The organism is Paenibacillus sp. YIM B09110 (assembly GCF_037167145.1).
Taxonomy (GTDB): Bacteria; Bacillota; Bacilli; order Paenibacillales; family Paenibacillaceae; genus Pristimantibacillus.
The window spans coordinates 173,014-288,356 of the sequence record NZ_JBANSP010000006.1; the positions used below are offsets into that span (position 1 = coordinate 173,014).

Consider the following 115,343-nt stretch of genomic DNA (forward strand, 5'->3'; position numbering starts at 1 on the left):
ACTTCAAGAAATTAGCATAGCCTTCATCCGCGTCTGCTTGCTGCATAAATCGATGTACTCGGTTATCTTCATCACGAAAGGAACTCGAGTGGATCAAGAGCCGGAGCTCGCCATCAACAAAATCCGCCTTGAATTATTTAATCAATTCGGGCATACGCTGCAACAATGCTTGCAACTGCAAATCAACGATGAACGTTTGCTAGCCTATAACCGCATCTTTTTCTATATGCTGCAAGGCATCGTCACCACTTACTCGCAGACCGATGAACCTCTCGACGACATCATGGCGCGCCTTCACTCCACTTTCGAGGAAGCCTTCGACTCTCTGTTAATCGGATTTAAATCCAAATTAGCTATTGGAGGATGATAACAATGAAAGCAACGCAAATTTCGAAGCAAGTGTGGAGTCTAAGAACGTGGGTAATCATTCCTATAACGGTGTGGGTTGTCGTCGAGGAGGATGGAGTCACTTTAATAGACACCGGCATCCCGACAATGGCGAAAGGCATTATGAAATTCATCGAGCAGCTCCAAGCCGGTCCTCTCAAACGGATTCTTCTGACACACGGGCATTCGGACCATGTAGGTTCGCTTAAGGCAATTCTAAGCAAGCATAATGTACCGGTCTTCGCGCATCGCAAAGAAATTCCGTTCATCGAGGGCGAGCTCCCCTACTCGGGCAAGAAGCTAATGACGACTTTGCCGAAAGGAGCGACGCAGGCGCTGCAGGAAAACGGGCAAGGCCAGCTGCAGCCGATCGGCGGCTTAGCGCCTTACTTCACGCCCGGACACTCCCCCGGTCATGCGGTCTACTATCACGAAGCGGATCAAGTGCTGCTTGCAGGCGACTTGTTCTCGTCCAAGAACGGAAAGCTGCGCAAGCCCCTCTTTACTCCGGATATGAGCGAAGTGCTGAATAGCAGCACGATCGTAAGCAAGCTGCGCCCTGCCAGATTGGAAGTTTGCCACGGCAGCTCGGTGTTTAAGCCCGCCGAGCAATTGGATGAGTATGTAGCAGGTATCCGCAAGACCCATCCAAGCGTTACTGCGAATTAGTTGATCGATGATTAAACCTTATATAACTAGAAGCCCACGCCATTCTAAGGATGACGAGGGCTTCTTTTCCTTTATTTATTGATGAATTGCAAGTAAGCGAGCATCCGAGTAATCATAACGGCGCTTTGAGCCCGGGTGGCATTCGCTTGCGGAACGAATGTCGTATCGGTAACGCCATGGATAATGCCCAAGCCTGCCAATTGTCCCATCGCCTCAACCGCCCATCTTGAAATCTCGGCGGCATCGCTGAAGGTCGGTATCGTGCTCTCCATCTGCGGCGATTGCCCGGCGAAGATCAGCGCTTTGGCGATCATGACGGCCATTTGCTCCCGGGTGATGTTCGCTTCCGGCCGGAATGAGCCATCCTCATAACCGCCGATTAAGCCGGCTTGCTTCGCGGCCCCCACCGCCCCGGCGAACCAATCTGCCGACTCCACATCCATGAATGGCTCGCCTGGTCTCGTCTCGGGCAAACCAAGCGCTCGAACAAGCAGAGCAGCGAACTCCGCCCGCGTAATGGTAGCGTTCGGATCAAACGAGCCATCCGGTCTTCCATCCACAATCAGCTTATTTGCAAGCCGTTCGATATCGGCTTGAGCCCAGTGTCCCTGCAGATCAGTAAACTTTCGGTCCAATCGGATGACCGTATACATGCCTCCATGCGGTGACCGAATGGTTACGGTTCCGTCGCTCGCGAATGTCGCTGGCGCAAAATGAAGCATCTTATCGTCACCTATCCAAACGACTGTCGCTTTGTCAGGGTTGACTGCGGCCGCCAGCTTTATCGTCTTATGAGCGTTAATGCTTTGCCAATCATCCACGATTCGGCCGTCCGCCTCCAAGGCGAATACAAGCGGGCGATCTAAGAGGGCGGTGGCTCCCCGCTTATCGACCACTGCTTGTAAACCATCGTTTGCCGCATTGGAAGCTTCCGTTACGCTCAGGGAAAAGGTAGTTGTCGCCGAAAGCTGTTCGATCGCGGCAAGCGGAATATCCAAACTATTTCCGTTCACGATCACTTGAACGCGGGCATCGGGCCGTTCTTTCAGCAGTCGCAACAGCGTTGGCGCAGGCAGGTTCACCTGTACGGACGAGCCGATGCCATTGACTGTAATGACCATATTCGTTCGGCCAGATTCGAAAGATTTGGCCAACTGCTCCGGTGTCAGCGAAAGCTTGATAACGGACTGCTTTTCGGAGGTTATTTCGGTCGTAACGCCTACTTCCGTCTGGATGCCGTCCACGAGAATGATTGCCGTTGCCGGAATTTCAATATCAGGATTTCCGGAACCGGGGGACGGTGTCTGGATTCCTGTAACGGAAATCCCTTTCACCGCTTCATTGCCTGCGGCATCCTTCGCATAGACCGTATAGATGCCATTCGCCGAAACTTGGAATTGTCCGGCCGTCAAAATATCCGCCCCCGCGCCGCCGGCAAAATCGGCTATGCCATGGCTTCCTTTCATCCAAGCCAGCTTGGACAACGTGTTTCCTGTCATAGTCCCTTGTACATCGGCTGTTACCGTAACGTCAACCTTATTACCGGCAATCCCGCCACTGACGAGCGTAATCGTCGGCGCAATCGATACAACGCGGATTCCGCTCACGTCCACGCTTGCATATGCAAGAGAGGCTGCAACGCCGCCCGCCCGCGTAATACCCGCTCCGCCTGGAACATTTATTTGCGCGGCAATAGCAATACCGTCTTCATCCAAGAAACCTTCAGGCACTTCGTATTCAAAGGTTAGCTCTGTCAATGCAGTATCGCGCGTTCCCGTATAAGCAGCCTGAACGACCACTGTCGTACCGTGATTGCCGATGGTTACCGGAATGGTCGGCGTACCCGTCACGGTTACTTCATATCCATAGCTGACCGTAAAGCGAAGGCTGTCATTAGTGCCGTATAGTCCGGCAGTCGGAGCCTCCAGCACTAATTCAACCCAAGCGGCTTCAAATATCGCGATGGCGTCATTCAAATCGGCAACCGCCGTATCCAATTGAAGCTGGGTATAGTTCTCGGCATCGTCGGCGATTAGTTGCGCCGCTTCAATAGCTGCTTGGAAAGCGTCCCTTGCCGCCACTGTCGTCTCGCCTACGTTCGCGCCTACGGGATGATCGGTTAGCATTTGCGCCGCAACCGCCAACAACGATACTAAGTCTGCGGCATCCCCCGCCTCAACGATTGCTCCATTAAATAACTGAATGACCGCGTTCAGTTCGGCAGCGGCAGCAGCCAAATCAGAGGCTACTGATGCATTGGTAATCGCATCGATAAACTGCTCGGCATCGCTGAGAGCGACCGCTAGATCATCATAGATGCCCGAAGGCACTTCTCCTATCGCCGTACCCGGAGCATAGTCTTCCAATAACTGCTTGGCCGTTGCCAGAGCGCTGAACAAAGAAGATCCGTCTACAAAGGTAAAGCCTTTGCCAATCGCGTAGGTTTGTACGGGCGAACCTGCGTAACCGAATATTTTCAAGTTTGCCGGCACGGCCTGATTGTTATTAAACGATAATGGATCAATTGCGGTGGAACGATTCAGCACGACTACGCTCGACAGGCTGTTATAACGGAAGGAATAGCCGCCAATCGACGTTACGCTCGCCGGTATAACGATGTTAGTTAGAAGATTGCCTCTGAAAGCAAAGTCGCTAATGCTTGTCAAACCTTTCGATAGAACAACGCTGGTAAGCTGATTATCCCTAAAAGCCTCCTGCTCCATTGTCGTTACGCTGTCTGGAATGACAACGCTGGTCAACTGGTTATTCGCGAATGCTCTCATGCCGATATAGGTTAATCCATTCGGGAGCTCTACGCTTGTGAGAAAGTTATAGCCGAACGCAGCATCGCCGATGCTCGTCAAGCTATCCGGGAAAGCGACGCTTGTGAGATCGGTAATATAAAACGCTGTTTCACCTATTCCACTGACGGGCACCCCTCCCAGCGCGTCTGGAATGATAACGTCCACCGGAGCACCTCTAGGGTAATCCGTAATCGTCGCAGCCCCGCCGTCAACCGTGTACGTATAATAACCATCCTCGTCCGCATAAGCATATTGTGCCTGAAATATAGTTGTCCAACCGACTGCCAAAGCGATGATTAAACATAAAGCTGATTTCCTCATCATTAATCTCCCTTCTACCCGCTTAGAACATAGATTCAGGTAACGATGTACCTTTCTCTATCATGGTAGCAAGGGCCAATAAAAGAATTGTGAAAGAATTGGCGCAGGACGAGTCGATGTCATACGAAAAAAGGGAGCGCGGACAGACGCCCGCACTCCCTTGTTTTTGCACAATTCCCCTATAACGAGATGAACCGCCACTACTTTCTAGCCGGCGTTTCCCAAATCGCTTGAAGCCAGGAATCAAACTCCGCGCCTTTGTCGCCCTCGTACGTATCGTAAATATCCGAACGCGTCTTTTGCAGCTTTTCCTTAAATTCCTCGAACGTATGTCCCTCTGGCAGGCTCTTCTTGATGCGCAGCAAAATTTTGTTAAGTCCCTTAAACAGCTCGCCCTTGCTCTTAGCAGGCATTTGCACATTTTCACCCAATTGCTTTAGCTTGCGGTATGCCGCCTCGCGCACTTGGAATACGGAATCGCCATTCATAACATGCTGCAATAGTTTAATGGTAGGCGCTGTGTCCCATTGGCCGAGTTCATTCACGGCATTCAGACGGTCTCTCCAGCTCGCTGTCCGATTGACCGCTTTCTTAAGCTCTTCGAAGTTTTCTGGCAGTTCGGTTACAGCATCAATATGATTGTTGTTCAACGTTTAATCTCCTTAATCATCGCCATTGGCAAATGATGAATATCATACTAGCGGATTCTATTATAGCATGAACCTAACTAACCTACTCGTATACCTCACCCTTCTGCACAACATTTATTTTAAAAACACAAAAGCCTGCCATTATCGCTTCCGTTGCCGGTTCACGTAATCGCAGGCTCTGCATTAATATTTTATGCTATTTGGATGTATGGACGCTAGACTTTAAGAAGCTTGCGGCAAGAGATTCGCAGTCGCGCCTGCATTAGCTAGAGCGGTTACGATCTGATCCGTCGGCTGTGTCAGCAAGGCGTATAGAATAGCCGCCAACTCCTGGTTCTTCAGGACGTTCTTGGATCCGAAATCGGCTGTTCCGTCCACATTAAGCTTAACCTCCGGTCCATGAATACCGAGCGCGACCATCATCTTAACGGCTGGTATTGCCCAAGCGTCGGTCTTCCCGGCAAGCTTCACGCTCTCGAACAGCTGCGGCGGATATTGAAGGCTATACAAGCTCCATAACACAGCCGCTGCTTCTTGGCGCGTAATGACACGGTTCGGCTCGAACTTGCCATTCCCTGTTCCCTTCACCATCCCAAGCTCATAAGCCGTCTGAACGAAGGCTGCCGAAGGATGGCCGGTCAAGTCGCTGAACGCTAGCTCGGTTGTTTCGCTACCCTTTAGATTGCTTGATTCCAAAATAAATTGCACGTATTCCCCTCTTGTCACCTGCCGCTCAGGCTGGAAGGCACTGCTTGCATCGTTTGCATAGTAACCAAGTGACTGAAGAGCAAATATTTGCTCTGCGTAGGCATGCTCGGCTGTCACATCCGTAAAGCCAGCAGCCTTTGCACCTCTGCTTGCATATCCAAGCGGGTTCAAATATGGCTCTTTCATATAGAGAACGTTTCCGTTCTCATCCAGCTTGAAGGCGGTGAATTGATTCGTCAGTCCGTCCACGAACAAGTTGCTGTCTACTTGCTTCAGCTGGCGAGGTCCGATGAATGCGTCGGCAATGGTCAGACCTGCCTCACCCGACTTCAGATTCGAAATAATGCTTTTGATCCGAAGATCCGCATAGTAGCCGGTGAACTTGTTCAACTCGTCTGCCGAAGCAGGCAAGTACTGCGGCAGCTGTGCAGGTGCAGCATATTGCGGGAAAAATGTTTGAATGAATTGCGGGTAGAACAGGTTGCGCAGAACGCCTTGTTGGTTGTACGTCAGGAACACGCCGGTATTCTGCTCGGGAATAAGGAATAAATAAGAGCTGAAATCAGTCAGATCGCCGGCTTTCGTAATAATCTTGGAGCTGCTTCCCGCACCAGGAATCTGGAACGGCGCTTCGAATCCATAAGTCGTATCCGGCAGAAGCGGATGAATGGATGAGCGGTACACTTCCATCTGACCTACCGTGTTCTCCGCGAGGATGCGGCTGGATTCCGTTGCTCCGCCATTCAGGAAGGCAATCATGAATTTGCCTACGTCCTCGGCAGTCGAAAGCATGCCGCCATGCGGCATAATCGTTGGCGTAACGGCGTACGGTTCAACCTTTTGGCCTGCCGCGCTGTATCCGGCAGCCAGCTGTTCCTTCAGTTTGCCTTCAAGCTTGAAGCCGCTGTTGTTCATGTCCAGCGGTTTGAAAACATTTTGCTCCATATACTTTTCGAATGGTAAACCGCTTGCTTTCTCCACAACTAGTCCTAGCACAAGAGAAGCGAAATTATCATACATATAAGAGCTGCCAGGCTTGCGAACAACCGGCGGCACGTTGGCTTGTACATATTCTTCAATAGAGACGGTCTTGTTGAAATCGAAATGAAGATCTTCCGGTTTTGGATCGCGAATCTCGAATCCCGTTGTGTGCGTCAACAAATGCTCGATCGTGACAGGCGTGTTGAACGGATTAACAAGCTTTAAATTCGGCAAAACCTTCAGAATATCATCCGATAAGCTAAGCTTCCCTTGTTCAATAAGCTGCATGGCCGCAACAGCCGTAAACGTCTTCGATACCGAAGCAATGCGGAAAACAGTGGAAGCCGGATCAACAGCCTTGCCTGATTCCTTGTCCGATACGCCATAGCCCTTCTGTGCAATAACCTTTCCGTCCTTCACCACAACGACCGATGCTCCTGTGTAATGAGGTTTGGCCGCTTCGGAAGCGAAGAACGTATCTAGGAAAGCAGCTGCGCTCTCCGCGTTTAGTTCCTTCGTTTGACCGCTGCCTTCTGTCCCCGATGCCGCGCCATAGACGGTTGAGGTCATCAGACATGCGATCAACAATGCTGCCGCAAACGATTTGATCCATAGCGCGGTACCAGACATGTACTTGAATTTGTTCATTACTTCTTGATCCCTCCCAAGTTTTAGGTGCCAAACCTTTAATACGCACCCAATTATTAGGAAGTTTCACTTTTTGGAGGAGCCGTTCCTACAAGCCCTTGCCGCCGATTGGTCGCACAGGAACCGCGCAGGCAGTAACGCCTTCTGCTCTCCCGGATCTGTTTTTTCAGTCCGTTCAAAAAATTGCGGTGAAAATGATAGTGAGCTAAAATGATCCTTAGCTAGTCATAAGGGCGGTGAGCTTTCTTGCTTGATATAGATCATAACATTAAGCGTAAAGAATATATTTCGCTGGAGCACATGTGCTTCAAACTTCGAGAAATCGAACATATTCAGTCTCAATCGATTGAATGGAAGTTGAGGCTGCAGTTCATCGAGGCCCACCTGATTCTTGTTGCAGCGAGCGGTCAAGGCTGGCTCACGATCGATGGACAATTCAATGAGCTCAGACAGGGCTGCGTATACCTATGTACGCCTGGCCAGCTTATTGAAGCGGCAGCTCATTCGTTGGATGAACGAGGTTTATTTCTCTTGCGGTTCGATGTGATCGGAGATGTCGGATCGTCCTCCAATGAGAAACAAATCATACAACGGATCAACACGTTTCCGGTCAACGGAGAAGTATCCGTCGCGTCGCCCGTTTCCGTTAACGCCCTGTGCGAAACGATAGGCCAGTGTTTGTATGACGAGGATCAATTGCAACGCTTCCGCGGTCAAATTCAATTTCAAGAACTGTTGCACACGATTCTGCGAGATGCTCTTCATGTGCAAGAAAATGATTCGGAAGCGACATTAGAATACGTAAAGGGATACATCGAGCAGCATTATCGGCAAGATCTGACGATTGAGCATTTGGCCAAGGTGGCGGGAATCAGTTCCCGTCATTTCATGCGTCTATTCAAAAAAAGGTACGGCTTCAGCGCGATCGATTACTTAGCTGCCTTCCGGATAAAGCAGGCCCAGCAGCTTATGAGATCGGGCAGTCAAAATCGTTTGCGGGATATCGCAAGGCATGTAGGCTACCAAGACGATCTTTATTTCCGTCGTAAGTTCAAGCAGATAACTGGCATGCCTCCCGCTACGTTCATGAAGAACGGCAAGCAAAAAATCGTCGCCTGCCATTCCTTCAACATCGGACAGCTGATTGCGCTTCAAGTTACTCCGTCTGCAGCGCCGTCCGATCACCCCTGGACGGATTACTACAAACGGAAATACCAGCTTGAATCCGTGCTGCCGCTTAGCTCCGATGATGCGTTAATGAGAGAAGAAATCCGGGTTTTGCGTCCCGATTTCATTATCGGCATCGATATGCAGGCGACTGCCCATGAGCAGGCCAATCTTGCGGAAATCGCACCTGCTTTTTTTGTCCCTTGGGAGGAAAATGATTGGCGCACGCATCTCCGTTTAATCGCTCGGTTTCTAGATAAATCGGCGGTGGCGGAAGCTTGGCTTCATGCATACGATCGCAAAGCGCTTTTTATCAAAGAGCAATTAAAGGACGCATTCAACGGGGATAGCCTTCTCATCCTTAGAATTACGGGGAACCGCTTTAGCGTTCTAGGCAATAGATGCTTAGGCACGGTTTTTTACGACGATCTGCAAATCGTTCCCGCTCACGGCGTCGATCGAAGCAATCCGGATCAGCAGACTACGCCGGAACAACTGTCCGATTTTGATGCGGATCGCGTATTGCTCATCGTGGACGAGGACGCACATTCCCAATCAAGTTGGCGAACCCTCATGAACAGCGTCAAATGGCGCGAGTTGAAGGCGGTTAGGAACAGCAGCGTCGACATCCTCCCCTCCAGTCCCTGGATCGAGTATACAGCCTTCACCCATGACCTTATGCTCGATGAAGCGTTGAAGCTTTGGCGCAATCGTACATAAAATAATGTCATTATCGTCAATATGACGAACATGCAAATTCATCTATACTCCTTATTATGATAATGATTATCAGTTTTAACTACTCGGGGGGTCACGTAGAATGAATCGCCATAGACGTTGGTTTGGGAGATTAGTTATCGTCATGTTAATTGCGATATGCGCAGCATGCGGTAATAACAATACCGGAAATGGTAACAATGGCAATGCGGCCGGCAATGCCGGCGAAACGAAAGAAGGCACAACTGCAACAGTTAAGGAGCGCGTAATTTCCACTTCCAAAGGAGACATCACGATTCCGGAAGATCCCCAGAAGGTCATCGGACTTTCTGTCGTTTACCCGGAGTTTCTGTATGCCCTTGGCGTAACTCCCATTGCCGTACAAAACTATCATCCGGACTTCCCCTCCTATCTGAAGGAACCGTTCAAAGATACGCTGAAGATGGGTATCGCGCAGACACCTAATTTCGAGGCGATCCTTGCATCCGAGCCGGATTTAATTATTGCACCGGAATGGTGGTCTGACAAAGACTATGATCAGCTTGCCAAGATCGCGCCAACCGTTCTTTTGCCGCAGCGCGATAATTGGAGAGACGAACTTAGAGATATCGGCGACGTTCTTGGCAAAAAAGATCAGGCCGAAAAGATCATTCAAGATTTGGAAACCAAACAAGCCGACGCCAAGGTTAAGCTCGACTCCCTTGTTGGCGACGAAACCGTCATGTATATGATGATCATGGCAAAGGAAATCGTGATCTACGGAGAAAATATCGATCGGGGCAGCTTTATCCATAAGCAGCTTGGCCTTACTCCGGTCAAAGAATTCCCGCAAACCGAGCTTAGTCTCTCGATCTCCTTAGAGAAGCTGCCGGAATACAATCCGGATCATATCATTGTTCAGATGGACGATGAGACCAGCGAAGAAGTCAAAAGCAGATACGATCAAATGACCAGCAGCACGCTGTGGAAGAAGATGACGGCGGTCGAGAATAACCACGTTTACCTTATGGGCGGCAAGGAATGGTTCAGCCTCGGCATGTCCCCTCTTGCGGATATGAATGCCATTGACGATGTTGTTCGCGCTTTTGAAAATAACAACAAATAAAACATGCCATAGCACCTTTCTGCTTGCTCGGACGACATATGGTCTTCTGAGCAAGCTTTTATTTCATTTCAATATTCCTTGACAGGAATATTCTTTATAAGGTATATTATGTCCATGAAAATCTCAGCCTTACATCTGGAGGAATGAAAATGACTGAAGGCCAAGCAGCAAACGTCAATCAATCAAACACGGAAGATGGAAAACTCGTCATCTCCCGCACGGTTAACGCGCCTCGCGAATTAGTATTTAAAGTATGGACGGAATCGGAGCATTTGAAGCATTGGTGGGGGCCAATCGGCATGAAGCTTGAAGTAAAGACGTTTGATCTGCGCCCGGGCGGCATATTCCACTTTAGCATGACCTCTCCCGAAGGCGATCAAATGTGGGCCAAGTTCATCTATCAAGAGATCGATGCGCCGCACAAACTCGTCTACATCAGCACCTTCGCAGATGCAGAGGGCAACACCATACGTCCTCCATTCAGCTCGGAGTTTCCGCTTGAAATATTGTATATCGTCAATTTCGAAGAACAGGATGGAAGAACAACCCTTACCGTTCAAGGTGGACCTCAGAACGCGGCTCCAGCAGAGCATGCCTTCTATAAAGGCATGTTCGGATCGATGGAGCAGGGCTTCGGCAGCACATTCGACCAACTGGACGTCTATTTGGCAAAAATATAGAGGATCAGCTTCCTTTTTCACAGAAGCCTTGGCATCTCACCGATAAACGTAGTTTGGATAAATATGTTTCCACCTCGCGATTAGAACGTATCACTGATGGAAGCAGTTCTAACAAGGTGAGGTGCAGGCATTGGTAGTAAAGAAATCGGAGATCCATACTTCAAAAGGGAAACTGCAATATCAGATTAGCGGCAGCGGCAAACCTAATATTGTTCTCATTAATGGCGGCTCTGGCCCGATTGAAGGTTGGATGAAAGTACTTCCGGGTATTTCGGAGTCCTCCACTGTATTTGCTTATAATCGATTAGGTGTCGCCGGCAGCGATAAACCGCAGCAACCTCAAGATGGAAGAACGATAGTCGAACACTTGCGCGAAGCTCTGCAGCTCGTAGGCTTTGAGCCCCCTTACTTGCTCGTTGGTCATTCATTAGGGGGACTGTATGCCAACTTGTATGCCCGGCTATATCCCGACGAGACGGCCGGCGTCGTCTTTCTCGAATCCAGCACTCCTGGAGACATAAGCCTCAATCAGCACCAAAGTACGACTGTCAAAACCATGAACAAGCTGCTCTCGATGTTCGACTTCCTGTCTCCCCATAAGAAATATGATGAAGTACATTATGTTACACAAACGGTCGAACAAATTCATGCAATCGACCACTTTCATGCCGTTCCGGTGTATGTTATAACTGGCGGCAAAGGCAATCCCATGATGCCCGAGGCCCTTCGTAAGCAAAGGTTGGACAATCAATTGGAGCTGCTGGCACTGTCTCCTACCAGCATACATATTCCGGCGGACAAAAGCGGCCACTTCCCTCAATTCTCAGAGCCAACGCTCGTTGTTGATGCGATCAAAGCGTGCATAGAGAAGGTTCATCATCGAGCGTAAGCATTTTCCTTAAAATGAAAAACAGAGCGACAGCTTAATCGCTGCGCTCTATTTTCAATTTACCTCCCGTTTCTCCCCCGTTCGGCGTAACTTGCTGCCGTTACTTTTGTCTGTATTTCATATGATTGTATGAAATCCAGTCAAATAACAAGTACACCATTATAAACCCAACTCCGTTCTAATCAATGCGACAAGCTTCCTCTCTTGCTCATCCGATAGCGCGCCCGATGAGAGTTGACGAGCGGCTACGGGAACATGCCAAGGCCGTATTTCCGCAGCTGATATGCCAGACAGATTGCAATATTCATCTACGAATATTCGACAGGCCGTCTCCCTCGAAGTCTCGAAGAACGCGTTCACGTCCGGAGGCGTTTCCGGCGGCAGCACCGCATACAGAATCGTCACGCACACCTCTGCGACGTCTGCAGCCGGATTGCCGATCGCGGCATGCATCCAATCGATCATAACCGGCGCGGTATCCCGCAATATGAAATTATTGACGTTTGTATCGCCATGACATAGCCGTCTTTTATCGGGCAATTGATCGATATAGTTATGTAGAGCGACTAATTCTTCATCCGTTAGCAAGGAGGGTCTGCCGATGATTGCCTTTAAGTGCCCCTTCTGCTCAGTAGCGATGCCGCTGACGTCTCCGCTGTGAATGTCATGCAGCACCCTTGCGAACTTCCTTAGATCGCTGTCCGCATACTCGTAATCCATGGCTTGGAAGGCATACAACTGTTCGAAGAAACGATTCACGAACGTTGGCCCGACAACTTTCTCGAATACGATACCGTATCGATTATCCCATTCGAGCTGCTCGAATGGACGAGCGGCAGGAAGCCCGTTCCCCCATGCTGCAGCGCTATTCCGATATTCGAGCTCAACTTCTTCACGAGACGTATTGGTATGAAACAGCTTAACGGCCTTCTCTTCGCCGTCCCATTCATACACCTCGCAACTGGAGCCGACGCCTATACATTTCCCTAGCATAATCGATAGATCCCCCTTTGATTCAACTTGTAAAATAATGATATTTTATCCCGACATTTGTTAGAGTACCATGCTATGTTACGAAAAGGGAAACAAAAAAAGCAAAGAATCGCCTTTTGACGGATCCTTGCTTCTTATATATAAGACTGCATCAATTGTTTTCCGTTCAGGAATACTCTCCTCTAAATTTGTAAATGGTCGCATGCCTGTATAATTGACCCGGGACCAGCACGGTGGAAGGAAACTGAGGCTGATTCGGCGAGTCGGGATAATGCTGCGTCTCCAAGGCCAATCCGGCATATTGCTCATAAGCGGGGCCATTCCCTCCTATATCGCTGCCGCCCAGCCGGTTACCCGTGTAAAATTGAATGGCTGGCTGTGTCGTATACACCTCCATCAAACGGCCGGAAATCGGATCATAGACGCTGGCAGCGAAGCCCCCCGATTGCGCGTCATGATTAATGATGTAATTGAAATCGTACCCCCCCGCCAGCTGCATTTGCGGATCACTCGAATGAATTCGAGATCCAACCGGCGTCGGCACTCGAAAGTCGAGCGGCGTTCCGGCGACGCTTTGCACCCCTCCCGTAGGGATGAGTCCTTGCTTTACCGGAGTGAATCGATCAGAGTGGAGTTTGACGATATGACCGAGAATATTCCCTTTCCCTGCGCCCGACAAATTATAGTAGTTATGCTGAGTAAGGTTCACAACCGTTACTTGGTCGGTCGTTGCGGCATAATCGATTCTGAGCTCATTGCCGTCCGTTAGCGTGTAGACGACGGTTGCTTCTACGTTTCCAGGAAAACCCTCCTCCCCGTCTTTGCTTAGATAGCGCAGGGAAAGCCCGACGCCGCCGTTGCTCCATACTTCCTCGGCATGCCAGATTCGTTTATCGAACCCTCTACTGCCGCCGTGCAGCGTATTGGGATTGTCGTTAACGGACAACTGATAGCGGACGCCTTCCAGCGTGAACCGTCCATCCGCGATCCGATTCGCATAGCGCCCGATTAACGCTCCGAAATAGTTAGGATTGCCGATTCTCCAATAGTCCTCCAATGACGAATAACCGAGAAGGACGTTCTCCAGCTTGCCGTTTCGATCCGGCACCGCAAGGCTTGTCATTATCCCTCCATACGTCATAATGGCCGCCTGCATGCCGTTCTTGTTGGTCAAGACGTATTGATAAACGTCTTGTCCTTCGGGGGTTTGACCGACATACCGCTTGGTAATGCCGCCGCGCGGCGCTGTATTAGGCCAGCTTCCGCCCGCTTCATCCCGGATGATCGGCTCGAGCGGCGCCGTATTGCCGTACACCGGCTCCGCCCCGTGAGGACTCGCAGCCCATCGCACCGCATTGGCTATAACCCGCAATACATTCTTGTTATAGTAAGTGGGATATTCTTGGTCTCCCGGTCGAAAATAAAAGATTTTACCGAGTCCTCTTGAATAGGCGCATCCGCTGCGGAATACTTCCCCGCCCTGGAACCAGCTTATAAATACCAGCTCTTCGGGCGCGGGGATATCAAAAAATTCGCCGTACATTTCCTCGATCGGCAGCTCGAAGTATTCGCCCAGCCCCTCCGTAATCGGATGGGAAGGATCAACCACCCATAACCGCTCCCGTTCGGCATCCGATCTCCACTTCAAATCGCATGTCGTTCCCATTAGTTTCTTGAATATTTTCGAACGATGACCGGAATGAAGAACGATAAGTCCCATACCGGAAAGCACTCTATTATAAATGCGCTCGACGACCTCATCGGATACTTGCTCGTGAGCGAGATGCCCCCACCAAATCAGAACATCGGTAGCTTGCAGCGTTTCATGCGGCAAACCGTGGTCAGGCTGTCCGAAAGTCGCGGTATGGATCACAAAACCGCTATTTTTTCCGATTCCCGCAGCAATCGCCGAGTGGATTCCATGCGGATAAATGGCCGCGACCTTCGCTTCCGTTCTTTCTTGAATAAACTCGTTCCATATCGTCACTCTGATCGTTCTCGCCAATTCCGATCCCCCCTCCTTTCTCGATGTATATGTCTCGCCCGCCATAAACAATCGCGTTATTTGCACAAATCCAAAGCATATATTTTATAAAAGAAAGGAAGGGATACCATTGAAACTTTACGTTGCAGGTTCGGGAGATACGCTTCTAAAAATCTCCAATCGATTTCAGATTGAACTGGATCTATTGATGTCCGTCAATCCCAACATCGCAAATCCTTATATGGATATCGCGGGCATGAGCGTGAATATAGACACGTTATTCACCCCGGCAAGGGGCTCAAGGCTCGTTGCTCCTTTTTGTCCTCCAGTACCGCAATCCGATTTCCTTCATACTTGGATACCTACAACCACTGCCGAGCAGATGGCCAATACCGAATACGATGTGCTGATCATAGGCTCGGGCGCGGGGGGTGGAGCAGCGCTTTGGCGTCTATGCGAGCAATGGGGGAATAACGGCAAACGGATTGGAATCGTTGAGAAAGGTCCTGCATTTCTGCCTACCCACGCCGCAAATATTGCAACTATTGACGGGGACAGCTTCAGATTGTACGCGCCTCCGGAAATAACCGATATGATCGGAAAAAGGCTTCCGGAGTATCCCGGTATGAAACTCGTCTATGCTTTGGGCGGACGAACGTTATTATGGGGGGCGGTCTCACCCCGCATTCCGGAATTCGCTCGGAGAGGCTGGCCTGTCTCTAATGAAGAGATGGAGCTTTATTATAATATCGCCGAAGAGGTTATGAACGTAACTGCTGCCTATACGAAAGATTCGTCCATTACACGCGTTCTCCTCGAACGGCTTCGGGAAAACGGTTACTACAATGCGGACGATATTCCCGTAGCGACCGATATGGATCAAACCCGTTACGGGAGGCTGAATTCCAACGTCTTCTTCAGTACGATTTCTCTGCTCGCGAGAGCGTTAAGCCGGCGTCCCTTCGACCTTGCCGTCAATACCTATGCCGCGCAGGTTGTTACGGAAGGCGGGAAGGCTGCGGGAGTTCGGGTTATGACCCCCGATAAGCAATCTTTTATCATCCGAGCGAAAAATGTAATCCTGTCGGCCAGCGCCCTGCAAACCCCGCGAATACTGCTTAACTCCGGCATTCCCGGAAATGCCGTCGGCCGTTATCTGACGAACCATTCCTACTTGATCGCCACGGCAAGCGTAAACACCGCAGGCTTTCCAGAGCCGCTGGGCGCTCTCGGGATTGTCGTTCCGGAGCTTGAGAATCGTCCTTATCGGCTGCAGCTTCAAGGGCCGGAAAAGTTTTTCAACTACAGCTACGATAAAAAACCGATTAAGGACGAGTGGAAAATCAGCTTTTACGGCGCGTCCGGCTATGTGGAATCTCGTTACGAGAATAGGGTGTATGTTGATCCAAGCAGGGTCGATGCCTATGGAATGCCGGAATTGCAGATCGACTTCTCCTTCAGCGAGAAAGACGAAGCCATTATTCAAGAAATGTATACTTTTATTCAACAGGCCTCCAAGGCGATGCAATTAAACTTGGAATTGATGGACGGTGTACCGGCCATTTGCTTGATGCCGCCAGGGGCGGACAACCACGACTTCGGCACATGCCGGATGGGCGATAATCCGCTTACATCGGCAACGAACCGATATGGACAAATTCATGGCGTAGAAGGCCTCTTCGTTGCCGATAACAGCGTGCTCCCTTCGACCGGCGCCTCGAATCCTACATTATCAACTGCAGCCTTGGCGATCCGGACAGCGGATTATATCGTGTATGGCCAACCGGACTAAAGACACTACATCTCGTGCAATTAGAAAAAATTGCATAACTATGGATAAAACGCCGCATAATAATGCCAAATCGAACCAGACTGGGGGTGACATTCCATGTGTCCGGATACTTTAAGCGGTACGACTCCAAGCAGCAAATCAACCCAAGCAGCAGCCCAGCCGAATTTAAGCGGAGACCAGTCGGGCGGCCAACCAAAACGGCCGATATCCGATCAACTGGAGGATAATCTCAGCCAGCTTGAAGAGATCTTTGCCAAAAACGCAGACATCGTATTCCGGCACTGGAGTTACGGCCCCGAACTGCAGCATACGGCTTGCTCCGTCTACTATGAAACGCTAATGCAGGGCGAAATTATCAATTACATGAAGTCTTCCCTGCAGGACCTCGTCGCTCACGAGGTCGGTCCAGGTACGACGGTTACTCCGGAGGATGTAATATCCTTCTTCGAGCATGACGGGGTTTCTGAGAAGAAAGCCGATGTGCTGGAAGATTTGAATCAAGCGGTGGATCAAATTACGGCAGGCAATATCGTCATTTTTTTCAATCAATGGAATAAGGCGTTGATCTATCAATCGCTAACCATGGAATCGCGGCCGATTACAGAGCCTGTCAACGAATCGGTTGTCCTGGGACCTCGGGAAAGCACCGTTGAAAACCTGCAAAAAAATATCGGGCTTCTTCGCGTGCGCCTGAATACGCCAAAATTCAAAACGGTATCATTATCCGGGGGCGGTGAAACCAGAACGCGTGTCATTTACGGCTATGTAGAAGGCGCCGCAGACCCCGAGATGCTGAAAGAATTCGAAAATAGAATCAGCCATATCAGCCAGGTGGAAATATTGGAGACCTCCTATATCGAACAAATGATCGAAGAATCAACTTGGTCGCCTTTTCCTCAGCATCGGTATACGGAACGCCCGGACACTGCGGTTGCCGCCCTGCTGGACGGGAAGATTGCGGTTCTTGTACAGGGTACGGGAAGCATTCTGTTATGCCCGGGGTTGTTTACGGAGTTTTTCCAATCCAGCGAGGATTACTATCAAAGAACCGTTTACTCAACCATGATCCGTTTCCTGCGAATGATCGCTTTTGTATTGGCATTGACGCTGCCCAGCGTCTATATTGCCTTATCGACTTTCCATCCCGAACTGATCCCGACCGTATTGCTGCTTGCGGTCATCGATACGAGGGAAGGCATACCGCTGCCCGCTTTCTTTGAAGCTCTAATTATGGAGTTTTTCTTTGAACTGCTGCGGGAAGCTGGCTTGCGGCTGCCAAAGCCTATCGGATCTACCGTCAGCATCGTCGGAGCGCTCGTCGTCGGCGATGCGGCGATCAGTGCCGGCATCGCATCGCCGATTATGGTTATTATCGTAGCATTGACAGGTATCGCATCCTTTACGATTCCTCAATACAACATTGCTATCGCGCTGAGGATACTAAGATTTCCGCTCATGGTTTCCGCTTCGCTAATGGGGGGATTCGGCATTTTGATCGCTTTTCTGCTCATTTTGCTTCATCTTTGCAAACTTCGCTCACTTGGACAACCTTATTTGACCCCTGTCGCTCCGTTTCGGATCAGTGAGTTGCGTGATGTCATCATAAGGGCTCCTTTGAAAACGTTGCTTCAAAACCCCCGCAAGCATATACCTAAAGGATAGTAGAACTTGCAACCATTACGAACCAAGAAAGAATGAGCTTATGATGATGAGAAAACCTCGGAAATTTATAAATTCTTATGTGGCGAAAAAAAGCTTCGTATTTACGATATTATGTGCCTATCTGATCATCCTTCCCGGTTGCTGGAACAAAAGAGAGCTGGATCAATCCGGGTTTGTGATGGCCATTGCGATTGACCAAGGAAAAAACAAACAGCTCAAATTGACTACGCAAATGTATCGTCCGGTCGCTGGAAAAAAAGGCGGCGGCGGCGGTACCGGCTCAGCGAACGAAACCGCGAACCTGCTAATTAAGACAGAGGACGATTCTGTATTCGAAGCGATCCGCGATATCCCCATTCATCTGGGAAGAAAGGCCAGCTGGAGCCATATGCGCATTATTTTGATCGGAGAGAAGCTGGCAAAGTCGACGGATGTTGGCAAGCTGATCGATTTTTTTTACCGCGATCATGAGCCGAGGCACACGATATCCATTATGATTGCCAAAGGACAAGCGGCTAAAATATTGGAAGTAAAGCCGGCTATCGAGCAGACGATAGGCCAGCAGCTCTTGTTAACCAAACAAGTTGCCTACAAAAATGCCGCCAAATCGCTCGATACCACCCTGCTCAAATTTGCGCTGCAGATGAACGCCCCCGATAGCGATGCGGCAATCACCTATGTGTATAAGAACAAAGGAGATAAGAATGAATTAAATGCGGCCGGTCTTGCCCTCCTTAAGAAAGGCAAGATGGTAGGCATCCTGCCTTCCAAAAAAGTAGAGGGGCTTGTCATGCTGCGTAACGAGTTTAGATCCGGAATTATCGAAATCCCTTGCCCGGGGAAAGCGCTGGAGACGGAATCGTTCGAAGTGCTTGGCTTGAGAACTAGGATGAAGCCCCAGCTGGCCGGGGACAAGGTGCACGTACTCGTTAAATCCTTCGTGGAAGGGGCAATTGGAGAATTAAAATGTACGGAGATCAAAACAAGAAAGGATGAAGAAACGTTCATCCGCAAAGTGGAAGAACAGATAAAGAAACAAATGCTCTCGACCATCCGTGTCCTTCAAGCGAATAAAACGGATATTACTGATATCGGTAATTTAATTGCTAGATGGCATCCCAAGCAGTGGAACAAAATGAAGGAGAACTGGGATAGCCAATTCGCCGAAATCCCCTTTGATATCCAAGTTAAATTAAAGCTTTTAACGACCGGCACAACGATCGGACAACCGGCTGTATCGGGAGAAAACAAATAGAGAGTTTCAGGAGGGAAACATGTGGTAGAACGTATCATTGTACTGCTGCTTGCATACGGCTCTGTTTCCCTTTACGACAGGTCTCATTTGAAAAGCGTGACGAACAAGGCGGAAAAGGCCGTTTATATTATTCTCATGCTCGCCTCGCTGTATTTCGCTATCGACTATGCCCTGGAATGGCCATTCGACTTCCCCGGGCTTTACGAGTTGATCGATCTCATATTCACAGACTTAGCCAAGTTGATCGATAAAATGCTAACTGTGCCCAAAGAATGAATTTCAGCAGCGGAGGTATTGCGAATGGACAAACTTGAAACGATTAGCGCCAAGCAAATGGGCGTTCTATTCTTCACCTTTATGACCGGATCCTCGATCATAAACATTCCTGCCCCGCTAATCGGTAAAGCGCAGAACGGCGCTTTGCTGTCCCTTCTTATCTCCGGGGCCATAGGCATGTTACTGCTGGGCTGCATGCTCTATCTGCACGCGCGTTTTCCCAATCTGAGCTTCGTGGAATACAGCCGCAAACTGATCGGGCTATGGCCGACCATCATCATTTCCGTGCTTCCCCTTTCTTTCATGCTGCATATGCTTACGGCGATCGTCCTGGATATAGGCCTGTTCATGAAAAGCTCTATGCTCAGGGAAACGCCGACCTACGCTTTCACCTTATTAGTCTACTTGGTTTCTGCTTTGACCGTTCGCGCGGGGCTTGAGGTCATGGCCAGGATGTTTACGATTATAATGATCCTGGTTGTATTATTTGTCTCCGCCGTTCTGCTGTTGGCCATGGAAAACTATAATCCCGGATTTCTTTTTCCGGTCATGCCTCAAGGAATAAAGCCGGTTCTGAACGGCGCTTTCTTCTCGTTCGGCTTTCCTTACGCCGAAGTCTTTCTGTTCGCGATGCTCCTTCATTTCGTTAATAAACAATCACAAGCAAAAGGCGAGCTGAATCGCAATATGTTCCTATCGCTCTCTTTGAATATATTCACCCTATGCATCTCCACTGCTTGCACACTCATGCTATTCGGACCGCTTGCCGGGATTAAGAAGTATTCGTTATTCGAGCTTGCCCGTACAGTCGATGTTCAGGAAATCATAACAAGAATCGAGTCCGTTATCGGCATGTCGCTAATAAGCGGCTCCTATATGAAAACGACAATTACGCTGTACGTCCTGTGCCTGTATGTGACCCATCTGTTTAAGCTGAAGGATTATAGAACGATCGTAATGCCGATCACGCTAATCGCTTTTCTGAATACGCTAGTCGGCTTTAAATCCGATATGCAGTGGGTTGAGATCGTTTCGATCGTACATCCATTATGGGTTTCATTCGCGTATGTCGCCCCTCTTCTATTGATAACGGCCATCGCTGCATTTCGGAACCAGTCAAACTAGTGACATATCCCTGATCTGGGTAGCATAAAATATCCACTTCCAGCATTGATGTAATCATATGAATGTAAATGTGACTGGAGTGGTTGTATTGAAAATATGGGTTGCTAACAGGAATGAAACGCTTAAATCCATCGCAGTAGTAATCCAAGTGCCCGTTGAGGACCTTATTTTACTCAATCCGGATGTCGAGCACCCCGATCAGGACATTACCGGCAGACCGATATATCTTCCTTCCATAGCCGAATTGAGTAGCGAAGACCAATCGAGGGCCGAGTCAGAAAGCGGACTTCCGACTTGCCCGGTCGTACCGGGCCCGACTCTTAGCAATTGGATTCCTCTCACACCGCTTGAACAGATGGCCGAGCAGGAATATGATGTTCTGATTATCGGCACCGGAGCCGGCGGAGGAGCTGTCCTTTGGAGATTGTGCGAGCAATGGAAAAAGGAAGGGAAACGGATTGGGATCATTGATCGGGGAGATCAGGTTATTCCGACGCATGCACGTAATCTAGCCACGATGAATCAGGAGCGCCTCGTGGCTTATTTTAATTACTTATCCAAGCCCTTGCCGGGTTCTATTCCCGAATATCCGGGTGCCAGGCAGCTATTTGCATTAGGAGGCAGGACGTTATTTTGGTATGCCTTTTCACCTCGATTGAGCGAGTGGGATTTAGCTAGATGGCCCGTGCCGGTTTCTGAAATGGAAAGCTATTATGGCGTGGCGGAACAGGTTATGAATGTGACCAAAGCTTTTGCCGAAGGCTCTTCGTTCACGGAAATTTTGCTGGAACGGTTGTGGATGCGCGGTTATTCCAAAGCAGCGCCCCTTCCGGTCGCTGCCGATATCGTACCTCAATCGTTCGGACAGTTGCATACCGATACGTTCACCAGTTCGATATCCCTGCTTGCCAGAGCGCTGCATCACAGACCCTTTGATTTGGCCATCAACGCACGCGCCGTACAAATTCTCCATGAAGACGGAAATGTCAACGGTGTCAAGGTCGTTTCCCCCGATAAAACCGCTTATACCCTGAAAGCCAAAACCGTTGTGTTGTCCGCGAGTACCTTTGAAACGCCGCGCTTGTTGCTATATTCGGGATTTGGGCAACCGGCGCTGGGACATTATCTGACGAATCAATCCTTCGTGCAAGCGACGGGAAGTATAAGCACGGCCGATTTTCCACTCCCTTGGGGACCCCTGAACATCATGATACCGCAAAAACCGGAATCTCCGTACTCCGTGCTAATGACCGGCCCGGAAGCTTTCTATTGGTATCCTGTATCGTTAGAAAGACCGTTAACCGGCGAAACGACGGTCAACTTCTATGGTTACGGCAAAGTCGAACCTAGATACGAGAATCGGATCACCTTGAATCCTTACAAAATAGACGAGTACGGCATCCCTGAAATTCAGGTGCATTTCTCCTTGAGCGAATCCGATTGGGACGTCGTTCGCCAAATGACGGCTGGGATCAGGAGCATTGCCAGGGATACAGGTGTACGTCTGGTTTCCCAAAATGGCAGGCCGCCCATCTGCCTGACCCCTCTTGGAGATTTGCATCATGATTCAGGCACATGCCGGATCGGAGATGACCCTTCTACTTCGGTTGCTGACCCCTACGGGCAAATTCGCGGCGCTTCCGGCCTCTATGTGGCCGATAACAGCGCTTTGCCTTATATCGGAGCCGAAAACCAGACTTTAACAACGGTTGCACTCGCCATTCGAACGGCAGATCACATCATTCGGCGGCATGGTCAGCTTAAATAAACGAATGCAGCTCCTTGTTCCTTCCGAACTTGTATGCGGCGGTTAGACACAGGACGAGCGCGAAGGCAGCTAGAATAGCGAGATTCAGTACTACGCCGGATACCGTTTCACCCTGCTGAAGCTTGCTGACCGTATCTAACAGCCAGTATTGGGGCAAGAACTGGGCGATCTGCTGCATGAATGAAGGCATGGTTGCGAGCGGGAATAAGCAGCCGGCAAGCAGGCTAGTCGGTATAATCACCATCGTCTGAATACCGCTCGCCGCCATCGAGCTTGTGGAGAAGGCCACAATGGTCAAAGACAATCCTACTGCTACTATAGCGAACAGTCCCAGCAGCAGGTAGAGCTGCACAATCGGGATGCCGGACTCCATATGGAATAGCCGGGTCATCACCGTCAGCGTCACAAGGATCTGGATCAGCAAGACAATGACGTTCACAATGACATTGGCCCCTACATAAGATCGGCCCGTGATCGGAGCAGCGAACAGTCGGAACAACGTCCGGTTCTCCTTCTCCTTCAGAATCATCGCCGACAGATTGACTGCCGAGAACAGCATTAGCATGATTAAATAACCTACCGTTTGCGAAGACTTGCGATGCTCCAAGGAGCGATCCTCTACTTTCTCGACGGAGAGTTCAAAATTCGCTTGAACAAAGCTTTTATACAACTCATCAAATTTCGATTGATCGCCACCCGATGCCAGCCCGATTGATGCCAGATTTCCGATGTAGGCATTCACATACGACTTGATGTAAGGGGCAACCTGCGAACCCTTGACGGAAGCCAGCGAGACGTTCGCCGGTTCGCCTGTCGGCAAACTGACCGCGAAGCCATCCGGCAGCGTCAATGCCGTATCGATATCTCCGTTCCGCAGCAGGTCTTCTGCCTCATCTGCCTGAATGTCCACCACTTCTACCTGATCGAGCTCGCTCATATAGGCAACCAGATCCGCGGACGCCGCCTGACCGTTATCGAGATTGACTACCCCGAGTGTTAACGGCTTTTGATCGGAACTGCCATAGATCGATGAGGATAACAGGATGCCGAAGATCGGCAGACATAAATATAACAGCATGACTTTGTAGTTTTTGACCGTGCTTAGCGCCATGCGGCGAACGAGCCATGTCGTCTCTTTCATTACAGACCCTCCCTTTTTCTCATCAACACGATAGCCAGTGCAAGCAATAGGACCGAGCAGCCTATATTTAGCAGCATAGCTGGAAGCGAAGCCTCAAGCTCACCCGCATAAATGACTTGCAGTATAGCCTCATTGGACCAGTGCAGCGGCGAATACGCGGCGAGAGCGTACATGAGTCCAGACGTATTTTCAACCGGGGTATATGCCCCGCCTACGAAAGCCGCTACTTGAATAATCATCATCAAGACGCTGCCGGCCACATTTCCCTTCAGTAAGTAACCAAAGGCGAGTCCAAGGCTAAGCGCCAACACAATCTCGCTGAATAGGATCAAGAAAACAAGCCACAGATGGCCGCCCCAGTTGGCGCCAAACATATATTTGCTAAGCAGGACGACAATGACGACGAAAATCGCATTCAGCACAAACGTTCCGGCAATTTTACCAGCGAAAATTTCTCCCTTCGTCACAGGGGACGCCAGCAGGCGGATATCGGTATGCCCGCTTCGCTCCGTCTCGATAAGCTGCCCCGCAGTTAAGGCGCTGTACAGGATAATCATGGTGGTGACGGCTACCGCAAAATAGTCCAGGCCACTCGGCTGCAGCCCCGTATTGATCGGCGTCTCCGCTACATAATTGCCGTCTGAGCTAGGAATACCGCTCTCGGCGACCGACAGTTTGTAACGGTCTGTTAGCGGAGTCAATAATCCTTGGACGATGCCGTTCTCCATGGCCCTGCCGCTGTTGCCGTAATAGCTGATGCCGTCCTCAGAGATCCGCGCATAACCGGTATAGAGTCCGTTTTGCACATCGTCTTTAACGTCTGCTTCCCCGCCATCCGCTGTCTTCTCGAAGACGATGCCGGAAGCTGCTCCATCCTGCAGCAAAGCCTCCCACTCCTGTTGTACCTCACCACTTGCTCCATCAAAGCTATAAACAACGCGTATCGGTTCCACCTTCACGGTTGCTTGAAAACTGCCAGACAGCGCCGTCCCCAAAATAAGCATGAGCAAGACGGGCGTCGCCAGCATGAACAGCAGCATTTTAATATCCCGGAGAATCTTCAATTCTTTCCCTGCGATTCGCAATACGTTCATTGGCTATACTTCCTCCCTCTGTCGTGTCATCACTGGCCGCTTGATTATTCATCGCGCAGCGTTCGGCCTGTCAATGTCAGGAACACGGTCTCCAGACTCGGCTCCTGCGCTTCCACGCCCCGAATTTCCACGCCGCTTGCCACGAGCAGCTGGATGATCGCATTTAGATTATTGATTTCTACAGCCGAGCTAATATTAATCGTCTGATCCGCGATTTCAACCGTACTGACGCCAACAATGCCCTTCAGCCCTTCCAGCGGAACATCGTCGGCCGATCGCACGGCGATGCTGATGCTCTTCTGATTCGTAATAATCGCCTTCAGCTCAGCCTTCGTTCCTTCCGCAATGATCTTCCCATGGTCGATAATCGCGATTCTCGAGCATATTTCCTCGACCTCTTCCATGTAATGGCTCGTGTAAATGATCGTACTGCCCATTCGATTCAGCTTCCGCACCGAGTTCAGAATATAGCTGCGCGATTGCGGATCGATTCCTACCGTCGGCTCATCCATGATGATCAGCTTCGGCTTGTGCGCAATCGCGCAGGCGATATTGAGCCTTCGCTTCATCCCGCCGGAGAAGTTCTTCGGGAAGCTTCCTTGCCGATCGGATAGTCCGACGAATTCCAGCGCTTCGACCACGCTTCGCTTCAGCTCCGCTCCTCTTAAGCCGTATAACCCTGCGAAGAAGTGCACATTTTCATAAGCCGTCATATTCTCGTAGATCGCTAAATCCTGCGGTACGAAGCCAATCGACTGCTTCGCAAACTTGCCGTTCTTAGCGATATTCCGGCCCATTATAGCAATCTCGCCTTTGGTCGCCGAGAGCAAGGAAGTCACGATATGAATCGTCGTGCTTTTTCCTGCGCCGTTCGGTCCTAAGAAACCGAATATTTCTCCTTCTTGCACCGACAGCGATAAGTTATCCACGGCCGTATAATCACCGAATTTTTTCGTCAATTGATTAATCTCCAGTACGTTCACGCTTATTTCACCCTCCCGTTAGTTCCGTTCTTCTGTTCTTATCGTACAAAAAAAGGACGTCCTTGCAGAAGTGCACAAGTTCATCCTTCTCCCATGAAATAGTTCATGACGTAACCCCTCATTTCTTCACGGGGTATAAGGTATTAAAGTCGTCACCGAAAATCCCCTCGAGCCGTCGACGATGATTTTACCGCCTACGGCCGCCGTCCTCTCTTCCATGCCCACGATTCCGATTCCCTTCACAACCTTCGTCTGCCCTTGTCCGTTGTCCTTGATTGTAGCCTTGATTAATGTAGGCAGCACCTGTACATGGATCGAGACCGAGGAAGCCATGGCATACTTCATCGTATTGGTAAGCGCCTCTTTCGTATTTTCCTGAATGATTCTCCAATGAATCGGCGTAATGAAATCGATATTTCCTTCGTAGGAAAAGGCCGTCCGAATCGGGTGTTTAGCCGCAAATTCGTCGATGAACAATTTCATTCGGTTGACGCCCATCTGTTCCGTCGGCGGCTTCATCCGCTTCAGCTCGATTCGAATGCTCTCGATTCCTTCCTTCGAAATGTGAATGGCATTGTCCAACAGCAGCGACGTCTTGTCCGGATCGTTCGCAATCAAGCGCTTCGCCGCCTCCATCTGAATGAGCGCGCTCGTCATGGCATGTCCGATGTGATCATGAATATGCTGAGACATCCGGTTACGCTCCTCCAGCTTAAGAGTGTATTCGGTTTGCCGCAGAAACTCATCGTTTTCCTGCAGCTTGACGTGCAGCCGTTCCAGCTCGCCCCGCATTCGTTCCAGCTCGGAACGTTGTTCTCGCAGCGATCTTCCGTAGCGCTGCAGGACAGAAAAGTATATCCACGTCACAGCCGCAACGAATAGGTACAGGAGCATCAGCTGCCGGGGCAGCATCGCTAATGGGATAAGCATGAGCAGGAATGATACAGCCCTTTGGTTACCGTAGGCGATGGCCGACAGCTCCCACAGATGGACCGGCAGCAGCAAATACATGAGCGGATAATCCTGGATGGCGAACATGGTTACCCCTATGGATAAAGCCGCGATTGCGGGACGTAGCTTCTCTTTTCGCAAAATATAAAACAATAAGTTCGTACAAAGATAGATTAATACGGATAATATAAACCAAGGCGTTGCGCTTGTTTCCGAGATTAGCGATTGGCCCGCCGTAAAGACGAGCAGAGCCGCTTTAAAGCCGATTCCGGCAAGCTCCGATACATCTCTAGCTCTTGGATCGGTCATTAGGTTAACTCTCCGGTCAAGTAATAAATCGCGATTTGCGTACGGTGGGTGAGACCTGTTTTGCTCAATATCGAAGTAATGTGGTTGGCGATTGTGCCTTCAGAGATAAAGATTTCTTTGGAGATCTCCTTATTCGTCCTCCCCTTGGCGATCAGCGCCATAATATCGAGTTCTCGCTCCGTAAAGAGGCTCTTGTCGATTTTGGCAGCTTCGGTCAGTACGGGCAGCTCGGGCTCTTTCACCGATTTCAGCTTATCCAGCACCGAATCTTGCAGAACATTATGGCCGTGGTAGACGGTTTTGATCGCGTCGCTGATTCGTTCGGGGTCGTTATTTTTCAACAAATAACCTTTGGCTCCGTAACGAATGGCATCCCGTATATATTCATCATCATCGAAGGTCGTTAAGATAAGCGGTCTCGTCTTTGTTCGCTCAGTGATCAGCTTAGTTGCTTCCACCCCGTTCATCTCCGGCATCCGCACGTCCAGCAGCGCCACGTCAACCTCATGCTGTTCGCAATAGGCCACGGCCTCCAGCCCATTCTCGACCGTCGCTACAACCTCGAACCCTTCGAACGTCGTTAATATGATTTTCATTCCTTCGCGAATGAAGGAATTGTCGTCAGCTATAAGCACCTTAATGTTCGGCATTCTGTCATCCCCTTTCATCCTTCCATTATTATGCAATAGGATAGGCGATAACGCTATATGGAATTGCTATTGATTGTCGATAGGGTGTTTCAACTTCGCCTGAATCGTTTACTAATAAGCAAGCGAACGTTGCATGGGCTAGCATTATAGCAGACGGTCCGCAGGCTATCCGTTCGCAAATCCTAATTAAAGAGGTGTCGTTATGAGTCAGACAAAAACTTCTTATTACACGGGCGAGCAAGTCGATCAAGAAGGCGAGTACATTTGCGAGGCAGGCCGGCGCGCTGCATTGAAAGAAGGGGACAAATTCCCGTATTGTCCCGTAACCGGCCTCGATACGAATTGGTATTTGGCTAATTAACCGACTCCTGATACGCTACCATACACATGCAACAAAGGCTTGTCCCAAAAGAACTCGAACAATACGGAAGGTCTCTATTTACGCAAGACAGGACCGCCTCAAACTCCACTGCAAAGTGGAGACTGAGCTCTGAAAGAAGTGGCTCGCAGCGAAAAGGTTGCGAGTCTTTTAACTAGTCGGAAGTGAATGGATTTCATACAGGCGAATGAGGCTGTATGATTTCCACTCAAATGTGACCGCGCATCCTCCGTCGTCACTCCGTACTATTAAGACGAAGGCAGAATAAAATGATAGCCTGCTGGATGTAAATTAGATTTCCCTTGAATTTGTATCCAACAAAATACGGGGAAGCAATAACCGATTCGCTCACCTCTTCGTTTCTGTAAAATGGAGGGCAAGGACATAATAAGGCTCCTTCTCTGGCCGTATCCATCCGTTCGACGGTAATCTGATATTGATCAATATACGATTGCTTCAATAATCCATTAGGAAGCGAATCTGTCAAAACAACGTCGCTTCGGGACAAAATCTGCTCTAGATCTGTGTGAAATGTATAGGTCGGAGATGGTTCGCTAAGCTCATTCCCTCGTATGCAAACATGATTGAAAGCTAGATCCATAACCGCTGCTGCTTTCATCCATGATCTCGATATATTCCCCGCCGGTCCTACAAATGTATACACTAGCTCTCTATAGTTTTCTCTAACTTTACCTATTGAATATAGATCCGATAAAATCTCGCAGGGGTGGTTATAGTCAGTCATTGCATTAATAATGGGGATTGCTGAGCGCTCTGATAGTTCTACTATTTTCGTAAAATTGGGATGCCTTACAATAACTCCGTCAGCCCAGTTTTCTATGTATTGAATCATATCCCCGAGTTGTTCCCTCCGATCAAGCGCTTCAGGAGTGAATAATATGGATTGACCTCCCAAATCCTTTATCCCTTTTTCAAATGTGACTCTCGTCCTTATGCTATTTTCGGGAAAAAATAAGATGAATGTCTTACCTTTCAATATATCTTTATGCTCGCCCATTCTAAGCTGGTCAGCCAGGTGAAATATTTCAATGATTTGATTCGAAGTCAGATTATCGATATCCAAAAAGTTCATTCCACGCCCCCCCCCACTAATAACTCGAACTTTGTGAATAAATATACATTAAACAGTATTAAAATACAATTAAGAAAATACATCTGCAATTAGCAAAAGAGACTCCGTAAGGAGTCTCCATCTCGCACATGCGCTTGAACTTTATTGATGGCTTGTCGGATGCTGTACGGTTGCCGGTATTTGGCCCTTCAACATCCGGTTGATGTCGCCTGTCAGCCTCAAATAGAAGTCCGAGGAGACAGCAACGCCGTCCGCATCAAGCGTCAAGAAATAATGATTGGCAGGAATCATCGATGAATTCTCCGCGGCCTTCGCGATAGCCGTGCCTTCATCGTATTCATCGAACATGGCTACGTAGCCGCTGTTAATGCCAAGACTCTTGGCATTGTACGCCTGCCGCCACATGAAATCGCCGTGCAATCGCGGAATTTGGTTCTGCGGCCCTGCATGCAGGTTATGCCAGGAGAAGCCCGGCCATAGCACCGGTTGATAATCGATGCCGTATTGGTTCGTCACCGCTAGATCCGGCTGCATCAGATTGTTCTTGAAGTGATCCGCACCGTCCAATCCTCCGAAGCGGCCGACATACCAAGGGGAGAGCATATCGAACGACTGATAGACGCTCAGGAATCCCGACTTGGAGTCTTCGACGCCCGTCCGCCAGTACGTTGGCACACCGCCGATGACGTAGACGTTCTGATCCTTGAACCATTGGATAAGCGCCGCCGATTCCGACGCCGTTCCCGGGCGATCGTTAAAGCCAATACCCCATATATTGACGACGATCTTCCCGTCCTGCTTCGCATAAGCGGAGGAAGACGTCAGATTCATGCCGCCGAGAATATTGTTCGTCCAGTCGTACTTGACCGCATCGTCCCATGTATTTGCATCCATGCCTGTAATATCGTACATGATATAAAATTTGCGGCCGTAGCTTTCTGCCGCATTCTTAACCTTAACCGCAACGCTGTCCCGATTCGTCCGCCAGTTGTCCGGGGTGCTGCTCGTGCTGGCGCCGAACCGTTGCAAGGCCGCGCCGTCTATGTTGTAGGTCTGCATCCATTCAAAATGTTTGTTCACCGTCTCTTGGTCATAAGATGAGAACAACTTAGCCTGCTGTCCGTTATTCAAGTTTTGCAAACTGGTTGCATACGTCTTCGAATATTCTCTGAGATCCGGATACAGGTCGAAATTCACGTTGCTGCCTGTTCCAGGAGCAGAGCTATTCTTGGACCAATGAATCCAGCCGCCGTTCGGAGAACCGTCCCCGGCAGCGTTGAACCAGCCCTGATAACCCGCAATGACTTTGCCGACAACATCGCCGCCTGACGGCTGAGGCGCGGACGGATCGAAGCGGAACCAGTTCAAGTTGAACAGGCTGCCTACTCCGCCCGTAAATTTAAGAAACACGTTTTGTACGCCCGTTATGTTCGAGACGCCACAGGATACCGTCGTCCAGTTCTGCCAGCCGCCGGTTACTGGAACCGTACATGTGCCTGCCAATGTGCCGTTCAAGCTGCCCAGACGAACTTCGATGGAGCCGCCGATCGACTGGCTTGCGACGCGAGCCAAGAACGTATTAGCGCCGCTGCCAAAGTTCAAATTGTTGAAGCGAATGTAATCGCCATTATCGATATAGGCGACATTCTGTCCGCCTTCGCTCGCCGTTTCCAGTTGTATGCCCGATTGTACGTCATACAACTCCGCTTCCGTCTGAACGAATGCCGACTTTCCTGCGGAGAATTGGAACCAGAGCAGGTTGAACAAATTGCCCGTTCCGCCGGTAAATTTCAAGAACAATATCTGCGTTCCCGTCGGATTGCCGCTAATGGCACAGGATATCGTCGACCAGTTCTGCCAGCCGCCCGTACCTGCAACCGTACAGGTTCCGGCCAATGTACCGGTCAAGCTGCCCAGTCGCACCTCGATCGCTCCGCCGCTTGCATTGCTGGCCACCCGCGCCGAGAAAGCGCTTGCACCAGTTCCGAAATCAACACCATCGAACCTGAGGTAGTCCCCGTTATCGATAAAAGCGACATTTTGCCCGCCCTCGGTAGACGACTCCAACTGTATGCCTGACTGCGCATTGTAGCTCGACGCTGCTGTCTGCGTGAACGCCGATGCCGCGCGAACATGTGACGGCGTTAATGTCAGCGTCGCCAGCAGCATCGCTGCCATGAGCACTGCGGATAACCACTTCTTGTAGACTTGCTTGTCAACTGCATGATTCATTCTTTCTCCTCCTCAATCTTTATGATTGCATGCAAACATAGCCTGTCCACCGTTCCAAACGGCTGTCCGATCCCCCCTTCTCCACAATCCCGAGCGCGCTGTCTCGTCATGATGAATATTACGCCGCTTGCCGTATGCCGCTCGACCTGTCCATTCCCATATTCATACAAATATTGGCATTGGTACATGAGGCGATCTTGACTTTTACAGTTCATTGCCATCCAAAAAAAAAACAAAGCCGGCTATCCCCGCGCCAAAAGCGGGGACAACCGGCTCGTACAACAGCTTATGTTAGGTATCGCTTGGCAGACTGCATCCCATCTGTTCGACTTCCATGGCCACCCGGGCAGAAGGCTCCGAGAGGCTCCGCAGGGGAACGTCTTGCTCTTGATCGGGCTGGTCGAGAGGATAGATTCTCGCTGTCTCGTTCTCTTCGTTCACATGCTGAATGTATATGCGAGACCCATTATATTCCACGTGCTCCATCGTCGGCGAAGCTGCAATTTCCTGTGCCCGCTGAATGTCCATCGTATGCGCCACCTCGGTTTCTAATTGTTCCCCCTACATTGTGCGCGCAAGAGCTGACATCTATTCAAGAGCAGTCCATTCATACAGATCATCGACCATACAACCTATCGTGCGAGCGATGGCAACTGCATTTTTCAAAGGCATCACTCTCTTGTTCTCCATGTAATCCGTCAGCAGCTCGCGTTTATACTGCAAGGCTTGGGCTAGCTGCTCTAACGTCATTCCATGATCCGCCAATCGCTCTTGCAGCAGGCAGCGGCCCAGCTCGAATTTCATGCTCATCCTTCTTTCCGTTCGGCGGCTATTCGCGACTTATATTCTTGAGGGGTGCAACCTGAATATTTCTTGAACAGATTGCTGAAATATTTCGGATCGCTGCCCATGCCCGTCATTTCCGCGAGCTCGTATATTTTGTAGCTGCCGGAACGCTCCAGCGTCTCCCTCGCCTTATCGATTCGGGCCTTCGCTACGTATTGAGGGAAAGGCATGTTCAATTCCTTGCGAAATAGCTTACCCAAGTAATCCGCATTCATGAATAGCTTATGCTTCGCAAGCCATTGCAGGGACAATTCCTCCAGGTCCAGATGGTCATGAACGTATTGCGCCATACGGCGGGCCGTCATGCTGCTTCTCGCGGCAGGATTTCCATAATAGAGGTTCAGGATAGACATCGCTTCCGCATAAATATACAGTTCCACTTCCTCAAGCGTCTTCATCTCCAATATCGGAGCCGTATGCTTCAAATATTCATTCGATTGCTGAGGAACACATTGCTTATACAAAATATTAACGAGATCTATGCATGCGCCCGTCGTCGTTCCGATCGGAAGTTGCAGCCTTCTTAACGTTGCAAAAAAAACCGCAAGCTCCTTGTTCAGCGCCTCTCTTAGTCCAAGCTGAATATTCGCCAAAATGCCGGAGCACCGTAGCAGCTCCTGCACTTCCCTTAACGGGTCCGCACTGCCCGCCGTATCCGTCTCTCCGCCTAAATAGAAAAGCTGCTCCATATGCCGCTTGGCCTGTTCATAAACGTCCGGCAATTCCGGAAACAGTCCGGCATTACTTACTAACCACAACAGCCGGCTGCCCTCCTCTTCCTCGTAGCGCTTAGCGATTAGCTTCGTTCGCTGGGCTAGCTCCGTTACGGGATACTCCGACACGACAAATACGATCGTATGATCAATGAGGGCGGAATGCCCCATCACTTCTTCGCCGAACGATGCGGCGAATACCCGCCTGAGCTGCTCCGCTTCCTCATAGCGCAGCTCCTTATCCGGTCTGCACAGCAGCAGCCTCATAGCCCCGTTGCCGATTTGCAGGCGATCTTTGGCAGCAACAGTGGCGGCGCCGGCACCGTACGGAAATCGGCCGAGCAAATAATCGGACAGCCATTTCTCGCGGGCTTTGGGCATCACTTCCGACAGCATCGTTTCCAATTGTCCGTATTTCTGCTGCTTTAACCGCTCCTCATTCAACTCCAAGGCGACCTCTTCAAGCACTTTCTTAATATCGTCCTCGTCGCAAGGCTTCAATATATAATGTTTGACTCCGTATTGCATCGCTTTGCTGGCAAAGCGGAACTCCCCGAAGCCCGACAGTACGACAAACTTAATATCGGGCCGCCTTTGCTTAGCCAGCTTAATCAATTCCAATCCGTCGACGCGCGGCATCTTAATGTCCGTAATGACGATATCCGGCCGAAGATGATCCAATTCCTCCAGTACGGCTTGGCCGTCGGTCATGCAGCCGACAAGCTGCAAGCCAAGTCCGGACCAGTCGACCAGCGATGCAATGCCCTCCCGTATAATCCTCTCATCGTCAACAAGCAAAACCTTATAGGGAGTATTCATCCTATCGATTCACCTCGCATCGTCATTTCTAAAGGCTGGGATAACTCGGGCGTATGAATGTAAGGCAATGCTATTCGAATGACGGTCCCTTGGCCGGACTCGTTCTCGATCGTAAGTCCGTACTCCGGACCATGCAATAATCGCAGCCGGTTATGAATGCTCTTAAGCCCTACGCCCGTTCCCTCGGCGCTAATTTCGTCGCGCTCCAGCTTTTGCAAATAAAGCGGGTCCATGCCGCCTCCCGAGTCGCTGACAATAATATCGAACCGGTTCCGGTGGGGGTGCTCCTCCGCCGTAATGACGATATGGCATGGCTCGGCGGAAGGCTCGACCGCATATTTAATGCTGTTTTCCACGATGGGCTGCAGGATGAAGCTGGATATATATAAATGACGGAGATGCTCGCCAATTTCCATTCGGTAGTCCAGGCGATCCTCGAATCTGAATTTTTGAATATAAATGTAATGGTTCAAGTTGTCGATTTCCTCTTGGATCGTCGTATAGGGACTTTCCGTAATCGAGCTTCTCAGCAGCTTGCCCAGTGCCTTGACCATCCCCGATATTTGGAGCTGGCCGTTCATGCGAGCCAGCCAGTTGATCGATTCCAGCGTATTGTATAGAAAATGGGGATTGATCTGCGCCTTCAATCGATCGTATTCGGCATTTCGCAGCATGAGCTGCTTAATATAGTTCTCTTTGATAAGCTCGTTCAAACGGTCGATCATCCGATCGAAGCTTAGGCTCAGCAGCGTAATTTCATTCCGTTGATTCGGTATTTCCAGTCGGTCTAGCTCCAGATTGCCTTTCTCCACGACAGCCATCTTGCTCATCAGCTTGCCGATCGGCTTTGTAATATGGCTCGACAGGCGCACGCCCACGGTCAACACAATAATGAGCAGAACGGCATACAGCACTAACAGAACGGCCTGCATCTTCTCGATTTCCAGGAACAAAAATCCGTACGGAACAAGCTGAATGAACGTCCAGCCCGTGTAATCCAGCTTGAAGCGTGCCGCGAGATATTTGTTTCCTTCTAACGCGATAACCGAATAGGAACCATTATCTTGCAGATGCTGCTCCAATTCATTCAGAGGTACCGCATTCGGGCTGGAGAACATAGCCCGTCCCTCGGCTGCGATAATAATGGCCGAATCGTAATACTCCTTCTCTTCCGAGCTGGAATATACGATACTATCGGCCTTCGCCCGCAGGATCATTGTACCGATCGGCTCCATGCTATAGTCGCTGACCTCGCGGATTTCACGCAAGGACTGGAAGTATCCGTCCTGATCGCCGCTGACCCACACGCTTGCTCCTTTGTAAGCGGCTGCCGTATCCACGGCAGACTGAACATTGTCCTTGCTAAGCGAAGCTGCATGCACGCCCGCTCCGTGATAGGCGCCGTTGCTGTCAATAATGACGATCGATGCGACCGCATAGTCGAACAGCTGATAGGATAGCAGCTTGCGCTTAAGATTGTTGGCGGCTTGATACGCTTCAAACGTATTGGGTCGTTCTTTAATCGTGAGCAGATAGGATTGAATGAAGGGATCCGACAAAATCGACAAAGAAAGCAGATCGATGTTTTGCAGCTTCTCTTCGATTCGCAGCGAGAACAAATGAAACTTCTCCGAGGATTCGCGATAGATGACATCGTTATATTGAGAACGGGAGAATTGGACGAACAGGTAACCGAGAATACTTGTAGATAAAGCCGTCAGGACGAAAAAAACAATCAGCTTCTGCTTAAGCTTCATTTGCTTCATTGGCGCTCCCCCTCGATTCTCTCATTATACCAGCCCGGTACAACGACGATAAGATCGGCGCTTATCGCACCGATCTTATCGAGAAGTCATGATGCGCTATTGCGCCTGACCTGCCCTCTCCTGCTGCCCCTCGCCGAACCAAGCGTAAAAGCTGCTTAAGTCGCGAATCAGATCGGCCGGGTCCTCCAATCCGATATTGAATCGAATCAGGGTCAGCGGACGCTTTTCCTCCGAGTCGGCAGCCGCGCCGACAACAAGCACCAAGCTCTCATAGCCGCCGAAGCTCAGCCCAATTCGGAATAAGGTCAACTGATCGACCCATTGCTTCGCTTGTTCCAGGCTTGCCGACAATTCAATGGACAGCAGACTGCCCCAGCCTGTCATCTGGCGTTTGGCAAGCTCATGCTGCGGATGCTCTGGCAATCCCGGAAAATTCACATTCCGAATCCGCGGCAAGCTGTTCAAGTACAGCGCTACCTTTAGCGCTGACTCTCCGAGCCTCTCCATTCGGAGCGGCAGCGTACGCAAGCCGCGCATCATAAGAGAGGCGGTATGCGGCGTCATAATACCGCCGAGCAGCTGATGGTCGACACGGCTTAAACGCTCGATCCAGGATGACTTGCCGATGACTGCCCCTCCCAGCACGTCGCTATGGCCGCTTACGTATTTGGTCAACGAATGGACGACCAGATCGATACCTATATCCAGCGCATGCTGGCGGCAAGGTGACGCCCACGTATTGTCGAGTATCGTCGCCATGCCGAATTCGCCCGCAAGAGCGACGCATGCTTGCAAATCCTGCAATTGAAAATAGTAGCTGGTCGGGCTCTCCAAGTACAACACTTTCGTGTTGTCCCGCACCGCCTCGCGGATATTCTCGACGGACGTGCCGTCCACATAAGAGATTTCCACCTGATAGCGGGATAGAAAGTGATCCATAAACTCTCTGGTTCCGAAATATACCTGGCTAACGCAAATGATATGGTCGCCTGCGCTTACGCGCGATAGGATGGCAGCGGAGATAGCCGCCATTCCCGAAGCGAAGCATTGCGCGCTTTCTCCGTTCTCCAGCGCGGCGAGCCGCTTCTCCAATTCCACGACAGTGGGATTGCCCATGCGGCTGTATTTATAGCCATGGCCCGGGTCGTCGCTTCTCGCGTAAGTGAACAGCGAGTTCTGATAGATCGGGAATACGACAGCGCCTTGATGCCGCTCGTCATGCTCGTCGTGCGCCACGAGCGTATACGGCAGCGTCTCGTCCCCTACGCCGAACGGATGGTTTCGACTACCCATTTGATTCGCTCCCTGGATATGTCATGAGATAATGAGCAATCAGCGCCAACAATTAGGCCGTTCGCTCCCGCTTTCTCTATCAATTCGTTCGTGAACCGCTCCACTTCCTCCCGTTCGCCGCTATGCAGCACCCCGGCAGACGTATTGTCGAAGCCGCCCAGCACCGCTTGATTGCCGAAATAAGGTCTGCCCTCGTCAAGGCCTAACCCCTCGACATAGATCGCCCAGTTCACGGCCTTCGCCGGGTAGTCCTTCCAATTGTCCAGTCGGTTCCGAATGCCGGCCCAGCCGCACATGTGAAGCAGATTGTATTCGCTGAGCCCGTTCGCTCGGTCCAGCACATATCTGTCGCTTGGCATCACCAAGCTTTGGTATTCCGCATCGGTAAACCGATTCTGCTCGCCGCCTTGCAGGCAATAATAAATGCCCGTGCAGCCCGCTTCCCCGATCAGCTTCTCCGCGAGCATCGCCTGATCCTCGGCAATGACGCTCAATGCGTAGAGAATCGCTTGCGGGTCTTCCTTCAAATGCCGCATGACGACCTCGTCGGAGGTTGCGAAGCGAATGCAGGAGAACGGCGCGAACAAGCTGTAGAACGTACAGCATTCGCCGTTCACTCCTTCCGTGATCAGCCTTGCCCGCTCCACCTGCTCCGCGATATAAGGATGATTCGGTCCAAGCGGCTTCAGCTTCCGCCAATCGGAAGCCTCTTTGATTTCGGCCGTCAGCGGAAATTGGAAATAGCCGTCGCACATGATTTTGATAAAATCAACGTCGCTCTCCCTGTAATAGTTCAGATGCGCGTCAACGCACGCCTGCCCCATTCCTTCATCGCCGTTAAAATGAAACCAAAAGCTTACCGGCGGATAATCGACGGGTTTCTGATCAAGCGCATGCAATACTCGCGTTACTTTGTCCATTCTCTGCACCTCTCCCTCGGTTGTCGTATTTATTGCAAAATCCGTTCTATCGCCGACAGCTCGCCCTCTTCGAATTGCAAATGATTCAGCGCGCCTATATTGTCCTCTATCTGCTCGATGCGGCTGGCGCCTATCAGGACCGATGCCACTTGCTTCTGACGCAATACCCATGCAAGCGCCAGCTGCGCAAGCGTCTGACCGCGTTCCGCTGCGATCTCGTTCAATCGCTTGATTCGGTTCAGCTTCTCTTCCGTAATGTCCTTCGTATTCAGGAACGGACTGTTGCTGCTCGCAGCTCGCGAATCCACCGGTATGCCGCCCAAATAACGGCTCGTCAACATGCCTTGCGCCAGCGGACTAAACGCGATGCAGCCTGCGCCGCCATCCTCAAGCGCGTCCAGTAAGCCGTCCTCGACCCAGCGGTTCATCATCGAGTACGTCGCCTGATGGATCAACATCGGCGTGCCCAGCCGCTTTAATATTGCGATTGCCTCGCGGGTTTGTTCCGCATTGTAGTTGGAGATGCCTACATACAACGCCTTGCCTTGCCGGACGATCTGGTCCAGCGCCCCCATCGTTTCTTCGAGCGGAGTTTCCGGATCAGGCCGGTGCGAATAGAAAATGTCGACATAGTCCAGTCCCATGCGGGTTAAGCTTTGATCCAAGCTCGAAATAAGATTTTTGCGCGAGCCCCATTCGCCATAGGGACCAGGCCACATATAATAGCCCGCTTTGGTGGATACGATCAGCTCGTCGCGATAGGACTTCAGCTCCCGGCTAATCACTTTGCCGAACGTTTCTTCAGCGGAGCCAGCCGACGGCCCGTAGTTGTTGGCAAGATCGAAATGCGTAATGCCGAGATCAAAGGAACGGAGCATCATCGCCTTAGCGTTCGCATATACGTCCACGTCTCCGAAGTTATGCCACATTCCGAGCGATACGGCCGGCAGTTTAAGTCCTGAATGGCCGCAGCGGTTGTAACGCATCGTCTCATATCGTTGCTCACTCGCCTGATAATGGCTCATGGTTTATTCCTCCGTTTATAAGTGAGATGAATTATCCTTTAAGGCCTGTCGTACTAATCCCGTCTACGATATAGCGTTGGAAGATAAAGAATACGAGCACGATCGGGATCAACGACAGCACGGACATCGCGAACATCGCGCCCCAATCCGTCTTCATCGTCGGATCGGAGAAGTTTTTGATCGCCAGCGACACGGTAGCCAGCTTCGGCGAATTAAGATACAGCAACGGACTGAAGAAATCGTCCCACGTCCAATAAAATTTGAAAATAGCGGTTGTAATAAGCGGCGGCGTCAACAGCGGTACGATAACCAAGGCAAATATCCGGTATTTGCCGCAGCCATCGATGACTGCCGCTTCGTCCAGCTCTTTCGGAATGCCCCTCATAAACTGAATAATCAGAAATATGAAGAAAGCACCTCCGAAAAACGATGGCACGATGAGCGGTAGGAAGGTGTTAATCCAGCCCATCTTATGGAATAAAATATATTGCGGAATCATCAGCACTTCACCCGGCAGCATCATCGTCAGCATCATGCAGGCGAACCAGAAGGGCGCGAATTTGAACCGAATTCTCGCAAACCCGTATGCGACAAGCGCCGATGACAGGACCGTCCCGATGACGGACAATATCGTAATGACGAACGAGTTTTTGAAAAACACGGCAAACGATATGCCCGCGAACCCCTTGAACCCGTTCACGTAATTATCGAAGCTCCATTCCGAAGGAATAAGCTGATGCGAATTGACGAAAATGTCCGTCGTATCCTTAAGCGAGCTGGATACCATCCACAGCATAGGATACAGCATAAGAAGCGCCAGCAGCGTTACCGCAAGATGCAGAATCGCGCTTCTAATCCGGTGCATCGTTCGTACGTACGATGTCATGGCTTAATCCCCTTTCGACTCGTAGTACACCCAATGCTTGGATGTCGTAAATACGATGGCGGTAAAGATGGCAATGACCATTAACAGCACCCAAGCCATGGCCGAGCCGTAGCCCATCTCGTAATATCGAAACGATTTTTCGTATAAATAGAGAACATAAAACAACGTTTTGTCGAACGGCCCGCCGCCCGTTATAATCATGCCTTCCGTAAACACTTTAAACCCATTAATAATACCCATGATTAAGTTAAACAGGAGGACTGGCGTTAACAACGGCAGCGTAATGGACTTAGTCCTTTGCAGCCAGCCTGCGCCGTCCACCTCGGACGCTTCGTACAGCTCCTTCGGTATTTGCTTCAATCCGGCTAGAAAGATCAGCATGGCGGAGCCGAACTGCCACACCGACAATATGATCAGGGAAGGGAGCGCCGTAGAAGGATGCGTAATCCAGGAGATTTTGTCCGTAATGCCGAACGCGCTCTCCAGGAAGGAGTTTAGCGCCCCGTTTAATCCGAACAAATGACGCCACATGACCGCCACCGCAACGCTGCCTCCTATGAGCGTCGGCAAGTAGTACGCTGATCGGAAGAAGCTGAGAAATCTCAGCTTCTGATTCAGTACAATGGCCACGATCAGTGCAAAGGCGAGGCGCAGCGGTATGGCCGCGAACACGAAGGCAAGCGTCGCTTTCACCGAAAGCCAATATCGGTTATCCTGCGTAAACATTTCTTTGAAGTTGGCAAACCCTACCCATTCCGGCGATGACAAAATGTCGTACCGAGTAAAGGCAAGATATAGCGACGCACCGATTGGGATGACCGAAAAGATAAGGAACCCGAACAACCAGGGCAATATAAAGAGATATCCCGCCGTATTGTCCGATGACCATATCGACTTGTTGCCTACACCTCGCATGCTTTGTCACCTCCTGGCAATCGTAATTATTTATTTGGCTTTAGCAAGCGCCGCATTGGCTTCCTCTCTGAACTTGGCGGCACCTGCTTCCGGCGTAATTTGCTCATAGAAAATTTCCGAAGCGACGTTGGTGAACAGCTTCCCGATCTCCGTGCCCGCTACCGGCGTAGGCGGATCGATCTCGGACGAATGCTCCTCGACCATCTGCAGATAAGCGGATACCCGCTTCTGCGTCTCCGAGAACGTAGACTGCATCTCTTCTACGAGGTTCGGATGGTAAGGCATGCCGAAGTAAGCATTCAGCGACTTGGCCGCATCGATATTGTTGGTGAAAAACTCGATAAACAGCGCCGCTTCCTTCGGGTGCTTCGATTCCTTCCATATCCCATGGAAAAATGACGGCTTCATATACATGCCCTTGCCGTCGCCCGAGCCCGGGTACATGGCCATTCCAACCGCCTTGCCCAGCTGCGTTTCCATAATATCGGCATGGTTGCTCCAGTAAGAGTAACCGCCGTAAGCGGATTCGCCTTTCGGGAACGGACCGTCCTCGAGTCCGCGAATCTCAAGCTCGACGCTGATCGGACTAATCAGCTTGTCCTTCTGCCATCTCAGTTGCTGCTCCATGAACGCCACGAACAGCTGGTCATCCTCATAACCGAGCGCTGTCTGATCGGCATTATACAGCTTCTTGTCATGCTGTCTCAGCCATACCTCGAAGTGCTCGCGCGCCAGATGCGTATCGCCGTAGATGCCTAATTTGTCTTTGAATGTGCGCAAGTCCGCTTCGTATTGCTCCCAAGTATAATCGGGACCTGGAGCTTGAACCCCTGCTTCGGCAAGCTTATCGGGATCGTAGAACATCACCAGTGCGTTATTGCCGATATTGATGCCATACGTCACGCCGTCGATCATGCCGCCCTTCATATTGACCTCGGCTACGCCTTCCATATTGATCGTTTGGTCTTTGATATAATCGTCCAGCGGCATAAGCAGACCTTTATTCACGTAGTTTTTGATTTGCGCGTAGTCGACGCGGATAATGTCGGGCAAGCTGTTGGATGCCGCCTGCACATTGATCTTGTCGTTATAGGCATCGCCGGCATAATATTCCGCTTCTATCTTGATGTGAGGGTACGCTTTTTGAAACAGTTCAATAACGGCATTGTTTTTGTCGATCGTAAGCTGCGAGCCTGCCCAATACGACATTCGGAGCGTAACGTCTTCCGGTGTTCCTTCTTCCTTCGAGCCGTCGTTCGCATTCGGCGCCGACGTCGCTTGTCCGCCTTCCTTGCCATTGCCGTTCTGCGAACAGCCGGCAAGAACTAGAGTAAGCGACATAGCGAGCAGAGCTAGCAGCTTCATTGCTTTCCTCAAGACAATCCCCTCCATGCTTTCGTTTACAGGGCCGGTATAGCTCTACCGGCTTCTCTGCTCTCTCATTGTACCTAGCCTGCTTCATACGGATAACCGAAAAAGCAGAGACATTAGGTAGAATTTTCAGTGCTGACGAAATAGGTGATACAAAAACACCCCGCAAGCGGCACTTGATCGTGTCCGACATTGCGGGGTGTTCAACCATCTATCACTTTCTCAGCTTTCTGAGCCTGAGAATGCCAATCGGAAGAAGGATAAGTGCCGAAATCGAAAGCAATGAAAAATATTGTTTCAAAGTAACGCTATTACCCTCGAATAAGTAAAGCGAAATCGCATAACCGAGCGGCAAAACCTGAATGATAGCTAGCGACGTAGCGACCACATTTAAGATTTTGGACTCTTTTTCCGATGATATGGAGCCCTTCACTCTCTCTAAATCCTCTAGCATTTTTCTGTTTTTCTCATATGTATTCATAAGAACATCGACTTTAAATGATTCCGATACTTTATCGGCGAACGTCTGGGCAATATCATACCTGAACTTGCGAATATCCCATAGCGGCATAGTAGCAGCAAACAGCTCGTACAGCTTGAGTATGTCTTGCAGCGAAATTTCCTTTTGTGCATTTAGTTTTTCAATGATGATCTTATTTACACAGCCGATAGCCGTAATTTGCAATACAACTAATTCCATAATAAAGACCATAAGACATTCTACATAAAGCCTATCAACAAAGTTCTCAGGGTAGTCGTGCATCACATACAGCAAGCTTGAAGGCGACAGATACGCCTCGTAAATCGAGTACTGAGCCACATTCTGTTGCAGCAATCTCTCGATATCCGGAGAGGCGATTCTCATCGCCGCATCTTCATGATAGGACTCCGCTGCCAGCAAGTAGGGAGCGACCGGCTCGACCAGCTTCGAAACGCAGGAGGCCGAATACGCCTTGCCCATCGTTACGAAACCGTATGCTTCCTTTACCCAATCGATGAATAACGTCTCGTTGCCATCTACTAGCACGATTAATTCATTGCGCGAAGCCTGATCGAGCAGGAAAGTATGATTGACTTCCACATCGGATATGACAATCGTAAGCAGATGAATGTTTGCCCGCTTATAAGTCGTAACGACTAGAAAAGCATCTTGATTGCCATTTATACTCGGTGATTCTCGGTTGTCGTCTTTACAAACAAGCGTGATTCTGCCAAGCAATGTCCTATTAATATTTTCGAAAATGCCAGTGTCAAATTCATAGCGGGCCGTTTTTTCAAGCTCCTCGATATATTTTTGACCCTCTTCATCATGCACATTGGATAACCATTTCTGTTCGCTTTGCGTGCATGAAATAAACAAATACAAATCCGATTTATATTGTTCCATCTGTTTCCCCCGCAGCCATTGAATAAAACGTCTCGTCAATAATCAACTCATGCAATGAAATGCCGCTCTTAATCTCTTTGAGCGGAGCGAACCTAAGCTTGCCTAGAAATCTTTCCCCCGGCTTCGAGACCGATATAGCAAGGATGGAATCAATATGTATATTATCCTTCTGCTTCTTTAGCATATAGCTGTAGAACCCTTGAATGATTTTTCCTGAATGCCCTTGATTCTGATAGTCGGGATGAATCGCCACCGATATCATAAAAAGCTTGTAGCGCTCCCCAGGGGTATACCTTTCTATCATGGAACCGGGGATGTCGGAATCGTACATCCGATCAGAACGAACGATTTTTTCATATAGTTCAGCTTTTATAGGGAACAGGCATAAATACCCAATTATTTTATCATCATCGTATAAAAGAATAAACATATCCCTGTTCGCCCTAAAACGTTCAGATACTTCCTCATACGTTCCTCGAAAATCTGAAGCGTACACTAACTCATCTATCGCCAATATATCTTGAATTAATTTACGATCAACATCATGAATATCGCGCAATTGCATCCGGATAATTCCTCCAATGCTTAACACCAAGTTTTTACCCGTATTATACCACTATTTGCAAAATGACTTCTTGCTTTCTACAGCAGCGTTTCCGCCCCGTCTATGAACACTTCCGTCCCCGAAATATGGCTGGATTGCGCCGAAGCGAGGAACAGAATCAGATCAGCTACCTGCTCGGGTTGGCCAGGACCGTGCTCAAGCGGCTGATTTCCCTCTGGGTATTCGACGGGAATGCTGATCTTATCGACCTGCTTCGTGCGATCCGTATTTTCTCCGATATTCGTTTCGATCGCTCCCGGACAAATAACGTTGACGCGGATTTTGTAGCGGGCCAGCTCCAGTGCGGCCATCTTGGCAAAGGCGACTTGCCCCGCTTTGGATGCGCTGTAGGCCGACATGCCGAATCCGGAGAACTTCCGGCTTCCGTTGATGGAGCTCGTAATAATGATGCTGCCGCCGGACTTCTTCATATGCGGTACTGCGTATTTGACGGTCAAGAACGTACCTTTCAGATTGGTCGACAAGGTCTCGTCCCATGCCTCCGGCGTTAAGTCCTCGATCGGAGCAAGCGTGCCGTTGATCCCTGCATTGGCGAATACGATGTCGATCCGTCCGAAACGCTCGATCACTGCCTGCACCGCTTGCTGCACCCGCAGCGGGTCCGATACGTCCACGTCCACGAATAAAGATTGTCCTCCCATATCGTGAATCGCCTGCTCTGCCTCTTCAGTCCGATTGTTATTCAGATCGAACAGGCATATATTTGCCCCGTTCCGAGCCAAATGAAGCGCCGCTGCACGGCCTATTCCCGAACCCGCACCCGTAATAACCGCTACTTTATCCTTCAATAACTCGCTCATACCCGCAGCCTCCTTGGATAACCGAATATGAACCGTTATACCCTTCTTTAGATCGTTATAAACCGATTCCATGCTTTACCGCAAAAATAGCCTCCTGGGTCCGATCACGTAATTCGAGCTATATCATAATGGAATACATTGTTCAGTTATTCCGTGTTCGCTGGGGCCTGCTGCAGCCCCTTGACGCTTCTGCGCGGTAACGGGAAATTGAGCAATAGGATCCCCGCTACAAATATGAACGTACCACTAATCAAGTAAAGAGTGATCGGCTCTTGGAAAAATAAATAGGACCACACTAACGCGAAAAGGACGGTACAGTTGCCGATAATGGCGACGACTGTGAACGGGACACGCTTGATAGCTTCCGCGAACCAGTAAAAGCTGAGGCCCGTAATGATGCCAAGCAGCACCAAAGCCCCCCAAGCCCAAATCGTTACCGGACCGATAAATCCTTGAGATTGGATCGGAATCGGAGTAGTAACGATTAATGTGCTTAGGAAGAAAACAGACAAGTTCATGTTGCCGTTATCCATCTTATCCAGCAGCATTCGCTGGCTTAATACGTGAACGGCAGCCCCGATCCCGGCAAGCGCGAACAGAAGCGACGTTAGACCGCTGCCCTGCACTAGCTCGTCAAGCGGTGTTCCGTTCCAGCCGACAACAGCAACGCCCACGACGCAAAACGCAGCGGCAATCCAGCCGCGCGTCGTTATCTTTTCCTTGAACAACAGCCCGGCCGCAAACAGGAGAACGACAGTCTGAACAGGTTGAACGAGAATATTACCGTAGGAATATCCGATTTTTAATGCGATATTTTCAAAAACATAGTTAGCCGCTTTCCCGAATGCGCCTATCCAAATCCACTTCATCCCGATGCGGAGTTGAATTTTGCCGTCCCGAATAAACAGATAGAGGCCAAGAAAAAGCACACCGAAAAAAAAGCGCGCAAACGAAATAATCGAACTGTCCACCATTGTCGACGCTGTCTTGACAAGTACACCGACAAAGCTCCATGCTAACGTCGCCAGCAGCAGCAGAATATAACCCACGAAGGTTCAACTTCTTTCATTAATTTATGTCGAGCCCAGGACGCTTTCATACACCTAGATTAACAGACTTAGTTTATTGGGTAAACTATGTTTCCATAAAAAAAGCCTGACGGAAGGCTCGGCCTCCCATTCAGGCTAAATGCTTTCAATCGCAATTAATCGAAAAGACCGAAGATCCCGTCAGGCAGCCACAGCTTTCTTACAACCAGGCATACAGCGAGCAGGACAACGCCCATAATGATATTTTTGGTCCATTTATTCATCGAAACTCCTCCATCTCCGTTATTATTGGCCTAGCGCCGTCGCAGCTTTACTTATCGAACCGTCTTTTCCCATACACGAGGAAGCATAACGCCACCGATATAAGCGTCCATACGATCAAGTTTGTCAAATTGCCTAGAATCGGAGAAAGTCCGCCCTCCTGATGAAGCTCAGTTACCGCCAGCACGAATTGATGCGAGGGCAGCAAGTTAATGATGTTCATCAAGGCTGGCATATCCAGATCGGGAACAAAAATAGGTCCGAAAATAAAGAGCAGCAGCAGAGGAAGGCCGACGATGGAGGATTCCGATGCCGTTCGCGCGATAAGGCCGATAACCGTACCCAAAGCCATAAAGATAAGAAGCAATAAAATAGCCAACACCGTCAAGTAAGCGTAATTGACGTGAGGTACGCCGGATATGGCCAAGCACGCTGCGATTACAAGAATTGCAAATAAGGTGGTCGTCGCGCTTTTGCCCGCAAGCACCTCAAGTTTCGTAGCCGGCGACAGCATTAGCGAACGCAGCGTATTTTTCTCTTTCTCTTCCGCGATCATATTCGCTTGAACGAAAGCTCCGGTAATGGATATGGCAACCAGTATAGGAACAGAGATAAACGAAAGGTCGCTCGGGTCAGCTCCTTTCTGGTTGAATAATAAGGCAATCAAAATAGGCATGCCCGCGTTCAATAAAATTTGCGGATTCCGAACCGCGTCCTTCCATTCTTTCTTGACGATCGCTTTGAATCGGCGCATGGAGAACCCCGTCATTCCAGTCCCCTCCCCGTCAATCTCACGAAAATATCGCCTAGCGTAGGCTCATTGGAATGGATGGCCAGCAGCTCTCCGCCGTTCATTAAGTTCCGTACATAATCCGCACTCGCTTCGTTTGGTTGAATAACCTGCTTCCCCTTCCGGGTCGTCACGGTAATGGAGCGATCGCCGTACTGCAGTCGCAATGCCTGCGGGGTGTCGAGGGCGGAAATTTCACCATTGTTCAGAAAAGCAACGCGGTGACAAAGGTCTTCGGCCTCCTGCATATTGTGCGTGGTCAAAAAAATGGTCGTCCCCCGGCGGTTCATTTCGCGCAGCGTTTCCTGAATGCGGGCGCTATTCACCGGGTCCAAAGCGGACGTGGGCTCATCCAGAAAAAGAATGTCCGGCTCGTGCAGGATCGTCCTTGCGAGCGTAACCCTCTGCTTCATTCCTTTGGACAGCCGCCCGACCAGCGTATGCATGTCTTCGGTTAGATTAACCGATTCTAGGACGGCTTCAATTCTTTGGTCCGCGACGCCATATAACCGGCAAAACAACAAAAGATTGTCATACACGCTAAGTCGCTCGTACAGACCGCTGTTATCCGTAAGTACGCCGATTTTACCCAGAAACGGCGACTGACGATTTCGTCCGGGATCGCTTCCAAGCACGTTCACCCGCCCCGATGTGTACAGCAGCTGAGAGGTGAGAATTTTCACCGTTGTCGTCTTCCCCGAGCCGCTTGGACCGAGAAATCCGAATATTTCGCCCCGTTGAACGCGAAAGCTGATTTTCTTCAGGGCTTGCTTCTTTTTGTAAAGCTTCTCGAGTTGTTCAACCTCAATAATGGATTGCATGACAATTACACCTTCCCTTGAGACGCGTAGCCTGTAAGCTCCATTCCAGATTAAGCGTAAAGCGGCGCGACAGCCTCAAATTCACTGCGAAAAGAGCTATTCGCCAGCCGAACGACGCCATTCGCGGGATGAACGGAACCAACTTCATAACCCTACGATCGTCTTCAGCTCCTCGAATTTCCCCTTCGACAACGGAATTCGCGACTTGCGATCATCGCTCAGAACCAAGCTATAACTGTTGCGGCTCCACACGATCAACTCCGTTAACCGATCGAGATTGACGATATAGGAACGGTGACAGCGATAGAATCGAAACGGCCTTAATTTATCCTCTAATTCAGCCAGCGTCCAGGCACAAGGAAAACTGCCTTCCTTCGTATGTACGCAGGTGATGCCCTCGTTGCTTTCGATATAATGAATTTCCCGGGGATCGATGAACACGTACTTATCTTCGGTTTTCACCATCAGCTTAGCTAGCCTCAAGGCCTGGTCGGAAAGCTCGCTGCTGTTAAACGTCTCAGGCTCCCCGTCGTCAACGTCTGCATTCGTCTCAATCGTTTCCGTTTGCTCAGGTACGCTAACCGGAACGAGCCCGCTTCCCGTCAGCCGAAAGATCGTATTTGAAATCGAATGCGCTTGCTCCAACGTCGCGCACGTAACGAGAATCGCCTTGTCCCTGCGGATGAGCTCGTCTATCAACCTCCTGACGATGATGCAGCTCTCCAGATCGAGATTCTGTTCCGGATCTTCCCATACGATAATGGCAGGATCATGAACAACGCTTCGTACAAAGCTAAGCAGCCGCTTCTCCGAATAACTAAGCTTGGATATTCGTTCATGGGCTTTGCCCGCCAATCCGATTATGCTAAGCAGCTCCGCCAGCGAGGCTTGAACTTCATGCAGCTCTGCCCAAAAGGAAAGGTATTCTCTCACCTTCAGCCGTTCGTATAATCCTTCGTCCAACGTACAGAACCCGACTTGCTTGACAGCTACCGAGCCCTCCAGAGCTAACCGCTCCCCTTGATAAGAGATCGGATATTCCGATGATACACGCTCTCCTCTCATGGACCGGATGAATGTACGGCCACTATCGGGATTGCACTGTATAACGACGCATTGTCCAGAGACGAGCTCGATGACATCCGTTCGACCATCCTTGTTTAAGGCCTTATTATTGTCTAATTCATCCATGTAAATCGCCTCCTGCTCACCCAATTTCTATATCGATATATACGAAAAGCCTGACGGTAAGGTTCACACCTTCCTGTCAGGCTTTTTCATTCATTCATCGTTATCTTATATTAGCGGCAGCCATGGCTACCCAATGACCAGGAGTTACTTCAACGAATTCGGAGTGTTCCAATCCATACGGGTCGGCCTTGCTTGCCTCGTTGTTCGTTACGCGTTTCTTAAGCGCCTCCACCTTCGGATCGGGAACAGGAATGGCGGCAAGCAGCGATTTCGTGTAATCATGCAGCGGATTGCTGTACAGCTCCTCGCTTTCGGCCAACTCGACGATCTTGCCCTTGTACATAACCGCAACGCGGTCGCTTATATGCTTCACCATCGACAAATCATGGGCAATGAACAGATAGGTAAGCCCGAGCCGCTGCTGCAGCTCCTCAAGCAGCTTCACGATTTGCGCTTGTATCGATACGTCCAGCGCGGACAACGGCTCGTCGCAGACGATAAATTCCGGCTCGACCGCAAGCGTTCTGGCAATGCCGATCCGCTGCCGCTGGCCGCCGGAGAACTCATGCGGATACCGCATCGCGTGCGAAGCTTGCAGACCGACAAGCTCCAGAAGCTCCTCGACGCGCCGCAGCCGCTCGCTCTTCGACGTCGCGATGCCATGCACATCGAGCGCTTCGCCGATAATATCGACAATGCGCAACCGCGGATTTAGCGAAGCATACGGATCCTGGAAGATCATCCCCATATGGCTCCGTATCTTCTTCATCTCGCCGCGGTTCAATTGCTGGAGCGGAATGCCTCGGAACAGCACCTCTCCTCCCGTCGCTTCATTTAATCGAAGAATGGTGCGTCCCGTGGTGGACTTGCCGCTGCCTGATTCCCCGACCAACCCAAGCGTCTCCCCTGCATGGATGTCGAACGATATATTGTTAACGGCTTTAATCAGTTGCCCTTTACCTAGATCGAAATGCTGTCTAAGCGATCGAACCTGCAGCAGAGGAACGCCCTCCTCGCGCTTAACGGCGCTTGATACAGCCTTCGGCTTTTTCTTCTCATCCAAACGAGGCAGCGCATTAAGCAGCTTAATCGTATACGGATGTTGCGGATCTGCGAAAATTTGCTCCGTCGTTCCCGTCTCTACGATTTCTCCATCCTTCATCACGACAACCCGATCGCACATCCCTGCCACGACGCCCAAGTCATGCGTGATGAGAATAATCGATGTGCCGAGCTGCTGCTGAAGATCCTTCATCTGGTTAAGGATTTGCGCTTGAATCGTTACATCGAGCGCCGTTGTCGGCTCGTCCGCAATAAGCAGCGAAGGACGGCATGCCAACGCGATCGCAATCATGACCCGTTGGCGCATGCCGCCGGAGAACTCATGCGGATATTGACTGTACCGCGTCTCGCTATTCGGTATGCCTACCATGCGCAGCATGGCGATCGCTTCGGCTTTCGCTTCCGCTTTATTCAGCTTGCGATGCTTAACGAGGCTTTCCTCGATCTGCTTGCCGATACGCATTGTCGGATTGAGTGAAGACATCGGGTCCTGAAAGATCATGCCGATGTCGCGCCCGCGAATCTCTTCCATTTCCTTATCGGTTTTGAAAGCGAGATTCTGGCCCTCAAACAATATTTCTCCGTTTTTGACCATGGCCGGAGGCGACGGCAACAGCCGCATAATCGAACGCGCAGTAACGCTCTTGCCGCTGCCCGATTCGCCTACGATGCCCAGCGTTTCGCCCTTGCGCAGCTCGAAGCTTACTCGGCGCACCGCCTCTACTTCACGTTCATGAGCAAAAAACGAAACCGATAAATCTTTCACTTGTAACAATGTATCCATATAAGCACCTGCTATTCTGTAAAATTCAGCTGTGTAAATGATGCGTCATTTATCTTCTTTAGGTATAATAACAAGGAACTTTAACCAACTATAACTTTATTGACATTTCATAGCCGTTAAAATAAAATCTACTATATCGATCGGAATAATTCAATTTAAAATTTTTGTTAGATGAAAGGGAGCGGAATAGCTTGACAGGGCACGCAACTTCAACAAGTAATGGCTATACGGCTCGCATAGCAGCCATCTACCGTAAGATGCTTCTTCATAAAACATATGGATTTCTGCTGCTGCTTGCCGGTTTGCCAGTGTCCATCGTTGTCTACTTTATACATCTAGCACGCAAAGCGCAAGACGGCCAGAAGGCTCTAATAGAAGAAAATCGCAAGCTCCTGCTTGAGAGCGGCGCCAGAGAGAAGCTGCTGAAGGAAGCAACGGAGCAATTGCGCCGCAAACACGCCTTTTTTGGTCAAACCGTCACCGAAGAGCATACGCGCCGGGAAGCGGAACGTATAGCCTCCGATAAGTTCGATGAGAAGCTCCACGACCGGCTTGAAGGATTGCGGATTCACACCTATACCTTAGCGGATACTTATGAGTCGCTTGCCGCTAATCCTGTATTTATGGCGCTATCAGTCATTGTTGGCTTTCCTATGTATGTGCTGATGGCCATTTATGCAAGCCCTTATGTCAAGTACGTAGCAGAACGGCTCGTGATGGCAGCTCTCGTCATTCTTGGCGTATCGTTTCTCGTATTTACGATCCTTTATATTTCGCCGATGAATCCGGCTGCCAATCTGCTAGGCGAGACGGCTACCGCCGAACAGATCGCCAATTTCAATCATTTATATGGACTGGATCAGCCTTATCTTGTGCAGTTATGGAACAATTTAAAGGGCATACTAACTTTTGATCTGGGCAAGTCATTTGCCGGGAATGAATCCGTGACGACGGCGATTGCGAACAAGTTTCCCGTTACGCTTACGCTGACGACAATCTCAACCCTGATTGCGGTGCTTATTGCTCTTCCGATCGGCATCATATCGGCAACGCGTTCGAATTCCTTTTTTGATTATACCTTTATGTTCATCGCTCTGCTTGGCTTATCCATTCCGAACTTCTGGCAGGGACTTATCTTTATCTTGAACTTTTCGATCAAGCTTTCCTGGCTGCCTGCAACGTATAATCCCGACAATTGGTTATCTTCCATTATGCCGATTGTCGTGCTCGGTACCGGCCTAACCGCTGCCGTCGCAAGAATGACCCGTTCATCGACGCTTGAGGTCATTCACGAGGATTATATAACGACAGCCAAAGCCAAAGGACTGGGCCGCGGACATGTGCTATGGAAGCATGCCGTTGGCAATGCGCTCATACCGATTCTTACGATTGTCGGCTTGCAATACGGCGCCCTGCTCGGCGGCGCGGCCGTAACCGAGAAAGTATTCAACATTAACGGGATCGGCAGCTACATTGTCGACAAGCAGTTTATTCCCGATATACCGGCCATTATGGGAGGCGTAATCTACACCGCGATTACCATATCGATCGTCAACGTTATCGTCGACCTGCTGTATGCTTTTTTTGACCCTAGAATCCGCTCCAAGATGAAACAATACTAAAGCAGGTGCTACTCTTGAAAAATAACGCCATTAACAACCATGAAGCGCGGTTCCGACTTAAGTCGAGCTCCGAATATAGTCATGCCAGCTTTTCCGCTATCGTCTCAGCTGCACTGGGCGCCGCCTTGCTGTTCGCCAGCTATGTGCCAGCCCAAGGCGCGTTCAACCCTTTGCCGTTCTTCGGCGGCATCGCCTGGATCGTCTTTGCCTTTCTCCAAACATTGGTATGGGCGATCATCCGAAGAAATTTATTGAAGACCGGCGAGATCAAGAACACGACCAGGCGGCTTGGCTACGTGCTGCTGCTAAGCCTTCTAACCGCTAACGTATTCATTGCGACATCGGCTTTCGGACTTATCAGACGGAGAAAAAACGCCGCGTACACGCTCGCCGTATACACGCTTCTCACGACATTGTTCGTTTTTGCCGTATCCGCCTTGAACGTATTCAAGCCCTTCGTGGCTAACGGATATTTACTTGGCATGACGCTGCTCATCATTATTGCGGTGGTGCAGCTGGTTTCCTTGCTGCTCGTAGCCAAGTACGCAGACCATGCTGTCCTCCCCGGGTGGATGGGTCTCGTTGCAGGCATTCTCATTGTCACATCAGCGACCGGCAACTTGTTCGCGCTCTTCCTTGGCCTGCTGCTCATCGCGAGACTTCGGGACAAGAATTATACTTCCGGCTCAAGACTCGCCGAAGTGATCGACAAGCTGTCGCGAAGCTCCACCTCTATGCTTGGACTGCTGTTTATCGTCTTTCTGCTAACGATCGCCATAACGAGCTATCTGACATTCGATTACGGCATGGCGATTGAAAATAACTATAGCCTGATCTTGCACGCTCCCGACCTGGCCTACCCGCTCGGTACGGACAATTTCGGCAGAGATTTGTTCTCGCGCATTATTTTTGGAGCACGGATCTCGCTTGTCGTCGGTCTGCTCTCCACCCTTATTCCGCTGCTAATCGGCGGCGCGCTTGGCGCAATCTCCGGTTACTATGGAAGACGCACGGACAATATCATTATGCGATTGCTCGATGTCCTGTATGCCATTCCCGGCATTCTGCTCGCCATCGCGATTATTGCGGCATTCGGGGCAAGCACCGCCAATCTGATTCTGGCGCTTAGCGTCGGTGCCATACCGACCTACGCAAGGACAATGAGAGCGAATGTCATGCTCGTATCGACGCTTGAATATGTGCAGGCGGCACGCGCTTTCGGAGTCGGCGACGGTAAAATCCTGTTCAAGCATATCGTTCCGAATTCGATAGCGCCCATGATAGTCAAAGCAACGCTGACGATCGGCACCGCCGTCATCTCGACAAGCAGCTTGAGCTACTTGGGTCTAGGCGTTGAGCCGCATATTCCGGAATGGGGCAACATCCTGAAGCTGGGAAGCGCCTATTTGGAGACACACTCGTTCACGGCGATCTACCCGGGACTCGCGATTATCGCGCTTGTGCTTTCCTTTAACTTTCTGGGAGACGGGCTGCGCGATGCGCTCGATCCGAAGCTGGATTAACACGGTAGGTCAATCAACCTTGGTAACCTCATTCATATTCCTACGGCCTCTACGTTTCGAAACGATGCATGGACGATACATGAATGTGAGTTAATATAAAAAAATAGATAAGTGGAGGGAATCATCATGAAAAGAAAAACCAAATTTGCCGCTCTGCTGTTAATCAGCGCTGCACTTATGCTCAGCGGTTGCAAATTAACGACCAAAGACGACGCCGCGGAATCACCGGCGCCGACGCAAACCTCGGAAACACCGAGCGACGGAACGAAAGTGGACATTGAATTGCTCGGCATGAGTTCCAACGAAGCCGACCTCAACATCGTTCGCGACCAATTGACCAAAAACGGCTTTAACGTAAAGCTTAACATTCAAGCCGACTACGGCAGCTTCAAATCCCAACAAGATGCAGGCAACTTCGATATCGCATTGTCCGGCTGGACGAGCGTAACGGGCAACCCGGACTACGCGGTTCGTTCCCTGTTCAAAACAGGCGGCGACTACAGCATTCTTGCCGACTCCGAGATTGATGCGCTTATCGACAAGGCTGGCTCCGAGACGCCTGAGCAATACACGGAAACATACAAACAGTTCGAGCAACAGCTTGTGTTCGACAAAGCGTATATCGCACCGCTCTACAGCTCGCTGAAATCCCAAGCGTTCAATAAGGACGTGCTGAAATCGGATTCGGTTCGCCTGTCCAAATCGCGTTCCCTTGCTTGGGAAGAGCTTGATTTCAACGATGCGGGCAAACGAGACAAGGATCCGATCGTGCTTCAATCGACGATGCCTACATTGACATCGCTTGATCCGATCAAAGGCAATGACGGCTCGATCAACATTATTAACACAAACCAATACGTGCGTCTTGTGAACTTGACCGACGACGACAAAATTACGTCCGAAGGCTCCCTTTCCTACAATCACGCTATTGCGGAAGGCAATTCCGATTACTACTTCATTCTGAGAGACAACATCAACTTTGCTGCAGTTAAAGACAAGCTGGCGGTCGATACTGGCGAACGCGTAGGCGGAGACGACGTTATCTTCTCCCTGAACCGTGCCAAAGACAAAAACTCCGTGCCTGACCACCGTACGTTTACGCTGCACGAGCATATCGGTCAAGTCGAGCTTGTAACCGACGTCGCAGCTCTTGATGCCGTTAAAGTATCGGGCGGCAGCGATACAGTAAAAGCAGCGCTTGAAAATGGACTGGATGCAAAAATTTCGTCGCTTGTATCCGACAAAACGCAAGCAAGCAGCAAGGAAGGCAAATATCAAGTCGTGAAGCTTACGACGACCGAGCCTTTCCCGCAAGTTCTGAACTACCTGGCTCACCAATCGGCGGGTATCGTATCGAAGAAACAAGTCGAGAAAATCAATACGTATGACGTTGCTAAGTTCGACGTGAACAAGGACATCCCTTACGGCGACCAGAACACGGTAACCGAAGGCAGCACGTACAACAATACGCTTTACACAAGCGGTCCGTACATCCTGTCCTACAAAAACGAGTATGAAGCCGTATTCTACAAAAACCCGGCTTACATGAAGGGCACAGAGCACGAGCCTAACGTGAACAGCATCAAAATCCGCTTTATCAAAGATATGGACGCAAGCTTGTCCGCGCTCCGCAGCGGCGAAATCGATTTGTTGTACTCCGTACCTGAGAACAAATTCGACGTTGTGAAAGGCGACAGCAAGATTGAACTGCAAACTGTACCGAGCAATGCGGTTTCGTACCTGTTGTTCAACACGAAAAACCGTGCGGTTGCCGAAAGCGCCGATCTGAGAAAAGCAGTGCTTTACTCCATTAACCAAGACGAAATTCTCGCCTTCTACGGCGGCAACAAATTCAAAGCGATCTCTACGCTTAGCACAATGGTTAAGACCGGTCTTGAGCTGAAAGCCGATTCGGCCAAAGTGAAAGAATACCTGGACGCATACAAAGCAAGCAAATAACGGTATAGCTAAGTTCGAAGACTGCCCAGGACATCACCGATGGCCGGGCAGTCTTCTGCCTTTCTTATCAATTACTTACATTTAAGCCTATGGAGGTCATTGTTATGTCTAACTTATCTGCCCCGCTCGCTAAGCTGTCCCAATGGGATGCGCTTATGCTGGAATCGCTCAAATCCCTCGGATGGCCGGACGAGGAGCTTATACGGAAAGTTGTTGCCGGAGAAGAACTGCCTAAAGACGACAGCAAATTTCATTTCGATTATTCGCAGCTAACGGCCTTTGCCGCAGACAACGAAGCTACGTTTCAGCAGGCTGTGACGCAAGGCTATCAGATCAAATACAATACGATTCGCGGCATTCATAGCTGGATTTTGGTTGCCCTGGGAATAGAGGCAGAGTTGCTCTTAGAAGCCGGAGAAGAGCAGGTTACTGCCCGTCTGACCGCTTCAGAAGCTGACAAGCTGACAAACGTCCTCTCCTTCGGCTGGGAAGCCAGCCGCTTGGATGAGCAACCGTCAGAGGACGACCGTGCCGTCTACCGCATAGCCCCTGCGGGGCGTTAATAGCGCACTACTATCGAAAGCCGCATATTGCGGCTTTTTTTTATGAAACGAATTGTAAAATGAAGCGCGAAACCTTAAAAACAAAAAAGCCCATGCAGGCTTCGTGTAAAATGGAAGTTGCCACACCACCATTTTGTACAGGAGAAACCAACATGAGCTATACTTTGAATCACGGCTTATAGTAAGAATTAAATTCGTTCGTGTATAAATTTTCCGCCTTTAACTGCCCTTCCTTCAAATCCCCGTTAGCGACCAGCCAATCGATCCATACCTGGTATTCGTCAGGCGTGATGACCCCGCCGGTCTGAGCGATGCCGGTGCTCTTCCAAAACTTCAGGTTGCCGATCTTATCCTTGCCGTCACGTTTCTCCACTATCGTTTCGAGTCGCTTGATTACATCTTCCCGTGGAGTTGTCCGCGCCCATTCAATCGCTTTGGCAACGCCCTCCACGAACTGCTTGACAGTGCTCGGATTATTCTTGATATATTCGTCCGTGAAAAAATAATCGCCGGCCGTGAACTCGCTGTTGAACACTTCAATGTCTTTAAAAATCTCGACGATACCGCCCCTGTCCAAAGCCAAATCCCTTGCGATACCGCCTAGCAAAACGGAGTCGATCTGTTTGCTGCGCAATATTTGCTCGGCATTGGCGGAAGGTATCGTCACCAGCGTCACTTGCTCGATTTCCTTCTCAGTCAGGCCGCCTTTGCGCAAATAGTCTTTAAGGACAAACTCCAAATGAGCGCCAAGCGTGTTCACGCCAACCTTTTTGCCTATAAAATCTTTAGGCGCCTTGATCTCGCTGCTATCTAGCACATAGGCCCCGATGTACGTATTTTTGTCGCTTCCGTAAGCACCGATGACAGACTTGATTCTGACATTTTGCGAAAAGGATTTAATGATGGCTCCGTTGAACGCGGAACCGAAATCGGTTTGTTTGGTGGCCGTCAACTGGATGCTCTCCGGACCGCCGGTCGTAGTCCCGATCGATTTCAGCTCCAAATCGCCCAAATATCCAAGATCGAGCGCCAATTCGGGAAATGAAACGTTGCCGGGAGCCGAGTTGTACTCAAGCACCTTATCTTCTTCTCCCGCCTGGACTTTGCCGTCCGAGCAGCCAGCCAGCACCATGCCGAGAAGACCTATCACAATAGCGAAAACAGCGGTTTTATTAACTATTTTGTTCATGCTTCATTTCTCCTGTCTCGTATGAATAATGGATTTATGGTTGAACCGGCTGAGCCAGCTTGCTGTATGGATTAACGGGAACTGAAAGTCCAAGATTGCCGCGCAGCGTGCGGCTCTCGTATTCGGTGCGGAACAATCCGCGACGCTGCAGCTCCGGGATGACGAGCTCGACAATATCGTTCAACCCCTCCGGGAATGTAGGCGGCATGACGTTGAAGCCGTCCGCCCCGTCGTTCAAGAACCATTCCTCGAGCTGGTCCGCTATTTGGGCCGGCGTGCCTACGATTTCCCGATGGCCGCGCGCACCCGCGATAAATTCGTATACTTCGCGGATCGTTTCCAGTCCTTCGCGTTCCGCCAGATTTCGAATGATATTGGAGCGAATCTGAGGGTTCGTCTTATCCTCCGCTTCCGCGATTTCCGGAAGAGGCGCGTCCACGTCATAACCGCTCAAATCGGCGCCGACAAAATTGGACAGGTACGCAAGGCCAACCTCCGGCAAAATATAGCTGTTCAGCTCTTTTTTCTTCGCTATGGCCTCTGCTTCCGTCTTCGCGACCGTAATAAAGACGCCCGGCATAATTTTCAGATCCTCAGGCTTACGGCCGTATTTCCCTAGCCGGCCCTTCACATCGCGATAGAAAGCTTGCGCCTCCTCCAGCGTCTGCCATGCGGTGAAAATAACTTCCGCCGTTTTGGCCGCAAGCTCCTTGCCGGCCTCGGACGATCCCGCTTGTACGATGACCGGATGTCCCTGCGGCGTCGACGGAGCATCTAACAAACCTCGGACCTTGAACCATTCTCCTTGATGATCGACAGGGTGAACCTTCTCCACATCGAGAAACCGCCCTTGTTCCTTGTCGACGACAAGCGCCTCGGCTTCAATCGAGAACCACAGCTTCTTCGTGGTGTCGACGAATTCCTCGGCCCGTTCGTACCGGCGGGCATGCTCCAAATGCTTATCCTTGCCGAACAGCGACGCTTCCTTATCGCTTGCGGATGTCACCACGTTCCAAGCCGCCCTGCCTCCGGACAAATGATCGATGGCCGCAAACTTGCGCGCAACCTGGAACGGCTCGTTATAGGTCGTAGTCAGCGTAGCCGTTAGGCCGATATTTTGCGTCACTGCCGCAAGCGCGGAGATAATGATAAGCGGGTCCAGCTTGACGGCCGAAGTAGCAAAATGCGACGAAAGCGGCAGTCCCAAAATATCGGCAAAAAAGATCATATCGAATTTGCCGCGCTCCGCGATCAGCGCCAGTTCCTTCAGATGTTCGAGCTCCAGCGTGCGCCGGGGATCTGTCGATGGGTAACGCCAGCTAGCCACATGATGTCCAGGCAAATTAAAAAACGCACCGAGTTTCATTTGTTTTTTCGTCATTACTATTCACTCCCATTATTCCAGTATGTTTAGTATGATTAATGCCGATAAAAAAAGGCTTATGCGTTAATCGTTCACTTGCTGCTTCCACTTCGAGAACTTGCGTTCCGTTACCGTTAATCCCTGATTGATTAACAGTCCGAGCAGGGCGATCGTCAGGATGCCCGCGAACATTTCCGGAATTTGAAAATTATATTGCGAGTAGGTGATCAGATACCCGAGCCCCTCTTTCGCTCCAACCATCTCCGCGGCGATCAGGACAAGTATCGCGCCCGTCCCCGCCATCCGTATACCTGTAAAGATTGTCGGTACGGAAGCCGGCAGAATGACCTTGAGAAACAGCTTAAAGGGCGGAACGTTCATCGATCGAGCCGATTTAATGAGCAAAGGATCGACATTGCCGACCGCGGCGATCGTATTGAGCAGAATCGGCCATGTACAAGCAAACAGGACGATGGCGATTTTCGAGGTTTCGCCGATTCCAAGAACGAGCATAAACACAGGCAGCAGCGCTAGGGCAGCCGTATTGCGGAACAGCTCCAGCACTGGATTGAGCAGTTCTCTCGCCAGCGGATACCAGCCGATGATCAGTCCAAGCGGAATGGCGACCAACAGCGCCAAAGAGAACCCGGCTAAAGACCGAAGCATGCTCGCCGCAAAATGGTCGAACAGTTCCCCGGATACGATTAATCCCCACAACGCGTTAACGACATCCGAAAAGGGCGGAAAAAACGCCGGATCGAAAACGCCTATGCGCGGAGCAAGCTCCCAGAACACAATGAGCAAGACGATGACAACCGATTGCTTGATCAGCTTTTGCACGCCGGAAAATAGACGAAGGCCTTCCCTTCTTACCGGCATGCCAGCTGAGACTGATTTAATGTTTTCCATTCACATGCCTTCCTCTCTTTATTAGATATATGCCCCTTTGTATTCCAATTCGTGAAGCAAGCTCCACACTTCATGGCGCGCCTTGACAAATTCGGGATGCGAGCGCAAATCCGCATCGTCCAAACGGTGCTTGAGCGGGATGTCCACTATCTTCCGCAGCGTACCGGGCCCAGGCGTCAGCACGACGACTCGTTCGCCAAGAAACACCGCTTCGTCAATGCCATGCGTAATGAAAATAATCGTTTTTTTCGTTTTCTGCCAAATGCTTAAGAGCTCGCTCTGCAACGTTTCTCTCGTCTGGGCATCCAACGCAGCGAAGGGCTCATCCATTAATAGCACATCCGGATTGAAAGCCAGGCTGCGGGCAATGGCAACACGCTGCTTCATGCCTCCGGACAGCTCATGCGGATACCGGTTGCCGAAGGCGCTTAGCCCAACCAACGCCAAGTATTGTTCGGCTAAATCCTTCCGTTCTTGCTTGGGAACGCCTTTGGTTTCGAGGCCGAACTCAATGTTGCCGCGAGCCGTTTTCCATGGAAACAGCGCATATTGCTGAAAAACGATTCCGCGATCCAGACCGGGACCCGTAATGGGCTGACCGTCCATATATACCCGGCCGCGGGTCGGCGTCGATAATCCGCTTATTAAATCAAGCAAGGTCGATTTGCCGCAGCCGCTCGGGCCAACTAACGTAATAAATTCCCCCTCTCTCACTGCAAAGTCCAGATCCTTTACCGCTGTGAATTGCTGCGTTTTCCCCTTCTGCTTGGAATCGCGTACGGTGAACGTTTTCGTTACATTCTCGAACCTGATTTTTTCGCTTGTCGGCATGCGCTTCTTCCTCCCCTATCGGGATCGACAGACCCCTTTTTTATAACAAAAAAAGCGCAGAGGACTAACAACGAGCGTTAGACTTCTGTGCTTCCAGTGAACCAGTCAGCAAAAATATTTGATTATTTTTTAATTCATAGTAAACCCATGGACTTAATATAACATTGAAAAAGCATTTGTCAACAACAATCTTTTTACGGCAGCAAGCATTAGTCACGATAATACGACAATACCCAGCACACGCCGTTCCGGTCGGTCACGATCGCCAGCAGTCCGTTGAACGGAGCTTCATACACTTCCGTTTGAATCGTCCCGCTTGCTGCGAATTCGCCGTAAATGCTTCGGAATGTTTCCTCCGCTTCGATTTTTAAGAATACCCGCACATAATCGCCCTTGGCGGAAGGCTTGGCTGCCTTCGTATCCGCAAACTTGAGGCTTGCCCCGTCCACATGCAGATCCGCGTTAAGCACTTCTTCCCCTTGCTTGCGCAAAATCGTGATCTCGCCGCCAAACACGCTTTGATAGTAGTTGATTTCCTCTTTGCAATTTTCCACTGCGATAAAAGGTTGTGCAATCATCTCTTACACCCTCCCGAATATCATTCGATTATATTGCGAAGCACGTTCTTCAGCAGGCCTATCAACAACTCATACTCCTCGTCGCTCATGCCCTTCTTCGACTTGCTCTTGACTCGCTTCAGCGCTTCTTGAACCTTTGGTACAACCTCGTGACCCGATTCCGTCAAAAAAAGCAGCTGGTAGCGGTTATCGGCGGGATCGGCCTCTCTTCGCACGTATCCTTCCGCTTCCAGCTTGGCGATCGCCTTCGCGGTAGTCGTCTTGTCGATGAGCAGCTTCTCGCTTAGCTCCTTTTGTGTGGTTGGCTGCTGATTCGCAATCGCCATCAGAAAAATATATTGGCCGCTCCCGATTCGATAAGGTGCCAGCTCCGCTGAGATGAACACCTGCATATGACGGTAGATTGCCGAAATATAATGGCCATGCGATTCGGACTCCATTGTTCTCATCCCCCCTCAAATAGAATGCTATTGCAACTAATTTTAGAATACGCCGAATATAATGCTATTGCAACTAATTTCTTATAAAAAAGCTGTGACGGCATGATTGCTCATGACCTGTCACAGCGACTGCCTTCTTCATTTACGCGAGCGATTAGTTGAATTTACCCGCATCGATAGCGGCTTGCTTCTCATCGAGAATCTCTTGATAGCCCGCTTCGAGGTACGTTTTCTTAGCCTCTTCATACGTTGCGTCGAATTGGTTCGTCGGCGCCAGAACAACCTTTACGTACAGCTCTTGGAACAGCGAGTTCAGATCGGCCTTGTATTCGCTGACCTTCTCCAGCACTACGCTGAACATCGCGTCCGGCGTGCGGAATTCCGCCATTTGATCGTAATATTTCAACAGATCCTCAGCCAAATATTCATAGCCAGCTGGCGACCAGTTGCGAAGGTAAGCTTTGCGAGTTACAGCCGGATCGGGATATTGCGGGCTTTCGATGACAAGCGCCCAGTAATCCTTGTTATTGTTCTGCGACTGAACGGATTCGCCTTTGAAATCTGCATTTTTCACGGCGATGCCTTCGCCGTCAAGCGTATAGTTCTGACCTTCGACACCGTTCTGCAGGAAGAACAGGTTCTCCGCTTGGCTCATCCACTCGAGGTACATCCAGACCGCCGCGCGTTCCATTTCCGTCGATTCGTAGTTGATGCCCATAATGAAGCCGAAAGGCCAGTACGCGCGTCCCTGCGGCTTGTAGCCTTCAGGCGTGCCTGCCGTAGGAGGAAGAACGGCGAATTGCGCGTCCGGATTGTTGGTAAGGGTCGCCGTAATGACATCCGTATTGCTGGCAAGATATAGACCGAAAGTACCCGTCTTGCCGGCAACGAACTCCGCCTTGGTTTTGGCTTCATCATTACGCAGGTAGAACTCCTTGTCGATAAGCCCTTTATTATACTGATCGTTCAGGTTGCGCAAGTAGCGCTCGCTGGCAGCTGTCGTCAGATCCGCTACGCCGAGATCGGAATAGAGCGCGCGGTCTTTGGCGTCAACCGGCCAATCGCGGAATGCGTAGTTATACGTGTAGTTGTTCTGCAGCAAGCTGCCGGCGCCTGCTCCAAGACCGGCTTCCTTCCACTTGGTCAGCATTTCATTGTATTTCTCAAGGGAGGTCAAATCCTCCAACTTCATGCCGACCTTCTCCACCCAGTCTTTACGAATCAAAGTCGTGAAATTGTCTACAGCCGGGCGAGCAGCGAAGAAAAACACATTTTTATCGTCTACCTTGCCGTATTGTTCGATAGTTGCGCTCATGTTTTTCCAATAAGTAGGGGCGTAGTTAGCGATTTCCTCATAATTCAGCTCTTGCATGACGTCCTCGCTATAGTATGCAAGCGCTTGCGGCATGTCGTAGTGGAATAGAATGTCCGGCGCTTTGTGGGAAGCGAGCAGCTGCTCGAAGTCCGTGACTTCGCTGCTGCGGGTGATCGGAATAAACTTAACGTTTACGTTGTACTTGTCGCCGAATTCCTTCTGAATCCAACGTGTATAGTAGTTGTCGGTTACATTCCAGCCCTCGAATGCGCGTTCATATACCGGAATCTCGAGATTGACCTTCTCGGGGAAGCCTTTGGAGTAATCGGCAAAAGCGCCTTCAGGGCTTTCCGCAGGGGCATTGGTTGCCGTATTGCTATTGGTTGCTGCGGGCGCATTGGTCGCTTTGTTGCTCCCCTTATTGTTATCCGAGCAGCCTGCTAGAAGAGTGGTTCCCACAACTAAAGTCATCAACAACGATGTGAAGACTTTTATTTTGCTCATCTCTTATTCCTCCGCTATCGTATTTTTTAAGGCTCCCTATTACTCTTTGACAGCTCCTAGCATAACGCCCTGGACAAAATACTTTTGAATGAACGGATAGACACATAGGATCGGCAACGTTGCGAACACAACGCAGGAAGCTTTGAGCACCTCTGGATTGCTCAGCTGCACTTGCGTCGCCTCCAGCTGGAAGCTCTCGCTGGCCTGAATAACCAAGTAATACAGCTTCAGCTGCAGCGGCCGCATATCTACATTTTGCTTAATGTAAAACAGCGCATCCTGGTAGGTGTTCCAACGTCCGACCGCGTAAAAGAGTGCCATCGTTGCCATGATCGGTTTGGACAGCGGTAAAACGATATTGACTAGGATGCGGAAGTGTCCGGCTCCATCGATTCGCGCGGATTCCTCCAAGCTGACCGGAATGCTGCTGGAGAGAGCTGTTTTCATAATCAACAGGTTGAATGCGCTGAACGCCGGAGGCAAAATAATCGACCACATGCTATCCAGCAAGCCTAGATTGTTGACCAACATGTACTCGGGAATGATTCCGCCGTGAAAGTACAACGTGAACATAAAGATAAAAGTCAGCGCAGTACGCCCCTTCAATTGCATGCGAGACAAAGGGTAGGCCGCGCAAATCGTGATGATCATGCCCAGAATCGTGAATAGTACGGTCACGATAATGGATACATACAACGACCGCAGAATACTCTCATCTTGGAGAATTTTTTTGTACGCCTCAATCGTGACACCTTGCGGCCAGAGAAACACCTTATTCGCGATCACGTATGCATCATTACTAAGGGATTTCGACACGACATGCACGAATGGCAGCAAGCAGACCAGCGAAGAGATCATCACGGTGAGGCGGATCAGCACATCCCAGATGTCGAAGCGCCTTTTGCGATGCATGGCAAGAGTGCCATTGGATGTTTTCATGGTTCGCCTCCTTTCTATAACAATCCGTCTTCGCCGAGCTTCTTGGCAATACGATCGGCGAGCAGCACGAGCACAAGTCCAATGAGTGCCTGGAACAACCCAAGCGCCGTCGCACGGCTGAAGTTGCCGCTCTCGATCCCCCAGCGGTAGACCAGTACCGGGATCGTAGTGGTGTATTCCGTAGTGGCTTTATTCTGCAAGGCAAAAATCCGCTCGAACGAGCCCTCCATCACCTTGCCCAGGTTCATGATCAGCAAGGTTACGATTGTGGCTCGGATGGACGGCAGCGTGACGTTCCACACCTTCCTCCACCGCCCTGCGCCATCGACGGTAGCAGCTTCGTACATCTCAGGGTTAATGCTGCTAATCGAAGCAAGGTAGATGATAGTGCCCCATCCCATACTGTACCAGACCCCGATAGCCAAATAACTGAACAGCCAATGCGTGTCTTCTTGAAGAAACGGGACACGATTCCAGCCCATCAATTCGAAGAGATTATTGACCGCTCCGCTTCCTTGGCCGAGCAACTGGTAAGCAATCGCACCAATAATGATCCAGGACAGGAAGTGCGGCAGATACAGCAGCGTTTGATTCACGCGTTTGAATCTGACGCTTTTGATCTCATTGAGCAGAAGCGCAAGCACGATAGGCATCGTGAAGCTAAATATAAGGTCGAGGCTGTTAAGCATCAACGTGTTGCGGACAGCGCGGATGAAGTCGGGTTTATCGAATATTTCTTGAAAGATTTGAAAACCGACCCATTCGCTGCCCCAGAACCCCCTTGCGATCTTATAATTTTTAAAGGCAAGCACGAGCCCTGACAACGGCGCGTATTTGAAAACGGCAACAAAGGATAGTGGAATCAGAAGCAGTAAGTAAAGCTGCCAGTCCCGCCGAAGATAATATGTCATTCTCCGGTTACCCTTTTGTTTCTTTAAAGCGGTTTCATTATTTAGTGAAGCGCTTTCAACATTCATAGTTACACCTCCTCCACATTAGGGCTTCCACGGCCGACGGTTTGTTCGGACATTGGCGGGGTTATGACAGCATCATAGCCTTCCGTCATCCATTCCGTAAATCGTGACTATTGATTGCCCCTGTCATTTTTGATTTTCGCCCGTCACTCCGCGGTTTTCGAGTCTTAAATAATCAATTTTGATTAGCATGAGCAAAATTAATGGAGCAGCCTCCGTTAGTCTTTAGAGACCGGAAGGACAGCTCCACGCCGCTTACTTTTCTGTTATTAGGTTAGCCTGCTACAGCAATTCCTGTTCTGATGCTTTTCCATGCTTCAGTGCCTTGTAGCTGCTCGGGGGCATGCCCTCGTACTTGCGGAAAAAACGATTAAAGCTTTGAACATTCATGTATCCGACCTCGATGGCAATCTGTGCGATGTTCAGCTTGGATTCCAAGAGCAGATGCTTGGCGTTCTCGATTCGCAGCTGGTTGGTGTAGTCGATCAGACTCTTGCCCGATAACTCATACACGAGCTTACGCATGTAGGAATAGCTGATGCCGATTTCCTTCGCCATGTCTTCAAATACGATCTCTTCGCTGAAATGCTCTTCCAAATACCGAATGATCCGCTCTCCGTAGTTGACCTCGCCTGAGCTGCGCGTAACATATTGAATAATTTCGCCAAAGAAGCCATGCAAATATTCTTCAAGCTCATCCAGCGTATCAAAGGAAGCAATGGCGGAATATATATTCCCTTGCCGGGCGAACAAACGCGAAGTACTAATGTTGTTCTCCCTGAGATGCTTGATCGTAACGCCTATCAATTGAGTGTAGATAAACAAAATATTATCGTAGGAGATGTACTCGACCGACTGGATCTCGCCCCGAATGAGCGCCAGTTCTTTCATAATGCTGCCCTGATCCCCGTTATCGAGAAAGTTAAGTATCCGCCTCTCGCTGTTCGATGGATAAATATACTTTTTGCCTTGCTCGGCTTCTTGCTTCCAATACGTAATACCGCCGCTGCCTTCAATCATGCGATGCTTGATGACTTCCATCGCTTCGACCACTCGATCAGCGATCATAGCGCTTTCCATAGTTTGGCTGCTGACGCCGATAGTAACAGTGTGACCGAGCAATTCGGCTGCCGCATCCCTGATCGCGGCAAGCGTCTCATTGATCCCCTCATATTGGCTTTCAAGCTCCGCTGAACCAAAGTTGATGACAATGGCAAAGCAGCCTTCCCCTTGATAGACGCTTCGCGCGTGTACGCCGTCCGCGAATGAACTCTCGCATTTGGCTATGAGCAAATAACGATGGTAATTACGGGTCTCCGGATTGGTCTTGCTTACATACCGTCTATATTGATCAATCGAGACAATGGCTACGAAGTAATTGGGCTCCGGAAATAGCTCGACAATCTGTTTCGCCACTTCGCCCCGCAGCAAGTTATGAATGGACAAACTGCGCGTATCCTGTTCCCGCTCCTGCAGCAACTTGTAGAGCCCTTCCTCCTCATCCTGCATACGTCTGATCGCCGCATCTAGGAAAACAAGCTCGTTCTTATTTCCAATAACGAGATTTTTACTTCGTGCACGGACAACGCGGACCAGCTCCCTTAGCGGCTTGGATAGCCAGGTTGCGAGAAAGACGGTCAACACGGTTCCTGCAACGATAATCATAATCGTAAGAACAATAATATTGCTCTGTAAGGAGTGAGTCTTGGTCATCAGTTCGTCCATTGAATAAATGTTAACATTCCACCACCCAAACAGCGGAGAACGAGACCACGTATAGATCAGACGCTCACCCGCGATCTCATGGAACGCATAACCTTCCTTCGAGCCGCTCTCCAGTATTTCTTGGATATAGGGCTGCTCCTTGCCGTCCGTAAGCAACAAGCTTTTGTCATTATGGGAGATGATCGTACCATCCGCTCCCATGAGCAAATAATCATGTTTGCCCCGCTCGGAGGTGCGAAGATATTCCCCAATTTGGCTTTCTCGCAGGTTGACGACTAAGAAACCGCGAGTCGTGGTCAATAAGCGATTCAGCGGCAGCACGTAAGATACCACTTTTACCCCCGAGTCCAACGTACGCGGATACCACACCCCGCTGATCCCTCTTCTGCCGACAAATGCTTCCTCGGTCCAATCGATCGACTCATACCTCTCCAGCGTCGTAATGCCCTTGTCGGTGGAAATGACATAGTCGGAATCCCCCAGGTAGAAGTAGGACGAATACACGCCGTTCACTCTATGATTCAAGTTGAGCAGCTCCAGCAATACAGCTTGCGCTTTGCTCACATTGCTATAGTTCACGTTAAGCTCATTAAACGTCTCGAAAACGCGAATGCGGTCGAAAATATTCGTAGCGGCAAGCCGCACCGCATCCTGAGCCAGATTGTTCAGCGCATTCTCATTAAGCTTGCGGTTCGCATTCAGACCCGCCAATGAGGATTCAGCGATAGCGCTCTCGGAGTTCTGCAAAATCTGTCCGCCGCTATACCATGTCAGGATAGCCATTGGAATGGCCATAACGCAGAACAGAATCAGTGCCAACTGCAGCATCATTGGAATTCGTTTCATGGATTCTCTCCCTGTCGCCTCTGCATTCGTATTGCCGCAAAAAAGCGCTTACAAAATCAATTAAATATGAAGCCGAAGAGCTGTCCTAATCTATAAATATTTTACCTGTAAGATCTATAATTTAAAAGGAATTTTTGTAAGTAACACCCATACAAAAAGCCTGATGGAAGATTCCCCTCCCTATCAGGCTATATAGTCAGATATGGCTAGATAAAAGCTTTACGGATTCACGGTCAGCGCCTCAATACGCTTATTAATGTCTCCCCGCAGCAGTCCGCCGTGATAGCAAACTACGGTTTCAATCTCGAACGGCTTGAACTTCTCGAGCGAGCTGATCGCCTGCTCCATGTTAACCGTAGAGTAAGGAGAGGAACCAAGCAATTCGCCATTATGGATAACCAAGGCATCGCTCGCGATAAGCGTCTTGCTTGCTTGGTGGTAAAGACTAACGTGGCCCGGCGTATGGCCTGGCGTGTGGATGACTGTTAGCCCTCCGCCAATCGGCAATGTCTCTCCGTCCAATATCAGCCTTGTTACATTCGGCTTGGAGGGTTGAACGAAAGTGCTCTCGAACTTCAGGCGCACATGGTCCGTCAACGAAGCAAGCTCAGCGCTTAGCCGCTCTGGCGGGAATTTCAGAAGCGGTGCTTGACCGTCGATTGTATCTCTATCGTCCTCATGGGCGTATATCTCGAATGCTGCTTCGCCATTATCTCCTAGAAATTGCGGCAAACCTCCGATATGATCAATGTCCTGATGCGTCAGAATAATCGTTCGAAGCGTTTTTTCGGAAATCCCCGCTTCATTGGCGAACGCGAGGATCGCCTCTGCCATTCCCGGCATCCCCGTATCGATTAACGTCCAAGTGTCTTGGTCATGAACGATCATAGGATGAATGATCATCGTACGGCCGCCAAGCTTCATCGTAAGCTCCAACATCTCTAGTCCTTCTGCAATACGCATCATTGCTGCCGAGCCGGCGCGAGGGCCAAGCTTCGGCACACCTCCTTTATAGGCATAAAATAAAACTCATGAGTTCAATATAGAACTATATAGTTTCGTTGTCAACGATATAACGTTGACCTCATTCGAATCCCATGTCAATATAGGGTGGGGTGATTGTCTACATGACGGATCTAAAGAAAGCGAAGGTTCTCGACGCGGCTATGGATTTGTTCCGAAATAAGGGGTACAGCGCAACTTCGATGCAAGATATCGCTGAAGCGTGCGGGATGGCCAAAGCCAGCATCTATAAAATTTTCACATCCAAAGAAGCTCTGTTCACAGCGACTTTCGTCGCCTGCCATCAGACGTTGCTCGAGCAGGCCGCTGAACTTGACCGCTCCGGAATGCCGCTTGGCGTATCTCCTAAGGAGAAGCTCAGCCGTTTGATCGAATTTTATCTATACTACATCCTTGAGAATCACTTGTTCATGATCGAATTCAACGAGTCTCCCATTACGGAGAACGACATTTACATAGAGGCAGAGAAGAAGATCAATAACGCCCTGCTGACCTGGCGGAAGGAAATGCTGATTGAAGCCTTCGGCGAGCAGCTTGAACCGCAAGTGTGGGATGCCGTCATGATCTTCCGAGGCATTCTCCGCGAATATGCGAAAGGCGTCTTGCAGAAAGTCATCTCGGTGCCGATCCCCGAGCTTGCCGACTTTATCGTCGATCGCATGGAAGCCATCGTACAGGATATGATCCGCACGGCGCCGCAGCCGATAATCGGGGAATGGATCGTTGAGCCCCATCTCATGAACCGTAACGACGAATCGGCGCGAAAAGGAACGGTAGCCGAATTTCTTAAGGCGATGGAGGAGCGGATTCAGACCCTTCCCCTGCCGTCAGCCTCCCTCAAGGAGTTAAGTGAAGTTGTCGGTCTTCTGCGCGCGGAAGTGCAGGCGGAGCAACCCAACCTCACCTTGCTCCGGGTTCTGAAGGCGCATCTAGAGGCGGTTCCGGAGCTGCGCTCGTATTTGCGGCAGCTTAAGCTGCTGATGACTTAATCCATTGAAAAAGCCGTGACCTTCGAATAAGAAGGAGCACGGCTTTCGTTTTTTTCATTCAACGGTGCGGATATCTCCCGAACCGGCCTCTCCAATTGTGAGCTGCTCGAATCTAGCATGGGATCCTTCGCTGATCGGCGCTTGAGCAACGACGCCTACCTTCATTTCCTCGGGGCAATCCATTCCGAAATATCTGACCAGCTTCCAATGCTCCCCGTCCAACGAATAATGGAAGGCAAAGCAGTTCCCGGAACGCGCCGCTCTCAAATAGGGCTGCCTTGCCTCTACCGGGCCGGACACGCAGTCGTCCGATGTGTTTCTAGTGACAACGCTTAGGATGGAGGGCTGATTCTCAAAAAACTCGAAACATAATTTCGCCCAATTACGGTCATCGGCCATCATCATGAGGCAACCGGAATCGTATTGCTGCTTCATCTCCACGCTAACGCGCGTTACGATGCTGAAGTCGCCTTTTAGCCAAGTGTACAGATATGGCGCGGACGCTTTGTTCGTTTCTCCCGATGGATCGATAAAGAAGTCTGCCATTGCGGGCGCAGCCACCGATAAGCTACGATCCTCCTGAAACGTCCAATTGACCGGTTCGTTTATCCAATGCAAACGGGACGATAAGGATTGATTGTAACAGCCTTCAAATAAATTCATCGTATTCGCTCCTAGTAAGTGGGTATATGATTTCGAACCATTCAAATATACTACAAAATTTCTAGGATTTGCACATTATGCCAAACTGAATGACGTCAAAACAAAGAAAGCCAGCTCATCCGCACAGGCCGCGGATAAGCAAGCTTTCTTAATGTTATAGAGAGAGCAGCTTCGCAATAACCGTTGCCGCCTCGGCGCGGGTCAATGAGCTTTGAGGATTAAACTTCCCGTTTCCTCCGCCCCGAACTAATCCAAGCCGCTCTACATTCGCAATCGCTTCGATTGCCCAGCTTTGCGCGTCATTCATATCGGTAAAGCTTGCGGTTGAGGTATTTTCCGTGTTTTTGCCATTCATGTATGCATACGCCCGATTTAGTATGACTGCCATCTCTTGACGGCTAATCTGCGCACGCGGATTAAATTGCTCATTATTTTGTCCGTATATGATGCCTTTCTCGGCGGCAGCGATGACGGCTTCCGCATACCAGGCATCGTCGTCCACATCACTGAAATGCCCTTCTCCGGTTGCGGAGAGCTGCAAAGCCCTAGCGATAATTGCCGTAAACTCCGCACGAGTAATCGATGTATTGGGCGCGAACCGCTCGGCATCTACTCCGGCAACCAAATTTGCAGCGGACAACATTTGAATATAATCGTACGCCCAATGATTGCTTTTCATATCAGAATAATTCGTCACTACTTCAATGGCCACGTAGGTGTGGCCGGCCAGTAATGCAAGACGATTCGCATAAAGAGCGACATTCGCTTGGACTAACGTCAGCTTGCCGTCGCTGCCTCTTTCATAGAGATTCGTATATGCAGACATTCCATCGGCTTGCACGCCAAGCGTATAAGATAACGCGGCCGTTGCAGCGCTTGAAGTTGCTCGAACCGTGAATGCTTTGCTTGCTGCGCTGGCCGACTTTTTCGAGCTTTGGATTTGCTCCACATAGGCTTGCTGCTCGGCTGGCGTTGCATACTCCACTGTGATTTCAACCGACTTCGCGTCGCTGTTGTCCGACAACAGCCTGTTCAGCTCTTGTCCGCTTATGACGATGTTCGGTTGATTGGGCACGGTGATGACGATTTCTCCGTTCTCCAATTGTTTGATCAAGGAGGCCAGTTCGGTCGGAATTTGAATCGTACCGCCATCGCTGTTTAGATCAATGACCAATCTTCCAGATTGGATCGCTGCCGTTACTTCCTTATCCGAAATAACCTTATCCGCGGTTGGCGTCGGCTCCGGGGTCGGTTCCGGCGACGGCTCGTCGATTGGATCCGGCACCGAAGGCCCGCCGCTCTTCGGCTTCGTGATCGAGAACTCGTCGATCAAATCACCTTCGCTCGTGCGCGCTTCGACGCGAATCTCGTTCTGCGTAATTTTGATAGCGGAATATACGGGAACATCCTCGTCGAATATGTGATTTAAATAGTCGTACTTAATGCCGTCGTAGAATTTCCAGCCAGCGGCGCCGCCATCTAGATAGACAGTGCCCTTATTCGTGCTTTTGTTAGGCTTTCCGTCTTGCATCGGATAAGTGCGCGCGTACACATGATCGTGTCCTACGAGAACCAAATCGACTTTCATCTTCTCTAAGATAGGCGCGAAATACGTTTGCGTGTACTCAACAAGAGTGTCACGGCCTTCCTCCGTATGGTAGGCAGGACGGTGAAACATAGCGATCGTCCATTTTTTGTCGTTTTCATCCAGATCCTCTTGCAGCCAGGCAGCCTGATCCATCATTTGCTCTTCCGTGCCTTCCGAGTTCAGAACGACAAAGTGCGTATCGTCGATATCGTACGCATAAGCATATTGCATTTGGGACTCAGGCCCGTTCTCGGGGAAATTGGCGCCTTTGGTAAACACGTCCTTCCCTTCGCTCTTCACGTCATGATTCCCGAGCGCTAGCGCGGACGGATACGTTGTGGCATAGATCGAAGAAGCTTTCCAGAACTGAATCCATTCTTCGAGGGCTCCGCCTACGTCCACCATATCTCCGCCGTGCATGACAAATTGCGTAGACGGATATTGCGCGAACGCGTTAGTCATGAGCTCTTGATAGATTTCCAATCCGTCATCTTCTTTCGTATGCGAATCCGTAACGTACAAGAAAGAGGTCGGCGTAGCTTTGTTTTGATCAAGCGTGGAATAGGCATACCATGCCGACCAATGGCCGTCATAGCCCACGCGATATTTGTAAGCCGTGTTTGCCTTCAAGCCTTCTACCCGTACATTATGGAAGCGAATCTCGCCCTTGGTGCCCTTCTCCTTCATGCTAAGCACCTGAAGCTCGCTCTCGGATTGCTGCTGCTTTACATAAGAGGCATTAGGTTCTTCTTCCGTCCCCCAATCGCTCGCAGCGATGTACTGAATGAAATTGTCTTTAGTTGCGGAATTCGTTTGCCATGCCGCGCTCAGCTGCGTGGACATGTCTTCCGCGACATACGTTTGAACGAATTCTGGGGCGTTCGTGCCGTATTGCTCGACGACCTCATAGTCGACAACCTTACTGTTCTGATCGCCGAAGACGGCTTGAACCTGATAGGTTCCAAGCGCAAGTGTCGTTAAATCCGAAGTCAGTTGTCCATCGGCATCCGTCTGGCCCAAGCTGCCGCCCAGCGATTGGCTGCCGACATCGGCTTCAGCGATGTAACCCGTTGTTTGGCCATCGGCAAAAATAACCTCGAACCAACCGTCATCGGCTTCTCCCGACGCATAGTAACGTTGACCGGCCGTTGCAACCATCAGCACATCGGATGAAGCATCATCATCCTCGTATACATTAGTTGTTGCGGCATTAATCGTTACGACCGAGCTTTGCTTCAATAAGCCCGTAAAGTAAATATCGACACCTTCATACGGATGATGATTACGGTCTGTAACCGTGAACGTCGTGGTAGTCCCTATTCCAACTCCCGTCATCTCCAGATGGAACGGAAAAGCAATCGTGTAGCGGATAGGCGCGGCGAGCGGCGAACTCGTTTGAACTCCGCCCGATGCCAGCTCCGAACCGCTCATCGTTATGGATTTGTAAGCCTCGCCTCGCGCCAGCACAGCCTCGGAGTTAACTCTGAAGTTGACTGTCGCGATATCGCCGGCAACTGCCGCAGATAGCCCGTCAAGGTTTACTTGGACGATTCCGTTCTCGTTATCGATATCCGACGTTTGGGTAACGCCGTCCGCCTCGTCAATACTTTCAACTTGCAGCGTATTCGGATCGTAATTTAATTCGAACTGCGCCGTCTCTGCATTGGCGAAATCTTTAATATTCACTTTGACTGCATAGATTTCATTGCTAACCGCCTCTTCGGCAGCTTTCATGAATAGACGTTCGCCAGCATTCATCGTGAAGGCATAGGTTTTCTCTGCCGGATTGCCGTTATTATCTTTCACCTGAATAGCAAGAACATGATACCCGCCGTCAATACGTTCGCCTGGGTAAGTTAATAAATGGGAATCGGAAGCATACTGCACGTCGGCCGTAATATCCGTCCCATCCAAATAAACGGACAACGTATCCATATTAAGGCCTGATTCCGTGTCCGTCATCTCAACCTTTAATTGATCCAAAGGAGCTGTCAATTCGGCATTTTCAACTGGAGCAATCGGTTTAATGACCGGTACGTCATGATCCTCATCGACTTCCTCATAAATAAATCGAATATCGTCCACCCATATGGATCCTTTGTTTTTCTTACTCATATCCGATTGCTTCAATTGGAAAAACAATTCCAGAACGATCGGACCCGTTTTCCCTTGCGGAACGGCAGCCTCGATATATTTCCATCCCGTCCAATTGACGCCGTTCGTATCCGCATCATAGAATTCGGACTGGAAGGAAGAGCCGCTTCCCCCTCGCTCTCTGAATTTCGTCGTTAACAAATGTCCTTCGTTATTGCCGTAAACCCACATCCCTACTTTGATAGGATAGCCCGTTACCGGCATATAGCTTTGATAACCTACCTCGATTTGGGACGGATTGTCTACGATCCCGATCATGTCATAATCGATTCTGGCAGAGTATTGTCCATTCCTTACGTACTTCGCGTTGTCTTCCAGGTGCAGCGTAGCTTCATACATACGTTTAGGATTGAATTTAACGTCGGAAATGCCATCCTCAAAATCTTCAACGATAACGGATGCGGTGCCATCTGCGGCTTGGACATACGGATTCGGCCCGAATCCCGACAGTAGTTCTACTCCTAGCAACGTTAATACAAACGCGATTATTAACGTTTTGCGCGATTCTTTTGTAATAATATTCATGTTTTCATCCTCTCTGATCACAGATTCATCGTGTCATTAAGGATTTTAACAATGCATTGTAATGTGAATTCACATAAATTGTTAAGAAATTTTATTATTCTAAGAAAACAGAAAGACGGCCGACTCATTAATGAGTGGACCGTCCTTGGCTTTACGGGGTCGACGAGACAATGATGCGAGTTACGTTGGCTCCTCCCAGACCGCCGCTCACCCGAATCACGTTACCCGAGCCTGCATTCAAATCAATGACACGGCTGACCTGTCCGGTATACGTGCTCCAGCCTCCCGTTCCAGGCAGCGTGAGCGAATAGCCATTCCCGGTAGGGTCTCCGCTGGCGATCACTCTAAAGGTCGTCTGAGTGTCCGCCGAACCGTAGATGACCGTAAGCGTCGACTGCCCTCCCGCCCCGCCGTTTACGCCCGTCACCTCGAAGTAGGAACCGGGTATGTGCATATTTTCAATGGTGCCGCCCGATTTAACCGCTCCTCCGCCGACGGACACATTGGCTCCGCTCATCGGATATTCCGTTGGCTGGGCAGATTGCGGAATCAACGATACAATTACGCGGGACACGTTCGCTCCCCCCATGCCGCCGCTGAGCCGAACTATATTATTAGCGCCCGCATTTAGATCAATCAAACGATTGGTCCGACCCGTGTAGCTGCCCCAGCCACCAGTGCCGGGAAGGGAAAGGAAATATCCGTCTCCAGCCGTATCGCCGCTGGCGTCTACCTTGAAGGCTGAGCCGCCGTCAGCGGAAGCGTACAGCACAGTAAGAAGCGCCTTGCCCCCAGTACCGCCGTTAATACCATTCAACTGGATATAAGAACCTGACGTATGCATGTTTTCAATTTTATCGCCCGATCGGGTTGCTCCCCCTCCAAAGGCTACGTTGCTGCTATTCATGGCATATTCCGTTTTCTGAGTATATTCAGCGAAGCTCTCGTTAATCAAATCGTAGTACTTGATCTCCGTAGCATGCGAACGCGGCCCGACGGCTGGGACGCCCGCGGTCGTCTGAATAACCTTCTGGATCGTGCCATCGGAATTGAAATACAATCGGTCCACGGCGACGGAACGCAGCGTACCGTTAGAGGAAATTTGGGCATTATGGTAGAACAAATACCAGTTCCCCTTATACTCCACGACAGAGCCATGGGACGTTTCGCTGCTTACCGGATCTAGAAGGATACCGCGATTCACCCAAGGTCCAAGCGGATTGCTGCTGGTCGCGTAACGCATCCGGTTGCCGCCTGCGTTATTGTCGGAATAGGTTAAGTAATACGTGCTTCCCCGCTTGAACACCCAAGTAGCCTCGTGAAAGTCGTCCAATTCCGTGAACTGCTTAACAGGACCGTCGATCGACGTCATGTTGGCAGCAAGCTTCATGCCGTAGCTTGTTCCACCGCCTCCGGCATAAAGGTAATAGGTGCCGTCGTCGTCACGGAACACGTTAGGATCTATTAAGTTACTGCCCGGAAGCCCCTGTATATAGCCTTGAACCTCGAAGTCCGCGGCAGGCTTGTCGCTTGTCGCCACGCCGATTTTCCAAGAATTGTTCCAGTTCGTGTCGCTTGGATGAGGGAAATAGAAATAATACGTTCCATTCTTGTAAGCCGCGTCAGGAGCCCACATAAAGCCTCCCTCCGGTCGTCCCCACGGCACATCGTCCGCTCGCAGAATCTCTCCTTCGTCCACCCAGTCCACCATATTATCCGACGAGAAGACGTGATACTTATCCATCAAGTCGCTGCCCCTGGAAGGAAATATATCGTGTGAGGCATATACATAAATACGTCCGTCATTCCATACGCGCGCAGAAGGATCGGCAGTGAAGATGCTAGTGAAAATTGGATTACCAGAGCTGATGACTGGATCTGCGGCAGAAGAAGAGGATGCTAATCCGAAAAAGATAGACAAAAGCATAGTACCTGACAAAAACAGGCTCAAAACCTTTTTTTTCATTATTATTGTTGCCTCCCCATTACATGAATTCCGAGCAATACGCCGGTAAACGCTTTCAAAACCGTGCCATCAGACTGCTGAATAAGCAGATAGTGAAGATGTTTCCATTATCACCCCTCAATAATCGCAATGGTAAAATTGTAAATATAAGGACCATTAATAGCTTAACGTATAGGTAACCTCTAATATAGTGAGGCATTATTAAACTTTTCCCTATCATTCTTAGCTGCCTAGCATATATTTTGGATTACATAAAAAAAACACACCGCCATGGATATTCGCTCCACATGACGATGTGTTCGCTTGTTTACTCAACCATTTTGAAAATTAGCTCCCCGTACCCTGATATTTATTCAGTCCCGCATTCCAGACCCGGTAAGCAACGAAGAACAGAAGAAGGCCGACGATTGGAGTGGCGTAGGGCAGCCACGGCGCAAACAGCGAGCCTCCCTCCTTGCCTAGGATCAGATGCGACGGATAATAATTAACGAATCCGTATGGGATAATAAACGTCAATATAATCCGCAGAAACTTGCCGTAGATCGATATCGGATAATCGGCAAAACCCCGAATTCCGAATATAACGACATTCATAATCGATCGGGCGCGAACGATCCAGAAGCACATCGAGCCGGTTATGACGATGAACGAAGCCTGAACGAGCACCGCTCCTAGCAACATAAACACAAAGCTAACGTAGGTGCCGAAGCCGGGATGAATATCCAGTCGACTGAAGCAGAACCCCAGCATGATGATCGCGATAACAATGTCGCCGAGAAAGAAGTGGCCGAAGCTGCGAATAATCATATGGATGAACGGGTTAATCGGCTTGACGAGCAAGCTGTCGAATGAGCCTTTGTGCACATCTTCTTCGACATCATTCATCTGGAAAAAGAAAAATACAGCCGCCACCGCATAAGTAAGCATATTAAGCGTGTAAATCAGCATGACCTCATACATATTCCAGCCGTTAATCGTCTGAAAGCGGCTCATTAGCGCCCATATGACCATATAACTGACGACATGAGTGAGGGCAAAGCCGACAAAATCCATATAAAAGCCAAAACCATGCTCGGTTTTGCTTTTGAAATAAATCGGAATAAACCGCGCGTAAAGCTTCAAGTATCTCATCTTAGCCTCCCTGAACGACTAGCCGGCGAACAGCTCTCGACCACATCCATTTTTGCAACAGCAGAAACCCGGCTATCCAAGCTAGTTGCTGGACAACGATTGCAAGCAGCTCCTGCCAGCCCGTGACTTTTCCCAAAAAGACAGAAATCGGCTCAAAATAGATGAGGCGAAATGGTAAAAAGTACGAGACCTGCACCAGCGAGTCCGAGAAAAACCAAATCGGAATAAACGCTCCGGAAAATAGCCGGATCAGCCCGTTCAGCACCGTATTGACTTGCCAGACAAGAATATACCAGAAGGCAATTAATCCGATCGTATACGTAATTAAGAAATTAAGAATCAAGCCATTGATGACAAGAAGAAGGAAAGCAAGGCCATTTGCCAGCGAGGGAAGTTGTACATGGAAGAATAGCAAGCTGACCGTTATTAACGGGATTAATTCAAACAGCATTCGGTACATATTCGTGCCGAAAGCCTGGCAGAAGATAACGGATCGGAAGCTCATCGGCTTAATGAGATCCATCGCAATCTCGCCCGAGGACACTTTCGAGCTTACTCTGAAGATGACGTCATTCGTAGCGAATACCGAAATGACCGAGCTGATGACCACATACGTGATCATCTCTTGTATGGAAATCGTACCGGCTTGCGAGGTCAAATGGTTCGAATCGCTAAACAAGGCGTGCCAAATATACACCTGCACGAATATTTTCAACAGCTGACCGAACAGGAACAGCAGTACCTCGGCCCGAAAAGCGAGCAGTGACCGGAAGGCGTTCAGCGTCATTTCCCGATAGAGTGCGACCCTCATACGTTCACTTCCTGCTGCTGGCGTTCTTCCTGACTAAAGCCGGCATAAAGTTTACGAATAATTTCCTCGATCTCCGTTTCCTTAACCTTGAAATCACGAACGGAATAGCGATCCATAATCCATTTCATAACCGCAGAGGAGTTCATATTATTCTTGTCGTAGACGAGTTGGCTGCGAGCGTCTTCCGTTCTACTGAACGAAATCCCCATGCGCAGAAGCGCATCGTCCATCATAAATTCCTCTTCCGTATCCAGCTCCATCGTCTCCATGTTGCCGTAATCGTTTTTCAGCGTATGCAGATTGCCGTCATACATAAGCTTGCCGTGATCGACAACCATAACGCGGCTGCATAACTTCTCGATGTCTGACATGTCATGCGTCGTCAGAATGACCGTCGTTCCTCTTTCCCTATTAATCTCGCGAATGAATTCGCGGATTCTCTCTTTCACGACGACATCGAGCCCGATCGTTGGTTCGTCAAGATATACGATATCAGGATCATGCAGCAGCGCCGCGCATAGATCCGCTCGCATCCGTTGGCCGAGACTTAACGATCGGACGGCGACGTTTTTGAATTCGTCCAATCCAAGAATGTCGCCGAAAAGCGCCATATTCTGAACAAAACGATCCTCCGGAATATCATACATATATTTCGTCAGCCGGAGCGACTCGATGACTGGCGTGTCCCACCATAGCTGGCTTTTCTGGCCGAATACGGCACCGATTTTCCGCGCATTCTCGATGCGATTCTCGAAAGGCACAAGTCCGTTCACACGCACATCGCCGCTAGTTGGCACGAGAATGCCTACCATCATTTTGATCGTAGTCGATTTCCCCGCTCCATTGGGCCCGATATAACCGACAATCTCACCCCGATCGATCGTAAAAGAAATATCCTCAACCGCAACTTTTTGCTCGTATTCCCGATACACGAGACTTTTCATTAACGGCCAAAAGCCGTCCTCCCTCTTCTGCCTTTTGAATTCCTTTCGCAAATTTTCTACATGAATCAGCGGCATGGCTGACCCTCCCTCACACCGTATTCAACTATTATAGAAGCTGGAAAAAGATATATGTATATGGAAATATAGTCTTTCGCAGGGTTGCTTTGACTTCTATGTCACAGAAACAAAAGAGTACATCGCTCATTAAGCGATGTACTCTTTGTCTACTGATGGTTTAATTACTTCCTATTTGTCGGTTTTCTATGCAGAGCGAACTTTGCGCAACTATATAAAACGTTCTAATACTTGAGCAACTCCGTCGTTGTCGTTTGTATCCGTTATTTCTTTGGCCATTTCTTTCAGTTCTGGAATAGCATTTTGCATGGCGACCGGGTATCCGGACATCCTGAACATTTCAATATCGTTATAATCATCACCAAAGACCATAATTTCAGACGGTTTGATTCCATAATGTTTGCACAGCTTTAATATTCCTGTTTCTTTGGACACTCCTTTATTCATCACTTGAATAAGTTTTCCGCCATCTGTCACAACGATTTTGGTTTGGTCTCCGAATACGTTCTGAAGCGGCCTAACATCATCGATTCCTGTCATTAATATTTTTGTGGGTTCTAATTGTTGCAATTGTTCCATCATCAAGATTTGCGGCTGATATTTGAGATTATACAGGGTACTATCGTTTATCTCCGTGTTAGCAAACCATTGATCCATTACCTCAACACTTACATTACATTGCGGGTACTCCCTATTACAGTATTCTAATATATCGGCAGAAAGGTCTTGCTGAAGCGAAATATGTTCTTCGATGCCTTCTCTCAGGTCCGTTACGTAAGCTCCGTTATAAAATACAAAAGAAACGAGTTCTAGTATTTCATCCGGTAAAAATGTACGCACTGAACGAGGAGGCCTTGCAGTTGCAATAATCATTTTCTTCCCTTTTTTATAACAATTGATAATTGCATCTGCATTTCTTTGTGAAACTTCTTTAGTAGAATGAAGTAAGGTGCCATCTAAGTCGAGAACAATAGCCAAAGGTATAATCAGATTCAACTCTCCTCCGCGTTATTCTTAGTTCCGGAACTACATATATCGTAAGGTCTCGTGTAGGGCTGGAGTCAAGCATAAAAATACACCGCCACGGCACGAAGTCCAATGGCGGTGTATTTAATGGTGTTACTATTTAATCATTTGGAATACTTGCTCAACGTCCTTATCTCCGCGACCGGACAGATTGATGATTAGAATCTGATCCTGATTCATCGTAGGCGCGAGCTTCTTGGCGTATGCAACCGCGTGCGCGCTCTCTAAAGCCGGAATAATCCCTTCCGTGCGGGATAGTTCCTGGAACGCTTTCAGCACTTCGTCGTTGGTAACGGTGGCATATTCTGCTCGTCCCGTCACCTTCAAGTGGCTATGCTCCGGACCAATGCCAGGGTAATCGAGTCCCGCGGCAATCGAATACGTTTTCCGCGGCTCGCCTTCCTCGTCCAGCAGCACCAAACACTTGAAGCCGTGAATCATGCCGGGAACGCCCTCGGTCAAAGTTGGCGCTTGATCGGGCTCTACCCCGATCAGGCGGACGCTTGGCTCGTCGATATAGTGGGCGAATGCGCCGATCGCATTGCTGCCTCCGCCTGCGCAGGCCACGACCGCATCTGGCAAACGGCCTTCCTTCTCCAAAATCTGTTGCTTCGACTCTTCGCTGATGACCGCTTGAAAATGTTTGACCATTGTCGGAAACGGATGCGGGCCAACCGCGGAACCTAGCAAATAAAACGTATTTTTATAATTGCGAACGAGATCGCCCAGTGCTTCATCCACCGCGTCCTTCAGTCGTCCTTGACCTTTATCAACCGGTACGACAGTAGCGCCAAGCAGTTCCATCCGGAACACGTTAAGCGCTTGGCGGCGCGTATCTTCGGCTCCCATGTAGATGACGCATTCCATATTAAACATGGCGCAAGCCGTTGCCGTTGCGACTCCATGCTGTCCAGCGCCGGTCTCGGCAATAATCCGCTTGGCACCCATCCGCTTGGCGAGCAGAATCTGACCGATAGCGTTATTGATTTTATGAGCTCCGGTATGATTCAGATCCTCGCGCTTTAAGTAGATCTTCGGTCCGCCCCAAGCCTTGGACAGCCGCTCCGCATACGTCAGCGGACTCTTGCGGCCAACATATTCGCGCAAATAATAGCTGAGCTCTTCATTGAATTCCGGGTCTTCTTTGAACTTATTAAATTGCTCGCTTAAATAGTTAAGCACTTCCTGCAATTCCGGTGGGACGAAGCTGCCCCCGAATTCTCCGAAGTATCCTTCTTGCTGAACTTGTTGTTCCATAAGTAAGCGCCTCCATAAATAGAAATAGTAATCTATCGAAACTATATTACCATAAATTTCTGCCTCTCACTGATATTGTTCTTAGAGCTGGACAAAATCTCTAATGCGCAGCCCTGCTGCTTATCCTTGTTTCACCAGGTTTTCCGCGGTACGGAAAGCCAAGGCAAGAATCGTCAACACGGGGTTGACGCCGCCATTGGTCACATGCACGGAGCCGTCGCTCACCCAAAGATTGTCGTAGCCGTGGACTCGGCCCTGAGGATCCGTGACCGATGTCTCAGGATCGTTCCCCATGCGCAGTGTTCCCGCCTGATGCTGACCGGCGCTTAGCCCGCTGCCCGGCCGGGTTCGCCACACCTGGCGAGCTCCAGCTGCCCATAGCCACTTCTCCGCTTGCTCTCCCAACATGTCAGCAGCTCGAAGAGACTCGGGATGAACGCTCCCGGAGAGGCTAGCTACGGGTATGCCGAAACGGTCTTTGACCGACTTTGATAGACGCACTCTGGACTCCGGATTCGGAATCTCTTGGATCGGCCCCTGAATTTGGCTCGTTCGCAAGTAGCTCTCGCGCATCGTTTCCTTGCCTTTGCTCCCCCACCGCGCCGCATCCGGTCCAAGTGCCCGATACCAATGGATAAGCGGCAACCGGGTGAAATCGTTAGCAAGCAGTCCGCCGCCGATAATCCCGCTTTCGTCGCCATGGTCGAAACGGAAGGTAGCGATGCTCACGCCCGGACCTAGACCATCCTGAACCGGCTCGTCAAACAGCCCGTAAGCGCCGGAATAAACATGTCCTTGCAAATGTCTCCCCACTTGCCCATTCCGGTTGCCTATTCCATTCGGCTCCGAATCATTTGCGGAATTGAGAAGAAGCCGCGCGCTTTCGATAGCTCCTGCGGCAACTACGATATTCCCGGCTCGAACCTCCCGCCGCTGGACAGAGCCATCCCATTGCTGTACGAGACGAACTCCGGTCGCATGCTTGCCGCCTTCGGTATCAATGCGCTCCACCAACGTATCGCAGATCAAATCGCAGTTACCGGTAGCCATGGCTCTTACTAACATTGTATTGTGCCCGCCGTTCTTGCTGTTGGTCGGACAGGCAAATCCGATGCACTGGCCGCACCTCACGCAGGCAGGCCGGCCATCCCGCTGAACGGAGTTAATAAGAAGCGGCACCGGCCCTGTTTCCCAGCCAAGCTTCTTAGCTCCGCGGGCCAGACGTTCAGCCTCCAAAGTAGGCGACAACGCCGGCATTGGGTACGCACGTTGCCGCTCCCCCCGTCCAGAGTGGGCATTCCCATCACCGGAGACGCCGACCTCCCACTCTGCCCGATTATAGTAGGGTTCGAGCTCTTCATATTGAATCGGCCAATCGCTTAACGAACTGCCTTCCGGTACCCCATAGCGACTCGCCATACGGAAGTCATTCGGGTGAAACCGCCAAGCCTGAGCCCCATAGATCCGCGTTCCTCCGCCTACCGTCATCGCATTATTATGGTAATCCCCTTCGAACGGCACCGTGATTCGCTCGTCCCCGCCTGCCAATATTATGGTGCGAGGGTTGCCATCCAGCTCAGGTCCCGTGTTATGCCCATATTTGCTTAACCGATGATTGCGCAAGTGATCTCTGCCGACATGACCGTACCGGAGCCAACTGCCGCGCTCCACGACGAGAACCTGAAGCCCTGCCTCGGCCAATACTGCCGCCGCTACCGAACCGCCGGCCCCAGCACCGATAACGATAACGTCATAGCGGTCTTTCAACTGATTGAACGGGATTTGCGGCAAATCGTCTTCCGGGACCACCGTATTCGTTCCGGACGCGGGGCCAGGACGATAGCCGATCATATCCCATGACTTGCCTCCGATATTCCCGCCTGATTCCGGACTTCCATAGTACCCTTCGACAACTAAGCTCAACAGCGTGTCGAAGAAACGTTTAGACCCCGGAAAGGAACCAAGCTCTGCATCACGAAGCAATCGATCTTGCTCTTGAGCCGACAGTTCCGCGAAGGGTTGGTTATGAAGTTCTACCGCTTCCGCATTTAATGCGCGAAGACCGGGTTCTATCACATCCGTCCAGGTAGCGGCATCTTGAACGGCGTAGCGCTCCAAATAAGTCAAGACTCCCCCTTCGGACGCCGACGGCCACTCATCCTTCGGTATCATCCGATCAGTAACCGCTTTCAAAATTAGAGTATCATCATGTTGACTCATTCTCCCGATTGCCCCCTCCGAATTATAGCTTCATTTCCATATTAACCTTTTTACCGAGTTGTTCAAGTCGATGTTAATTATATATAATTCTTTGTTAGTATTGTCTATCCTTGCATCGCTTCTTAATTGGTACAATGAACATGAACATACCGATATGATTCGATGGGAGGGAAAGCCCGTGGAGTTAGTGCTCGATTTAGTGGCAAATAAGCTAGGGTGGATGCCGGAAACGCTAGAAATGAAATTTCAAGAGAGCGGATTGACGAACCGGAACTATGTTGTATCGAACGGTTTGGAAAAAGTGGTTGTCCGAGTGAATGGAGCTCAAACCGGATTGTTAGGCATTAACCGGCAGGCCGAGCTAGCTGCGATGGAGGCTGTGAGCGATTTAAAGACTGCGCCTGAGCTTTTGTATTTTGACGTTGAACAAGGATACATGATTACACGGTTCATTGATGGGCGTACGTGGGAATCGAACGACTTAGACATGAATGTAGACCGTATAGGCGTTTTGCTCAAAATGGTACATACCGCCGCTGAGATTGATTTCGAGTTTTCGCCTTACAAAGACATTGAGTCATGGATTCAAAAAGCGCAAAGCCGCGGACAGCAGCTGCCTGACTCCCTTGACAAAATGTTGGAACGGCTTCACCGCATACAAGCTTCGCGAGCGGCAGCTTCGGACAATTTCCGAGGGCTTTGCCACAATGACCCTTTCGCCAATAATTTTATGGATGATGGAACGCTTCGGCTATTGGATTGGGAGTTTGCAGGGATGGGCGACATCATGTACGATCTTGCATGCATCGGTCAATCGATGGGGCATGACAAGCAGCTCGAGCTGCTGCATGCCTACTTCGGGTACACGTCCAGTGAGCTTATACGAGCGCTTCACGATATGGACTATGTCGTTTCGTTTTGGAATGCGATGTGGGCTGTCACTTTGCTTGACACATCGTCACCGTCACGCCAGGGCTTTGATTACTCCGGTCTGGCCAACTATCTATTTCAAAAGATGGAGAATGTTTTGGAACAGCAATAATGGGTATAACGCAAAAATACACCGCTACATGAGCGATGTATTCATTAATAATGATTATTCCTCTACGCTTCTTCCTCCGCAATCGGATTAACCGCAAAGAGCGAATGAATATTGCCATCGGGATCCGCGAAAAAGCCGGCTGTATGCCCCCAGGACTTTACGGTCGGCTCGGCAATGGAAGTCGCCCCCTTCGAGACAAAGACTTCGTACTTCTCCCGAACCGCTTCAGGTGACTCGCATTGGAAGTTCAGTTCAAAGGCTTGTCCCTTGCGTTCCTCTATAAAAGAGTAATGTCCGTTCGTGTTATCGGCCATTAAGGGCTTGGAGCAAATCGCTAGACGGACTCCGTCATTTGCAAATTCGACGTAATGATCCTCTTGAACGACAATGTCGAATCCCAGCACCTCGTGATAAAACGCCGCCAGCCGGGATACATCGTCCGATAATACGGTAATGCCTTCTAATTTCACTCTCATCTATAAACTCTCCTTTATCCGTCTTTCTTACTTTTGAGAATACCATGAAAAGTACGTTTCGGGATATGAACCTAAACCAGTTATAATTTGTCTATATATCGAGGTGATAAAACAGGATGGGTACAGCGTGGAAAGCCTAGACTCAAAAGGCAGAGTCATAACAAGCCAAACCTACTATTACCATTAGACAGCGCAAAAGACGGGAGTCCTTCCATACGGTCCGCAAACTTCAAATGAGCGACCGGATGCATTCCGGCCACTCATTTGCTTGATGTGCTATTCAACCATATCTGCTCGTCACTTATCCCGGCTTGACCGCCATCACCCTTAACCGTTTGTAATCCGCGTACCAAGAACCGTCATGAAACAAGTCGTTTCGGGCTTTAACGGCTATTTTTGAACAAACGGCATCCCGCTCCGCCTCGCCCAGCGCCGTGAAGAAGCTGTCGGCGAAACCCCTCAGCCAATGATTCAAGCCTTGCTCGTTGTCCTTGATCCTGGTCGGACGGTCGAAATGAATCGCATAGGTAACGCGGAAGCCTTGCTGCTCGAGCAACATGCTGTATTCTGCGATGCTTGGGAAATACCAAGGATTCAGCTTGCCGGCATCAATGCCATAATCCTCGCGCAGCACCTCGCCAATGGCCTGGACGATCGCGTCCACATTTCCTTTGCCGCCAAACTCTGCAACAAACCTGCCTCCGGGCTTCAAACTATTCCATACACCGGCTAATACCGACTGCGGATTTTTCATCCAATGCAACGCTGCGTTCGAGAAGACGGCATCGTACTTCGCATCCGCGGTGAATCGTTCGCCGTCTCCGACCATGAATTGAATGTGGGGATACTTGCGCTGCGCCTGCTCGATCATGGGCGCCGATAAATCCATCCCCGTCACGCGCGCGCCTGCCTGGCTGATTTCATGAGCCAAATCCCCGGTTCCGCAGCCCAAATCAAAGATCCGCTCATCCTTGATCGGGTTCAAAAGCCGTACGACATCCTTGCCGAATTCAGATACAAAGCCAAGCTTGCTGTCATAATGATCGGATTGCCAAACCTGATTGGAACTCATGGAACCATCTCCCAACGTTTATGTTAGGGATAGTATGGCACAGTCGTATTTATAAGTTAAATATATTAAACCTATATACTTTATAGTTTAACGTTATAGGCCCACACCCACATAATCAATATTCGCGCCGTCATCGCCGCTGTCGCGTTGCAGCTTAATCGTAGCGCCCGCTGGTATCGGAATCGTCACCGTAACGGTGGAATACGTCGTATTCCAGCTGGACGTGGACGGGAACGTAACGTTGCCGCTGTCTACCCCGTTGATGTACAGGCTCAGCCGTCCAGGATTGTTGGCGGTGCAGTAGCCGATCACGAGCTTGGAGCCCGCCTGTACATTAGCGACCGACACGGAGTCGCCAACATTGGAGTAATGATCCGTCGCTTGGCCACCCGAGGCACTCGCATCATTGTAGATGCCTACCGCTCCCGTTCTGACTCCGTTCTCCGCTTCGTATTTCACAACGCTTCCACCGCCTCCGCCGCTCCCAACAATTACGACCGAGGACATTTTATCGTTGGCATTTGGATTCGTACTGCTTGGGAAGTCGGTGTCCGCCGTAAACGACCATTGCGTCCCCGTAAAGTTGTCATTATCATAGACGGTTACCGTATAGCCCAGCGGAACCTTGACGGAGGATACCCAGTTATTCGGAATGCCCGCCGCGGTAAGCTGTGCGGTCGTATAGCTTCCCGTTGCAAGCGTTTTGGCGGCGCCTCCGTAATTCGAGTCTTCGAAGAAGGTCGTAATCGTCGCTCTGCCGCCATTAGCGTCCAGACCTAGCTTGGAATTCGTGCCGCTCAGCGACTTTACGCCTTGATTGGCCGTTCCCGTCAGCTGCGTATGTTCGAAATTGGCAAAAGGTTTGGCCGTGCGTTCCACGACATATACCGCCCCGGCCGACGTATTGAACGTAAACTCGCTGCTCGAGGACGTCGTAATAACGGCGTTGTCGGACATTCTTCTGACCTGCACGGCTTGCGTTCCCCATGGGTTCACTATGGTAGCCGGCTTGCCGTTCAGGCTCTTTATTCCAACGTACTTGATCTCGTTAGCCGCTTTCTCGGAGCTGACCAGAAAACCTCCGCTGGCGAGCAGCGTAAATTTGCTGACGAAATTCATTTCGGTCGGCAGCGCCGGGAACACCCGAATTTTATCGTTATAGCTCTGGAGCAGCGATTCGTTCATTGCCGACAAATGGACGCCCATATACTCGAATTCGCCGTTGGAATTGGTCGTTCTTCCGTTCGGGTAGTGCTGATAGCGCTGCAGCATCATCCTCATGCCGAGATACGCTTCATCGCCGAGACCAAGCCGGGCGGCCTGAATCGGGGCCGGATCCCATACGTTGTTCGAGTTATAAGGATAAGGCCGTGCGTTGTAATTGTTAACCAGCTTCTGATAATCCGGATAGCCGATGCCGCTAACGCTGTAAGGCCATGCCAGCTCCAGAACGACGTTCTCGTTGTTCCGGTTCTGGGAAATCGGCGGCGTATGCGGCGCGTATTTGTTCGGATCGCTAGGGTCGATGGGATAAGCTACCAGATTGTTTAGCACGGTTTGCCATTCGGCGCGCAAATTTGCATCTACGCCAAGGCTGGCGCTGGCCTGAATAGCAACCGGGAACAAAGCGCGAATCGCGGCTAGATCGGTAATCGCATTCCGCACGTCCCAATGCTGCTCGTGAGCATTCGAGGAAGCCATATAATACTTGCCTGTCGCACTGTCGTAGGAAACAATATCGGCATAAAATTTCGCCGCCTCGCGCATGAACGGATACGCAGTGCCGCTTAAGTAATTAGCGTCGTTCGTATACTTGTACTGCGCATACATGTTCAGAGCCGCTTCCGCCGCCGTCGACAGCGTATCCTGCGTATAATCGCTGTAGATCGTTCCCGCCGCGCTGGCGTTCCAGCCCATCGTCTCCGGCACCCAGATGCCGTCGATTCCGTACCGTGTCATCGTATACGCCTTCAACGTACTGTAATTTCGACTGTATAAATTATTGAACACGTTAACCATATCGGCGTGATTGGAGGCCAGGAAGGAATGGTAGATATCCCGCTGATTCCAATACCAGTAAGCATTGCTCCATTTGCCGCTGTCATTGTCGTTAACGGCGCTAAATACGCCGTTAATAAAGTGGAACGGATAGTTGCCGTAAGAGCCGGCCGCAATCATGTAGGTGCTCAAGTAGTAGAAGCTTTCCATATAGTCGGCGTCACCGGATGCATTGGAATACTGCACGAACGATTTCGCCCAGAAGTTATGCCACCAGTTTTTGTAGCTGGCCAGGGTAGCGTTATAGCCGGTATTTTTGACACCGGTAAGTTGGTTTTTGGCGGCGGTCACGGAGTTGTTGCCCGGCGCGTTCAGCCGGCTCGCGCTGGAAATCCAGATCGTGTAGCTTGAAGAAGGGGTAATATTCAGCCTGACCTTGTTGCCTCCGACCGCCTGAGTGGTGAAGCTTGCTCCCTCGACGGTAGCCGCCAGCGTATAGCCGAAGTTATTCGCATCCGTCTGTCCCCTGCTCAATCCGACGACCGTCGGGTCGACGAAAGTAGAGACCGTTCTCCAAGTGTTGATATCCGGCACGTCGCCTCCGCTGAAGTTGCTAACATCCCACAGGCTTAAATCCAGGGAGACGCTGGACAAGCCGGTACGGCTGTCCTCGACATGGATACCCATGACTTCGGAGTTCGGTGCGCCCATAATCGTAATTTTACGGTTGCTGTCATACTCGGTAGTGAGCACGCCGTCATATAGCGACAGCCGCTGCTTGTACGACGTATAGCCCGCATTGAGCCCCGGATTCGTATACAGATTGACCAACCCTTGCGAAGCGAAGCCTTCCTGGGAAGCGTCCACGCCCGACACCTGCATCGTGATACCGCCCAGCGTGTCCCACACCATGCCTCCGACCCGTCCGTTGCCGACGGTCAAAGCTCCCTTCGGATCCGATACCGGCGACTGGTACACAACGTCATGCTTGGACAAATACGTAGCATAATCCACATCCAGCACGCCGGTCGACGTATTGAACGCTTGGGACATGGCGTGATCCGCCGCCGAAGCTACGCCTCCTGTTCCCGGTACTGCGGGCAACCATGCAAGACTGCCGACTACCAGCAGAATGGCAAGCTTTCTTGAGCCTTTCTTCCGAACCATCTTCATTGGCCGATAACCTCCGTTTAAGTTCATATTGGCAAAACGGACTCCAAGTAAAACGCTTACATATTGAACCGATAAAAATCTCCTACATCAACGTCTCTCCTTCCTTTACTTCGTTCTTCGTTCATGCGTGTCTGAGCATCCTCTCGTCTCATTGCAGGATCATGGAGTTATACCTTAATCATAGTTTTCGGCGCGTTTAACACAATGGAATAATTTCCACAAATAGTCGAAAAAAACACGCAGCGGGTGTCTTTTCCCCGCTGCGCTGGCTTCTGCTATTCGTATTTTGGCATCGGCACGATACTATAAACCTCTAATCGCATCCCGTCAAGAGATAATTAGCAAATATGCAAAATAACGTGAAACTCCCCCTTATTTCTTCGAAATCGAAATGAATACCCGCGTAGGAGGAGCAGTATCGCTTTTTCCAATTCATTCGGATTCACGTAAAATTTTGTTCAGGCCGACAGGGAGATATACGTTACACACAAAGGAAAGAACGCAATGAAAATTAGGGAGGTAAAATATGAATAAACGGATTCAAGAGGTAAGCGAAATAAAGCGAGGACCGATGTTAACCGCGCTGCTCATCGGCGCATTCATTGCTTTTCTTAACGAAAATTTGCTTGTCAATGCGTTTCCAGGATTGATGCGCGAATATGGCGTTACGGTTTCGACCATACAATGGCTATCGACCGGTTATATGCTCGTGATCGGCGTACTTGTGCCGGTGACCGCATTGCTGCAGCAATGGTTTACGACTCGCCAAATGTTCCTGTCTGCGATGGGGTTATTTTTAGCCGGCACCTGCCTGTGCGCGGTATCCCCTGGCTTCGAGATCTTGCTTATGGGCAGGGTTGTTCAGGCTGGCGGGACGGGATTATTGATCCCGTTAATGATGAATACGATTCTTGCGCTCTATCCTCCGGAACGCCGGGGTGCGGCCATGGGACTCATGGGCTTGGTCATTATGGTCGCCCCCGTCGTCGGACCGGCTTTGTCGGGCCTAGTCATTGACACCTTGCACTGGCGCTGGCTATTCTATATGGTCGTTCCCGTCGTATTGTTTTCGATCGTTTATGCGCTCAAGTACTTAAAGAATGTGACAGAACTGACCCGGCCGAGAGTCGACCTTTTATCCATAGTCATGTCAACCATCGGTTTCGGCTGCGTCATCTACGGCTTCAGCCGTACCCATGTCTGGTCTGAGCCCGAAGGTTACGGCCTAATTGCCGCAGGCAGCCTCTTCTTGATCTTCTTTGTATGGCGCCAGCTGAGGCTCAAAGAGCCTTTGATCGATCTTTCCGTATTCCGTCAATCCGCTTTTTCGATCGTTGCGGTATTGGTGGTCGTCCTAATGATGATATTATTCGCCACCACGACATTGCTGCCGATCTATATACAGGATGTGATGCAGTTGACTGCATTCGCGACAGGTATGCTCTTAATGCCGGGCTCGATTTTAAACGCAATCATGATGCCGGTGACGGGCAAATTATTCGATAAATTCGGGCCAAGATTCGTCATCATGCCCGGAATGCTCATGATCGCCATATCGCTATGGCTATTTGCCGGCATGGATAGCGATACGGCGCAAGGCTCCGTTCTATTCAATCATATCCTCTTATTCCTCGGCATATCGTTCGTCGTCATGCCGGCTCAGACAACAGGCCTGAATCAGCTTCCGCCTCATCTGGTTCCCCACGGCACAGCCATATACAACACGCTCCAACAGATTGCCGGAGGAATCGGCATTGCCTTGTTCGTCGGAATCATGTCATCTAGAGCCAAGCGTTATCTTCACCAAACGCTCGATCCTACAGCCATGCATGAGAAGACACAAAGCATGGTAGCCGGTTTGCAGGCCGTTTTTTGGATTGCATTTATTCTTGCCATACTTGTTTTGATCCTAGGTTGGTTTATCAAAAAATTGCCTGCGCAAAATGCGAACGATTCATTAGAAGCACGGAATGAATCTTAAGTTATAAGCCCTGCTTAGAACAAATAACAACTACGAAGAGGACCTCAGCCACGAGGTCCTCCTTCATTCGAGCTCTACCTTTGTTTTGATGCCATTTGGCCCATTAGCCTGTATAGATTCCATTCTGAATGCTTATCGGGAGGCACATTCGATCCATTACATTTAATTGATTTTCTCCGCCAGCTCTAAAATTATGCCCTCCGGCCCGCGACATAAGCATAACTTGTACTTATCTTCATAGTTCTGAATTTCACTAAAGAATTCGGTGCCTTTCTTTTTCAATTTGGCGACAATCGCTTCAAGATCTTCAACAGCAAAGGCAATATGCCGGATACCCAATGTATTTGAAAAAGGCTGCCGAACCTCTCTTTCATCTAACGGCGTATAATATTGGATTAGCTCTATCCATGGCTGACCGTCTGGCGTCCCTAACCCCACACAAGCTACTTTAACGTCATTAAGCCCAACTACCTCGTTCAACAACTTTCCTTCCATTTCCCATTCCCCTTGCACCTCAAGGCCAAGATCAAGAAAAAAAGCTTTGGCGGCAGCGAGATCATTGACGATCACACCCACATGATCGATTCTATTGATTTTCATATTTCTTGCCTCCTATGTTCCTGTTATTACTGTATTTGCATTTTAGATTAATTTTACTACAAATAACATGAGGTTCAGCGTGTTAATTGCGAGCCTCCCAAACATGGCTTTTCCTCGGTTTATTGTGTGTATTATTACTCATTCCTTCGCTCTGGAGACAAAAAAACATCGCCAAAGTGTACAGTCACATGACGATGGTTTTATATTGCTATGCATCTTTCCGTTCTACTTCATTCACGATGGTATCCGCGTCACCGAAGTCATATTCTTCTCTTGCCTTCCTGACTGCAGAGTAGTGATTGGAAGACCACTCTACTAAATTCCTCATATATGGAATCAACGTCTCCCCGAGCGAGGTTAACGTATACTCAACGATCGGTGGAACCGATGGCGTCACTTTCCGACTGACCAAGCCATCCCGCTCCAATCGCCTCAACGTTTGCGTCAGCATTTTCTGCGAAATGCCTTCGATGCGCTTCATTATCTCACCATATCTAATGGTACCGTTCTCCAAAGAGTAGATGACCAATGCGGTCCATTTATTCGAAATAATCTCCAACACATGGGTATAGCTGCAATCTTCCAATGAGATATCCCGCGACTTCATATGCCTCGCCTCCTTACGCACCTTAAGGTTCGCAACCGACTTTAAAGTGCCGTCTAGCTACATCTTAGTGCGTGGATTATTGTATGTCTATACCTAAGATAAGGAGAGATGCACAATGAAAGCATACGTCCTTCAAGGCGGCTTCGGACTCGATCACATCGCAGAAGTCGATCGCCCCATCCCCACTCCAGGCCGAGGTGAAGTCCTCATTCGAATGAAAGCCGTATCGCTGAACGCGCGTGATATCGGAGTCATAGACGGCTTCTACAATCCTGAACTAAAAGAGCCCCTCATTCCGGTGTCCGATGGAGTAGGCGAGATCGTTGCCTTAGGAGAAAATGCCGGCAGGTTCCGTATGGGAGAACGAGTGAGCGCCATCTTTACTCAAAGCTGGAAGTCAGGCGAGGCCACGCAGGAGAATTGGGTTACCACGTTAGGCAGCCCTCTCCAGGGGCTGCTCGCGGAATATGTCGTGTTGCCTGAAGAAGGGTTAGTTCGCGTCCCCCAACATTTGAGCGATGTCGAAGCCGCGACTCTGCCTTGCGCCGGGGTCACGGCCTGGCATGCGATCGTGGAAGAAGGTAAAGTCAAAGCAGGAGATACAGTTGTCGTCCAAGGCACCGGCGGCGTTTCCCTGTTCGCCCTTCAGTTCGCCAAGCTCCAAGGCGCCAAAGTTATAGTGACGTCCAGCAGCAATGAAAAGCTTGCACGAGCCAGAGGGTTAGGCGCCGATTACGGCATCAATTACAAGGAAACGGCGGAATGGGACAAAGCCATACTGGAGCATACGCAAGGAAAAGGGGCTGATCATATCGTCGATCTCGGAGGCGGGGCAACGCTTAATCGTTCTATCTCCGCATTAAAGGTAGGCGGCCAAATCAGTATCGTCGGCATTCTGTCTGGAGCCAGCGTCGAAGGTTTAGCCATCGTCCCGGCCATTCTCCGAAGAGCAAGACTTCAAGCCATAAACGTAGGCAGCCGGGCCATGTTCGAGAACATGAACGTTGCGATCGAACACCATCGACTTTACCCTGTCATTGACTCGGAGTATCCGTTCTCGCAGGCCGTTAAGGCCCTCTCCCACCTCGCGGAAGGCTCGTATTTTGGCAAGATTGTCATTCGATATTAAACCACGGCTGGTTAGCAAATCAAATACACCGCCAAAGAGTTCCTGAACTCATGGCGGTGTATTCATCATTTATATACTGTTTTCTCTTGGCTTAATCGCCATCACTCTTAATCGTTTATAATCCGCGTACCATGATCCATCATGAAACAATTCGTTCCGGGCTTTATCAGCTTTTTTCGCGCAAGCAGCTTGACGCTCTGCTTTGAAAAGTGCTGCAAGAAATTGTCGGCGAAGCCACTCAACCAATGATGTAGGCCTTGCTCATTGTCCTTGATCTTGGTCGGTCGATCGGAAGCCCTGCTGTTCCAACAATGTGCTGTATTCGGATATGCTTGGGAAATACCAGGGATTCAGCTTGCTCGCGGCACCTCGCCTATAACTTCGACGGCAATGACGTTGCTGCCTACAGAATGCCTGTCAACTAGTTGCTATTCGAAGTATCCCGATTCATGACTACCTCATAGCGCCTCGTCGAAATGCCATCCGGCGCCACTACATCTACTATGAAGGTGGATTGCCCGTAGCTTAGCTGAATTGCGCCGGATGCCTTTCCGCTCGCGACAGGCACTCCGTTCACCTTTATAGTCGAGCCAGCGACAGCCGCCGTTGGCGTTACCGTGATGCTGCTGACCGCAGAGTCCACAATAACAGGCGGATAGGAGAGTCGATTAGGCGCGAATCCCAGATACCCGCTCGATAATGTCAACGAGCTCAGTCTGGCATTGCTCTGTTCCGCGGTAGCGCGGGTAATATTCAATTGATACGTTTTTGTCGTTACTCCATCCGGAGCGGTTACCTTCAGCGCAATGGCATTGCTCCCCTCGGCCAGATCCAGAAGCGCCGATGGATTGCCGCTCAACGTTGTCACTCCATTGATCGATAGCGTGGCATAGTTGTCCGCCGTTGCCGCCGTCACCCTAATCTTGCTGACGCCGTTCGGAACGAACGTTGCGTAATTCGTTGCGCTCGGGTTGAATGCCGGAAGCGTCCCGCTGTCCAAGCTTAGCTCGGAAAGGTTGGCGTTAGTAGCGGCGTTTCTCGTGATATTGAAAGTGTATGCCTTGGCTGTTCCGTTAGCGGCAGTGACTTTTACCGCAATGACGTTCAGCCCGTATTTCAAGCTAATCGGAGCAGAGGCCGTTCCGCTCGCAACGCTCGTACCGTTCACCGTAACCTTCGAGCCGGTCTCAGCGACCGTCGGCGTGATCGTAATGGTGGATACATTGGAACCGACACCGGCCGCATAGGTCAACGTCCCGGGAGCAAGGACAGGACTGACCGCTCCGTTCGAAAGCTTTAATCCCGACAAGAGGGAATTGCTCCCCACAGTCGCCCGCGTAATCTTAAGAACGTATTTCTTGGTCGTCGTACGGTTGTATGCCGTAACTGTCAGCGTGACCACATTCTCTCCAGCGTTCAAACGAATGGCCCCGGATGGCGAGCCGTTCGCCACGACCGTGTCGTTGACCTTAACGGTCGCGCGAGGGTCGGATAAGGAAGGCGTGACGACCATGCTGCTCACCCCGCTCGCAACGTTGACAGAGTAGCCCGTCGTTGCTGGAGCGAATACCGAACTGAGAGTGCCGCTGTCGAGATGAATTCCCAGCAGATCGGCATTGCTGTCTGCAGGTGCTTGCCGCGTGACAGACACCGTGTAGATCCTAATCGTCTTGCCATTCGGTGCGGTGGACAAGATGCTTATCTTATTGACCCCAACGTTTAAAGGAATATCGCCTGAAGCCGTTCCGCTTGCGACGGCCACATCATTGACTTTCACCGTCCCGCCTGCCGCCGTTACGTACGGTACTACCTTTATGCTGCTGCTCGTATTAGGTACACTCGCCGTGTAGTTGATCACATTAGACGACATCGGCGGATTCAATGTGGCATTCGATAATTGCAATTGAGACAAGTTAGGATTGCTGGCATCAGCAGCAGCCCGGAACACTTTGACGATATAGGTCTTCACGGTGCCGTCTTGCGCAGTTACGACGATCGGAATCTGCGTAAGGCCTATGCCTAGCGCGACCGCTTGAGACGGCGATGCGTTCTTCACCGTCACGGCGGACGTCACGTCCATGACGGCAGGAGTCAGGGTGATGCTGCTAACATCGTTCGGCACATTAACCTCATACGAGGTCGTGCCAGGCTCGAATGCCGGGCTCAGCTTGCCGCTCGACACGCTTAACCCGCTTAGATCGGCGTTGCCGTACATCCGAATCGCCCCGCCATAGCTCGCCAAAATAAATTGACCTTTGCCGTAGGCGACAGAATAGTCGAATGAGCCTACCGGTCCGACGCTGTTCCAAACGACCCCGTCGCGAGATGCTTGAGCCGGTTCGCTGGCGCTTACGGCCATATAGGTGCCGTTGCCGTAGGCGACGGCTGCGTAATTCTGATTGACTTTAATCGTCGACCAGGTCTTCCCGTCGATCGACGTGATTACGGCCCCGCCGACCGCGACAAAGTTGCCGTTGCCGTAAGCTACTCCTTTAAGAAAGTAAACATTCGTAAACGCTTTGGCGCTCCATGTGATGCCGTCATCGTTAGAAATAACGACTTCTGCCCGCCCCGTCGCCGTTCCGACGGCGACGAACGCCCCATTTCCGTAGGTCACGCTATAAAGATCAGCTGCCGAATTGGACACGACCTGATTCCAAGTCAAACCGTCCGTCGAATACTGAATCGAGCCTTTTTCGCCGACGGCAACGAACTTGCCGCTGGAGAACGTAATTCCCCTCATTTTTTTCGTATGCCCCGCCGAAGCCAGCGCCCAGTTCACGCCATCCTTGGAGGTAACGATCGTGCCAAGCTCCCCGACGGCTACGAATGTGCCGTTGCCGTAAGCAACGCTCAGCAATTGTGCGGAGGTTAAATCCTTATAAGGATTGCGGGCTACCCAACGTCCACCGTTAACGGACGATAGAATGGCACCGTAGGTGCCGACCGCCACGTATGCATTGTTGCCGTACGCGACGCTTTGAATCGTGCCGCCTCCCGTCGACGAACGAACGCTCCAATTCAAGCCGTCGGCGGAGGTTGCGACTAATCCGCTCATTCCGACCGCGACATAAATGCCATTGCCGTAAGCCACGGCATATATAACACCTGTCGCATCGGGAATTTTGGAAGCGGTCCATGTGATGCCGTCGGCGGAAGTATTGAATGCTCCATACGTTCCTCCCGTCGCAATATATTGACCGTTGGCGTAGCCGAGATTCATGATTGTCCCTGCGCCGCTTGCGTTCTGTTGCGTCCAGCTAATGCCGTCACTGGATACCGCCGACTTGCCGGAACCGATAGTAATGAACTTGCCGTTGCCATAGGCAACGTCCGTTAATCGACTAGGCTCTTTGAGATTGAGGTTCGTCCATGTTGTACCGCCGGGGGATGTGTATATTTTCCCGTTATTCCCGACCGCTACAAACAGGCCATTGCCGTAAGCAACATCAAGCAATGACACAGCTGCGCTGGACAAGCCGACATTCCACGTTTTGCCGTTTGTTGAAGTCAGAATGAGCAGCTGCTCATACCGGTTGCCCCCAACCGCTACGAACAAGCCATTGCCGTAAGCGACGCTTTCCAAGAAAAGTGTCGTACCCGAGACGGCACTGGTCCACTTTTCTCCGTCGGGGGATGTAACAATCGTACCGCCGGTTCCAACCGCTACGTAGGTGCCGTTGCCGTAGGCAACGCTGTTCAAATGCTCTGTCACTCCAGAAGGGCTGTTTCTCCAGCTCTCGCCGTCCTTCGAGTTCATAATTAATCCGCTGGTTCCTACCGCCATAAACGCGCCATTCACAAAGGCAACATCGTTAATTTCGTCATTAGTAGGCAGCTGAGTCTGAAGCTCCCAAGGCTCAGCTGCTGCTGCCGTCACGGCAGTCGGGATGAGGCCAAGCAGCAGGGTTAAAGCAATAATAAAGGACAAAATACGGTTGGACATGAGTTCTCTCACTCACCTTTATCATAATAGTTGCAACTCATCATGTTGCTGGAATTAATTGTTTATCTCATCCTCCCTATTTTACATACAAGATGATCGGATGCCTAGCTACCCGGCGGGTAGGTAAGCGACACTACCCTCTTCGTTTTTGCGTCATTCAAATGCAACATATGGTTTACATTTTGCATTGCATAAATTACAATATCTTCTACCCAATAACTAGAAAAGGAATAAGAGCCTATGAATCTAGCCTTCAAGCTGCTGCAACAATTCAAAGACCGCGATACCCGGAATAGGTTGAAAGGTTATCGGGACAAAGCGGAGCTGATCCGACAACGGAATTTGGAAGCATGGGACGATGGTCAGCTTCAAGCCGATTCCCTCCGACTGCAAAAAGCAGCAAAATCGGGTACGCCTTTGAATGAGCTGCTTGTCGATGCTTACGCGTTAGTCTGCGAGACAGCGAAAAGAACGCTCGGATTGCGGCCCTACGATGTCCAAATCATGGCTGCCGTCGCTCTGCACGAGAGAATGTTGATTGAACAGCATACCGGTGAAGGAAAAACGCTCTCCGCTGCGATGCCGGCTTACCTGCATGCGCTGACCGGCGAAGGCGTTCATGTGCTGACTTTTAACGATTATTTGGCGAATCGGGATGCGGAGTGGATGGGACCGATCTATCGTTTCCTCGGGTTAACGGTACAATCGGTTCAAGCGGGCATGAGCCTGTCCGAGAAACGCGAAGCATACGCTGCGGATATAACCTATGTTACGGCCAAAGAGGCGGGATTCGATTTCTTGCGCGACACGATCGCTCTAGACTCAGTCGATACCGTGCATCGTCCTTTCCGCTACGTTATCGTCGACGAAGCGGATTCCCTGCTGCTCGACGAGGCGCGGGTACCGCTAGTTATCGCCGGCAAGCCCGGCTCATCCGGCAACGACGGCATTCGTTTCGCGGCAGTGGCCAGGCAGCTCGAGCAGGATGATCATTACGAATTCGATGAGTTCAAACGGAACGTTTATTTAAACGAAGCAGGCGCAGCGAAAGCCGAATTGCTGCTGGGATGCGGCAATTTGTACGAAAGCCATAATAGTATTTTGTTGATGTCGTTAAATTGCGCGCTTCATGCGGAATTGTTATTGAAGAAAGACATCGATTACATCATCCGTGACGGTAAAATCGAACTAATCGACGAATACACCGGCCGCGTGGCGGAGAACAGGCATTTGCCGGACGGGCTGCAAGCCGCGCTTTCGGCCAAGGAAGGGCTGCAATCGAAAGCCGGCGGGAAAATTCTCGGTACGATCACCCTTCAGCACTTCCTCAGCCTATATCCAAAGATTTGCGGGATGACGGCTACCGCGCACGCTTCTGCAATAGAGTTCGAAACGATATATAATCTGCAAGTCGTGCAAATACCGCCGAACCTGACAAACATACGGATCGACTATCCGCACCGAATTTATACCCATAAAGAAGCCAAGCTTAAGGCGCTTCTACAAGAAATCTTATCCGTCCATGCAACGGGACGTCCGATTCTCATCGGTACGGCCAGCGTCGAGGAGTCCGACATGCTGGCGGAGACGCTAGCGGCCGCCGACGTGCCTTGCCATGTTTTGAATGCGAAGAACGACATAATAGAAGCCGAGATCATTGCCAAAGCGGGACAATTCGGCGCCGTGACGGTGTCCACGAATATGGCGGGGCGCGGCGTCGACATTCGGCTCGGCGGCGGCAACCCCGAGCAAGCGGAAATCGTCGCCAAGCTGGGCGGGCTGTACGTGATTGGTACGCATGTGCACCAAAGCGTGCGGATAGACGATCAGTTGCGCGGGCGTTCCGGTCGCCAAGGCGACCCAGGGGCTTCCGTATTTTTCGTAAGCTTGGAAGACGATCTGTTGCTTAGGTTCGGCATTGATAAGGCGATAAGCGACATTAGGCAGGATGAGGCTCTCAAAGAGTCGGTGCTCCACAGCAAAATTGCGCATATTCAGCGCGTTATCATGGGCCAAAACTTTCATATCCGCCAGGAGCTGAACAGTTATTCGGATATGGTGGAGGAACAAAGGCGCATGCTATACGAGGAGCGGCTCGGAATTTTGAAAGGCGATACGCCGATGACCCCTTCCGAGCAGCGCGTGCGGCTATATTACATGGACAAACTTTGGGCTGACCATCTGGCATACGTTTCTTACATTCGCGAAAGCATCCATTTGACGAGCCTTGTTAACCGCAACCCCATCGACGAGTTTCATGAGCTAATCATCCAAGCATTTGAGCAAATTCCGGCCGAACTGAATAGGGAGACGGCGAATATGCTCGCAAAGCTCGGAGGATTGAATGATCCGGCGACGTGGGAGAAGTTCGGGTTGAAGACCCCTACTTCCACCTGGACTTATATCATTAACGATCAATACATGCAATATTTGCAGAGTCCCGGCGCATGGTCCCCTGGGACGATCATGGCTTATTGGATGCGCAGAATTTTGAGACCGGTATTCGGGTGGTCCAAATTTTAATGCTAACGATACCACATAAACGGCTGGCTTCAACAGCTCGCGGAAGGAAGACAACACTTCATTGAAAGCAACCGTGAACGTACAAGAGCACATACTGATCTGGAACCAGGCAGCGCTCAAAATCATGGATATCCGACAGATCGCCCTGCAGGCCGGCGAATCCGTGCAATCTTACCTGTTCCCTGCCAGCGCCTTTCTGTACGTTACGCATGGCAACGCCACCTTATTTTTAGACGGAAACGAACATGCCGCTAACCGTTTCTATATACTTCATGGGGGCAAAGGCACACGGCTGGACATTGCCTTAACGGATGAATCCTTTCACTATTACTTGGTTTTCTATAAAGCCTCCTTACCGCTATCTGCCGAGCAGCAAGCGCTTCGGCTGACGGAACAACACCTGCCCTTCCGCCTCCAGTACGGGTTTATTCCGATCCACCCTGCCCTACTCTACGAACTGGCTGAGCAAATGCTAAGCGAATGGCTTGTTCAAGGACGTTTGGAGCGACTCCATGTCAAAACGCTATTCTATCAATTCGTATATGAGCTGCTCAGGCAAATGGATCAACAGCAGGTCAGCATCGTCAGGCCTAATCTCGCCTCTCAACTTATTCGCTATATGCAGGAGCACTATGCCGAGCCTTTAACCCGGGAATCACTCGCGCACACCTTTCACTACAGCGTGCCTTATCTGTCCAAGCATTTCCGACGCGAAACCGGCGCAAGCATCATCGATTACTTAATCCGCATTCGAATGAACAAAGCAAGCTCACTGCTGCAACAAACCGATTTATCTCTGCAAGAAATCGCGGCAAGTGTCGGCTATGCTGACGTATCCTATTTCATCAGAACGTTCAAAAAGCACGCCGGCGCGACACCCAAACAATTCAAGGTTGCGTCCGTACATGCTGCGCGAAGCTCCTATCGTCCTATCATTAGGCTTGGATCGTCCATTGTTCCGCGCAGGCTTCGTCGTTATATTGATATGAGCGATGATAATCATTATCAATATAGCGAAAAAGGAGATTTACTAATGTATAGAAGCAAATTACCTGTTGGCGTTACGTTGCTGCTGTGCCTAACTTTATTGCTCAGCGCATGCTCCGGACCAGCGAACACGAATGGCGCGAACGGCTCTAACGTTGCGGCAAGCAAAGCGGCAGTGTCAGAGAGCACTGCCAACAATTCCGGCAACGCAGCAATTGGAAGTACAACCGGCAGTGCGGAAATGGTAACCTATTCGGCTGTTAACGGCGAAGTGCAAATCCCCAAAAACCCTCAAAAGATCGTCATGGTGGCAGGAGCCTTCACCGGACATTTGCTAGCGCTTGGTCTAAAGCCTGTCGGAGCCGGTGATGAGTCCTTTAACAACTATACAGAAGGAATGCTGGACGACGTTGTCAACATTGGCAACGATGTACCATTTGAGAGAATAATAGAGCTGCAGCCGGATTTAATCGTCGTCTGGAACGACCCTGCAACGATCGAGAAGCTCTCCAAAATCGCGCCGACCGTAGCCGTCGAATACGGAATCCCTCTACGGGAGCAATTATTGGATTTCGGCAAGATGACAGGCAGAGAAGAGCAAGCGAAGGCTTGGATCGCGCAGTGGGACGCTAAAATCGCGGAATACAAACCGCTCGTCGAGCAAACGGTAGGCGACCGCACCGTTTCGATCTTCGATACGGGAAGCGCCAAGGAATTTTACGCTTACGGCAGCTTTGGCCGAGGCGGAGACATTATTTACGGGGAGTTCGGCCTGAAGGCCCCGCCGATTATTCAGAAGGAAGCCATCGACAGCGGCCAGGGCTGGGCCAAGCTGTCGCTTGAGCTGTTGCCGGAATACGCGGGAGATTATATCTTCATAAGCGGATGGACGGGCGAAGAAAATACGGCTCCGGTTTTTGAGGGCAGCATTTGGGATAGCCTCCCCGCTGTCCAGAACAATCGCGTTTATCACGAGAACAGCCGCGGTTTTGTATTCAGTGATCCGATTTCGTTGGAAGCCCAGCTTGAATTTGTCGTAGACAGCTTAACCAAACCGAAGTGAAATGGCGAGAGGCGAGGAGCAATCCTCGCCTTTTTTACGTTTTTATAGAAAAGATTCCGATAGAAATAGACATACAATCCAACGTTCTAAATATAGTAACCTCTGCTAAATGATGTTATATTCATCGCGAGAGCTCTCTGCAAAGGTACATCCCCTTTTCGGCCGGAACGGGTAAAACGAACCTTACTAGGAGGAATGATTAATGAAGAGAATATTGTCGCTTGTCATGGTCATCGGTTTGCTGCTCGGGATCGCTTCCCAAGCGAGCGCGGCCGACGGGGTTTATGTATTCAACCCGTATCCAAACAGCATCGGCGCGGTTCCCGATTACATCGGCATTACGAAGCCAGCTGGAGCTTACAAGTACGAGCTCCGCATTCAGGAGACGAACAACGGATCATTATCCTACTATTCGGGTATGCTCAACGTGCCATCCAGCGGATACGACATTCGTCATACGTTATCGAACAGTACGAAGATCACGCTGGCAGGCGGAACTTTCAATATTCTCGCATCGGTTTACAACAGTTCGGGGACACTCATCGGCAGGGATGTAATCAAGGTTACTTTCCTATAATCTCGTAAGGAATCTATTTCCCCCGTGGGGTCAATTCCTGCGACAGAACAGCTATACTAGGGACAAAAGATCTGAGGCGCGGTCGGGGAAAAGATTGTAACGGACATAGCTGCACCTTAAAAAGCGTTTTTTCATCTTCCACCATTTTAACGGACATACGTGACGCTTAGCGCGCCCAAAGTGGCGAAATACCATTCATCTGGTGTTTTAAGCGTCGCTAATGTCCGTTAGAAATCCGGATTTGCGTTTTCTGTCCGATAAGCGTCTCTGGTGTCCGTTAGGTTTTTCAACGTAGTAAGTATTTTCAGGAATTGAGCGATGACTCCTTGTTGATTTTGACGCGCATGAGCTCAACGCAAAGAAGTACATCGCCACATAGGCGATGTACCCCAAGTCATATACTGCTATCCTGATTAAGCATTCTCTTTATTACCACACATACTTATCCAAAAACGAATTGCGGAACTTCCCCTGCGGATCGCAGTTAGCTGCGAGACTTTGGAATTCAAGGCGCTTCTCGTAGAGCGACTTCAAACGTTCAGGCGCCATTGTGAACACCTTACCCCAGTGCGGGCGCACCTCGAATGGCTCGAGCGCTGCTTCGATAATCGGCAACACACGCTCAACCGCCTCAGAATGAGGCTTCCATGTAAAATGAATGCCGATCGATTCCCGTTTGTAGTTTGGACTCATCCATAACTGATCGGAGGCAATCGAGCGCACTTCTGAAATATAGAGATGCGGAGCGATATGTTCCCGTATCTTGTTGATCGCCTCTAACGCAGCGTAGGCTTGGCTTCTCGGCACAAAGTACTCGCTTTGCAGCTCCTCTCCCGCACTCGGAGTAAACTCCATCCGAAAATGCGGCAGCCGCTCGTGCCAAGGTCCTCTTTTCCCTAGCTGCTCACTGCATGGCTCTGCAGAAATACCCGGCACGGGATGCAAAGGCACAGTAGCTCTCGTTGCCCCGTAGAAATCATCCTCCACTGACGTATCAGCCACATTGGAGAGACGTTTCAACCACACTTGATTAAAGTGATCGCTGCTCCAATCCGTAAATAGGCTGACGCTGTACGCACTCGAGAAAATATCGTCGAAATGGCTTTCCAGCCTTGATAGAGCCAGGTTCTCAAACAGCTGCTGGCTGATATCAAAGCTCGGCACGATGTCTAGTGTCAGCTTCGACACAATGCCTAGCGCTCCGAGACCGACGATGGCTCCATCTGCTTCCGGCTGTACGCCGCGTGTATAACTGACCGCTTCCCCGCTTGCAGTAACAATCTCAACTGAGCGTACGGCGGTAGCAAGATTGCCATTCCGATCCCCCGAACCATGCGTACCCGTTGCACAAGCGCCAGCAATCGTGATGTGCGGAAGAGAAGCCAAATTATGCAGACCATAGTGGTTTGCATGCAAATAACGAGCCAACTCTCCGTACCGGATGCCGCCTTCCACCGTGACGGTCCCTCGCGAACGATCAAGCTCCAACACTTGATTCATCTTGTTCAACGAAACCAGACTTCCGGACGTATCGGCAATGCTGTTGAACGAGTGACGCGAACCAAGCGCTCTGACTTTATGGCGTTTCGCCACCCATTCCTGGAGCTGCTCCATACGCTCAGGCTCGAACAGCTCCGCGGCACTGTATCTGTAATTTCCCGCCCAATTGCGTTGCTCTTCCATTGTAATTCTCACTCCATTCCACGTTGTGCAATGCTGAACGTCATTCGTTCTAAAACATGCCCTTCAGTCCATAAAAAAAAACAGAACCTCGACATCCCTCTCGCCGGGCTCTGTATTTTAAATTCGCTTTCTACTCCCTTAACCCTCTCCCACCGCAACTGAATTTTCACCGTATCAGATCCAATCGCTCCAGCTGCAGAATTGTTATTTCATTGGTCTGATGTATAAGGTCCGGTTTCTTCTCCATGAACCACAGGAATCATCCATTGGTAATGCAGCTTGTCATGAAGCTGATACCGCTCCAGATTCGGACCTGCCGGCTCGAATCCGAACGACTGCAAAACGAGCATCAAACTAAAACAAGCGTAAGGATCGGTAGACAAGCAATCAAGGGTAACGAACAGTGTGGGCTGTAAGACTTCAAGCTCAACTTCAAGCTCGGTTTCCTGCTTCCAATCATCCGGTATGGCTGACTTCAAAGGCAAGCGAAAACCGACTTTGCCGAGCATCTCATCTCCGATTATTCGTTCCTGCCGTACATAAGCCTCTTTCGCATGCAAGAGCCCTCGCTTTTCTAAGTAAGCCGAACTCTCATCTATAGCCTGTGCAAACGGATGAAGCTGGCGCTTGACACGATGCCGAAACCAAAGCATCCTCGTGGACTGAGACCATCTAACCAACTGGATATGCTCATCAACGGAATCTACACCATCCAGGTACTGTTTGGCTACATTCAGCGCCAACAGCTTCGCGTCGACATCCTGCCTCCATTTGCACAGCCATCCTGCCTGCCCGTCAGCATCCGCAGCAAGATAATGACGGATCTCGATTAGGCCAATTCCCGCTTGGCGCAGCGTATGAATCTTCAAGGCACTCGGAATCTGATCCTCCCGATAGTATCGATACCCGTTATCCGCCCGATGGCTCGGCTGCAGCAGCCTTTCTTTTTCGTAATAACGAAGCGTGCTGGCAGGAAGACCCGTCCGTTCGGAAAAGCTCTGGATGGTCATGTCAGTTAACAGTGGATCCCCTCCTTGCAACTTCATCAATAGTAACTCCAAACATTCAAACGATTGCCGTCCGGATCATAGAAGTGGAATCCTTTCCAGCGCTCGCCTACTATTTCGGACACTTCAATTCCCTGCCCTTTGAGCCAATCGTTCGCCTTATACAGATCCTCTTGTTTTTTTATCCTGAAATATAACCTGGCTCCGGGATTGGCTTTTTTAGGTGATTGCTCGTCGTTCACTTTCTCCAGCCAGACGGAATCCCATGTTTCACGCATTAACGCAAATCCCTTGTCTTGAAAATTTTTCTTCGAACTTTCCCAACCGCATATCCGAGAATACCAATTAATTGAAGCTTCCAAATCGGTGACACCTAACCACAAAGGCTTAGCAGCGTATTGAATGACGCGCGATTCAGGGAATTTACCTTCCAACTTCCTGTCTTCGCTTAACGTCAGGCGTACATTACCGAATGCAATAATATCGGCAGAACGCGTTCCATCGGGCATTTTCACCGGAGTGCTGCACTTGACGCCTTGATTATTGAAGTATTCTAATGTCTGATCCAGATTGGCCGTACGAAAGCAGAACCTGCAATTCCCTTCAAAATAATCTTCGGACGTAAAGTGGCTTAATTCGCTTTCGAACGATTTCAAATTGGCTTGTCCAGACCCAGGCATTTTGAAGAAAGCCTTCCCGCCGACCGGCCCAACGCCTGTACCTAATAATTTCCAACCCATTTTATCGCCATACCATTCTACTGCCTCATCGAACTGATCCCATGGCACCATAATAAAACCGCCGTCAAACTTAAAATTAGGTGTCTCCATATATGCAACCCCCCACTTTTCGGAATATTTCAGGTGAGATCATCATACACCTTAAAGTTGCTTTAAGGTCAAGAGCAATTTCGCCATAATATGGCTTCATAATCAATTTGAACCTCCGCTTTGTCGGCAAGAGCGCTATAGTGAGTAATCGTTTGACACCGACTATAAAAAATCTTTGCGGACTTTTCCGCCAATTCTCTAAATGGTTGTATTCCTCGGATCGTGACGACCGAGGTACTTCGTTGTCTCCAACGGGACAAGCCGCAAGATGCAATGTGGATCATTAGGAAAAAAGAAGTCGCTTTGTACGAGGAAAAAAAGAAATTAGAGAGGTTGAACCAGGATATACGGATATACGCTAACGAAAATAAATCCGCGTATGCCGAAGAGCCGTTCAACATCAACGAAGTTTCCGAACTAACGCAGGTTCCCAAATCGACGATTCGCTACTGGGAGCAAGCAGGATATGTAACGGCGGATCGGGATCCTGACAACCGTTATCGTCGATACAGTGGATCTCATTTGCTAAAAATCAGGTTGATTCAAGTGCTGCAAAGCTCCCAGATGTGTGGGATATCCTATTTGCACCAGTTAATTCAGTTTACAAAAGCTATTTTCTAAAGCTAATAGTTGACTCCGTGTTGACTTCTCTGTCTAAAAAATACATCGCCGTGGCGCATAGGCCACTTGGCGATGTATTCAAAATCTGCGTACTATTATATTTTTCCTCGTTCTTACTCTTCCCCCGTAGCCACCGGATTCCCCTCATAAGAGATCCAATCGCTCCAACTCGATTCCATGCCGGCCGCCCCGTCTATACGGTCATCCTCACGGGCAAGATGCTGGAATGCGGAAGCCAGACTGTCCGCAAATTTTAATTGAATCGATCCATGCCGCTCGACTTGTCTAGCTGCTGCAGTCTCTTTGACGGCTTCGGGCAGTACGACAACAATCCATCGCAGGTGCGCATGTTGGAGGATCGGCAGAGCTTTCAACATCGAATCCAGAGTGGCGACCGTCCTTTCGGCGATAATCCGATTATCGATCAGAAGGTGAAAGGGCTGCGTCGCCTCTTGCAAAGCTATGTGCGCATCCGCAGCGATATCTCGGAAATCCTCCATCGTTACCACCGGTTCAAAATGCGTCAAAGCCAAAATATGATTTTGCACCAGCCACCCTGCTTTATAACGCATGCTTAACTCCCCTTTGTTATGTGGTCAAATATATTGTCGACTATATACCCATAGCGCCTCAGCTTCTTGGTCTACGGGCAAAGGAACGCGGAAACGCATTGGGCGATCCTGCTTCCAATGCACCCCCGAATGCTTCTCCAAGATCAGCCGACCCAGATAAGCGCTGCCTTTGGCTATCGGCTGGCCGAACATTCGAGACAACAATCGGAACAGCAACGGTGCCTCTTGGAACAAATTCGTTCGAACCATTCCCGGATAGCAGGTATGCACGCGCAACTGCGAATATCGCTTGGCGAGCTCGGAAGCATAGAGATCGACCGCAAGCGCTGCCTTCATCGCGGATGGTAGTCCGGCTTGAGGTTCAGCCCAAGAGGTCGAAGCATTCTTGTGGACGCCATTACCTCCTACCATAACGATGCATCCGTCAGGTACGATCTTGTTCTGCTGAAGAAGCATCTCCGTTAACGCGAATTTACTCAAATAGTTTGTTGCGAAAGTCGTCTCCAACCCTTCCTTGGTCAGCCGTGCCTCTTTGTCTGTAGATATTCCTCCCGCACACAGTGCCAACGCATTAATCGGCCCTTCGAGCTGTTCGGCTAATCGACGTACATCCGACATCTTGGACAGATCTGCATAGAGGTAGCCCGCCCCCAGCTCGGCGGCAATCTTCTCTCCTTGGGTTCGATTACGACCGACGATCGTTACCTCCCAACCGTGTTCCGCGGCAAAGCGCGCCGTCCCGTAACCGATTCCGCTTGTTCCTCCTGTAATTACGATTCGCATAATGCCTCCCCCTATTAATTAGGATCCTAGCTATAAAACAAACGTTATTCATCTTCTTCCTTATACACGCACCATTGCACTCACCTCCTCTTGGATTGCTAGGATGCTAGCTATTAGTGAAGGCTAAAAGCCCTTATTAATAATATTCCTTATCCCCTAGGTTCTTGGCCACTCGTTGCAGCCACTGTCCCAGCAAATCTCTCTCGGCTTGCGTGAACCCTTTAAGCATCTCGTTCTCGAATTGCAGAATAAGATCGACCAGCTTACCGAACACCTCGTTGCCCTGCTGCGTGAGTGTCACAACGTTAGCCCTTCCGTCTGTATGACTAGGCTTACGGGAGATGTATGACCGAGCCTCCAGCTTATCTAATATTCCGGTCAAAGTCGCGGATGTAATCCCGCTATGATGCTGGAGCTTCTGCTGCTCCAACCCTCCGGATTGGGCCAAATAACCCAGGATCTCGAATTGCGAAGTCGTCAGATTGAATGTGCTTAACCGCACGTCAAGCTCTTTGCGCATAATAATATAAGTTCTTTTCAAATATAGGACGGATTGAGACATGCGTTACGGCTCCATTCTGAGATCGTGTTCATATAATTAGCATCCTAATTATATATCAGAAATTTCCAGAGTGTCAACCGACCTCGCTTCATAAGCCAGCTTAACGGCAATCGAACCGCTGGATTAACGTGCGCGCTGCAAATCGGGTGTATTCCTGGAGCTCTCCATGCGCACCGGCTCGAATAGCTCCGATGCGCTATCGCCATGTCCCCATTGTCCATAGTTTTGGCCATACGCAGTATTGCCGCCGCCAAACACCTTTACAAGGCTGTGTTCTTTGGGATTATGCAATTAAAGCAACTTAATCAGCTCTTCCAGCTCATCAACCAATACTTTTGCATGTTCAAAATCATTATCTTTTAACGCCAATTCTATTTTCATTTCAACTGATCTTTTATTTTGTTCAGCTTCTAGATAGTCCTTATCAAAATGACTAGCATAAATCATCTGCCTAAATTTTCGAATACTCATTTTCCTAATCGTCTTATCCTCAATGATTAGAACATAATCCATACCATTAACCACCGAATAGAAATCATGAGAAATCATGATAATCGCGCCTTTATAATTCTGAATAGCTTTCTCCAGTGCTAGTTGTGAATAGATGTCTAAGTGGCTTGTCGGTTCATCAAGAAGTAATACGTTTGCTTTACTGGCAGCGGCTTTAGCCAATTGAAGCATATTTTTTTCTCCACCCGATAAAGATTCTATCTTTTGATTAACGATTTCTCCTTCAAAGCCATAGCTTGAAATATACGATCTAACTTCATCATACGTTTTAAACCCAGCATCGATGAAATCTTCTAGTATTGTAATAGATTCCTTTAGCACTTCGCCTTGATTTTGAGATAAATAAGCTACTTTAGCATCAGCATTTATTTCAATTGATTCATCCTTATTTTTAAAGATATCTCGGAGTAAAGTCGTTTTCCCGGTACCGTTTGAACCAATAATGGCTACTTTATCCGTAGATTTTATCTCAAAGCTAACATTGTCTAACAGCAACTCATCAAAGGCAGCGCTATAATTATGGACATGTACAACAACGGTGTCTTCCATTTCATTATCGATTCCAAAATTAATATTCGGTTGCTTAATATCAACGAACGGCGCTTTAATTCTACGCGCTTCCAATCTTTCTTGAAACTTGACTCTGGCTTTTAACGCTTTGCCTCTAGAAGCTTCTGAATTATAAGTTGCGATAACCCTAAGATTAGCGATTATGTTCTCGTTTCTCTCCAATTCTTCATCCTCGGCGATTTTGAGTTCTTGCAACTCAACTTTAGTCTGAAGCAAGGAGAAGGTATAATCCATATACCGCCCCTCGAACTCTTGGATCTCCGTGTTTTCAAGGTGTATAATTTTGTTGAAACAATGATTCAATAGATATCGGTTATGCGTAACAACTAGCAACATGCCTTTGTGGGAATTAATCAGGTTCTTAAGCGCATTTAAGTTATCAAAGTCTAAAAATACATCCGGTTCGTCCATAATCATTAAATCTGGACTACTAAGCATTTCCTTCATCACTTGAATAAGCTTGAATTCCCCACCGCTCAGGTCGGAAACCCTAAGATCCTTAAGCTTCATCAGGTCCGCTAGATTAAGCTTCTTATTCATGTTGCTTTCAAAATCTTCCCCGCCAATTGAATCAAATGCGTCTAAAGCTAATTGATATTTTTCCAATAAGGATTCAATATCCGATGAGGTTTCCATCTCCGTACAAATAGCGGTTATTTCGTTTTGTATCTTAATAAATGGTTCCCCTATATATTCATAAACGGTTGTATCTTTCGTTCTGTCGAATTGCGGAAATTGACTTACGAGGCCAATCCTGCAAGTCGGGTCTATTTCTAACTTGCCCTCGAACAAATATCTTTCTGGATCCATTAATATATCAATTAATGTACTTTTGCCATTGCCGCTTGTTCCTATAAAAGCGCAATGTTGCGCCTCTTCAATCGTAAAAGAAATGTTTTTATATAATTCCTTTTGCGGAAACGAGAAGGATAAGTTATCAACTTTTATCATAGTATGACCTTTCTTTATAGCCAAAATAGTAACGATTATTAGACGTCTGCCAAGGGATAGATCTTGAGTCTACTGTTGATAGAGTAACACTGTTTACAACCAACTACAATCGGATTTGTATCCCATCCCTGGTTCTGTTTAGCCCCCCATCACGCACGCACTAACGAAACCTCATTGAATCCTACTTTCGGCGAAATAGAAAAGCACCCAATTGGGTGCCCATTCTATCGAACTTATTTCTTAAGAGTCATCGCTTTCAGAATGACAACAACAGCCTCAGCACGAGTAGTATTCATTTTCGCCCTAAAAGCACCATCCTCATAACCGTTAATTAACCCGTTTTCGGCTGCAGCAGCTATCCCTTCCGTTGCCCAACTGGAAACAGCCGAAGCGTCCACAAAGCTGACGGACTTACTCGAAACATTCAACCTCAATGCGCGAACTACAATCACTGCCATTTGCTCACGAGTGATTAGATCGTTCGGACGGAAGGCATGATCTTCAAACCCGGTAACGATCCCCAAAGCCGCGGCCGTACCGATCGAATCCTTAGCCCAATGATCGGTTGTATCGTCATAGGCGCTGCTATCCGGCGCTGTCAACCCGAGAGCCTTTACCAGAATGGAGACGAACTCAGCTCTTGTAATCGAGTAATTCGGTTTAAAGGTCAGGTCAGGATACCCGTCGATTGCTCCTGTTTGAACTAAATCTCGAATACCGGCTTCCGCCCAGTGGCCCTTGATATCGGTCAAGGACGGTGAAGGGGTCTGAACTCGTTCCGAAACGAGCACGGCGAACTTTCCGAAATGGGTGACAGAACCGGATACGGTGCCGCTCGCTTGATCTACCTTCGCATTGTCCAGTATCACCCATTTGTTTGTTTGTTCATTCAGCCAGTAGACTGCTGCTTGACTCTTGTCGAAAGCAAGTCCAATCGTAACGGGCTTTAAGAATTCTCCATCGCTGTTTTTCTTTACTTCGTAAACATCCCCAAGCCATTGAAGGGAAACATCTTTAGGCAATTTTGAGATATCGGCCACTTTATCCACGGTTACTTGAATGGTTTTGTCCGTAGCCCCTTCCGGAATTGAGAACGTAACGTCGCCAAGAGTGAACTCGGCACTGGAGAACGCGTTAATCGTAAAACGATCGGACAGTGCGCTGCCTCCGCCGCTGCCAGCAGCAGAAGGCGTGTCCGGCGTAGTCGTAACAGGCGTATAGACCACAAATTTCGTGAAATGTTTCGTCCAAATGACAATGTCTCTGCCAACGGTAATTTTCGCTTCTCCTCCGGCTGCTATTTCACTGTCTGCCACAGCTTGGGTGTCAGCCGAGGCCTTTCGATCAGTGCTTTTCGCGCAGGGGGAATAAGAAATTTTGTGCTTCTAATCATGATTGATTCCTCCGTAAGCTGATTAATCCATTTATATATTCGGTATTCGATTTATTTTGACAATTATCCTTTTTATTCTCTAAATAATGACTCAACCTCAGTATCAGTGTTTGACATGCGATGAACGGACACCATGTACTTCTGTCAAAAGAGTTGACACTGTAAATTGGTCAATTCGTAAAATTAATATGACTGTAATATAGTGCCAAACAGCTCAGTCACGCGGAGCGTGTAGACATCAGCAAAGCTTTTCAGCCCTTCCCTCCCTTCTGCCAGCTTCTTGTTAGACGACCGAACAGCTAAAAAAGATACAACCTTTTTCCATAAATTTTATCATAAGTAGCGTAAGTAACATGCTCGACTAGCACAACGTGGCGTTGGTTTTTCTCCATAAAAAAATACAGAGCGACGGCGACAAACTAACCTTGCTCTGCTTCAATAGATATACTGTTTTATTTCATTTGAAGACCGTGCGATATTGCTTAATCTACTAAATAATATCAATATACTCATTTCAAAATCCCCCGTGACATTGTCATGTATGTCTGGTCTTCTCGTTCACATCCACCCTGTTTCTGAAACAAGCCGAGTTGAATTCCAACTAAGGCCCAAAGATGCAGGTTGGACATTTAATCCCTATCCGAAGGATTCTCTTGCGCTACTTCGGCGCGAATCGAGTTTCGCCTTTTTTCGTGTTGACTCCAAATAAAAAAACACAACGCCCAAGGCACAAGCCCCATATGGCGATGTATTCAAGATCCGCATAATGTATTACCGCTTAAGCCTTCTCTTCGTCACCAGTCGCCACCGGATTGCTAGAGTCGCTAATCCAATCACTCCAGCTTTCGGATTATCTTCAAAAGCCACTTAAATGTATCCGGGATGGCGGAGCAACTTCATCAATCGGTATAAGTGTTTAAGATTTAATTAGGATAGTAGATGTTGATTATACTTACAACAAATGGTATTGTTTGCTTTGTAAAACTAGTACTTAATGTACTTAATTCAGTAGAGGAGATGAGAAATAGTGATCAGACGAAGTATTTCCTTGGTAATGGCACTCTTGATTCTTGTAACAATGATTCCTACTGTTGCATTTGGAGCCTCTCTGGAAAATTGGACAAACCGTGGTTCGGGGGGAGCTTTTAGTGGGGTCGCTTATGGAAATGGCAAGCATGTAGCAGTGGGGTATGGTGGAAATATCTGGACCTCGTCTAATGAGGGAGTGTCTTGGACATCAAAAACGTCGAACACAACGGAGTTTCTGAATGGAGTTGCTTACGGCAATAGTACGTTTGTAGCGGTTGGGCAACGAGCCGGAGGCGTTGGCAATGGAACGATCGTGACCTCCGGTGACGGCGGCGATACCTGGGTAGCCGGATCGATCGGCGAACCGACAAATGTCTATGACGTCGTATACGGCCATAATAAGTTTGTGGCGGTGGGCGCTGGTGGGAAAATATGGGAATCCACCGATAACGGCGTATCGTGGACTACAATTGTAGTCGGGCCCACATTCGATTCGCTTATGAATATCACCTATGGTAAAATCGGCGCCGATGAAACGTATGTGGCGGTGGGATATAACGGAGTGATATTGACCTCGACTAACGATGGAGTTACTTGGTCAAGCCAAACAATAGCAAGCCTCATACCTCTTAGGGGCGTAACCAATAATGGCACAACCTTTGTGGCAGTGGGTGATAATGGTACGATATTGACCTCTACTGACCAGGGGTCGACCTGGACGGACCGAACGTCGGGCGCCATGAGTGAAAATTTACGAGGTGTCACTTTCGGTGGAAGCGAATTTGTGGCAGTGGGTGATAATGGTACGATATTGACCTCTCCCGACGGGACGACTTGGACGAGCCGCGATTCGGGATCTCCGGGAATTATCCTTTCCGGTGTCGTTTACGGTAGCAGTGACTATGTGGTTGCGGGAGACGGCGCCGTTCTTTTGCAGAACTATGACCCCAGATCCGTTACCTATGACGACAATGGCAGTTCCGGAGGAACCACACCTACGGATAGCACTCCGTATGTACCTTACACGACGGTAATGGTGTTAGGGAATGGAACATTGGTGAAAACGAACTATACGTTTGTGGGTTGGAACACAGCGGCGGACGGAAGTGGAACGAGCTATTCCCCAAGCGGTATGCTCACCATTACAACGGATATGACGTTGTTTGCGCAGTGGAGGCACGAAGTAATTTATGATGGCAACGGCAATTCAGGCGGAACCCCTCCTTTGGATGTTACTCCATATCAGGATAATGATCTGGTGACGGTGCA

92 protein-coding genes and 2 pseudogenes (2 of these 94 only partly in view) are annotated in these 115,343 nt (G+C 49.8%); 27 read left to right on the plus strand and 67 right to left on the minus strand.

Features of this window, described 5'->3' with window-relative positions; genetic code table 11:
• Positions 1 to 367: the 3' portion of a TetR/AcrR family transcriptional regulator gene (locus V8F51_RS11665; protein WP_337100400.1), read on the plus strand. 263 nt of this gene lie to the left of the window's left edge; only the last 367 of its 630 coding nucleotides appear in the window; its start codon lies beyond the left edge, outside the window; it ends in the stop codon at positions 365 to 367.
• A gap of 5 nt (positions 368 to 372) precedes the next feature.
• Positions 373 to 1,056: an MBL fold metallo-hydrolase gene (locus tag V8F51_RS11670; RefSeq protein ID WP_337100401.1), complete on the plus strand. Its 684-nt coding sequence runs from the start codon at positions 373 to 375 to the stop codon at positions 1,054 to 1,056.
• A gap of 71 nt (positions 1,057 to 1,127) precedes the next feature.
• On the opposite strand, the gene V8F51_RS11675 is transcribed toward V8F51_RS11670, so the two are convergent.
• The 3 genes from V8F51_RS11675 to V8F51_RS11685 all read right to left on the minus strand — a co-directional run bounded on the left by V8F51_RS11675 (position 1,128) and on the right by V8F51_RS11685 (position 7,168).
• Positions 1,128 to 4,184: an S-layer homology domain-containing protein gene (locus V8F51_RS11675; protein WP_337100403.1), complete on the minus strand. Its 3,057-nt coding sequence runs from the start codon at positions 4,182 to 4,184 to the stop codon at positions 1,128 to 1,130.
• 197 nt (positions 4,185 to 4,381) lie between these two features.
• Positions 4,382 to 4,831 (minus strand): HEAT repeat domain-containing protein, encoded by a 450-nt coding sequence (locus V8F51_RS11680; protein WP_337100404.1) that lies wholly within the window; start codon positions 4,829 to 4,831, stop codon positions 4,382 to 4,384.
• Between the two features lie 222 nt (positions 4,832 to 5,053).
• On the minus strand, positions 5,054 to 7,168 hold the full coding sequence (locus V8F51_RS11685; protein WP_337100405.1) for a serine hydrolase: 2,115 nt from the start codon (positions 7,166 to 7,168) through the stop codon (positions 5,054 to 5,056).
• 246 nt (positions 7,169 to 7,414) lie between these two features.
• On the opposite strand from V8F51_RS11685, the gene V8F51_RS11690 reads away from it, so the two are divergent.
• From V8F51_RS11690 to V8F51_RS11705, 4 genes are all read left to right on the plus strand, one after another.
• Complete coding sequence (locus V8F51_RS11690) at positions 7,415 to 9,055, plus strand: helix-turn-helix domain-containing protein (protein WP_337100406.1); 1,641 nt, start codon at positions 7,415 to 7,417, stop codon at positions 9,053 to 9,055.
• A gap of 100 nt (positions 9,056 to 9,155) precedes the next feature.
• A complete protein-coding gene (locus V8F51_RS11695; RefSeq protein WP_337100407.1) occupies positions 9,156 to 10,157 on the plus strand; it encodes an iron-siderophore ABC transporter substrate-binding protein in 1,002 nt (333 codons plus the stop codon).
• A 149-nt stretch (positions 10,158 to 10,306) separates the two neighbouring features.
• Positions 10,307 to 10,837 (plus strand): SRPBCC family protein, encoded by a 531-nt coding sequence (locus tag V8F51_RS11700; RefSeq protein ID WP_337100408.1) that lies wholly within the window; start codon positions 10,307 to 10,309, stop codon positions 10,835 to 10,837.
• A gap of 130 nt (positions 10,838 to 10,967) precedes the next feature.
• Positions 10,968 to 11,726: an alpha/beta fold hydrolase gene (locus V8F51_RS11705; RefSeq protein ID WP_337100409.1), complete on the plus strand. Its 759-nt coding sequence runs from the start codon at positions 10,968 to 10,970 to the stop codon at positions 11,724 to 11,726.
• Between the two features lie 159 nt (positions 11,727 to 11,885).
• On the opposite strand, the gene V8F51_RS11710 is transcribed toward V8F51_RS11705, so the two are convergent.
• From V8F51_RS11710 to V8F51_RS11720, 3 genes and pseudogenes are all read right to left on the minus strand, one after another.
• A complete protein-coding gene (locus V8F51_RS11710) occupies positions 11,886 to 12,719 on the minus strand; it encodes a phosphotransferase family protein (RefSeq protein ID WP_337100410.1) in 834 nt (277 codons plus the stop codon).
• 166 nt (positions 12,720 to 12,885) lie between these two features.
• The gene (locus V8F51_RS11715) at positions 12,886 to 14,004 is read right to left on the minus strand and encodes an aldose epimerase family protein (protein WP_337100539.1); all 1,119 of its coding nucleotides are present in this window, start codon (positions 14,002 to 14,004) and stop codon (positions 12,886 to 12,888) included.
• Positions 14,002 to 14,769 (minus strand): annotated as a pseudogene (locus V8F51_RS11720) (ThuA domain-containing protein); the annotation flags it as partial. The pseudogene V8F51_RS11720 and the gene V8F51_RS11715, both read right to left, overlap by 3 nt.
• Before the next feature lie 64 nt (positions 14,770 to 14,833).
• Here V8F51_RS11720 and V8F51_RS11725 point away from each other — a divergent pair.
• The 6 genes from V8F51_RS11725 (at position 14,834) to V8F51_RS11750 (ending at position 22,581) form a co-directional block, all read left to right on the plus strand.
• Positions 14,834 to 16,495: a GMC oxidoreductase gene (locus V8F51_RS11725; protein WP_337100411.1), complete on the plus strand. Its 1,662-nt coding sequence runs from the start codon at positions 14,834 to 14,836 to the stop codon at positions 16,493 to 16,495.
• A gap of 96 nt (positions 16,496 to 16,591) precedes the next feature.
• On the plus strand, positions 16,592 to 18,157 hold the full coding sequence (locus tag V8F51_RS11730; protein ID WP_337100412.1) for a spore germination protein: 1,566 nt from the start codon (positions 16,592 to 16,594) through the stop codon (positions 18,155 to 18,157).
• Positions 18,158 to 18,203: 46 nt separating this feature from the next.
• Positions 18,204 to 19,412 carry a Ger(x)C family spore germination protein gene (locus V8F51_RS11735; protein ID WP_337100413.1) on the plus strand — a complete coding sequence of 403 codons (1,209 nt, stop codon included), beginning with the start codon at positions 18,204 to 18,206 and terminating at the stop codon, positions 19,410 to 19,412.
• A 21-nt stretch (positions 19,413 to 19,433) separates the two neighbouring features.
• Entirely contained in the window at positions 19,434 to 19,688 is a 255-nt protein-coding gene (locus V8F51_RS11740; protein WP_337100414.1) for a hypothetical protein, read from the plus strand.
• A gap of 24 nt (positions 19,689 to 19,712) precedes the next feature.
• The gene (locus V8F51_RS11745; protein WP_337100415.1) at positions 19,713 to 20,813 is read left to right on the plus strand and encodes a GerAB/ArcD/ProY family transporter; all 1,101 of its coding nucleotides are present in this window, start codon (positions 19,713 to 19,715) and stop codon (positions 20,811 to 20,813) included.
• Between the two features lie 58 nt (positions 20,814 to 20,871).
• Positions 20,872 to 22,581 carry a GMC oxidoreductase gene (locus tag V8F51_RS11750; protein WP_337100416.1) on the plus strand — a complete coding sequence of 570 codons (1,710 nt, stop codon included), beginning with the start codon at positions 20,872 to 20,874 and terminating at the stop codon, positions 22,579 to 22,581.
• Here the strand turns inward: V8F51_RS11750 and V8F51_RS11755 are convergent.
• The 5 genes from V8F51_RS11755 to V8F51_RS11775 all read right to left on the minus strand — a co-directional run bounded on the left by V8F51_RS11755 (position 22,574) and on the right by V8F51_RS11775 (position 27,709).
• The gene (locus tag V8F51_RS11755) at positions 22,574 to 23,722 is read right to left on the minus strand and encodes an ABC transporter permease (RefSeq protein WP_337100417.1); all 1,149 of its coding nucleotides are present in this window, start codon (positions 23,720 to 23,722) and stop codon (positions 22,574 to 22,576) included. The genes V8F51_RS11750 and V8F51_RS11755 overlap by 8 nt on opposite strands.
• Positions 23,722 to 24,816 carry an ABC transporter permease gene (locus tag V8F51_RS11760; protein WP_337100418.1) on the minus strand — a complete coding sequence of 365 codons (1,095 nt, stop codon included), beginning with the start codon at positions 24,814 to 24,816 and terminating at the stop codon, positions 23,722 to 23,724. The genes V8F51_RS11755 and V8F51_RS11760 overlap by 1 nt, the downstream gene beginning before the upstream one ends.
• 44 nt (positions 24,817 to 24,860) lie before the next feature.
• Positions 24,861 to 25,799, minus strand: a complete 939-nt coding sequence (locus tag V8F51_RS11765; protein ID WP_337100419.1) for an ABC transporter ATP-binding protein — start codon at positions 25,797 to 25,799, stop codon at positions 24,861 to 24,863.
• 126 nt (positions 25,800 to 25,925) lie between these two features.
• A complete protein-coding gene (locus V8F51_RS11770) occupies positions 25,926 to 27,059 on the minus strand; it encodes a sensor histidine kinase (protein WP_337100420.1) in 1,134 nt (377 codons plus the stop codon).
• Positions 27,059 to 27,709, minus strand: a complete 651-nt coding sequence (locus V8F51_RS11775) for a response regulator transcription factor (protein WP_337100421.1) — start codon at positions 27,707 to 27,709, stop codon at positions 27,059 to 27,061. The genes V8F51_RS11770 and V8F51_RS11775 overlap by 1 nt, the downstream gene beginning before the upstream one ends.
• A 202-nt stretch (positions 27,710 to 27,911) precedes the next feature.
• Here V8F51_RS11775 and V8F51_RS11780 point away from each other — a divergent pair, with 202 nt between their 5' ends.
• Positions 27,912 to 28,070 (plus strand): hypothetical protein, encoded by a 159-nt coding sequence (locus V8F51_RS11780; protein ID WP_337100422.1) that lies wholly within the window; start codon positions 27,912 to 27,914, stop codon positions 28,068 to 28,070.
• A gap of 253 nt (positions 28,071 to 28,323) precedes the next feature.
• Here V8F51_RS11780 and V8F51_RS11785 read toward each other — a convergent pair whose 3' ends face one another.
• The 21 genes and pseudogenes from V8F51_RS11785 to V8F51_RS11885 form a co-directional block, all read right to left on the minus strand.
• Positions 28,324 to 29,181, minus strand: coding sequence for an ornithine carbamoyltransferase (locus tag V8F51_RS11785; protein WP_337100423.1), 858 nt, complete (start codon positions 29,179 to 29,181; stop codon positions 28,324 to 28,326).
• 141 nt (positions 29,182 to 29,322) lie between these two features.
• The gene (locus V8F51_RS11790) at positions 29,323 to 31,413 is read right to left on the minus strand and encodes a carbohydrate-binding protein (protein WP_337100424.1); all 2,091 of its coding nucleotides are present in this window, start codon (positions 31,411 to 31,413) and stop codon (positions 29,323 to 29,325) included.
• Complete coding sequence (locus tag V8F51_RS11795; protein WP_337100425.1) at positions 31,410 to 31,601, minus strand: hypothetical protein; 192 nt, start codon at positions 31,599 to 31,601, stop codon at positions 31,410 to 31,412. Before V8F51_RS11795 ends, V8F51_RS11790 begins: the two co-directional genes overlap by 4 nt.
• 166 nt (positions 31,602 to 31,767) lie before the next feature.
• A pseudogene (locus V8F51_RS11800) lies at positions 31,768 to 31,941 on the minus strand (small acid-soluble spore protein H); the annotation flags it as partial.
• Between the two features lie 60 nt (positions 31,942 to 32,001).
• Positions 32,002 to 32,217, minus strand: coding sequence for a helix-turn-helix domain-containing protein (locus V8F51_RS11805; protein WP_337100426.1), 216 nt, complete (start codon positions 32,215 to 32,217; stop codon positions 32,002 to 32,004).
• A gap of 2 nt (positions 32,218 to 32,219) precedes the next feature.
• Entirely contained in the window at positions 32,220 to 33,791 is a 1,572-nt protein-coding gene (locus V8F51_RS11810; RefSeq protein ID WP_337100427.1) for a response regulator, read from the minus strand.
• Positions 33,788 to 35,557, minus strand: coding sequence for a cache domain-containing sensor histidine kinase (locus tag V8F51_RS11815; RefSeq protein ID WP_337100428.1), 1,770 nt, complete (start codon positions 35,555 to 35,557; stop codon positions 33,788 to 33,790). The genes V8F51_RS11810 and V8F51_RS11815 overlap by 4 nt, the downstream gene beginning before the upstream one ends.
• A 96-nt stretch (positions 35,558 to 35,653) precedes the next feature.
• Positions 35,654 to 36,850 carry a trans-sulfuration enzyme family protein gene (locus V8F51_RS11820; protein ID WP_337100429.1) on the minus strand — a complete coding sequence of 399 codons (1,197 nt, stop codon included), beginning with the start codon at positions 36,848 to 36,850 and terminating at the stop codon, positions 35,654 to 35,656.
• Positions 36,820 to 37,770 (minus strand): uroporphyrinogen decarboxylase family protein, encoded by a 951-nt coding sequence (locus V8F51_RS11825; protein ID WP_337100430.1) that lies wholly within the window; start codon positions 37,768 to 37,770, stop codon positions 36,820 to 36,822. Before V8F51_RS11825 ends, V8F51_RS11820 begins: the two co-directional genes overlap by 31 nt.
• 29 nt (positions 37,771 to 37,799) lie before the next feature.
• Positions 37,800 to 38,795 (minus strand): L-glyceraldehyde 3-phosphate reductase, encoded by a 996-nt coding sequence (gene mgrA / locus V8F51_RS11830; protein ID WP_337100431.1) that lies wholly within the window; start codon positions 38,793 to 38,795, stop codon positions 37,800 to 37,802.
• Positions 38,796 to 38,826: 31 nt separating this feature from the next.
• Positions 38,827 to 39,681, minus strand: coding sequence for a carbohydrate ABC transporter permease (locus tag V8F51_RS11835; RefSeq protein WP_442956420.1), 855 nt, complete (start codon positions 39,679 to 39,681; stop codon positions 38,827 to 38,829).
• A 3-nt stretch (positions 39,682 to 39,684) separates the two neighbouring features.
• Entirely contained in the window at positions 39,685 to 40,596 is a 912-nt protein-coding gene (locus V8F51_RS11840) for a carbohydrate ABC transporter permease (RefSeq protein WP_337100432.1), read from the minus strand.
• A 30-nt stretch (positions 40,597 to 40,626) separates the two neighbouring features.
• Positions 40,627 to 41,961, minus strand: a complete 1,335-nt coding sequence (locus V8F51_RS11845) for an ABC transporter substrate-binding protein (protein ID WP_337100433.1) — start codon at positions 41,959 to 41,961, stop codon at positions 40,627 to 40,629.
• Positions 41,962 to 42,181: 220 nt separating this feature from the next.
• Positions 42,182 to 43,354: a hypothetical protein gene (locus V8F51_RS11850; protein ID WP_337100435.1), complete on the minus strand. Its 1,173-nt coding sequence runs from the start codon at positions 43,352 to 43,354 to the stop codon at positions 42,182 to 42,184.
• The gene (locus V8F51_RS11855) at positions 43,341 to 43,919 is read right to left on the minus strand and encodes a GNAT family N-acetyltransferase (protein ID WP_337100436.1); all 579 of its coding nucleotides are present in this window, start codon (positions 43,917 to 43,919) and stop codon (positions 43,341 to 43,343) included. The genes V8F51_RS11850 and V8F51_RS11855 overlap by 14 nt, the downstream gene beginning before the upstream one ends.
• A gap of 77 nt (positions 43,920 to 43,996) precedes the next feature.
• Positions 43,997 to 44,779, minus strand: a complete 783-nt coding sequence (locus V8F51_RS11860; protein WP_337100437.1) for an SDR family oxidoreductase — start codon at positions 44,777 to 44,779, stop codon at positions 43,997 to 43,999.
• Between the two features lie 146 nt (positions 44,780 to 44,925).
• On the minus strand, positions 44,926 to 45,828 hold the full coding sequence (locus V8F51_RS11865) for a DMT family transporter (RefSeq protein WP_337100438.1): 903 nt from the start codon (positions 45,826 to 45,828) through the stop codon (positions 44,926 to 44,928).
• Between the two features lie 310 nt (positions 45,829 to 46,138).
• Positions 46,139 to 46,858 carry an ABC transporter permease gene (locus V8F51_RS11870; RefSeq protein ID WP_337100439.1) on the minus strand — a complete coding sequence of 240 codons (720 nt, stop codon included), beginning with the start codon at positions 46,856 to 46,858 and terminating at the stop codon, positions 46,139 to 46,141.
• On the minus strand, positions 46,855 to 47,700 hold the full coding sequence (locus tag V8F51_RS11875; protein ID WP_337100440.1) for an ABC transporter ATP-binding protein: 846 nt from the start codon (positions 47,698 to 47,700) through the stop codon (positions 46,855 to 46,857). Before V8F51_RS11875 ends, V8F51_RS11870 begins: the two co-directional genes overlap by 4 nt.
• Positions 47,701 to 47,844: 144 nt before the next feature.
• Entirely contained in the window at positions 47,845 to 48,891 is a 1,047-nt protein-coding gene (locus V8F51_RS11880) for a LytTR family transcriptional regulator DNA-binding domain-containing protein (RefSeq protein ID WP_337100441.1), read from the minus strand.
• 100 nt (positions 48,892 to 48,991) lie between these two features.
• Entirely contained in the window at positions 48,992 to 50,737 is a 1,746-nt protein-coding gene (locus V8F51_RS11885; protein WP_337100443.1) for an ABC transporter ATP-binding protein, read from the minus strand.
• A gap of 191 nt (positions 50,738 to 50,928) precedes the next feature.
• Here V8F51_RS11885 and V8F51_RS11890 point away from each other — a divergent pair, with 191 nt between their 5' ends.
• The 4 genes from V8F51_RS11890 (at position 50,929) to V8F51_RS11905 (ending at position 56,404) form a co-directional block, all read left to right on the plus strand.
• Complete coding sequence (locus V8F51_RS11890; protein ID WP_442956421.1) at positions 50,929 to 52,359, plus strand: ABC transporter permease; 1,431 nt, start codon at positions 50,929 to 50,931, stop codon at positions 52,357 to 52,359.
• Positions 52,360 to 52,373: 14 nt separating this feature from the next.
• Positions 52,374 to 53,882: an ABC transporter permease gene (locus V8F51_RS11895; protein ID WP_337100444.1), complete on the plus strand. Its 1,509-nt coding sequence runs from the start codon at positions 52,374 to 52,376 to the stop codon at positions 53,880 to 53,882.
• Between the two features lie 126 nt (positions 53,883 to 54,008).
• A complete protein-coding gene (locus tag V8F51_RS11900; RefSeq protein WP_337100445.1) occupies positions 54,009 to 55,841 on the plus strand; it encodes an ABC transporter substrate-binding protein in 1,833 nt (610 codons plus the stop codon).
• Positions 55,842 to 55,945: 104 nt separating this feature from the next.
• On the plus strand, positions 55,946 to 56,404 hold the full coding sequence (locus tag V8F51_RS11905) for a hypothetical protein (protein ID WP_337100446.1): 459 nt from the start codon (positions 55,946 to 55,948) through the stop codon (positions 56,402 to 56,404).
• A 169-nt stretch (positions 56,405 to 56,573) separates the two neighbouring features.
• On the opposite strand, the gene V8F51_RS11910 is transcribed toward V8F51_RS11905, so the two are convergent.
• From V8F51_RS11910 to V8F51_RS11960, 11 genes are all read right to left on the minus strand, one after another.
• Positions 56,574 to 57,593, minus strand: a complete 1,020-nt coding sequence (locus tag V8F51_RS11910; protein ID WP_337100447.1) for an ABC transporter substrate-binding protein — start codon at positions 57,591 to 57,593, stop codon at positions 56,574 to 56,576.
• 34 nt (positions 57,594 to 57,627) lie between these two features.
• Positions 57,628 to 58,974 (minus strand): LLM class flavin-dependent oxidoreductase, encoded by a 1,347-nt coding sequence (locus tag V8F51_RS11915; protein WP_337100448.1) that lies wholly within the window; start codon positions 58,972 to 58,974, stop codon positions 57,628 to 57,630.
• A 66-nt stretch (positions 58,975 to 59,040) separates the two neighbouring features.
• Positions 59,041 to 59,865 (minus strand): ABC transporter permease, encoded by an 825-nt coding sequence (locus V8F51_RS11920; protein WP_337100449.1) that lies wholly within the window; start codon positions 59,863 to 59,865, stop codon positions 59,041 to 59,043.
• 21 nt (positions 59,866 to 59,886) lie between these two features.
• Positions 59,887 to 60,696 carry an ABC transporter ATP-binding protein gene (locus V8F51_RS11925; RefSeq protein WP_337100450.1) on the minus strand — a complete coding sequence of 270 codons (810 nt, stop codon included), beginning with the start codon at positions 60,694 to 60,696 and terminating at the stop codon, positions 59,887 to 59,889.
• Between the two features lie 209 nt (positions 60,697 to 60,905).
• Positions 60,906 to 61,274 carry a VOC family protein gene (locus V8F51_RS11930; RefSeq protein ID WP_337100451.1) on the minus strand — a complete coding sequence of 123 codons (369 nt, stop codon included), beginning with the start codon at positions 61,272 to 61,274 and terminating at the stop codon, positions 60,906 to 60,908.
• Positions 61,275 to 61,294: 20 nt separating this feature from the next.
• On the minus strand, positions 61,295 to 61,714 hold the full coding sequence (locus tag V8F51_RS11935) for a MarR family winged helix-turn-helix transcriptional regulator (RefSeq protein ID WP_337100452.1): 420 nt from the start codon (positions 61,712 to 61,714) through the stop codon (positions 61,295 to 61,297).
• 154 nt (positions 61,715 to 61,868) lie between these two features.
• On the minus strand, positions 61,869 to 63,533 hold the full coding sequence (locus tag V8F51_RS11940; RefSeq protein ID WP_337100453.1) for an ABC transporter substrate-binding protein: 1,665 nt from the start codon (positions 63,531 to 63,533) through the stop codon (positions 61,869 to 61,871).
• Between the two features lie 39 nt (positions 63,534 to 63,572).
• The gene (locus V8F51_RS11945) at positions 63,573 to 64,472 is read right to left on the minus strand and encodes a carbohydrate ABC transporter permease (RefSeq protein ID WP_337100454.1); all 900 of its coding nucleotides are present in this window, start codon (positions 64,470 to 64,472) and stop codon (positions 63,573 to 63,575) included.
• A 14-nt stretch (positions 64,473 to 64,486) separates the two neighbouring features.
• Entirely contained in the window at positions 64,487 to 65,449 is a 963-nt protein-coding gene (locus V8F51_RS11950) for an ABC transporter permease (RefSeq protein WP_337100455.1), read from the minus strand.
• Between the two features lie 279 nt (positions 65,450 to 65,728).
• Complete coding sequence (locus V8F51_RS11955; RefSeq protein ID WP_337100456.1) at positions 65,729 to 68,017, minus strand: AraC family transcriptional regulator; 2,289 nt, start codon at positions 68,015 to 68,017, stop codon at positions 65,729 to 65,731.
• Between the two features lie 219 nt (positions 68,018 to 68,236).
• Positions 68,237 to 69,019: an MBL fold metallo-hydrolase gene (locus V8F51_RS11960; RefSeq protein ID WP_337100457.1), complete on the minus strand. Its 783-nt coding sequence runs from the start codon at positions 69,017 to 69,019 to the stop codon at positions 68,237 to 68,239.
• 125 nt (positions 69,020 to 69,144) lie between these two features.
• On the opposite strand from V8F51_RS11960, the gene V8F51_RS11965 reads away from it, so the two are divergent.
• Positions 69,145 to 70,029 (plus strand): TetR/AcrR family transcriptional regulator, encoded by an 885-nt coding sequence (locus tag V8F51_RS11965; protein ID WP_337100458.1) that lies wholly within the window; start codon positions 69,145 to 69,147, stop codon positions 70,027 to 70,029.
• A 54-nt stretch (positions 70,030 to 70,083) separates the two neighbouring features.
• Here V8F51_RS11965 and V8F51_RS11970 read toward each other — a convergent pair whose 3' ends face one another.
• The 3 genes from V8F51_RS11970 to V8F51_RS11980 all read right to left on the minus strand — a co-directional run bounded on the left by V8F51_RS11970 (position 70,084) and on the right by V8F51_RS11980 (position 76,880).
• Positions 70,084 to 70,692, minus strand: a complete 609-nt coding sequence (locus V8F51_RS11970) for a DUF1349 domain-containing protein (protein ID WP_337100459.1) — start codon at positions 70,690 to 70,692, stop codon at positions 70,084 to 70,086.
• A gap of 154 nt (positions 70,693 to 70,846) precedes the next feature.
• Positions 70,847 to 74,959 (minus strand): S-layer homology domain-containing protein, encoded by a 4,113-nt coding sequence (locus V8F51_RS11975; protein ID WP_337100460.1) that lies wholly within the window; start codon positions 74,957 to 74,959, stop codon positions 70,847 to 70,849.
• A gap of 151 nt (positions 74,960 to 75,110) precedes the next feature.
• Positions 75,111 to 76,880: a family 43 glycosylhydrolase gene (locus V8F51_RS11980; protein WP_337100542.1), complete on the minus strand. Its 1,770-nt coding sequence runs from the start codon at positions 76,878 to 76,880 to the stop codon at positions 75,111 to 75,113.
• On the opposite strand from V8F51_RS11980, the gene V8F51_RS11985 reads away from it, so the two are divergent.
• Positions 76,792 to 76,974: a hypothetical protein gene (locus V8F51_RS11985; RefSeq protein WP_337100544.1), complete on the plus strand. Its 183-nt coding sequence runs from the start codon at positions 76,792 to 76,794 to the stop codon at positions 76,972 to 76,974. The two genes, V8F51_RS11980 and V8F51_RS11985, sit on opposite strands and share 89 nt — an antisense overlap.
• 278 nt (positions 76,975 to 77,252) lie before the next feature.
• Here the strand turns inward: V8F51_RS11985 and V8F51_RS11990 are convergent, their stop codons facing one another.
• The 6 genes from V8F51_RS11990 to V8F51_RS12015 all read right to left on the minus strand — a co-directional run bounded on the left by V8F51_RS11990 (position 77,253) and on the right by V8F51_RS12015 (position 84,389).
• Positions 77,253 to 78,056 (minus strand): ABC transporter permease, encoded by an 804-nt coding sequence (locus V8F51_RS11990; protein ID WP_337100461.1) that lies wholly within the window; start codon positions 78,054 to 78,056, stop codon positions 77,253 to 77,255.
• 1 nt (position 78,057) lies between these two features.
• Complete coding sequence (locus tag V8F51_RS11995) at positions 78,058 to 78,867, minus strand: ABC transporter permease (RefSeq protein ID WP_337100462.1); 810 nt, start codon at positions 78,865 to 78,867, stop codon at positions 78,058 to 78,060.
• Positions 78,864 to 79,886 (minus strand): ABC transporter ATP-binding protein, encoded by a 1,023-nt coding sequence (locus V8F51_RS12000; RefSeq protein ID WP_337100463.1) that lies wholly within the window; start codon positions 79,884 to 79,886, stop codon positions 78,864 to 78,866. The genes V8F51_RS11995 and V8F51_RS12000 overlap by 4 nt, the downstream gene beginning before the upstream one ends.
• A gap of 210 nt (positions 79,887 to 80,096) precedes the next feature.
• Positions 80,097 to 80,882, minus strand: a complete 786-nt coding sequence (locus V8F51_RS12005) for a Cof-type HAD-IIB family hydrolase (protein WP_337100464.1) — start codon at positions 80,880 to 80,882, stop codon at positions 80,097 to 80,099.
• A gap of 126 nt (positions 80,883 to 81,008) precedes the next feature.
• Positions 81,009 to 82,169 carry a tryptophan synthase subunit beta gene (gene trpB, locus V8F51_RS12010; protein ID WP_337100465.1) on the minus strand — a complete coding sequence of 387 codons (1,161 nt, stop codon included), beginning with the start codon at positions 82,167 to 82,169 and terminating at the stop codon, positions 81,009 to 81,011.
• Between the two features lie 120 nt (positions 82,170 to 82,289).
• Positions 82,290 to 84,389 carry a GMC family oxidoreductase gene (locus tag V8F51_RS12015; RefSeq protein WP_337100466.1) on the minus strand — a complete coding sequence of 700 codons (2,100 nt, stop codon included), beginning with the start codon at positions 84,387 to 84,389 and terminating at the stop codon, positions 82,290 to 82,292.
• Positions 84,390 to 84,567: 178 nt separating this feature from the next.
• On the opposite strand from V8F51_RS12015, the gene gntI reads away from it, so the two are divergent.
• The gene (gntI, locus tag V8F51_RS12020; protein ID WP_337100467.1) at positions 84,568 to 85,431 is read left to right on the plus strand and encodes a guanitoxin biosynthesis pre-guanitoxin N-oxide kinase GntI; all 864 of its coding nucleotides are present in this window, start codon (positions 84,568 to 84,570) and stop codon (positions 85,429 to 85,431) included.
• Between the two features lie 62 nt (positions 85,432 to 85,493).
• Here gntI and V8F51_RS12025 read toward each other — a convergent pair whose 3' ends face one another.
• From V8F51_RS12025 to V8F51_RS12035, 3 genes are all read right to left on the minus strand, one after another.
• A complete protein-coding gene (locus tag V8F51_RS12025; RefSeq protein ID WP_337100468.1) occupies positions 85,494 to 85,907 on the minus strand; it encodes a VOC family protein in 414 nt (137 codons plus the stop codon).
• 301 nt (positions 85,908 to 86,208) lie between these two features.
• A complete protein-coding gene (locus V8F51_RS12030; RefSeq protein ID WP_337100470.1) occupies positions 86,209 to 86,979 on the minus strand; it encodes a class I SAM-dependent methyltransferase in 771 nt (256 codons plus the stop codon).
• Between the two features lie 93 nt (positions 86,980 to 87,072).
• Positions 87,073 to 90,150, minus strand: coding sequence for a glycosyl hydrolase family 95 catalytic domain-containing protein (locus V8F51_RS12035; RefSeq protein ID WP_337100471.1), 3,078 nt, complete (start codon positions 90,148 to 90,150; stop codon positions 87,073 to 87,075).
• Between the two features lie 526 nt (positions 90,151 to 90,676).
• Between V8F51_RS12035 and V8F51_RS12040 the strand changes: the two genes are divergently transcribed.
• Positions 90,677 to 92,131, plus strand: a complete 1,455-nt coding sequence (locus tag V8F51_RS12040) for an MDR family MFS transporter (protein WP_337100472.1) — start codon at positions 90,677 to 90,679, stop codon at positions 92,129 to 92,131.
• Between the two features lie 162 nt (positions 92,132 to 92,293).
• On the opposite strand, the gene V8F51_RS12045 is transcribed toward V8F51_RS12040, so the two are convergent.
• Positions 92,294 to 92,731, minus strand: coding sequence for a VOC family protein (locus tag V8F51_RS12045; protein WP_337100473.1), 438 nt, complete (start codon positions 92,729 to 92,731; stop codon positions 92,294 to 92,296).
• Between the two features lie 208 nt (positions 92,732 to 92,939).
• Complete coding sequence (locus V8F51_RS12050; protein ID WP_337100474.1) at positions 92,940 to 93,338, minus strand: winged helix-turn-helix transcriptional regulator; 399 nt, start codon at positions 93,336 to 93,338, stop codon at positions 92,940 to 92,942.
• A 115-nt stretch (positions 93,339 to 93,453) separates the two neighbouring features.
• On the opposite strand from V8F51_RS12050, the gene V8F51_RS12055 reads away from it, so the two are divergent.
• The gene (locus V8F51_RS12055; protein WP_337100475.1) at positions 93,454 to 94,467 is read left to right on the plus strand and encodes a zinc-dependent alcohol dehydrogenase family protein; all 1,014 of its coding nucleotides are present in this window, start codon (positions 93,454 to 93,456) and stop codon (positions 94,465 to 94,467) included.
• Between the two features lie 421 nt (positions 94,468 to 94,888).
• Here V8F51_RS12055 and V8F51_RS12060 read toward each other — a convergent pair whose 3' ends face one another.
• A complete protein-coding gene (locus tag V8F51_RS12060; RefSeq protein WP_337100476.1) occupies positions 94,889 to 98,413 on the minus strand; it encodes a cadherin-like beta sandwich domain-containing protein in 3,525 nt (1,174 codons plus the stop codon).
• A 240-nt stretch (positions 98,414 to 98,653) separates the two neighbouring features.
• Between V8F51_RS12060 and V8F51_RS12065 the strand changes: the two genes are divergently transcribed.
• The 3 genes from V8F51_RS12065 to V8F51_RS12075 all read left to right on the plus strand — a co-directional run bounded on the left by V8F51_RS12065 (position 98,654) and on the right by V8F51_RS12075 (position 103,563).
• Positions 98,654 to 100,936 carry a preprotein translocase subunit SecA gene (locus V8F51_RS12065; RefSeq protein ID WP_337100477.1) on the plus strand — a complete coding sequence of 761 codons (2,283 nt, stop codon included), beginning with the start codon at positions 98,654 to 98,656 and terminating at the stop codon, positions 100,934 to 100,936.
• A gap of 61 nt (positions 100,937 to 100,997) precedes the next feature.
• Positions 100,998 to 102,986: an AraC family transcriptional regulator gene (locus tag V8F51_RS12070; protein WP_337100478.1), complete on the plus strand. Its 1,989-nt coding sequence runs from the start codon at positions 100,998 to 101,000 to the stop codon at positions 102,984 to 102,986.
• Positions 102,987 to 103,188: 202 nt separating this feature from the next.
• Positions 103,189 to 103,563 carry a hypothetical protein gene (locus V8F51_RS12075; protein WP_337100479.1) on the plus strand — a complete coding sequence of 125 codons (375 nt, stop codon included), beginning with the start codon at positions 103,189 to 103,191 and terminating at the stop codon, positions 103,561 to 103,563.
• 429 nt (positions 103,564 to 103,992) lie between these two features.
• Here the strand turns inward: V8F51_RS12075 and V8F51_RS12080 are convergent, their stop codons facing one another.
• The 3 genes from V8F51_RS12080 to V8F51_RS12090 form a co-directional block, all read right to left on the minus strand.
• Positions 103,993 to 105,246: an FAD-binding protein gene (locus V8F51_RS12080; protein ID WP_337100480.1), complete on the minus strand. Its 1,254-nt coding sequence runs from the start codon at positions 105,244 to 105,246 to the stop codon at positions 103,993 to 103,995.
• Positions 105,247 to 105,455: 209 nt separating this feature from the next.
• Complete coding sequence (locus V8F51_RS12085; protein ID WP_337100482.1) at positions 105,456 to 106,292, minus strand: helix-turn-helix domain-containing protein; 837 nt, start codon at positions 106,290 to 106,292, stop codon at positions 105,456 to 105,458.
• Complete coding sequence (locus V8F51_RS12090; protein ID WP_337100483.1) at positions 106,292 to 107,083, minus strand: VOC family protein; 792 nt, start codon at positions 107,081 to 107,083, stop codon at positions 106,292 to 106,294. The genes V8F51_RS12085 and V8F51_RS12090 overlap by 1 nt, the downstream gene beginning before the upstream one ends.
• 273 nt (positions 107,084 to 107,356) lie before the next feature.
• On the opposite strand from V8F51_RS12090, the gene V8F51_RS12095 reads away from it, so the two are divergent.
• Entirely contained in the window at positions 107,357 to 107,704 is a 348-nt protein-coding gene (locus V8F51_RS12095) for a MerR family transcriptional regulator (RefSeq protein ID WP_337100543.1), read from the plus strand.
• Positions 107,705 to 107,817: 113 nt separating this feature from the next.
• Here the strand turns inward: V8F51_RS12095 and V8F51_RS12100 are convergent, their stop codons facing one another.
• The 6 genes from V8F51_RS12100 to V8F51_RS12125 all read right to left on the minus strand — a co-directional run bounded on the left by V8F51_RS12100 (position 107,818) and on the right by V8F51_RS12125 (position 112,968).
• Positions 107,818 to 108,276: a hypothetical protein gene (locus tag V8F51_RS12100; RefSeq protein WP_337100484.1), complete on the minus strand. Its 459-nt coding sequence runs from the start codon at positions 108,274 to 108,276 to the stop codon at positions 107,818 to 107,820.
• 24 nt (positions 108,277 to 108,300) lie between these two features.
• Positions 108,301 to 109,059: an SDR family NAD(P)-dependent oxidoreductase gene (locus V8F51_RS12105; RefSeq protein WP_337100485.1), complete on the minus strand. Its 759-nt coding sequence runs from the start codon at positions 109,057 to 109,059 to the stop codon at positions 108,301 to 108,303.
• A gap of 136 nt (positions 109,060 to 109,195) precedes the next feature.
• On the minus strand, positions 109,196 to 109,621 hold the full coding sequence (locus V8F51_RS12110; RefSeq protein ID WP_337100486.1) for a MarR family winged helix-turn-helix transcriptional regulator: 426 nt from the start codon (positions 109,619 to 109,621) through the stop codon (positions 109,196 to 109,198).
• 123 nt (positions 109,622 to 109,744) lie between these two features.
• Positions 109,745 to 109,912: a hypothetical protein gene (locus V8F51_RS12115; protein ID WP_337100487.1), complete on the minus strand. Its 168-nt coding sequence runs from the start codon at positions 109,910 to 109,912 to the stop codon at positions 109,745 to 109,747.
• Complete coding sequence (locus V8F51_RS12120) at positions 109,913 to 111,652, minus strand: ABC-F family ATP-binding cassette domain-containing protein (protein WP_337100488.1); 1,740 nt, start codon at positions 111,650 to 111,652, stop codon at positions 109,913 to 109,915.
• 233 nt (positions 111,653 to 111,885) lie between these two features.
• Complete coding sequence (locus V8F51_RS12125; RefSeq protein ID WP_337100489.1) at positions 111,886 to 112,968, minus strand: S-layer homology domain-containing protein; 1,083 nt, start codon at positions 112,966 to 112,968, stop codon at positions 111,886 to 111,888.
• A 1,302-nt stretch (positions 112,969 to 114,270) separates the two neighbouring features.
• Here V8F51_RS12125 and V8F51_RS12130 point away from each other — a divergent pair.
• On the plus strand, positions 114,271 to 115,343 hold the 5' portion of the coding sequence (locus V8F51_RS12130) for an S-layer homology domain-containing protein (RefSeq protein ID WP_337100490.1). 943 nt of this gene lie beyond the right edge of the window; the window shows 1,073 of its 2,016 coding nt (coding positions 1-1,073); it begins with the start codon at positions 114,271 to 114,273; its stop codon lies beyond the right edge, outside the window.

Excerpts from the sequence above, each read along its gene's own strand:
- V8F51_RS11695 (WP_337100407.1), top strand. The coding sequence starts at position 9,156 with ATGAATCGCCATAGACGTTGGTTTGGGAGATTAGTTATCGTCATGTTA.
- V8F51_RS11820 (WP_337100429.1), bottom strand. The coding sequence starts at position 36,850 with ATGGGTAGTCGAAACCATCCGTTCGGCGTAGGGGACGAGACGCTGCCG.
- V8F51_RS11675 (WP_337100403.1), bottom strand. The coding sequence starts at position 4,184 with ATGATGAGGAAATCAGCTTTATGTTTAATCATCGCTTTGGCAGTCGGT.
- V8F51_RS11880 (WP_337100441.1), bottom strand. The coding sequence starts at position 48,891 with ATGGATGAATTAGACAATAATAAGGCCTTAAACAAGGATGGTCGAACG.
- V8F51_RS11970 (WP_337100459.1), bottom strand. The coding sequence starts at position 70,692 with ATGAATTTATTTGAAGGCTGTTACAATCAATCCTTATCGTCCCGTTTG.
- V8F51_RS11930 (WP_337100451.1), bottom strand. The coding sequence starts at position 61,274 with ATGATTGCACAACCTTTTATCGCAGTGGAAAATTGCAAAGAGGAAATC.
- V8F51_RS12065 (WP_337100477.1), top strand. The coding sequence starts at position 98,654 with ATGAATCTAGCCTTCAAGCTGCTGCAACAATTCAAAGACCGCGATACC.
- V8F51_RS12025 (WP_337100468.1), bottom strand. The coding sequence starts at position 85,907 with ATGAGAGTGAAATTAGAAGGCATTACCGTATTATCGGACGATGTATCC.
- V8F51_RS11870 (WP_337100439.1), bottom strand. The coding sequence starts at position 46,858 with ATGACGGGGTTCTCCATGCGCCGATTCAAAGCGATCGTCAAGAAAGAA.
- V8F51_RS12080 (WP_337100480.1), bottom strand. The coding sequence starts at position 105,246 with ATGGAAGAGCAACGCAATTGGGCGGGAAATTACAGATACAGTGCCGCG.
- V8F51_RS12040 (WP_337100472.1), top strand. The coding sequence starts at position 90,677 with ATGAATAAACGGATTCAAGAGGTAAGCGAAATAAAGCGAGGACCGATG.
- V8F51_RS11790 (WP_337100424.1), bottom strand. The coding sequence starts at position 31,413 with ATGAATCATGCAGTTGACAAGCAAGTCTACAAGAAGTGGTTATCCGCA.
- V8F51_RS12075 (WP_337100479.1), top strand. The coding sequence starts at position 103,189 with ATGAAGAGAATATTGTCGCTTGTCATGGTCATCGGTTTGCTGCTCGGG.
- V8F51_RS11755 (WP_337100417.1), bottom strand. The coding sequence starts at position 23,722 with ATGAAAGAGACGACATGGCTCGTTCGCCGCATGGCGCTAAGCACGGTC.
- V8F51_RS11915 (WP_337100448.1), bottom strand. The coding sequence starts at position 58,974 with ATGACGAAAAAACAAATGAAACTCGGTGCGTTTTTTAATTTGCCTGGA.
- V8F51_RS12100 (WP_337100484.1), bottom strand. The coding sequence starts at position 108,276 with ATGCGTTATAAAGCAGGGTGGCTGGTGCAAAATCATATTTTGGCTTTG.
- V8F51_RS12035 (WP_337100471.1), bottom strand. The coding sequence starts at position 90,150 with ATGAAGATGGTTCGGAAGAAAGGCTCAAGAAAGCTTGCCATTCTGCTG.
- V8F51_RS11940 (WP_337100453.1), bottom strand. The coding sequence starts at position 63,533 with ATGAGCAAAATAAAAGTCTTCACATCGTTGTTGATGACTTTAGTTGTG.
- V8F51_RS12090 (WP_337100483.1), bottom strand. The coding sequence starts at position 107,083 with ATGGAGACACCTAATTTTAAGTTTGACGGCGGTTTTATTATGGTGCCA.
- V8F51_RS11685 (WP_337100405.1), bottom strand. The coding sequence starts at position 7,168 with ATGAACAAATTCAAGTACATGTCTGGTACCGCGCTATGGATCAAATCG.
- V8F51_RS11845 (WP_337100433.1), bottom strand. The coding sequence starts at position 41,961 with ATGAAGCTGCTAGCTCTGCTCGCTATGTCGCTTACTCTAGTTCTTGCC.
- V8F51_RS11965 (WP_337100458.1), top strand. The coding sequence starts at position 69,145 with ATGACGGATCTAAAGAAAGCGAAGGTTCTCGACGCGGCTATGGATTTG.
- V8F51_RS11875 (WP_337100440.1), bottom strand. The coding sequence starts at position 47,700 with ATGCAATCCATTATTGAGGTTGAACAACTCGAGAAGCTTTACAAAAAG.
- V8F51_RS11780 (WP_337100422.1), top strand. The coding sequence starts at position 27,912 with ATGAGTCAGACAAAAACTTCTTATTACACGGGCGAGCAAGTCGATCAA.
- V8F51_RS11950 (WP_337100455.1), bottom strand. The coding sequence starts at position 65,449 with ATGAATGTTGAAAGCGCTTCACTAAATAATGAAACCGCTTTAAAGAAA.
- V8F51_RS11775 (WP_337100421.1), bottom strand. The coding sequence starts at position 27,709 with ATGCCGAACATTAAGGTGCTTATAGCTGACGACAATTCCTTCATTCGC.
- V8F51_RS11835 (WP_442956420.1), bottom strand. The coding sequence starts at position 39,681 with ATGACATCGTACGTACGAACGATGCACCGGATTAGAAGCGCGATTCTG.
- V8F51_RS11850 (WP_337100435.1), bottom strand. The coding sequence starts at position 43,354 with ATGGAACAATATAAATCGGATTTGTATTTGTTTATTTCATGCACGCAA.
- V8F51_RS11885 (WP_337100443.1), bottom strand. The coding sequence starts at position 50,737 with ATGGATACATTGTTACAAGTGAAAGATTTATCGGTTTCGTTTTTTGCT.
- V8F51_RS11825 (WP_337100430.1), bottom strand. The coding sequence starts at position 37,770 with ATGGACAAAGTAACGCGAGTATTGCATGCGCTTGATCAGAAACCCGTC.
- V8F51_RS11760 (WP_337100418.1), bottom strand. The coding sequence starts at position 24,816 with ATGAACGTATTGCGAATCGCAGGGAAAGAATTGAAGATTCTCCGGGAT.
- V8F51_RS12030 (WP_337100470.1), bottom strand. The coding sequence starts at position 86,979 with ATGAGTTCCAATCAGGTTTGGCAATCCGATCATTATGACAGCAAGCTT.
- V8F51_RS11925 (WP_337100450.1), bottom strand. The coding sequence starts at position 60,696 with ATGCCGACAAGCGAAAAAATCAGGTTCGAGAATGTAACGAAAACGTTC.
- V8F51_RS11710 (WP_337100410.1), bottom strand. The coding sequence starts at position 12,719 with ATGCTAGGGAAATGTATAGGCGTCGGCTCCAGTTGCGAGGTGTATGAA.
- V8F51_RS12120 (WP_337100488.1), bottom strand. The coding sequence starts at position 111,652 with ATGATAAAAGTTGATAACTTATCCTTCTCGTTTCCGCAAAAGGAATTA.
- V8F51_RS12000 (WP_337100463.1), bottom strand. The coding sequence starts at position 79,886 with ATGCCGCTGATTCATGTAGAAAATTTGCGAAAGGAATTCAAAAGGCAG.
- V8F51_RS11770 (WP_337100420.1), bottom strand. The coding sequence starts at position 27,059 with ATGACCGATCCAAGAGCTAGAGATGTATCGGAGCTTGCCGGAATCGGC.
- V8F51_RS12110 (WP_337100486.1), bottom strand. The coding sequence starts at position 109,621 with ATGTCTCAATCCGTCCTATATTTGAAAAGAACTTATATTATTATGCGC.
- V8F51_RS11855 (WP_337100436.1), bottom strand. The coding sequence starts at position 43,919 with ATGCAATTGCGCGATATTCATGATGTTGATCGTAAATTAATTCAAGAT.
- V8F51_RS11735 (WP_337100413.1), top strand. The coding sequence starts at position 18,204 with ATGAGAAAACCTCGGAAATTTATAAATTCTTATGTGGCGAAAAAAAGC.
- V8F51_RS11795 (WP_337100425.1), bottom strand. The coding sequence starts at position 31,601 with ATGTACCAATGCCAATATTTGTATGAATATGGGAATGGACAGGTCGAG.
- V8F51_RS12085 (WP_337100482.1), bottom strand. The coding sequence starts at position 106,292 with ATGAAGTTGCAAGGAGGGGATCCACTGTTAACTGACATGACCATCCAG.
- V8F51_RS11900 (WP_337100445.1), top strand. The coding sequence starts at position 54,009 with ATGAAAAGAAAAACCAAATTTGCCGCTCTGCTGTTAATCAGCGCTGCA.
- V8F51_RS11905 (WP_337100446.1), top strand. The coding sequence starts at position 55,946 with ATGTCTAACTTATCTGCCCCGCTCGCTAAGCTGTCCCAATGGGATGCG.
- V8F51_RS11785 (WP_337100423.1), bottom strand. The coding sequence starts at position 29,181 with ATGAACTTTTTGGATATCGATAATCTGACTTCGAATCAAATCATTGAA.
- V8F51_RS11810 (WP_337100427.1), bottom strand. The coding sequence starts at position 33,791 with ATGAATACTCCCTATAAGGTTTTGCTTGTTGACGATGAGAGGATTATA.
- V8F51_RS12050 (WP_337100474.1), bottom strand. The coding sequence starts at position 93,338 with ATGAAGTCGCGGGATATCTCATTGGAAGATTGCAGCTATACCCATGTG.
- V8F51_RS12095 (WP_337100543.1), top strand. The coding sequence starts at position 107,357 with ATGTGGATCATTAGGAAAAAAGAAGTCGCTTTGTACGAGGAAAAAAAG.
- V8F51_RS11990 (WP_337100461.1), bottom strand. The coding sequence starts at position 78,056 with ATGAGATACTTGAAGCTTTACGCGCGGTTTATTCCGATTTATTTCAAA.
- V8F51_RS11935 (WP_337100452.1), bottom strand. The coding sequence starts at position 61,714 with ATGGAGTCCGAATCGCATGGCCATTATATTTCGGCAATCTACCGTCAT.
- V8F51_RS11700 (WP_337100408.1), top strand. The coding sequence starts at position 10,307 with ATGACTGAAGGCCAAGCAGCAAACGTCAATCAATCAAACACGGAAGAT.
- mgrA (WP_337100431.1), bottom strand. The coding sequence starts at position 38,795 with ATGAGCCATTATCAGGCGAGTGAGCAACGATATGAGACGATGCGTTAC.
- V8F51_RS11945 (WP_337100454.1), bottom strand. The coding sequence starts at position 64,472 with ATGAAAACATCCAATGGCACTCTTGCCATGCATCGCAAAAGGCGCTTC.
- trpB (WP_337100465.1), bottom strand. The coding sequence starts at position 82,169 with ATGGAACAACAAGTTCAGCAAGAAGGATACTTCGGAGAATTCGGGGGC.
- V8F51_RS11670 (WP_337100401.1), top strand. The coding sequence starts at position 373 with ATGAAAGCAACGCAAATTTCGAAGCAAGTGTGGAGTCTAAGAACGTGG.
- V8F51_RS11805 (WP_337100426.1), bottom strand. The coding sequence starts at position 32,217 with ATGAAATTCGAGCTGGGCCGCTGCCTGCTGCAAGAGCGATTGGCGGAT.
- V8F51_RS12055 (WP_337100475.1), top strand. The coding sequence starts at position 93,454 with ATGAAAGCATACGTCCTTCAAGGCGGCTTCGGACTCGATCACATCGCA.
- V8F51_RS11910 (WP_337100447.1), bottom strand. The coding sequence starts at position 57,593 with ATGAACAAAATAGTTAATAAAACCGCTGTTTTCGCTATTGTGATAGGT.
- V8F51_RS11840 (WP_337100432.1), bottom strand. The coding sequence starts at position 40,596 with ATGCGAGGTGTAGGCAACAAGTCGATATGGTCATCGGACAATACGGCG.
- V8F51_RS12015 (WP_337100466.1), bottom strand. The coding sequence starts at position 84,389 with ATGAGTCAACATGATGATACTCTAATTTTGAAAGCGGTTACTGATCGG.
- V8F51_RS11955 (WP_337100456.1), bottom strand. The coding sequence starts at position 68,017 with ATGAAACGAATTCCAATGATGCTGCAGTTGGCACTGATTCTGTTCTGC.
- V8F51_RS11750 (WP_337100416.1), top strand. The coding sequence starts at position 20,872 with ATGAATGTAAATGTGACTGGAGTGGTTGTATTGAAAATATGGGTTGCT.
- V8F51_RS11975 (WP_337100460.1), bottom strand. The coding sequence starts at position 74,959 with ATGAATATTATTACAAAAGAATCGCGCAAAACGTTAATAATCGCGTTT.
- V8F51_RS11920 (WP_337100449.1), bottom strand. The coding sequence starts at position 59,865 with ATGGAAAACATTAAATCAGTCTCAGCTGGCATGCCGGTAAGAAGGGAA.
- V8F51_RS12045 (WP_337100473.1), bottom strand. The coding sequence starts at position 92,731 with ATGAAAATCAATAGAATCGATCATGTGGGTGTGATCGTCAATGATCTC.
- V8F51_RS11815 (WP_337100428.1), bottom strand. The coding sequence starts at position 35,557 with ATGAAGCAAATGAAGCTTAAGCAGAAGCTGATTGTTTTTTTCGTCCTG.
- V8F51_RS11860 (WP_337100437.1), bottom strand. The coding sequence starts at position 44,779 with ATGAGCGAGTTATTGAAGGATAAAGTAGCGGTTATTACGGGTGCGGGT.
- V8F51_RS11995 (WP_337100462.1), bottom strand. The coding sequence starts at position 78,867 with ATGAGGGTCGCACTCTATCGGGAAATGACGCTGAACGCCTTCCGGTCA.
- V8F51_RS11745 (WP_337100415.1), top strand. The coding sequence starts at position 19,713 with ATGGACAAACTTGAAACGATTAGCGCCAAGCAAATGGGCGTTCTATTC.
- V8F51_RS11730 (WP_337100412.1), top strand. The coding sequence starts at position 16,592 with ATGTGTCCGGATACTTTAAGCGGTACGACTCCAAGCAGCAAATCAACC.
- V8F51_RS12105 (WP_337100485.1), bottom strand. The coding sequence starts at position 109,059 with ATGCGAATCGTAATTACAGGAGGAACAAGCGGAATCGGTTACGGGACG.
- V8F51_RS12060 (WP_337100476.1), bottom strand. The coding sequence starts at position 98,413 with ATGTCCAACCGTATTTTGTCCTTTATTATTGCTTTAACCCTGCTGCTT.